The sequence below is a fragment of the Paraprevotella sp. genome, from assembly GCF_986071375.1.
This window is the reverse complement of record NZ_CFQRNQ010000008.1, coordinates 1-115,343: the sequence shown is the minus strand read 5'-3', so window position 1 is coordinate 115,343 and position 115,343 is coordinate 1. Positions and strand designations below refer to the sequence as shown.

Sequence of the window (115,343 nt, the reverse complement as noted above, 5' to 3'; positions counted from 1 at the left end):
CGTATGCCACTTCGAGTACATCGCTGAAACCGATGGCTTTCAATGCACCGAATACTTTCTCTACAGGTTGTTTGAATTGGGCCAGTACGGAGGGGGCCACCATGGCCACTACTTGCCGTCCTTCCTTGATGCGGTTCAGCACGTCGAATACGGCACATTGGTCGAATATGGCACCGAATGGACATGCATTCAAGCATTTGCCGCAATAAATACATTTTTCGGGGTCGATATGTTCCACACCGTATTCGTCTTTGGAGATGGCTTTCACGGGGCAAGCCTCTTCGCACGGTACGGGAATGTACACGATGGCGTGGTAGGGGCATACCTGATGGCAGCGCCCGCAACTGATACATTTTTCGTGGTCGATGTAGGCTTTTCCTTCGCTGTCGTAGTGAATGGCATCTTTCGGACAGTTGTTGTAGCAAGGCCGCGCGGCACAGCCGCGGCACAGGTTCGTCACCTCGTAGTTGATTTTCACACACGAAGAGCACGCCTCGTCCATTACGCTGAGGATGCTTTTCTTCGGGTCGGGACTTTTCCGTTCCATCATGCGGGCGGCATAGGTGGACAGCCGTTCGGTTTCGTCGGTTTCATCCGTCATGTCAAAGCCCATCATGGCCATGGTCTTGTATTTGGTCACCGCACGTTCCTTATATACGCAACAGCGGCCCAACGGTTTTTGCTTGCGCGGATGCAATTCTACGGGCAACCGGTCAATCTTCTCTAATAACTCGTTTTCTTTCCACATTTTCACCAAACGCGCCAATAATTGGTAGCGGATGAACATGATGTTGTTGTTGTATGCCATCGTTTAGGATTATTTAGTTTTGATTATTGGACAAATCTACGAAAAAAAAGGCAATCTTTTGTATCTTTGTGTTAATTTTATGGCAGAATGTTTCAATAATATTTCAGAAAGCAGTTTTTCAGCTCTGTTGGATGTACTCTTGGTTGGAAAAAGTCCCGGCAGGGAAGGTTGGAGATTGCTGCTTGCCGGTTTGGACGACGGGCAGGATGCGTCTCTTCGTGCCTTTGCGGCAGAGGCGGCCCGGAAGCGTTTCGGGAACGGGGTGTTCATCCGCGGACTCGTTGAAATCTCTTCGTGGTGCCGTAACAACTGTTATTATTGCGGGCTACGCCGTTCCAACCGTTTCGCCTCGCGCTACCGTTTGTCTCAGGAGCAAATACTCGATTGTTGTCGGGAGGGGGCACGGCTCGGCTTCGGGACATTTGTCTTGCAGGGCGGAGAAGACACGGAACAAGATGATGATTGGATAGAAGATTTGATAGGCAAGCTCCGTATGGAGTTTCCCAGGCATGCCATCACGTTGTCTGTGGGCGAGCGTGACGGGGAGGTGTACCGCCGGTGGCGTGATGCAGGGGCTAGTCGTTACCTGCTTCGCCATGAAACACGGAATGAGGCGCATTATGCCCGTTTGCATCCGCGTGAGATGGACGGTGCCCGGCGTCGGGAATGCTTGCGGACGCTGAAAGCTTTGGGGTATCAGACAGGAGCCGGCATGATGGTGGGAACGCCCGGTCAGACATGGGATTGCTTGTTGGATGACATCGCTTTTTTGGAAGAATTGGAACCGGAGATGATAGGCATGGGACCTTTCGTTCCGGCTGCCCATACGCCTTTTGCCCGTCATCCGGCCGGGTCGGTGTCTTTGACGCTCCGGCTGATTGCCTTGATGAGGCTGCGCTTTCCGGACGCATTGATTCCGGCTACTACAGCTTTGGCTACGTTGGACGCGTACGGGCGTGAAGCCGGTATCTTGGCAGGGGCAAACGTGGTGATGCCTAACTTGTCCCCTTTGGCCGTGAGGGGGCGATACAGTATTTACGACCATAAAGCGTCCGGCGGGAGCGAGGCAGCCGAAGGGTTGCACCGTCTGGAACAGGATTTGAAAAAAATAGGCTACCACATTTCATACGGTCGCGGAGACAGTCCGGGACATGAGGTAGGAAAGTAGCATTAGAACGATTAGATATGAAGATAATGTATGATGTGAAATCGGAACGCGCCGAAGAGTTTATCTCCGACGCGGAGATACGTGAGACAATGGCATACGCCGAGGTGCATAAGGATGACCGTCCGCTCATCGTGTCCATATTGGAGAAAGCACGCCTTTGCAAAGGGCTTACCCATCGCGAGGCTGCCGTGCTGTTGGCTTCTGGGCAGCAGGACCTGACGGAAGAGATGTTTGCCTTGGCACGCGACATCAAGCAGCGTTTTTATGGCAACCGCATCGTGATGTTCGCTCCGTTGTACCTTTCCAATTACTGTGTGAACGGTTGCGTGTATTGCCCGTACCATGCCAAGAACAAGATGATACGCCGCCGGAAATTGACGCAGGAAGAAATCCGCAGGGAAGTCATTGCCTTGCAGGACATGGGACACAAGCGGTTGGCTTTGGAGACCGGAGAGGACCCGCGTAACAACCCTATCGAATATGTGTTGGAGAGCATCCGTACGATTTACGGCATCAAGCATAAGAACGGAGCCATCCGGCGCGTGAATGTGAACATTGCTGCCACGACGGTGGAGAACTACCGTCGCTTGAAGGACGCGGGCATCGGTACGTATATTCTTTTTCAGGAGACGTATAACCGGACGAATTATGAGGCACTCCATCCTACGGGGCCGAAGAGCGACTATGCCTATCACACCGAGGCCATGGACCGTGCCATGTTGGGAGGCATTGATGACGTGGGTATCGGCGTGTTGTTCGGGTTGGAGACTTACCGTTACGACTTCATCGGCCTGCTGATGCACGCCGAGCATCTGGAAGCCCGTTTCGGGGTCGGGCCGCACACCATCAGCGTACCGCGCCTGTGCCCGGCCGATGACATAGACACGGCGGATTTCAAGAACTGTGTGCCGGACGAGGTTTTCCATAAGATTGTGGCGGTGCTCCGTATAGCCGTGCCTTATACGGGAATGATTGTGTCCACGCGTGAGACGCCTGCCAGCCGTGAGAAGGTTTTGGAATTGGGCGTGTCGCAATTGAGCGGTGGTTCCCGTACCAGTGTGGGAGGGTATGTGCACGAAGAAGAGGCGGAGGAGAATTCCGCCCAGTTCGACGTGTCCGACCGCCGTTCGTTGGACGAAGTGGTGGGTTGGCTGCTCGATTTGGGTTATCTGCCCAGTTTCTGTACGGCCTGCTACCGTGAGGGCCGCACTGGCGACCGTTTCATGTCGTTGGTGAAGAAAGGGCAGATAGCCAACTGTTGCCTGCCTAATGCTTTGCTGACCCTGAAAGAGTATTTGAATGATTATGCGTCGCCTGCCACCCGTGCGAAAGGAGAGGCCATGATTGCCCGTTTGTTGGAAACCGTTCCCGGCGAACGGGTACGGGAGAATGCCCGTCGCTATTTGAAAGCCATAGAGGAGGGCGGGCGTGATTTCCGTTTTTAAGATATAGACAAGATAGGCTATGATGAAAGAAGAAACTCCACGCGCCAACCGTTTCCATATCGGATTGTTCGGCCGGCGCAACAGCGGCAAGTCTTCGTTGGTGAATATGCTGACGGGGCAGGAGGTTGCCGTAGTGTCCGATGTGCCGGGCACGACGACGGATGTGATATTGAAGAATATCGAACTGCCGGGTATCGGGGCTTCCGTTTTGGTTGACACGGCCGGTTATGACGACGAAGGGGAATTGGGCGGACTGCGTGTAAAACAGACCGTCAATGCTGCCCGTTGGGTAGATTTGGCTTTGATTGTCGTGTCGGGTTTGCCGGACGGGGCAGAGAAGGAAAAGGCTTGGGGGGAACGTTTCCAAGCAGACGACATTCCCGTTTTGTATATATATAATAAGGTGGACGAAGATGGTGGAAGCCATGCCGGTGCTTGGCGCACGGCATTGGGGGCAACGGATGTGGTGTCGGTTTCGGCGCGTACGGGAGAAGGTCGTGACTGTTTGCTGTCTGCGATGGCCGAGGTGTATCGCCGTACGGATGAGGTGGAGGATTTGACTGGAAACTTGGTAGGCGAAGGCGATACCGTGGTGTTGGTCATGCCGCAAGACATTCAGGCACCTAAGGGACGGTTAATCCTGCCACAGGTACAGACCTTGCGCAATCTGTTGGACAAACGTTGTACGGCTTTGTGTTGTACGGCAGACCGTTTGCCGATCACGTTGTCCGTCTTGTCGTCGCCCCCGTCCCTGATTATCACGGACTCGCAAGTATTTCCGGCGGTGGAGGCCCTTTGCCCACCGCAAACGCGGCTGACTTCTTTTTCCGTTTTGTTTGCCCGTTACAAGGGGGACATCCGGCAATTCCTGCAAGGGGCGGAGGCGTTATGCGCTTTGCGTCCGGATGCCCGCGTGCTGATAGCGGAGGCTTGCACCCACGTGCCGCAACATGAAGATATAGGGCGCGTGAAGCTTCCTCGTTTGTTGCGCCGTAAGTTCGGCGAGGCTTTGCACATCGACATCGTGTCCGGTAACGACTTCCCGGAGGATTTGTCCGCTTACGATTTGGTCATCCATTGCGGGGCGTGCATGTTTACGCGCCGCCATGTGCTGAACCGTTTGAGGCGGGCGCGTGCCTGCGGTGTGCCTGTGACCAATTATGGAATAGCCATAGCAGCCTTGACCGGTATCTTGGACAAGGTGGCGGTACCAGAGTAGGAGGATGGGGATTTCCTTCCCAAGAGTTTTCCCGGAAACATCCTTCATCTTTCAGGTTATGAGGAAATGTGTTGTCATACAATGCTTTACAGGATGAAGGATGTTTCAGGCATCTTTCAGTCTTCTTTCATGGCTGAAACCGATAAAAAGATCTGCGCCAAACGGTTTTTCAATCTAAGCCAAACGATTTTTCGTTCTGCGCCAAACGGTTCGTCAATCTGAGCCGGTTGAAATGAAGCTTGGCTGAAAGATGCCTGAAACATCCTTCAGGTCGTAATTTGTTAATTATAAATCGTTTATCGTGCAACCTGAAAGATGAAGGATGTTTTTCGGAAAACTCCTGTATGGGACGTGGCGGGTGTTTTTTTATTTCCGTCGGAGACATGGCCCGTCCCGTTATTTTTCTGTGGAGGGAGCCGCGTTTTTTACTTTTTTTGTACTATCTTTGTCCCACGTTTCGGCCATGCCGGAAGGAAAAACATTCAGACGGGATATAAAGAGGAAAAAAATATGCAACAACTCAAGGAGCGCATTTTGCGCGATGGAAAATGTTTCGAGGGAGGAATACTGAAAGTGGACAATTTCATCAACCATCAGATGGATCCCATACTGATGAAGTCCATGGCCGTGGAGTTCGTGCGCCGTTTCGCTTCGCGTGACATCAACAAGATATTGACGATAGAGGCCAGCGGCATTGCACCTGCCATTATGGTGGGCTACCTCTTGGAGCTCCCGGTGGTCTTTGCCAAGAAGAAGAAACCGAGCACGATGGAAAATATGTTGGCGACGAAAGTCTTTTCGTTTACCAAAAATAATACCTACGATGTATGCGTGTGCAAGGATTATCTGCAGCCGGGCGACAAGGTGCTTTTCATAGATGATTTCCTGGCCAATGGCAATGCGGCCAAGGGTGTGATGGATTTGGTGCGTCAGTCCGGTGCCGAATTGGCCGGGATGGGATTCCTCATAGAAAAAGCTTTCCAACATGGGGGCGATTATTTGCGTGCGCAGGGCATTCACGTGGAGTCGTTGGCGGTGATTGAAAGTTTGGACGGATGTCGCATCACGTTGAAGGATTAAGGCATGTGCCTCGTGCCCTCTTGGTTGTATAAACCGTTGTGCCCGGATTTCCTACAGGGGAGTCCGGGCACAACGGTTTATATTAAGGGTGTTTCACTTTTCGCTTTCGGGTCGGTAAGGTTTCAAGGGATCTTTTACGGCCAACTTACGGCGGTCCGAAGCAAATTGGGTGGCATAAAGTGTGAAGAGGATAACCGACACGGCCACACCAATCAGGTCGAACGCGCTCCATTGCTGTCTGCCAATGGCGTAATGGGTTTCACGCCACGGGGCGTAGATATACAGCGTGTTCACGGCTATCAGGATAAGGCGTACTTCTGTCGGCCCTAATTTGCCGTAAGTGAGCCGGAACTCGTCGATGATGATGGTACTGATGTAGGTGTAGATGGAGAGGCACAAATAACCGCCCATGATGAGCAATGCCACGTCCATCCGCATGACGGGCGAGAGGCCCAGTCCGAGGCAAAAGAGGCAGGTGGCTAACGCATCCAACGTATGGTCGATGAAGAAACCGTATATGGGGCGTTGGGTATGGCGCACCCGTGCCAACGTGCCGTCCAGGCTGTCACCGTACCAGTTCACCACAAGCCCGAGTGAGCCGATCCACAGGTAATGCAGGTCGATGTGTGCTAGCATGCCGCCGACAGCGAAGAGCACGGCTCCCATTACGCCTACGAACGTGAGGAAGTCCGATGTGACCCAACGTGGTTGCCGTCCGGCTAACCACACTAAAGCTTTCTTCTCCACCCGGCTCAGGATGGAGGTCTGTATCCTTTCTGATTTTTCGTGTCCCATTTTGTTTTTCCCTATATGTCAGGTGAAACGAAACGCCCGACCTTACCATTCCGCAAGGGGAGATAGTGAAGTCGGGAGTATTGGCGGAAAGACAGGGATTCGAACCCTGGGAACAGTTGCCCGTTCACCGCATTTCGAGTGCGGCCCGATCGACCACTCCGGCATCTTTCCTTGTTCGGTGGGCAAAGTTACAACTTTTTTTCTTATCCGCATGCCGAAAGGGCAAAAAAGTACGGGAAATAATGAGATAGGGCTTGGAATGTGAATCTTTGTCGAAGGCTTTTGTTCCTGAAAAATAATGTTAATATCTTGATTTTAAAATATTTTTGTAGGTTTGAAAGAATTTTGGTGGCGTTATGATGTCATTTTATTGCAATATGAATTGATTTTTATGGGGAAATATGAATAATAATTTGTTTTTTATATGGTAACTTGATTTCTTTTGTATATATTTGTCAGGTCATAACATGAGAAAACTTTTCAATTTATTATTCATATAAAACTTAAGCGTATGAAAAAGTTTACAAATGTTAAATCGGGGGGGGTAATTTTGACATTACTACTTCTCGCGTTGGTCTCCGGCAGTGTTTGGGGGCAAGAAGTAACTGTAGAACAGTCTGTTTTTACGGAATTGAATTCTAAAAGTTTGGGGGGGGATGCTAAGGTCTCTTATGCTACGGCAAAAGGAGGGGGAACAAGTAATCCTGCAATTAATAACGATGAGATTCGTTTGTATCAGAATGCTTCAGGTAATGGTGGAGGTTCTATTACAATATCTGTGATTGACGGCTTTGAGTTGGTTTCTGCGGAAATCGGTTCTTCTATGTCTACAAGTATTGCTTATACAATAAATGAAAGTGTGGAAAAATCAAAAACAGAGAGTTTAAATGCGAATGCCACATATGCAGCTTCTAATTTAAATGCGAAGTCTGTTACATTTTATTGTATGGGTAGGGATAAAAAGTCTCGTTTATATGTGAATTATTTGAAAGTTGTATACCGTCCTGTTGAGATAACTCAAGTGGCAGCACCTGTTTTTGCACCGGCTAATGGAACTACCTTTGTGGATAAACTTACGGTCGGAGCTTCTTGTCCTACAGAAGGTGCCACGATTTATTATACAAAGGATGGAGCAGAGCCTACTACAGGTTCTGATAAGTTTCCAACAGAAGGCGTAACTCTCACGGAAACTACCACATTAAAAGCCATTGCCGTGAAAGATGGGTTGGACAACAGTGAAGTAGTCACTGCGACTTACACTAAATTAGAACCATATACTTCTTTGAAGGCATTGAAAGAAAGCGGTATAGCTACGGCGGAAGGTGTAACTTGTTTTGTAGAGTTGAAAGATGCTGTGGTGACGTATGCTGACTCCCGGAAGGCTTATATTCAAGATGAGACAGCAGGATTGTATGTTTTTGGCTCAAACAATTTGAAGGTTGGGACGAAACTGAACGGTGTGGTATCAGCCCAATTGGCATTGTACAATGGCCTGTATGAATTGAAGGTGGAAGGAGGGGAGTTTGACAATGTGGAGGTGACCGAAGGCGTTGAGATTCCGGTACAGGTGGTGACTGTGGCTGAATTGAACCAAAACTTTGCCCAGTATGAATCCATGCGTGTAAAGGTGGTTGATGCGACGGTAACATCAGGCTTTAACAATAAGAATGGGGAAATCGAGCAAAACGGTGAAAAGATAGCACTTAGGGCGGCTGATGAAAGCATTACGGCAGATGTGCAGGCCACGGTTGACGTAACAGGGTATCCGGGTTTGTTTCACTCTGATAAACAACTGAATGTAATCTTGCAAGAGGATATTGCCGTAAAGACCGCAGGCAAGACGCAGGCGACCTTGGCTTTTGAACAAGGTGCTTATTCTGTGAACTTGGGTGAATCCTTAATCATCAAGGCTACTACGAATTCTACATCCCCGATTATTTATTCTTCTGAGGATGAAGAAATAGCCAAAGTGGACAGCGAGGGCAAGGTTCAGGCGGGAAACAAGGCCGGGACGGTAACGATTACAGCCTCTGTCGCCGAAAATGATGAATTTACCGGTGCGACAGCAACATGTACCGTGAATGTGGTAGATCCTTCTGCATTGCCGGAAGCAAGGGCTTTAGTGGCAGAAAAGGATGGTGTGTATTATGCCATGCTTTCTTCCAATAAAATTTCAGATAAAAAGTTGGATACAGATGTAGTTGATGTTTTGAATAACAAAGTCGTTAAGACTTCTGAAACTGTAGATTTTGAATTTTATATAGATGAAAGTAAGGGTACTATCCAAACTGTATCGGGAGAGTATGTAGCCCACGTAGGAAATAGTACTGATTTAGGAGTCGATACAAAGAAATTCACGTGGAAGAAAGAAAGTGATGGTTATTGGCACTCTTCTACAAATTCTGCTCGTGTATTAGGACTTGGGGTTTCAAGTGGTAACAGTGTTTTCGGAACATATTCACTTTCGAGCACGACTAACCAATTTGCAACAGATATGCCTATCGTTGATGGTTATGTTCGCAATGTCGCTTCCGGCGATTACGGTACTATCTGTCTTCCCTATGCCGTGGCCGCAGAAGATATGGTTGGTGCAGAGTTCTTCAGCATTGCCGGAAAAGTCATGAAGGACGGAGAGCCGCAGTCCATGGTATTGGAGCAAGTGACCACCCTTGAGGCTGGAGTTCCTTATATATTCAGTGCAACTTCCGATAAGCTTATAGCGGCATACAGTGGAAAGGCTGTAGCTGAAGCTGGTGAAGCAAACGGATTGGTCGGTTCTTTTGAGGGGCAAGATGTGGCTGAGGGCATGTACCTGATTAGTGCCCAAAACAAAGTGCAGCTTTGCGGTAAGGGTTGTAAGATTTCGGGAAACCGTGCTTATATTGATATGGATAAGGTTCCGGAATACAGTGGGGAAGTTGGCGTGAACCAACGCCTGATTTCATTTGAAGATGCGACCGGTATCTCCGAAACAATGGTTGAGGGCGGTTTGGCAGATGTGTACACACTTAGCGGTGTGGAAGTCCGTCATCAGGTCAACGAATCAGAGGCCACTCAAGGCTTGCCGCAGGGCATTTACATTGTGAATGGTAAAAAAGTAGTAGTAAAATAGTATTAACAAGTTGGAATATGAACAAGAAAATATATATAAAACCGGTTTGCGAAGTGGCAGAATTTGAGATTCAAGATTCATTGTTGTTGAATTGCTCCATAGGAGTTGATAACACGCCACAGGATGGAATAGAAGGTCGGACCAATATGAATCAAGGTTTTACCGATATATGGGGTAACGAGTATTAATACTTTGGTACACTTTTGAACGTGATACGGCAAAGCCGCTTCGGATGAAAACCCGGAGCGGCTTTTTCCTAGTCTAGTGAAAAGGGTTATCTTTGCAAAAACAAAAGTGGTTTGCGGTATGAAAGACGATACGCTCAAGAAGTTGAAGATATTGGCTGAGTCGGCCAAATATGATGTGTCCTGCTCTTCGAGCGGTACGGTGAGGCGTAACGTGAAAGGCGGAGTGGGGAATACCGTGGGAGGCATAGGCATTTGTCATAGTTTTGCTGAGGACGGGCGTTGCATATCCCTGTTGAAGGTCATGCTGACGAACTATTGTATTTACGATTGTGCTTATTGTGTCAACCGCCGTACGAATGATATTCCCCGTGCCACACTCTCCGTATCGGAATTGGTAGACCTGACGATGGAGTTCTACAAAAGGAATTATATCGAGGGATTGTTCCTGAGTTCCGGTGTGGTGAGGAATCCCGACTATACGATGGAACGTTTGGTGCGTGTAGTGAAAGACTTGCGTACGGTGCACCGCTTTAATGGATATATCCATTTGAAAACTATTCCGGGAGCCAGTCGTGAGTTGGTGGACGAGGCCGGTTTGTATGCAGACCGTATGAGTGTGAACATTGAGATTCCCCATGAAGCTTCGCTTAAGTTGTTGGCACCGGAAAAGGACCATGAGAGCGTCTACCGCCCGATGGGATATATACAGCAAGGTGCACTGGAAAGTTCGGAGGAACGTAAGAAGCACCGGCATGCCCCGCGTTTCGTCCCGGCAGGACAAAGCACGCAAATGATTGTGGGGGCAACAGGGGAGTCCGACCGGGATATTTTGCACCTTTCGTCCGCATTATACGGTCGGCCTACCATGCGTCGCGTGTATTATTCCGGTTATGTGGCAGTGAATACGTACGACCCTCGGCTTCCGGCCTTGAAACAGCCACCGTTGGTCAGGGAAAACCGTTTGTATCAGGCAGACTGGTTGATGAGGTTCTATCAGTTCAAAGTGGAAGAGATTGTGGATGAAACGCATCCTGATTTGGATTTGGAGGTGGATCCGAAGTTGGCTTGGGCTCTTCGGCATCCCGAACAATTTCCCGTGGATGTGAACCGTGCGGAGTATGAACGGATTCTACGGGTGCCCGGTATTGGGGTAAAGTCGGCCCGTCTGATTGTCTGTTCGCGACGTTTCGGACGTTTGACGAGTTTTGATTTGAAGAAAATGGGATGCGTGATGAAGCGTGCCCAGTATTTCATAACCTGTGGGGAGTTGGAAGCCAAGGGAGTGAATGAGCTTTATCCCGAACGAGTCCGTTCTTTATTGGTGCAGTCGAAAAGCCGGAAGAAACAGAACGACGGGCAGTTGACGTTGCTGTTTAAGGAGGAACCTGCATGAGGAGTATGACAGAGGATAGTGTATTCGTGTACGACCGTACGTGGGACGGTTTGCTGACAGCGGTGTTCGATGCATTCTACCGTCACCAGTTTCCTGTGGCGATTATCGGAGAAAAGGATACGCCTCCTCTTTTTGCGGTCGTACATCGGGTGATAACGGACGAGGAAAAAGCCGGAAGAGTGTTTCGGGCATTGCAACGGAAACTTTCATCCGCTGCATTGGCTTGCCTGACGACCAGTCTTTTTTCCGAACTGCCGGATTTGGACTTACCTTTGTTTCGGTATGTATGCAAAGCCGTGAAGGCCGGGCAAAGCATTGAAACGAATTTTGCAGATCCGGATGTGCTTTTTGTGACGAATACCTATCGTAAGGTACGTTGTGAACGTCTTCGCATGATGCAATTCGTGCGCTTCCAGAAAACTGCCGACGGGACTTATTTTGCCATGATTGAGCCGGACTATGACGTGTTGCCTTTAATCGTTCCGCATTTTAGTGACCGTTTTTCGGAAGAATGTTGGCTGATTTACGACCGTCGCCGCCGGTATGGCTACTATCATGCCGGGCATAAGTCCGTACGTGTTACTTTTGAAGATGGAGCAGAGGTTTTCCGGTTGCCGGACGGACGTTTGAGCGAAGCGATGCGGGACGAGGATGAAATGTGGTATCAGGAGATGTGGCGGACGTATTTCAAAGCCATTTGTATTAAGGAACGCTTGAATCCCCGTAAACACCGGAAAGACATGCCGGTACGTTACTGGAAGTACCTGACCGAAAAGCAAATTGGGGAAGAGGAAAAATAAGAGGAGAACGCGGGCACGTTCTCCTCTTTTAAAATGAGAAAAATCAGTGTGGTTAGGCGGTGATTTTTCTCATGGCGTTTAATGCTTGGATCGCTTTCTCTCCTGCTTTTTTGTCGCAAGTGGAAGGAGTTGTTTTTGCATCTTTGGTTTGAGTCGTATCCTTCTCCTCAATCATGGCTACTAAAGCTGCCGGTTTGGCCGGTTGAGCTTTTGTGCTGTCCGTCGTAACTGTGTCGTTCTGTGCCACTAATGCAGCCGGAGTGGACTTTGTGGAGTCTGTGGTTACCGTATCATTCATAGCTACGCACGCCAACATGGCGGTTAATTTGGCTTTGGTGCTGTCTGTGGTTACAGTATCGTTGGAAATGAGGGCAGCCAATGATTTCTGGCAACCTTTTGCAGGACAGTTTTTTGTAGTATCCGTTTTTACAGTATCGTTTGCTACGATGTTACCCTGTGCAAAAACACTTCCCATACTCATAGCCATCAAGGCTGTTGCAAATAACTTTTTCATAATGCTTTCTGTTTTATTTAATTGTTTGACTGTTTTATCTTGTCATCTGCCAAACTAATGGACAAGAGGTGTGCCAGAAAAAGAAAGATGATTGTAAAGTGTTGATTATAAACGACTTCTTTCCGCTTAAGATAGCATGAGGCTCAAAAGCATACGTGTGGAATGTGGGGATGAGTGGGGAAGAATTCCACACTATTATTGTGGAATGTCGTAGAGCTTGATTTTGTTGTAGAGGGTTTTGCGGTCTATGCCTAAAAGGCGTGCGGCACGCGCTTTGTTGTGGTGTGCCGTTTGCAGGGCCTGCAGGATACGTTCTTTCTCGGTATTTTTATCGTGTAAGGCGAAAGGAGTTGCTGCAGGGAGTTCTTCTTCGCCACAGTTTATGACATTGAACTCTCCCAAATCGGTCTTATGGATCAGGCGGTCTTGTGCCAGCAAAGTGGCGCGTTTCACCCGGTTTTTCAATTCGCGTAAATTACCGGGCCATGCGTAATTGAGCAACGCTTCCGAAGCCGGGGCGTCGAAACCTACGATATGCCTTTCCAGTTCCTTGTTGGCTTGGTCCAGAAAGAAGTTGGCAAATAAAAGGATGTCTTCACCCCGGTCTTTCAGGGAAGGCATGTGCAGGGTGAATTCGTTCAGGCGGTGGTAGAGGTCTTCACGGAATTCTCCACGGGAGATGGCCTGTTGCAAGTTCTCGTTGGTGGCACAGACAAGCCGGACATCCACTTCTATTTCCTGATTGGAACCCACCGGACGTATTTTGCGTTCCTGGATGGCCCGCAAGAGCTGTACTTGCACGTCGTAGCTCAGGTTGCCCACTTCGTCGAGAAACAGCGTGCCGCCGTTGGCTTCTACGAAAGCTCCGGTTTTGTCGGTTACGGCACCCGTAAACGAACCTTTCACGTGGCCGAAAAATTCGGAAGCCGCCAGTTCTTTGAGCATGGCTCCGCAGTCGATGGCTACAAAGGGTTTATCAGCCCTCTTGCTTAATTGGTGTATGCGGTGGGCCACATATTCTTTTCCGGTACCGCTGGCACCGTTGATGAGTACCGAAAGCGGTGTCGGAGCTACCAAAGCCACGTAATTGTAAAGTTGGCGTGCCGCCTCGCTTTTCCCTTCCAGGAATGCCGGGCGGGATTCGGTACCTGCTTGAACCTCTTCGGGAGCCGTATCTTTTTTGGAGCGGGTTGCAGAAGACGCGGACAAGGCATCCTTTATCTTGTCCAGAAGCATGGCCGGTTGCACTGGTTTGGCAATGTAGTCGCATGCCCCTTGTTTCATGGCGTTTACGGCATTCTGGACATCGGCATAGCTGGTCATGACGATAAAAGGAACGGCAAGGCCGTGTTTTTGCATCCAGTCAAGCAGGGAAAGGCCGTCGCCTTCCGGTAACCTCAGGTCCGACAGGATGAGGTCATACGACTGATGTTCCAATAACTTGTGCGCTTTGGATAAGTCTCCGGCTGTACTGGTTTGGAATCCTTGTTTGCCCAACCACGTTTTAAGCATGGTGGCAAACGTCAAGTCGTCTTCTACTATGAGAATGGCTGCCATGTGGTCTTTATCGGATTAAGTTGACGCAAAGATAATGCCTTTTGCAGTACGAAAGTATATGCGGGGCGGCTTTTTAAATGTTTTAATATTCATGCTGATGTGCAGGTCCACTGCCATTCTTTTCTTTCAGGGCACGGACGATGAGGTGGAAAGACTCGATGACTTCTTGTGCCGGGACGTTGTCCGTGTCGTCCCATACCTGTTCATCCCGTTGTTGTTCCAAAGTCCGTAATGCTTTGATGCAGGGAGCGCCCACAAGGGTGAAGGTAGGAAGCAATTTATGGGCTATCCTGCATATTTCGGCCTTATCCTTTTGTTCGTAAGCCTTTTTGAACGCTTTGGCATGCAGGAGGGTTTCTTGTAGGAAGGTATTCAGGATTTCCTGTGCGGCGTTCCGGTCGTCTCCGGCGAATTCAGTCAACGGTTCAAGGTCGATGGCGGGCGACGTTTGGGATGGCGCAACTTCGGGTTTCCCTGGTGCTTCTTTTACTTCTGGACAGGCTTCTCCGAGTGCCTTCCGGATGGCTTGAGCCAGGTCTTTTTGGTTAAATGGCTTGTAAAGGCAGGTGGCGAACCCGTGTTCCCTGAAAAACGCTTCTTGCATGTCGTTACGTGCCGTGATGGCCACCACAGGGAGTTGTGCGTGGGCGGGAGGATTCAGTGCTCGTACTTTCTTCAATAATTCGAAGCCGTTCATGGACGGCATTTGTATGTCTGTGAACAACAAATCGAAACGGCATTGTCCAACCCGGTGGAATACTTCTTCCGGCGTTCGGCAGGAAACAATCTCCCAATCCGCTTTTTCCGGTTGGATTTGCTGCAACATCGCTTGGGTCAGCTGCATTTGGATACGGTCGTCGTCAATCAGCAATATATGGAGAGGACGCTCTACGGATTCAAGGGTGGCAGGGGCTTCTGCGACAGGAACCTGTTTTTTGTGGGTGAGTTGCAAGGGGAGTGTGACAAAGAAGGAACTGCCTTTTCCGAGAGTACTTTCCAAATGGATTTCTCCTTGAAGGAGTTGTACAAGTTTCAGCGTGATGGATAGTCCCAAACCAACCCCTTCTTCCCCTTGTGCACTGCTCAGGCGGGTAAATTCCTTGAAAATCATTTGTTGTTCTTCCGCAGTCATTCCGCATCCTGTATCGCGTACGGTGATGCAAAGCAGGCGGCCGTGCATTTTGGCGCGAAGGAGGATATGCCCCTGCCGTGTGAATTTCAGGGCATTGCTTAACAGGTTGTCCGTAATCTGCCGGATGCGGAAAGCATCGCCGGTATAGGTCCGTCGGGTTTCGGGAGAGGTCTCGAATTGCAGTGCCAATCCTTTTTTTTTCGCCATGGGCAAGAAGCTTTGGGCTATGGTGCGTAAGAGTTCGTCCGGACTGAAGCTGACTGGGTGCAAATCCATTTTATGGGCTTCCAACTTGTGATAATCCAACAAAGAACCGACGAGGCTGAGCAGATGTTCGGACGAGCTGCGGATATTGTCCAAATAGTTTTTGGGGCGGTTTTCCCGGACGTAGGGAACCAGGAGTTCCGTGTACCCCATGATGGAACCTACCGGTGCCTTGATGTCATGTGTCACGGTCAGCATCAATTTCTCGCGGGAAACCAAGAGGTCTTCGGCTCTTTTCTTGGATTTTTCCAACTCGTGGCGGTAATGGTTGCTTTTGGTGATGTCACGCCATACGATGACGAAAAAGACAATGGCTAAAAGGATGGCAGCCGTGGTGATGAGTCCGGTCGTGAGGGCTGCCTGTTTCCGCACCATATAGGCTTTCCGGCTTTCTTCTTCCAACCGTTGCTGTTCTTCCTTCTCGATGCTTTCCAGGAGTTGCGTGACGCGGTTGTTAAGTTCGAGGCTCGTGTACCAAAGCCGTTCCGCTTGCGCGTTGATGCGTTGCCGTCGTCGGCTGTTATATTGTTTCATGCTGCTTTCTATGCTGTCCAGGATATGTGCAAGGGTGTCTCTTGCGTTGAATTCTTGATGGATGGTGTCCGTTTCCAAGATTTGCACGGTTTGTTTCACGGCGGTAGTGTCCGCTTCTGGTTTATGGAAAGCGGAAGCCAACCGTTGGAAGAAATTCTTTTTCGGTTCTTTCACCGTGTAGGATTTGTCTTTCTGTATGATTTGCCGGGTAATATGCGGCTTTTGGATGACGGTGTCCTGGCTTTTGACAAGTAGGCTGATTTGGTGTTGGTAAATCTGCGGGGCGGAGTTGTTCTCCAAAGTCAATACTAAACGTTTCATGTTTTCCTGTTTGCCGGTCAGCAAGGAAGACAGTGTGTCTAGCCGGGCCTTTTGCAGGGAATCGGTGAATAAAGTGTCCAATGCAGATATGGTCTGTTGTACGTTTGACATGGATTGCACGTATTTGCGGTATGCCTCCCAACGGCCGAAATGGACGGCCTGGCCGATGTTTTCCGTTTCATAAAGTTGGCTGACGAGTTGGTGGGTCACTTTCCGGCGTTCTGCCAACGTCTGTTCATTGCCGGACATCCGGGCCAGTGAGGAGGTTTGGTGGTAAATATAATAGATGGAACCCAACAGGAGACAAATCAATAAAAAGTATCCGCAGGCGATTTTGAAGGATGTATTTTGTTTCATAAGAGTAAGGCTGTGGCTGTTCATTCCTTTTGCAAAACTAAGAAAAACTTCCGAAAAGAGGGAAGAAGACGGCTTCAAAAGTCTTTTTGCCGCAAAAATCGTATTTTATTACGGGAAAGTATGGTGCCCGGCAGGATGATGGCCCTTATCTTTGACATCATTTTGTATATGCAACTTAACCTTTTAGAACCGATGAATGTATTAAAAGTAAGGTCTCTGGCCTTGGCGATGTTTTGCGCGTGCCTGTCCGTTCCTGTGGTCGGGCAGCTCAGACAGCAAAGTTTTTTGAGTGAGAAATGGGATTTCCGTCTGGATAGGGATGGGGCGGAAGACGTATGGGAGCAAGTGGACGTGCCTCACACGTGGAATGCGAAAGACGGCACGTCACCCGATTATTACAGGGGCGACGGCACGTACCGTTACACCTTGTCCATTTCGCCCGCGATGATGAAAAAACGAATATTTTTGCGTTTCGAGGCGGCGAGCCAGAAGGCAGAAGTGAAAGTCAACGGACGGGAGGTAGGAGAACATGTGGGAGGTTTCAATGCCTTTTGTTTTGAAATCACACCCTACGTGCATGCCGGCGAGAACCTGTTGGAGGTTGCCGTGTCCAACCGTAAGGAGTTGAACATCGCCCCGTTGGAGGGGGACTTCACCGTCTTTGGCGGCATCTACCGGCCTGTCTCGCTCCTCCTATTGCCCAAGACTTGCATCACGCCTTTGGATTATGCTTCTTCCGGGGTATATGTCAGTCAACAGGTCAACGAGCGACGTGCGGACTTGTCGGTAGTCACTAAAGTGGACAACGGACTGAAACGGGTGAAAGAATTGTCCGTGAAGGCGGACGTGTTCGATGCCGCCGGTAAACTGGTGGCGACGGCCACCACCTCCCAAGCCACAGAAGGACAGGCACGGCTCGATTTTACGAACCGGTTGACGGTGGACAACCCCATGTTGTGGGACGGGCGTAAATCACCTTACCTGTACCGTGTCTTCGTGGAGCTGAAACGGGGCAAGGAAGTGTTGGACACCCTGTCGCAGTATGTCGGCCTGAGATCTTTCCGTGTGGACGCTGAAAAAGGTTTCATCCTGAACGGGAAGCCTTATAAGATAAAAGGAGTGAACCGCCATCAGGATCGTCCGGACAAGGGTTGGGCCATCTCTTCGGCCGACCACCGGGAGGACATGTCACTCATCAAGGAAATCGGTGCCAACGGCATCCGGCTGGCACATTATCCGCATTCGGACGAGTTTTACACCCTGTGCGACCGCGAGGGCATGTTGGTCTGGGCCGAGATTCCTTTGGTCGGCAAAGCCTTGGACACCCCGGAATTCACGGAGAACATGAAAACGGAATTGACGGAACTCGTCCGACAGAATTTCAACCACCCTTCCATTTTCTGTTGGAGCTTGTCGAACGAACTGTCCAAGGGCGATGTGAAAGGATTGATTTCGGAACTCAATGACGTGGCGCACCGCGAAGACCCGGGACGGCTGACCGTATTGGCCTCCAATGTGGAGGGGCGGCCGGAAAACACCGTGCCCGACCTTTTGGCGTTCAACACTTATCCCGGTTGGTATTGGGCGGAACCGTCGGAAATGAAACCCACTTTGGAGCGTTGGAACCGTAAGGGCGGTGGAAAGGGCATTGCCGTGAGCGAGTACGGGGCAGGAGCCAACGTGTGGCACCATTGGCAGACGGGAAAGAAGACACCGAAGGCCGATGGGGTGTTCCATCCCGAAGAATGGCAGGCCACGGTGCACGAACAGACTTACGATGCCATCAAGCGCTGCGGTTTCGCGTGGGGTTCTTTCGTCTGGAACATGTTCGATTTTGCCAGTGCGTCGCGCAACGAGGGTGATATGCCGGGGATGAATGACAAAGGTTTGGTCTCTTACGACCGTAAGATACGGAAGGATGCTTTCTACTTTTATCAGTCGGAATGGTCGGAAGAGCCGGTGGTACATATCACCAGCCGGAGGGACGTGGCCCGTCGGGATTCTTTGACAGATGTCAAAGTATATACGAATTGCGAAACCGTCCGCCTGAAAGTGAACGGGAAGGATTGCGGCAGTCCGGAGCGCGACGGAAGCGTTTGCATCTGGAGGAAGGTAGGTTTGAAGCACGGGGAGAACCAAGTGGAGGCTTTCGGGCATCGGGGTGGACAGGAGTTCTCAGACCGTTGCAAATGGGTGCTTTTTTGAATGGGATGAGGCTTCCGGTTGGTAAATGTTGTTTACGGCAGAAAGCCTGAAACCGTTGTGCTGAGATTTGAAAATCGTTCTCAGCACAACGGAAAATCGTTCTGCGCCAAATGATTTTTTATTTGGCGCAGAACGATTCTTCTGATATAAGTAATTGAAAACCAGTATTAATGTGGAAAATATTATATCTTCCTTGTTTTTTACATTTTATTCCATTAGAACCGTAAGGTTGTGAGTCAGTGCAGCAGGTCCTTGAAAGCATGGCCGAAAATCACGTAGCTTGTGTTGTCGGCGATGGTGCCTTCGTTCTGCCCCCAGAGGAATGGCCAATCGTCGTAATTCTCGAAATGGTCGGGTTGCCGGAACAGTACGCCGGGAGCCATGTTGCCTGGGATAAAGGAGAAATCTGCCCGGTTGTTGCCATAGAAGACGGCTTTGGGGCGAGTGGCTCCGACGGTGGCCACGAAAGAATAATTGTGGTAAGGGTGGCAACCGTAAAGCCAGTTGGCCACTTTGAAAGCATAGCTGTTGTCGATGATGTCGGGGAAGTATTTGTTGGCGAAGCAGGCCGAGATACCGAAATCGACAATTCCCCTGTTTCCGGCCCAGTTCCCCCGGCCGATGGGCACTCCGTAAGGATTCTCCTCGTCTTGGCTGTCGAGGTATTCTTTGTATTTCTTAACATAAGGTCGGAGCTTTTCTTTGTAAGACGCGTCCATGTAGGGGATGGCTTCCAAGGCCGTCATGATGTTGCGGTTGGAGTTGTGTTCCAGTGCCATCCAGATTCCTTGCGTGAAGTTATCCAAGTATTGTTTTTCACCGGTAGAGGCGTATAATTGCAGGTTTGTGGCCATGTCGCCGCCGACATTCTGCCTTTTGTCCTTTTGTGATCCTTCCGACATGAGTTCCGTGGCTTCTTTCAATAGTCTTTTGGATTGCTTCAAGGTTCTTTCCGACAAGTCGTCATTGTATCCTTTTAGGGCGCGGCTTGCGGCAGCAAACATGGTGGCCGCCCTGAAGTCCATGCGTGGGTTGCGGCTTGTGAAGGCCCACATGTCGTCCGGTGTGCCACTCGATTTCCCGTCAGCCGATTTTTCGTAGGGAGCCAGGCGGGGGTCGTAGTGCAATCCGTCGGTGATGCTTGCGGCATCTCCTAAATGGTGGTAGTTGTCCAACACGGAGTTGGAGAGTGTCTGCGACATGTGTCCGATGTTCTCGGCCTGTGCCAAGAGGTTCAACACCCCGTGCTCGATGTACTGGATGATGTCTGGTATGCTGTCCGGACGATGGAGGTCCACGTAGCGTTGCTGTTCGCTGACGAACGTTTCGTCACGCAACGGCTTGAAAAGTTCCCATGTCCTGACCAGGTTCTGGACGACGTTGATGTTGGCACCCGTTTCGATGTCAAAGTCACCGGCATCGAAGTACCCCCCTACGTTCAGTCCCGGAATCAGTTCTAATGCCTTATAGCGAGTGTCGGTGGTAGCTCCCTGCCAGTGCATGTCGAAATGGTCGGTGTGGGGCGGTGCCTGCAGGTATCCTTCTTTGAAAGGCTCGCCGTGCCAGACCCGGTAACCTTCGTTGACGGTCATGTGGTTCATGTGTATGGGAATCCATACATCGGTGGTAGCGTCCGTGATGTGGTCGTACACGTTTGGGCTTATGGTGAAGTTGTTGGTCTTTTCGTTGCCGTATTGGATGTAATAAATTCCCGGTTCCTGCACTTCGGAGAAGTCGAACTTGACGTAATTATATTTGTAATAAGGCCCCCATACGGCAGTTTTCCCTTTGAATACTTCGGCTTCCGTCCCGTCTGCTTTCACTTGCCAGATGGATGCCTGGGGGATGACTTTGTCGTTCTTGTCCAATTCGATGACGGCCTCCTTGGGCTGTGAAGGCAAGTAGCCCACTTGGGAGAAACCGATGTTGGGCTTTCTTATCCATCCTTCGACGGCGTTCGGTTCCACTGTCCATGTCAGCACCTTTCCCGTCTTGCCGGCTGGCAGGATGCTACGGACCACGAACCAACCGTTCTGTGCCAACATGCGCCCGTCGTAGAGGTACAAGCGAGAGTCTGATGTGATTTTCACCATGCGTTCGGGGGTATCGGGTGCGAGTATCATGGTGTGGCCGGAAGATAGGGGCAAGGGTTCCACGAATTGGCCAGTCCCACGGTCGTCGTATGTCTTGTATCCCTTGAACTGCTTTACTTTCTCGGCATTGGGGCGGCAGACAGTGTTGCTCACTGCGTAGCGTGGGAAACGGTCGGGATGCCCGTCCATGAGATAAGCCTTGCCCCAATATTGAGACGGGAGGAACTCAAGGTTTAAGCCGGCATCGCCCTCCAGTTCGTGGGGTAGGGGTTTGTCCAGGTAGACGGATATCTCAACTGCTTTTCCTTTTCCCGTGACCACGACACGCGAATCGAAGTCGTAATCCTCGTAGCGCAGGCCTACTTCAATCAAATTGTCCTCTGCGTTTACTTTCCGTGATGTGGTAGTGGGCACCAAATCCCATTGTTCAGGAGTGTTGGAGAGCCTTATGGCACCGCCTTGTGCAGTGCGTACGCCGTGGTGGATGAGTTCGATGCCGGAGTTCTTTTCGTCGTTGAAGCCTCCGGTGAACTGGTTGCTGTAAACGAGGACATTGACACCTTGGGTCTCGAAGTACTCAAGTTCATTCAGCCTCAAATTCGGGCCACTCACGTGGCTGCAAGCCGTAATCCATAGCACATGGAATGCCAATAATGCTTTTCTCATTTTGTTTTTAGGTATTAAGGTGGATTTGTGTTTCTTTATAAAATAGCGGAAACATGCCACGCTATTTGGGATAAAGATAGTATTTAGAACAATCAATGCCTTGTTCTTATGAGAAGATTTATGCTTTTTTTATTCTTTCTGAAGGGAATTTCCGTTTGGAAAGGAGGATGCAAAAAAGTTCCACCCCGGAATGCTTGCTGCATTCCGGAGTGGAACATATTCATATCCGTTCGCTATAAGTGCGTGCAGGAGAGGGTTATTCCAACACCACCAGGTCCTTGCCTTCCATGACTGATTCGCCTGGCGTGACACAGATTTCCGAGACCCGTCCGGCACGGTCGGACGTGATGTTGTTTTCCATCTTCATGGCATCCAGGATAACCACCGTGTCGCCGCGCTTGATTTCGTCGCCCGGTTTCACCTTCACGTCTACTATCACACCCGGAAGCGGGGCTTTCACGCCGTACTTCTTGGGTTTGTCAATTACGGCGGGCACTCCGGCGGGTTTCACTACTACGGGATGATGTGCCGGCTTTTCCGGTTCCGGCATCTTCACCGTGTAGCTTTCGCCGTTCACCGTAACGGTGGCCACATAGTTCTCGATTCCTTCCACGGCCACTTCATAATCGTTGCCGTTGATGTTATATTTGTATGTCTTCATTTGCTATTGTTTGCTTTAAAATTTGTGCTCAGGCAACTGGCGTTGCGTACGAAGTTTGGAGTTCCACTCAGTATCTGCATTTCCCAAAGTCAGGATACCGCTTTCCGGCACATGCATCGTGTAGCCCTGGTATTCGTGCAGGGCCAGTGTGATGGCCGCGTACACTTCATTCTGTTTCTGTTCCATGACAATTTCGTTTTGAAAGGGATTACAGAGGAATATTGCCATGCTTCTTGGCCGGATTGGTCAAGCTCTTGGTTTTCAACTGGGCCAAGGCGCGGATGACACGGAAGCGTGTATTGCGCGGTTCGATGACATCGTCGATATAACCGTATTTGGCAGCCTGGTACGGGTTGGTGAAGAGCTTGTTGTATTCGGCTTCTTTTTCGGCCAGGAAAGCTTTCGGGTCCTCAGCTTCCTTCGCGCCTTTGGCATAAAGCACGGCTACGGCACCTTCTGCTCCCATCACGGCAATCTCGGCCGACGGCCAAGCGTAGTTCAAGTCGCCGCGCAACTGTTTGCAGCTCATGACGATGTGCGAACCGCCGTAGCTCTTGCGCAAGGTTACCGTCACTTTGGGTACGGTGGCTTCGCCGTAAGCATACAGCAGCTTGGCACCATGCAGGATGACGGCATTGTACTCTTGTCCCGTCCCCGGCAAGAAGCCCGGCACGTCTACCAACGTGACCAAAGGTATGTTGAAGGCATCGCAGAAACGTACGAAACGTGCGCCCTTGCGGCTGGCATTGCAGTCGAGCACGCCTGCATAGCAGTTCGGTTGGTTGGCCACGATACCCACGCTTTGGCCGTTGAAGCGGGCAAAGCCTACGATGATGTTGCGGGCATAGTCTTTTTGAACCTCGAAAAACTCGCCATTGTCCACGATAGCCCCGATAACTTCGTACATGTCGTATGCTTTGTTCGGGTTGTCCGGAATGATTTCGTTCAGCGCGTCTTCCATACGGTCGATAGGGTCTGTGCATTCCATGCGCGGAGCTTCCTCCATGTTGTTCTGCGGGATGTAGCTCAACAGCGTGCGGATGGTGGCCAAGCCCTCTTCTTCCGTCTGGGCTGTGAAATGCGTCACTCCGGACTTGGTGGAGTGCACGCTTGCGCCGCCCAAGTCTTCTTGCGACACGTCTTCGCCCGTCACAGTCTTCACCACTTTCGGACCGGTAAGGAACATGTAAGAAGTGCCCTCCATCATCAGCGTGAAGTCCGTCAGGGCGGGAGAATAGACCGCACCGCCGGCACAGGGGCCGAAGATACCCGAAATCTGAGGTATCACGCCCGAAGCCATGATGTTACGTTGGAATATCTCGGCAAATCCGCCCAAAGCGTTGATGCCTTCCTGGATACGTGCGCCGCCGGAATCGTTCAGGCCGATGCAGGGTGCGCCCATTTTCATGGCCTGGTCCATGACCTTACAGATTTTTTCAGCCATCGTTTCCGACAGCGAACCGCCGTTGACGGTGAAGTCCTGTGCGAAAACATAAACCAGGCGGCCGTCTATCGTGCCGCTACCGGTCACCACACCGTCGCCCAAGTACTGTTTCTTTTCCATGCCGAAGTTCGTACAGCGGTGCAGTTTGAACATATCCATTTCCTCGAAGCTGCCCGGGTCGAGCAGCATGTCGATGCGTTCGCGAGCCGTGTACTTGCCTTTGGCATGCTGTTTTTCGATGGCTTTCTCGCCGCCTCCCATGCGTGCTTTGGCGCGCAATTCTACTAATTCCTTGATTTTTTCTGTTTGGACACTCATAATCTGTTTTATTTTCTGTTTCAAAAAGAAGGCTTTGAATTTCCCTATCCCTAAAAAAACAAGCCACCAACGGAAGACTTTCATAGAAAGCGGTTCCGCTGGTGGTATCAGGTTCAAGGACGAGCCTTTATATGAAGTTCAATGATTGGATTGAATTTCACTTGGAGTTGTGTTAATGTTCACAAAGTTCGGTCAATACGCCGCATGTCGTTTTCGGATGCAGAAATGCGATTTGCAGTTTTTCCGCTCCGAGACGCGGTGCCTTGTCAATCAGACGGATGCCTTTTTCCTCACATTCAGCCAAGGCGTTGGCCACACCGTCTTCCACACAGAAAGCCACATGATGCACGCCGCGTCCGCCTTTTTCCAGGAACTTGGCGATGGCGCTGTCCGGGCTTGTAGGTTCGAGGAGTTCGATTTTTACTTCGCCCACTTTCAGGAAGGCTGTCTTTACCTTTTGGTCGGCTACCTCTTCCACAGCGTAGCACTTCAGTCCCAATACGTTTTCATAATAAGGCAGTGCGGCTTCGATGCTTTCCACTGCGATACCCAAATGTTCGATATGTGATATCTTCATGACATATAAATTTTAGTTGTTTGCACGTTATTGTGCGTTTACTGACTTGCAAAAGTACGCATTTTGCGGTGAAACAGGAAATAAATTCATGTTTTTTTGGCAGTAGCCGTTCCGGTGGTTACAATTCAATCAGTATACGTGCGTTGATTTGCCGTCCAGTCAGGTAGTTGGGCACGGCGTATTGTTGGTTGGTCACGTCCGTCACCCAATAGTATGAGCTTACGTTGCTGATGTCGAACAGGTTGAAGCAGTCCACGCCTAACCATACGTTGCGCAGGTAGCGGATGAATTTCTTTTGGTTGCGCCCGTCTTCGTTGTCCAACAACCGGTAGCTCATTCCGATGTCCACGCGTTTGTAGGCCGGGGCGCGGAATACCATGCGTTCCAATCCCGTGTGGGGAGGACCGAAAGGAAGTCCGTCGGCAATGCTGGCTTTCAGTGTCATCTTCCATCGCGTCGTACCGGGGAAGAAGTCGCTGAAGAAGAAGTTCAGGTTATAGCGTTGGTCGGTGGCTTGCGGGAAACTCTTGCCGTCCACTTTCTGCTGGGCTTTCATCAGGCTGAAGCTGATCCAGGAATCCGTACCTTCCACGAACTCCCCGAAGATTTTGAAGTCGATGCCTGTGGTGTATCCCGAAGCGATGTTGCCTCCGTAGTATACGATTTTCACGTTGTCCACATTGTAGGGTATCAGGTTGTTCAATGCCTTGTAATAGACTTCCGTGGTGAATTTGAAAGGACGGTTCATGAGCTTGAACTTGTAGTCTCCCCCTAATACGACTTGGAACGAACGCTGCGACTTGATGTCGCGGTTCAGGTGTACTTTGGTGGAGACACCGGTTGTCACAGTGTCTCGTAGTTCCTTGTAGAAAGGAGCCTGGTAATACAGTCCCGTGGCGATGCGGAATGTGAAATCTTCGTTGAAAGACGGGATGATGCCGAGCGAAACACGCGGACTGAACAGCCATTCCTTGTTCCAGCTCCAATAGCTTAACCGTGCCCCGTAATTAAGGGAAAATATGCCGTGTCTGTTAGTAAACCGCCAAGTGTCCTGTCCGAAAAGTTCGAGGCGGTCGCTGCTGATGCGATTGGAGGATTTCAGGTTGTAAATCAGATCCAGACGGTTGCCCGTGTGAGGGATGGAATATCCGGCAGAGTCGCGCATCTCCCATTCGCGTGAGTTCTCTTTGATGATTTCGTGCTTCCATGTGAGTCCGGCTTGTATGTCGTGCCCTTTCGGTTTGTGAGAGAACAGGAGTTTCAGACTCTTCATGTTGGCATCTAAGTAGTTGCGGGCATGCTCCATGTAGGTGCCTACGCCTAATTGTTCGGTCGTGTTGGTCTCGTCGAGCCAGTATTGCCCTTGGATGTCGTATGTTTCCCTTTCCTTGGTGGCGAATGCCGAAGCCAAAAGGGAAAGCTTTGTGCGGTCGGTAAAGCTATGCGACAGGCTCAGTGTGCCGAATAGTGTACGGAAGAGGTCTTCTTCCTTTCCGTCAAAATATACGCGAAACGACTTGACATCCTGCATTGTGCCGAAATTGGTCTGTCGGTTCGTCGGCAGGAAGTCATATTGGTTTTGGGAGATGTTCCCGATGAAGTCCAGGCTCCATTTCCGGTTGGGCGACCAACTGATATAGGTCTGGTAGTCGAGGAAACGCGGGTTGTATTCTCCTTTGGTTTCCAACGACCCCAACATATATTGGTTAGTCTTGTAACGCACGCCGTGTGTCATACTGAAGTTCTTTTTGGCGTAACCTACATAGAGGCCGGCCCCTAAAAGGCTAGCCGAAACTGAAGTCTCGAATTTCTTGGGCTTCTTATAGGTGATGTCCAAAACAGACGACATCTTATCCCCGTATTTGGCATCGAAACCTCCGGCCGAGAAGTTGATGTTTTCCACCATGTCACTGTTGATGACGCTCAGTCCTTCCTGTTGTCCGGAACTGATAAGTAAGGGGCGGTATACTTCCACTCCATTGATATATACACTGTTTTCATCGAAACTCCCGCCTCTTACGTTGTATTGCGAACTCAACTCATTGTGTGTGCTGACTCCCGCTTGTGTGGCCACCAGTTCCTCTACGGCATTTCCGGTGGTGGAGGGCAGCCGTTTCAGGTTTTCGGCATTCAAGTGTTGGGTGGAATTCATTTGTCGCCGTACTTCCTTTACCGTTACTTCACCCATGTCGATACTTTGGGTTTGCATGGTGATGTTGAGCCGTAAACTACCTTTGGGACGGACCAGTGTTTTTTTCTTGGTTACGTAACCTATCATGCTGAACGACACGGTCACGGTGTCGGCAGTGGAGAATTCCAGTTGGTAACGTCCTTGCAGGTCTGTGGTAGTACCTGCCGCCTGGCCGGCCACTTTTACTACGGCAAAAAGTACCGGGTTTTGTTCATCGTCGATGACCCTTCCCGACAGTTTTACTTTGTCTTGGGCGGCCACTTGCAAGGCCATAAGGGTCAGCAGGAAAAGGCAGGATATGGATTTGAAAAGTCTTGTCTTCACTTCGTTGTCTGTCTACTTACACTTTTTAAATAACGCAAAAATACGCTTTTTTGTATAAAGAACCGTCGATTTATTTGGTGAAACTGTCGATTCCGTCCGGATTTCTTTTCTCCGTAATAGGGAAATCATGTATCTTTGCGCAGTGACATGATAATAAATATAGGATAAGGAAATGGAAAAGTTTAGCGAGCTGATTCGCATCCGTCGTAGCATGCGGAAGTTTACGGAAGAAGAGTTGACCCAAGACGAGGTGGTGGCATTGTTGCGTGCGGCGTTGATATCCCCTTCTTCCAAGGGAGTGCGTCCTTGGGAGTTCGTGGTCGTGGACAATAAGGATTTGTTGCAGCAACTGGCGCATTGCAAGGAGCACGGAGCCGAACTGATAGAAGGCGCTCCCTTGGCGGTGGTCGTCTTGGCCGATCCGACGCAGAGCGACGTGTGGGTGGAAGACGCTTCGGTGGCTACGACCATGATGCTGTTGCAGGCTGAAGATTTGGGTCTGGGTGCTTGTTGGGTACAGATCCGGAACCGTACAATGGCGGATGGAAAACCTGCGGAGGAGATGGTGCGGGCCATTCTGCATGTCCCGGAGCATTTGAGGGTGCTTTCCATCGTGGCTGTGGGTCATAAGGGAATGGAACGCAAACCGTTTAATGAAGACCGGTTGCAGTGGGAAAAAGTGCATATCAATACCTTTGACGCGCCGGAAGAATGAAAATTGTCTGGATTGGTGCCGGAAATTTGGCTACGCGGTTGGGACTGGCTCTGCACGGTGCAGGCCATGAAACGTTGCAGGTCTTCAGCCGTACGATGGCTTCCGCTGAAGCTTTGGCCGTACGTTTGGGATGTCCGGCGACGGATGATCTTGATGCCGTGGTGCCGGGTGCGGATGTGTATATCTTCTCCGTGAAAGATGGAGTGTTAGAGGGCTTGGTGTCCCGTATCGCTCTCCGGATAGGAGATGCCTTGTGCCTGCATACGGCCGGGAGCATGCCGATGGATGTTTTCCGTGGACATGTCCGGCGTTATGGCGTGTTATATCCCATGCAGACGTTTTCTAAAGATTGCCCGGTGGATTTCAAGGAGATTCCGGTTTTTGTGGAAGCATCCGCCCCCGACTCGCTTGCACAGACGGAACAGTTGGCGCGTTCTGTTTCGGACAGGGTGGAGGAGATGAGTACGGAAAGACGCCGCTGTCTCCATTTGGCGGCAGTATTTGCTTGCAATTTTGTGAATCATTGTTACGCTTTGGCTGCGGACTTGTTGGGTCGGGACGACATACCGTTCGATGTAATGTGGCCTTTGATAGACGAGACGGCGCGGAAGGTACATCGTCTTCCGCCCGTGGAGGCGCAAACGGGGCCGGCCGTGCGCTATGACCGGAATGTGATAGAACGTCAATGTGCCATGCTCGATGGAGAGCCTGAATGGAAAGCAATCTATGAAATGATGAGCCGGAGCATCCATGCTCTGGCCTTGAGGAATGAAGCGGAAAGGAAGGAAATAAATGATTAATTACGAATTAAAAAAGATAAAGGCGTTGGTTTTCGACGTGGACGGCGTGCTGAGTGCCGAGACCATCACCTTGCATCCCGGAGGGGAGCCGATGCGTTCGGTCAATATCAAAGACGGGTATGCCTTGCAGTTGGCTGTCAAGTCGGGCTTGCATGTGGCCATTATCACCGGCGGGCGTACCGAATCGGTGCGTAAACGGTATGAGGGACTGGGCATTCCGGACGTGCATTTGGGATGTGCCGTGAAGATAAAGACGTACGAAGCCTTTTTGGATCGTTATGGATTGCGGGACGAGGAAGTGCTTTACATGGGTGATGATATCCCCGATTATGAAGTCATGCAGCGTTGCGGCTGTCCTTGTGCGCCGGCCGACGCAGCTCCGGAAATCAAGGCTTTGGCGGTTTATATCTCCCATTTGAAAGGAGGATATGGATGCGGGCGCGACGTGATAGAACAGGTATTGAAGGCGCAAGGATTATGGCTGAAGGATGAAAAGGCTTTTGGTTGGTAGTAAAACAATGGAGAATATGTTGGAGAACTTGAAGAAATACCGTCTGGTCTTGGCCAGCAATTCCCCGCGCCGTAAAGAGCTTTTGGCGGGGTTGGATGTGGATTATGAAGTGAGAGTGTTGCCAGGCATCGACGAGTCTTATCCGGACGGGTTGTCGGGGGAAGAAATCCCGCAGTACATTTCCCGCAAGAAAGCGGAAGCGTATGAAGCTATTATGCAGCCGGACGAGTTGATTATCACGGCTGACACGATAGTCTGGACGGACGGGAAGGTTTTGGGCAAGCCGAAAGACGAGGCCGAAGCCAAGGACATGTTGCGCCGCCTGTCTGGACGTACGCATCAGGTAATTACCGGGGTGACATTGGTAACAGTTGGTAAGAAAAAGACTTTTGCGACGGTCAGTGAAGTGACTTTCGACGAGTTGTCGGATGAAGAAATCGCGTATTATGTGGCACACTACCGTCCGATGGATAAAGCCGGGGCATACGGCATTCAGGAGTGGATAGGCTATGTGGGAGTATCTTCCCTCAGCGGTTCTTATTTTAATGTCATGGGGCTGCCGGTGCAGCGTTTATATAAGGAATTAAAAACATTATAAAGATAAAGAGACGAATGGAAATGAAATCTTTGATGCGTCTGGCGTGTCTGGGTGCGGTGGCTATGGCCTTTGTAGCTTGCGAAGAAGACAAGCATATTTGTACTTTGCCGTCATTTGCCGGTTTCCGCATTGAACCTACGGTATGGAATGCGGGAGATTCGGTTACGATTACGGCGGTACAGCAAAGTCTGGGAGATTTGTTGTATAAGGCTGAATACCATTGGAGTGTGGAATGTACGGATACGACTTTCACAAAAGATTATAATGTGGTGTATGACGCAGATAAATCCAACCCATACATCGGTATCCGGCTTCCGGATGATTTTCGCAGCAGGATGGCTAAAATAAATTTCAGCGTCCAGTATAGTTATTCGGCTACGGCTCCGCAATCGGCACCGAGTGGCTCCAATAGCGGACAATCAGGCCTTTACGGTAGTATTACGACTACGGCTGCCAGTCAACTTTATGGTACGGGGCGTGGCTCATACACTCTTTCTTGGTGACAGCCCGGTGGAGAGGATTTGATTTTAGATAGCGATGGAAAGGATTTTATTCGTTTGCCTCGGAAATATCTGCCGGTCTCCGGCTGCCGAAGAAGTCATGCGGAAGTTGGTGAGTGATGCCGGTTTGGAGCATGAGTTCTTCTTGGATTCCGCCGGTTTGATAGACTATCATGAAGGGGAACCCGCCGATGCCCGTATGCGGGCACACGCTGCCCGCCGGGGGTATCATATCACCCATCTCTCGCGCCCGGTGCGGTATGATGATTTCTTTGATTTCGATTGGATTGTAGGAATGGACGACCGTAATATCAGTAAGTTGAAGTCTTTGGCACCCGGATTGGAAGAAGAAAAGAAAGTCGTGCGCATGACGGACTATTGTCGGCTGAAAGTAGTAGACCATGTGCCCGACCCTTACTATGGAGGCGACAGCGGATTCGAGAATGTGCTCGACATACTGGAAGATGCCTGTGCCGGTTTGTTGGATACGTTGCGTGGTGCCCGTTAGCGGGTATGCAACGTGTCCCACATCCGTTTGTAATCTTCGGCCAGTCCTCCTTCTCCTGTTTCTTTATATAAGGACGGGAGGTCATGGCCGGTTTTTTTCATAACTTCTACCACTTTGTCGAACGACACTTGGTGTGCCCCGTCAGTCAGCATGGCATACGAATTGGCATCCATGGCACGGGCGGCGGCATAGGCATTGCGCTCGATGCAGGGGATTTGCACCAAACCGCAAACGGGGTCGCAGGTCAGTCCCAAATGGTGTTCCAATCCCATTTCGGCTGCATATTCGATTTGTGCCGGTGTGCCTCCGAACAACTGGGCTGCGGCCGCAGCCGCCATGGCACAAGCTACGCCCACTTCGCCCTGACATCCTACTTCGGCACCCGATATGGAAGCATTGTTTTTTACGATGTTGCCAAACAGGCCGGCCGTGGCCAAAGCCTTGAGGATACGTTGGTCGCTGATGTGCCGAGATACGGAGAGGTGGTATAACACAGACGGCAGCACTCCGCACGAGCCGCAGGTGGGGGCTGTGACTATTTTTCCGCCTCCGGCATTCTCTTCGCTCACGGCAAGGGCGTATGCGAAAAGCAGTCCGCGGGTACGCATGGAATGTTGGTAGCCGTCGGCACGGACATAATAAGACGTAGCCTTCCTTCTCAATCCCAATGGGCCGGGCAACACGCCTTCGTGTTCCAGTCCGTTCCGTACGGCCTGTTGCATGGTGTTCCACACTTCTTCCAGATAATCCCAGATGTCTTTTCCCTCGCATTCCTCCACGTATTCCCAATAACTTTTTCCGGTGTGCATGCACCAGGCCAGGATTTCTGTGGCAGAGTTCATCGGGTATATTTCTTCAAACGTCAGGTTTTGTTTTCCCTCTTCACCCAGTGCTCCTCCACCGATGCTGAACACGGTCCAATCTTCCGTGATGTGCCCTTCTGGGTCGAATCCTTGGAATTTCATACCGTTCGGATGGTAGGGAAGGAAAGTTTTCGGCTTCCAGGTGATAGTAGTCCGTGGTTCGTCCAATACGTCGAGAATCGCTTTGTCCGTCATGTGTCCTTTTCCCGTAGCGGCCAGACTGCCGTAAAGGGTTACTTCGAAACGTATGGCCTTCGAGTTACGTTCCAAAAAGAGGGTGGCGGCTTTGCGCGGAGCCATGGTATGACTGCTCGACGGTCCGTAGCCGATACGGTATAGTTCTTTCAGAGTTATCATTGTAAGCGTTGTTTTTGTCTGCAAAGGTAGGGGAAAATCCCATATTATTTATTACTTTTGCCTGTATTTTAAAATGAAATGGATATGTTGACAGCTACGCGTAGGGAATGGAACGAATTATATGTGTTTTTCAACTTGTTGGCTCAGGGGGAGGTAGTCTTGGGTAACGAGGAGGGGCTACCTTCCGGCCGTGTGTTGCCTATTTTTCGGGTGACGCGGCAGGAGCATGACGGAGAGCGTCGTTATACGATGGAAGAGACCGACATCCATGTAGAAGGGGAACAGATGGACGAACGTTTTCCGCGTGAAGACTTCGGCACAGTGGCATCCATGATTCTCGATGCGCTGAAACGGGATCGGAACGAAGAGGTGGAGGCACCCGAAGGGGTAGAAGGTTTCCTCGACGCACTGAAGATTTATGATATGGAAGCCCGGACAGACGACCGTACCGATTTCTACATTACTTTTCATGATGACAGTTTCCCGCCCGTGGGATTCCGCATCTATTCACGTCTTTGTGCCATGGTGCCCTTGTTGGACGGTGGGCGGACGGCCAATCTGAAATTCGAGCAGGGAGGCATTCGTTTTTCCCAACCGGCGGTCAACAAAATCAATTATACGGAAGACCCGGACAATCCGAACGAGGTGGCGCGCCGTATGCTTTACATCGAGAGCATAGGCGGTGTGTTGAAATATAATGACGTGGCCGATAAAGTGTTCCGCAGTAACCTTTGCTTGATAGACCTCAACTTCTCCCGTGTGTTGGCCGAGATGGTGCGTTTGATGCATTTGGACAACATAAGCCGGGTGGACGAACTGACGGCACTTATAGAAGACCGGAACCCGCTGAAAATAAAGGAGGAATTGATCCGCAAGCACGGGTATTATCGTCATAAGATGAAAGAGTTCCTTTTGGCCGTGGCTTTGGGCTTGCGTCCGGCCAAGCAGTATGACGGTACGGATTCGGCTGTGGCGGGATTCGTGATGGTGGATGCGGAGGGACGTATGGTGGCCTATCGTAAGACGGAGCGTCAGGTCTTTGCCGATTTCCTGTTCACGCATACCCGTTTGGAGAAAGGGCATCCGGAAAAGGACAAGTACGGTTATTTGGAGCGTGAAAACCGTGCCTACTATTTGAAGTTGAACCTAAAGATAGGTTTTGTGAAGAAATGAAGATCAATCATGTGGCTATGTATGTGAGGGATTTGGAGGCGGTAAAGGATTTCTTTGTGCGTTTTTTCGATGCCGTTTCTAATGAAATGTACCATAATCTCCGGACAGGCTTGAAGAGTTATTTCCTTTCTTTCGAGGATGGAGCCAGGTTAGAAATCATGTCTCGTCCGGATATGACGGAGGGGACAAAAGAACTTTGCCAGATTGGATATATCCATTTGGCATTCAGTGTAGGGAGTAAGGCACAAGTGGATAGGTTGACTTCCTCTCTGCAGGTTCAAGGATATGCCGTGTTAAGTGGGCCGCGTTTTACAGGCGATGGTTTTTATGAGAGTTGCGTGTTAGGACCGGAAGGTAATCAGATAGAGATTACGGAGTGATGCGATGTTCTCCGGATACCTTTTTAAAGGTCAGAATTCCCAATGAGTTCGAGAATCTGTATACCCTTTCCTTGGTTTTTGCAAAAACTCTGGGGTGGGAGTTGCGCCTAACTTCCATGCCTTCCATTGGGCTTTGTTCCTTTTTTAGTCCTTGAAATCGTTTTTGAAGTGAGTGACATTCTCTAATTTTTGGGGAATGCCGGACAAATCGTACTGGTCAATCTTCCGTCCTCCGATATGCAGTTGCTTTATCGTCAGTTCTTCGATGTCAGAGAAGATGGCAGAGGGGTCCGCTATGGGTTTTGCGAAATAAAGATTCTGCAGCACCACTTTACGTATTGATGTGTGGTTGTCTTTAGAGGCCGGGATTAAAGCCCATGCCTTTGAAGCCGTCCAGAAAGAGCAGTTCTTGATTACCAGTTCGCCTTTCGCCGGCAAATCGGTTTTGTCGTAGAATTGGATTCTGATGTTTCCGCCCGCTTTTCTTCCTGCGATGGAATGGAAATTATCAAAGTAATAACCTTTTATGTTTTTTTCGCTTGAATTGTTCTGAGGTTTGCCAACCAGGACGTTTCCTCCGATGCGTATGCAATGCGCCGTACGTGTCCATCCGATGGCATTGTGGACACGGATATTTTCCGATCCGCCGTCGCGGCTCCATTTCATCCGGTCTTTGTTGTAAACACCTGCTGCAGCAAACGTATGTCGTATTTCTGCCGGATTCTCGTTTGTGTTCACGAGATTGACGGAAGGGGTTTCCCGATAGGTACGTATTGGAAATTCGTTAGAAGGGTTATAATGGCCGGTTGCGAATGTATCGTCATTTCCCAATGTAATGGAACCGTTGACCGTGATGTTCTTTCCGCTTGACAGGTTGAGTCCGTCTATCCACCCGTGGTTATAAGGCGACAATCCTTTGATGTTGTTCAGCTCGATGTCCGTGGCATCATGTGTTTCCCAATTCCATTGTTGGCTGTCACGTATATATGTATCATTAAATGTGATATGGCTTGATTTCTTTATGACTGCACCTCCTTGGTGGGGAGTGTTCCGTGCGTCCTTCCTGTCCATGGCGAAAGTAAAGCAGCCTTGCCCGTCGTGCATGCCGCGGCCGGAAATGGTCACGTAAGAGGAATTGGCGATGTAAATGGCAGGCTCATTGGCTTCCCGGCACTCTTTCAAACGGTTGATCATAAGCGCGTTTTCATCAGTGTAAACGAAAAGGGGCTTTCCTCCGTTTTTACGGTCGCCGTTCCAGTTGATGATGCGCAGTCCTGACCATAGGTAAGTTCCGGCCGGAATGTATAGCGTGTTGAGTTCCGGTGTGTTCTTGATTACTTCCAATGCCGCTTGCAGGGCATCCGAAACGTCATTCCGGCTTCTTTTTCTCATATTCGGAAACGCGACAATCCGGTCTGTATAGGGGACGAACACCCCCTTTTCGTAATTCCACGTGAACATTCTCCCGTCATTCAGGCTAGCGTCCGTGATGCTTCCCGCAGGCCGGCATACTTGTCCGGATGTCTCCGTAATAGGGTTTTCCTTTAAATAGTTCTCTGCGAACTTCTTAAAATCAAGAACGTTGGGAGCTGTCGGCAAAGGGTGTTCGGTCAAGTCTTCCAAAGGATCGTTTATCAACGTAAGTTGCGGATTGGAAGTAGAAGCGTCCTGTGGGTCATTACCGTTGATGATGACTATGGCGTAGGGTAGTTCTTTGGCCATTTCGAATGTGACACTCCTTTTGTCAGGGCTGATTTTCAGCTTTTCTTGCGGGTAGAAGCGTACGGGGTGGATGGTTACGCTGTTGATTTCATTGTCTCCTTTCACATTGACTTCGATTTCGGGAGTCTGGCTGTTTGAGGCGAAACGGGCGACATCCATGTTGTGTCCTTGATTGCCAAAACCAGTATTGTCATAGCGGATTGCAGCAACTTTGATATCTGCCACTTTTACATTAAAGCGTGCAGATACTACATCGTTTCTTACATGCGAAGGATAAGCTTCCCCGCCAGGGCCTGTTTCTGGAATGAGAAACGGTGCGTATGGGTGAACCGTTATGTTTTTGGGCTTTGCACAGATGGTTTGCCCTGTGAGTATGAATACAAACATCATCCACATGATGCTTACCGTTTTCTTTCTAATCATGACTTTCTTCATATTTTTAAATATCTGTTATTCACTGACTCTTTCATGTTTCCGCTGCAAAGGTATGGACTTATTTTGGAAGTGTATGGGACATTTTTTTCCAAATGATGGGACAAATCAACGTGAGTATGTATTATCTGTTTCCGATTTCCACACAACGGGTTTTCCGTCGGTTGTAATGCCTTCGGCCTCCACGGCTATCACCGTCTTTTTACTATTATTATATAGTCGGATGACGGCTTCTCCCTTATTGTTGAATTTCACCTTGGGTGTCCAGTAAAGCGTGCGTCGGTAGTCTTTGGTATCGAGCATCGGCTTCTTGCTGTAATCGGGACTGTAGAACTCCGTACAGACGGAGTATCCTTTTGCGGCATACCGTCTGTCCCGGTAGGTGGGTCGTACCCCGTCGTTGGGCAGAAGCCGGTAGTCTATGACCACCTCCGGTTGGTTGGCCTGGCTGTATTTCCAGCTTCCTTGTTCTCGTGGGACGTAATCGGTATAGATGTACAGCTTGTCCAGATGGCGGAGGCGGTGGTACTTTTTCATTTGTGCGTTGGACATGGACATGCCCGCTTCGGACTCCCTCTTTTGTTCAGGCATAAAATCTAATATCTTTCCATCGTATTGTTCTTGCAGATAGAAATGCCTGTCCATGCCCATGTCTCCGAAAAATGCCGTGGCCACTTGCCTCGAGAATGTCCTCCAGTCGTGCATGCCGCAGTTCAGCCCGTAGTCGGCTGCAAGGTTGAAGGCTTCGTAAGCATCCACGACCAAGGCCGGCTTGCTGTGGTCTAATCTTCTCAATCCTCCCCGTTTGCTCCTTACGGTGACAGTATTCAGTTTCCGTTCGGTGAAGCTTTCCCGGCTTGCGGAATCCTGCAAGGTAAATTTTTCCTCGAAAGCAGCATCCTGATAGTAACTGTATGGTTTGGGAAACACAGGAAAGAATGGGTCGAGTTTGACGTAGAACTCCGGGTAGGCTTGTTCGTCCATGAATCCTTTCCTTTTTATTCTTCTTTTATATTTCTCGCTTTTTGTACTGTCCGAAGCGCTTAGGAATAAGACGTAGTTGTCGTTGACGACAGCCGAAGGCATGTAGAACTTTCCGTTTTGTGTGGTTTGGGATACATCCACGATGTCGCGGTCTTGTATGAACGAGGCGGACACGTTCACCTCCTTTTTCATCTTTTTAATGAGCGGACCATAGAGGTCTTGCAGGTTCAGGACTTTGGCGAGGGTATAAGGTATGTACTTGATTCCCATGGCTGCAATCTTATGGTAGTCGGGTGCCGTGGTATAGATGGATGCCGTGGTGTCAAAAATGGCTATGTACACAGAGTCGTAGTAGTTCGTTTCCTCCAAGAGCGAATAGGTTTGGTGCACGCTTCCGCTGAGTGTCTGAATCTTCTCCGGCAGGAACTCGAACTGCGTTTTTTCCGCTCCGGCCATCATTTTCCAATCATGCCTTCTCCATCCCTGTACCATCATGAGCAGGTCGAGTGCTTGCCGGTGCAGGCTGTCGTCAGTCTCGAAATACCATCCGGGATTTTCCACGAACCCTTTAATTTCGCTGGCCAACAGCATTTCGGTGAGCATCGTGCCGTTGTCGTAAGTCGTTTCGTCCGTGGCATGGTCTCGTACGGCGAGGGAAACGTCTGCGTCATGGTGCTGGCGCAGTTTCATTCGCAGTTCGATAGGCTCGAACGGGGCATATTCCTGCTTTATTCCCTCTACGGTGATGAGCGGTTGGTCATAGTCGTGGTGGTTGACGAAAAAGAGGCGGTCGGCATAAATCCGTCCTTCTGCGTTAAAGAGCGTGATTTGGTTCACACCCGTGGGGAGCGATGCCCAATATACGTCCACCGTATCTTTCCCATTGTTACGGGGTGACAGTTTCCTGACGGCCTTGCTTACGCCATTGCATTGTATCTGAATCCCCAATTCCTCCTTGTTTTCGGTGGCCCCTTGTATAATCATCCTCAGTACGCTGTCTTTCCTTTCCACATGCAAGGCGTATCCTTCCTTTTCCACTTTCGGTAACTTCACTTCATAGTCGTAACCTTGGTAATGCAGTCTGGCTTTGTATTCTTCGTTCGGTTTCATGTCTGTTAGGGTGAACACGCCCCGCCCTCGGTTCAATGTCCGTGTCCGGGTGATTTCCTTTCCACGGGAATCCATGATGGAGAGTTCGGCTTCCAGATGCTTTCCTTCCTCGTCGTTGATTTCAAAGGCTACCCTCCCGTTTGTCCCTGCAATCAGGTGTCCTCCTTCGGGATAGAATCGCAGGTCTATTTCAGGTCTCTCTTTCCGTGCCTTGTAGTATCTTCGCATGGGTCTCAGGGTCATGTCCTTGGTATAATGTCCGTCTTCCTTGGGCTTGTCGAACACGGGGAACACGCGGGAATACAGTTTGTCATAGTCCCGGAAGAAGTCCCTGGCCATCTGTTCGTTGTAGAACATGTCCTCGGTGTATTTTGAATGGGGGTGCTCGTATCGTCCGAAGTTGAGCATCCACCGGGTGTAAGCCCTCAGCTCATAGTATCCGGCATAGAGCGAGTCTGTCAGGGTGAACGCGCCGTGCGCCGTTCCGTCCTCCATCTTTAGCTGTTGCCGTTCCACGAGATATCCGTCCGGCGTGAGGAGTTCCACGTACATGATTTTGCTCAGGTCGGTGAGCCACCCCTTGTCGCTCCTTGTGACGTATGCTTTATACCAGACGGTATCTCCCACGAAGTAACAGGTGTTGTCGATATGGAGGTACACTTTTTCCTGTGGCAGGCCGGTGGCGAAGCGTTCCACGCGGGCGGCGAGGGGATCTGTTTGGTATGTCTGTGTCCAAATGTCTGTGGTGTAATACAGCAATATGCCTAAAAGGGTCAGTTTTTTCATTTTTGTTTCTCCTTATTATAATAGATGATAGGATTTCCGTCAGCTCCTATGCCTTCAGCGGAAATATGGAGTGAACGGCAGTTATTGTTGTTGTAGAATGTGATACGGGCAATACCTTGGGCATCCGTTTTTACGCTTGGATTCCAGTATAAGGTGCGTCTGAAATCAGCATCCAATTCTTTAAGTGAACAGTTGTATTTTGGTTGGTGGAGTTCTTTTGGTCGTGAGAACCCTTTAATGATAGTGGCGCGTGAAGTAGGGCTAAGTCTGATTGTGGGTTGTAATTTTTTGGCAATCTGTTCCTCGGAAGAGTATGGAATGAGGCATACCAAGTAGTTTAACAATCCGGCCCTAATGGAGTATGGATTGTCTTCAGAGGGAATCCCGAGACTTTTGTATTTGTGGGCGATGGTAATTGTTCCGGTGGGATTTTTTTCGATATGATGTTGGAAAGGCACACGGGAATAGTCATATTGTAAGCATGTGGCACGGTCTGTTCTCACAACGATTTCTTTGATATTGTCGGTTTGTTTTAAATTGCCATCGTGAATGTGTCCTTCAGGAATGCCATAATCTCCGTGGTAGTGATTGGTTATCAGGAGTCGTGTATACCGTTCGGGGTAGTAATATCGTGATAGGAGGCTGGAAACGACTTTCCATGTCGGATAAGAACCGTCAAAATTGATGGATCCAGTTTGGTCTAAGGCGTATTCTTGTTCTTCAGCGTAGGAATAGTGCACTAATGAACGTGTGGTTCCTTTCCAAGTCCGTTTATGCTGTTGGGCTGTAACCTTCACTTCCTTTAACTGTTTGATGCCAACTTCTGCCGTGCCGGTCAAAGAGTTTGTTTTTATAGTGTAATCCTGTATATGATGGTATTCGTTGTCCTGGTATTGCCGAGGGGGAGGCGAGAACCATTTGTGCATTCTTATTCTTGATTCGTTCCAAAAGAAGTCTGCCCTGATTGCATTCAAACTCCCTGTTCGTTTCCCGTAGAAATCATCCATGGTGAAAGCCCAATACCCACATGAATCCGTTTTCGTGTTTCCTCCGAAGTGCAGGCTGTCCGTACGTATGGACAAACTAATGGTTGCTTGTGGCAAGAAACGGATCTTTCTTCTTTTGTTTAAGATAAAGTCTCCGTCCACGGTGATTCCTTTTTCCGGTGCATAACGGATGTCTTTTTGTGGGTTGAAGTTTTGTAAGGCTTGATAACTTCTTTCTACCCAACTGTAGTCTTTGAACAAGGTTTGGTAAATGTCACCTTTATTGTGCGTGTGGATAAAACTTTCTTCCGCACAAACGGAAAGGGAAAATTGGCTATAGGGTGTAGCCCGGAATACAAGTTCCACTTTTTCTCCCGGTCGTAAGTCTTTTGGTATGCTTTCGCATGCAATGGTGTCGGGGGTGAAATAGTTATAGTGCCGTATGACGGAATTGACAGCTTTTTGTACGGACAAAGGCAATGTGTCCTTTGAGGGCTTTCTTGCCTTTTCCTTTCTTTCCCTGAACGTCAGATTGTTGTCTTTGGACAAGTCGGGGCGTAAGCGGTCAAGCATGCTACGGATATGATAGTTCCCGTCTGTGGCTATGTCATAAATAGGGAAGACCCGTGAGAAATAATTGTCTTCTCCGAAATTCATCATATGGCGAGTATAGGCTCGTATTTCAAAGTACCCGGAAAGGTAGGCGCTATCCAATGCGAATTGCCCGTGACAGGTTCCATTCTCTATTTTTCCTTTAAATGTGTCCACGATGCCTCCTTCCGGTGAAACGAGTTCTACGTAGAGTACTCGGCTGATGTCTGTAGGACGGTTGCTTTCGTCCAGTATGTAAGCGTTGAACCATATCGTTTCTTTGAGGAAATAAGCGGTCTGGTCAAAATGCAGGTACACTTTTTCTTGATGCTGTGGGGGGTAAATGCAGTCTCCACTTTTGGGAAAAGTGGGGACTGCGATAAATAGTAACAATAAATAGATGCTATTGTTAATTAATAGTGATGACATCGAAATATGTAACTTTATAATATGGTTTTGATGAGGTGCTTCCTTTTCTACGTAATTCGCATGAATATGCAATTTGGAGTCCTGTTGCACCAATCCATTGCCAACTTAGTTGTTCATTGCTCACGTCAACTCGTTCTGCTAAACCTGAATCCATTTCTATCTTAGCTTCTACTTTAACATTTTGGTTTTTGTCAGTTGCATTTGTCCATGAAACATCAATAATTAACCAACAGCTATAGGTATTACCACTTTCAAAATCTATATTATAAGACTCCTCTATATGAGCATCACCTGTATACCCTTCTCCCTCCACGTAAATTCGTTTGAACATAGGGTGTCTTGTGCGATAGCGAATATGGTTTTCAGATGAGTCTATGGTTTCCATAGTTTGTGTTAACGAGTGTTTTATCATGCTGAATAATAGGAAAGTTTCTTTCATCTCTTCTACTGTAGGTAGACCTTTTTCAGATGCTGTGGCATACTTGACTTCAGGTACGTCATACTCCTCGGCCAATGCACGGATTTCGGCCAGCTGTTCTGCCGAATAGTGATAAATGGGTTGCCCGTTATCTAAGTCATTTTGGGAACAACTCCAGATGAATGCACCGCCAATGAGGGCGATAAAAAGGATGACTATATACTTTTTCATTTGTTTTTTCTTTTAAATTAATTACTTGATTTGATAAGTGTAGTGGTCGTATTCTGTTGACTGAACTACTGTATTTCATTTACTTATTCCATTGGCTCTTGTTTTTAAAGGGTTTAACATAGATTCATTATCTCCAAATTTGTTTTCCGTTTTGGTATGTGAAAATACGCTCTTCTTTTCCTTTTGTATGGTTCCGTAGAAGAAGTAATGCTCCTGAAGGTACGTTTTTGAAAACTAACTCGGATTTAAAGTTTCCAGTTTGTTGTCCTAAAGAATGCCATTCTCCATTGTCCCAATATAATAGTTCGTATATTTCTTTCTCTCGGATAAAATTATCGTCATTCCGTGGAAGAAAAAGAATCTGGCTAATTTGTGAGGGGCTTTCAAATTCCCATCCATACCACACGTTGTATAGGTCGTGGGATTCATAATATGATAAAGTATTGCCGTCAGACAGATTCTCAATGCCCATACCGGGGCGTGTGTGTAAATTGCCGAAATATTCATGAGGGCGCAAAGTATCTCCGGTTTCATTGAAAACGTATAATTCCGCCATATTGCCGCGTGACAAGTTTGGTGACAAGTAGCGGAAATACTTATAAGGTTGTGACATGTTGGTGTTGACTTTATGGTAACGGTTGTCTTCGATTCGGGGAATGTCGTATAGGGTTATGGAGTCTCTGAAGTCTTTTCTGTTGGCTACTTGGAATTTTCCTCCGATAACTCCTTGTAGGAAGTGGTTAGATTTCGTATCTCGGAATTTACGTTTTACTGTGACTGAAATTTTTTTGGATATGTCTGGCTGAATATCCGTTTTCAGTCCTTCATGGTCTAATAGGAATGCGTTGCCGGCCGGAATGGTCAGACCTTGTATGAAGTATACAGGAAGGTACACGATGTCGCGTCCTAATTTGGTGAAACGAGCTTTTGTACCTTTCTTTCTTGCCCAATGTACGATGCTCCATTTTTGGTCGTTAAAGACGGAAAGATATACGTAACGGGTATCATAGTCCAGATTGTATAAGTGGACATCTACATCTGATGTTTCTACATACTGGTCTGTCACGTCCAATATATAAGGTGTATTGAAAACGTAGGGTAGGGAGTCCCGTTCTTTGTTCTGCACATATAGTGAATAGGGATTTTTTTCATAAGTATTTCTGAAAACTTTGGGAAGTCGGTCTTCTCGTCTACGCATGAATTCCGTGCCTAACGGTTCGCATAGTTCAACCGGTATGGAAGTTTGGTTGTTTGGGAAAAACACGCACCAAACGTGTCCCAAGGAGCGATTTCCCCACTGCGGAACGAAGTCTACAGTGGCCGGTATTCCCCTTGCCCGGAATAGGGCTGCGCATAAGTGGGCATATTCTCGGCAAGAAGCAAGTTTTAGGTTTGGCAATTTGTCAAGTGGAAAATTCGGGAGGTGGCGTGAGGGATAATAAATAGCAGGTCTAAGTAGCCATGATATGGTATTCGCTATTTCGTATACGTATGTTGAATTGAATATGTTTTGTTTATAACTTTCTTGTTCCAAGGCTGCCATAGATAGGTTGCCCCTCCACAAGCTCAACCCTTCATGCCCTATCCGGTAAGGCAGGACATAACGTAGGAACATGTCGAAACTGTATTGCCGGTTCCAGTTCCGGTTCCACACGGCAAAAGCGCTGTCTATATGCGCTATCAGGAAATCGGCTTTGATATGTTCAATGTCGAAGAGGGGGACGGACATGCAACTGTCCAAGCCTGTCCCTACTTGTGCGAGGATGGAATCGTACTGGCGGTTCCAATAGGTTCGGTCACCTTTCCCGTGGCGGAATATGCTGTCCATGGCATGGTAGTATTCTTCCACGGCTTCGCCGCCGAAACCATAATGGGCATCCATGTTCTCAATCAAGAAACGGGCGGCCTGAAGTTTTAGTGGGGCGTTCCGGTAATGCCGCAGGACGGCTTCCAGTTCCTTACGGTTGTTTCCGGCCTGTGACAGGGAACGGTCAAGTCCGGATTCTTTGCAGGAGTTTGCAATCCCGGTGGTCATACATAGAAGAATGAAAAAATGCAATAGCTTCTTCATCATTTTTTGTGAAATTCATGTTCCTTTGGGCAAAGAAAGGAAATATTTAGAAGAATGAATGGGATGATTCGTAACCAATCATGGGTCATTTTGAAACATCAGTTCGTTTTTGGGCTTGATTTCCTTCTTTATCCTTTCAACGTCGTATGAGGGGATTTTTACTTTTTTTTGTTGTATGAATTGTGCAATGGAGTCGGCACGGATGGTGTCCCCGATGTTCCGGTAGGCATAATATAAGCCTTCCAACGGAGCAAACCTTACGGGGCACATGTAAGCCGCTTGTCGGTAGTGGCAGACGGCTTCCTCATCCTTTCGGAGTTCCCGGCAAATGTCTCCGGTTAGTAGTTCCAAATTGTACTTGCTCCATTGTTTCCGGCAGACTTGTGCTGTATGCCATGCTTTCTCCGTTTGTCCGGCTTGAAATAGTTCAGCCGTATAATTATATAGGAATTCCGGATTATGAGAGAAATGTGGGTACAGGCGTGCGTACCGGGGCATCATTTCTTGTCCCTTTCCTTTGAGGGCTTCTCGGGCGACATGTCCCCATTCTTTTTCTTGCGGAAGTGCATGGGCGAGGTATGTTCCTATGCCTATTCCGATGGAAGCAAGACAAAAGGTGGCCAAAGCCCTCAGGCTTTTTCGATGGGAAAAAGCTTTGAAGTAGGTCTTTCCGGCTATGCTTACGCACCATCCTACGGCAATCCAGGCCAAAGGATATTTGAACGGGTAGGAAAACAAGGCGAACAACAATAGGGGAATGAGCGTGTAAGAGCCTATTTGTGAGGATATGTCTTTTCTTTTTCGTAGGACATGCCATAACCCTGCCCATGAAAGGAGTAAGACCAAGGGGGCACCGATGCCATGTTCCACCCATAGGTAGGCGAATTCATTCAATGGGTGTCCCGTCTCGTCGGCCAACATCGTTACCGGGCTTTCGGGATGCTGTTTGAAGAACTCCGCTTGCTGATTCATGTATTCTCGGTCGAAGCCTCCTGTGTCATATCCGCTCCAAGGTCTTTTACGGATAAGTTCCCATGTCTGTTCCAAAATAAACATTCGTCCAGAGGTGGATTCCGGTTTGAAAAACAAGATGGAGAAGCCTGTGAGGGCAATGGCCGGGATGATGGTTTTCCATGTCGGGCGTATGGAAATCTTGCCATAATCTTTTAGAGCCATAAGGATATATGCCACGAGGCACAGTATGCCGGTGCGCGAGTGGGTGAGCACGACGGTTGTCCCTGCGAGTAAGGCGACTGTTATGTATATGTTTCTTTTGCCATTATCTTTTAGGAAGCGTAAGGCCATACCTGAGATGAAGGGCAGGAGGGCGCATAAGAAAAATGCCAGTCCGGCGGGGTTGTCAAACGTTCCGGCTATTCCAATCCGCCATGTCGTCGGGTATTTGAATAGGAACATGAGGGCATAAAGGCATTCCAGTGTGACAATCATGGTAGCGGCTTCGCTCCATACAGAGAAATGGGAAAAGTCGCTTGTCTTTTTCCGGTTATGTCCAAGTATGGCGGTGCATACGGCAAGCAATCCTGTCAAGAAGAGGGTGCATAGCCATTTTGGAGTGTTCCACCGGTCGTAGAACATGTTCATGGAGGGGAACGCGCAAGCAAAAATTAACCCTCCATATAGCAAGGTATAAATGTTCTTTATCATTGTACATTTCAAGGGTTTGGTCTTCATGCGTCAAAGTTAGAACTTTATCAGGGGAAAGTATAGGCCATTTTTTACCGAAATCAGGGACATTTTGGTATGAAACGTTGTTTTTCGCTTTCAGAAAGTCTTTTCATGCCTTTTTTTCCTGACATCAGAAAAAGACGTTCATGGCAAATCCATGAAAACAATCTGTATAAATATGCGGATTTAAAGTGTTTTCCTGCATAAATACTGCATAACGGCAAACGGATTACAGCACAATGAAAAATCAGTTTCAAGAGATTGATTTTTTTATACGGGCATGTCTTTTCCGTTTTGTCCGCATGTCACGGGAACAGAGGCTCTTTTCCGGTACTGGAACCGGCTTTGAGAGGGCTGAAGGCCGGCTTGGGACGAGGACGGGAGATTTATTTGGAAAGTTTTTATGGTCATGTCGGATGTGGCAGAATGTAAGCCGGAACGGTTTTTCTTGACCTTGAAAGCGAGGCACATGCGGAGAAAATGAATGGGCTTGTGCCGGAAAGGAAGGAATAAGCCTCTGTCCCTGACTTTTGGGCTTGGCGGAAATTCGTATGGCTGCGTTATTTTCCGTCCCGACCGGATTCGGGGCGGAATATCCGAATCTCGTGGCTGTGGAAGATACAAAAAGTCAATATGAACTTTGCTCTGTCATTCTGTCAGTCTGTGTGAAATTTGTAACTTTGCACGAATTTATAAGAGAGAAGACGCATGAATAACCTGTATGAAGAGCGGTTGGGCACGGATCGCATGCTGCCTTTGGTGTTCCGTATGGCCCTCCCGGCTGTGGCTGCCCAAATCGTGAACTTGTTGTATAGCATCGTAGACCGCATTTATATCGGCCATATTCCCGGTATCGGTACGGACGCGTTGGCCGGTATCGGTGTGACCAGTTCCGTGATCATCCTGATTTCGGCCTTTTCTTCCATTGTCGGAGCCGGAGGTGCGCCGTTGGCGGCCATTGCCTTAGGGCAGGGCGACCGTGTGCGTGCCGGTAAAATCCTGGGGAACGGACTGGTATTGTTGCTGCTGTTCACGGTGCTGACTTCTGCCACGGCCTACCTTTTCATGGAACCCATGTTGATGGCCATCGGGGCTTCGGAACATACGATAGGGTATGCGACGGATTATCTCTCGGTGTATCTGTTGGGTACATTGTTCGTCGAGGTCTCGGTGGGGCTGAACACTTTCATCAACACCCAGGGGCGGCCCGGCATTGCCATGTGCTCGGTCATTATCGGTGCGTTGCTGAACATCGGTCTCGACCCGCTGTTTATTTTTGTGTTCGGCATGGGTGTGAAAGGGGCAGCTTTGGCTACTATTATCTCGCAGGCATGCAGTGCCTTGTGGGTGGTGCGTTTCCTGACTTCGCGGAAAGCCACTTTGAGGTTGGAACGCAGGTATATGCGTCCCGACCGTAAGGTGGTCTTGTCCACGCTTGCCTTGGGCGTTTCGCCGTTCATCATGGCCAGTACGGAGAGCCTTGTGGGCTTCGTGCTGAATAGCAGCCTGAAGACCTATGGAGACATCTATATCAGCGCGTTGGCCATCATGCAGAGTGCGATGCTGGCCGTCAGCGTGCCGCTGACAGGTTTCTCGCAAGGCTTCATCCCCATTGTGAGTTACAATTACGGGCATGGGAACGGCCAACGCGTGAAGGACTGTTTCCGGATTGTGCTCCAAGTCATGTTTACGTTCAATTTGTTGTTGGTGCTCTTCATGATACTTTTTCCCGGGTTGGTGGCTTCCGCTTTCACGTCCGACGGGAAGCTTATTGCAGCCGTGGAACAGACGCAGCCCGTGTTTTTGGCCGGAATGACCATTTTCGGGCTGCAACGGGCTTGCCAGAACATGTTCGTGGCACTCGGGCAGGCCAAGGTGTCCGTGTTCATCGCCTTGCTCCGTAAGGTCATCCTCCTGGTGCCTTTGGCTTTGCTTTTGCCACGCGGCATGGGCATGATGGGGGTGTTCGCGGCCGAGGGCATATCCGATGCCACTGCCGCCGTGTGCTGCACGCTGATATTTGCATGGCAGTTCCCGAGGATCCTGCGGAAGATGCCCCGTCGCCTTGCTTAGGGCTTGAAATGTGCTTTTAAATCCTATTATTTGTATGTTTTTGTCCTATAATGATTAAAGGATATGCCTTAACTTTGCGTTGTGGTTAGAAAAACAAACAAATATGGATTTTAAGGAAATAAATCAAGGTAAAAGGAGTAAATTCCGTTATTCCGTTTCCTGCAAGGGAGTCTTTGTGGCCTGCATGGCTTTGATGTGCCATTTCCCGGTAATGGCAGAGGGGGAGGGCTATGCAGTCCAACGCAACGGTGTGCATTTCCAGACTCCGGAAGGGCGCATGAGGGTGGAATTTGTCCGTCCGGACATCGTGCGGGTCCGCTACACGTGCGAGCCTGCCTTTTTGGGCAACGGCACCATCGTGTGCACGGGGCGCGAGGAAGAAAAAGTTCCTTTCCGGCTGCAACGCGAGAACGGCAGGCTTTCTTTGCGCTCGGACAGCCTTGAAGTATGGGTAGACCTTGGCTCGTATGCCTTGACGTATAAGGATAGGCGTACCGGACGTACTTTGTTGTCGGAAAATCCGCAACGGCCGCGCGAGGCCGAACAGACCTATCGGGAAAATGTTGTGTATGACCCGCAGAGCAAACGTATCGTGAAGACGGCAGACGGGGAAAAGGAAGTGATGGACGTACTTCGGCGCGATACGGTGGGGAGGAGTTGGAAATTCCGCAACCATTTCCAGTGGGCGCAGGGGGAAGCCCTCTATGGTTTGGGATGCCACATGGAAGACTACTTGGATCTGCGTGGGAAAACGATGTACCTGTGCCAGCACAACCTGAAGGAGATGGTGCCGGTCTTGAATTCCACGGCCGGTTACGGCCTGCTTTTCGATGCGGGATGCGGCATGGTGTACAAGGACGCTCCTGAAGGAAGCTTCGTGGAATTGGAGGCGGCCAATGAGGTGGATTATTATTTCATGAAAGGGTGCACGATGGACAAAGTCGTGGCGCAATACCGTTACCTGACCGGGCAGTCTCCCATGTTCCCCCGTTACATGTTCGGGTATATCCAATCCAAGGAAAGGTACCGGAGTTCGGAGGAACTGGTGGATGTAGCGGAGGAATACCGCAGGCGGCAGGTGCCTATGGATGTCATCGTGCAGGATTGGAACTATTGGCCTCAGGGATGGGGGTACATGAAGATGGACCGCCGTTTTTATCCTGACCCGCGCCATTTGGCCGATTCGTTGCATGCCTTGGATGCCAAGCTTATGGTTTCCATCTGGCCCAATCCGACGAATTGCCCACAGACGAAGGATCTCGCGGAGCGTGGCTTCATGTTGGGGCATTCCGTGTATGACGCTTTCAACCCTCTGGCTCGGGCGCGCTATTGGGATTATGCCAATGAGGAGTTTTTCGGAAACGGTTTCGATGCATGGTGGTGCGACTGTACGGAACCTTTGGATGCCGACTGGAGAGCGATGCCGGAAGGATACGGGTGGGACAGCCATGAGGAGCGTTGGAAAGGCAATTTGGCCTTGTTGGATGCTGTGTTGGGTGCGGAACGCAGTTGCCTTTTTTCTTTGTACCATTCCAAAGGGTTGTACGAAAACCAACGTGCCACGACGGATCGTAAACGTGTGGTGAACCTGACCCGTTCCAGTTATGCGGGCCAGCAGCGTTATGCCACCATTACATGGAACGGCGACACCCATGCTTCGTGGAAGTCGTTCGCCCAACAGATACCACAGGGACTGAATTTCATGGCCACGGGCTGTCCTTATTGGACGGTGGACATCGGTTCGTTTTTCACGCGAGGTGGACGCGAATGGTTCCGTGCCGGGGATTTCGACCGGGGCGTGGACGATATGGGTTACCGCGAATATTATGTACGCATGCTGCAATACGGGGCGTTCCTGCCTTTGTTCCGCAGCCACGGTACGGACACTCCGCGCGAGATTTGGCGGTTCGGCGAGCCGGGCGAACCCTTTTATGACAGCATCCTGCGCATGATTCGTTTGCGTTACCGCCTGATACCTTATATATATTCTTTGGCCGGAAAGGTCACGCAGGAGGATTATACCATGAGCCGGTTGTTGGCTTTTGATTTTGCGGAAGATGCCCGTGTGCACGACATCAAGGATGAGTTCATGTTCGGTCCGGCTTTTCTGGTTTGTCCCGTGACCCGTCCGATGTATTACGACAAAGGTTCCGTGACGTTGCAGGATGTGGCGAAATCGCGTACCGTTTACTTGCCCGAGGGGGCGGACTGGATGGATTTCTGGACCGGTAAGAAGTATGAAGGAGGGCGTGAAGTCACGGCCGATGCCCCCATCGACAAGATTCCGTTATTCGTGCGCCAAGGTTCCATCGTGCCGATGGGGCCGGTGGTACAGCATACGGGTGAATTGCCGGGGAAAGAACTCACCATCGTGGTTTATCCGGGACGGGATGCCCGTTTTGTGTTGTATGAAGATGAAGGAGACAATTACGATTATGAACAAGGCTGTTTCTCGACCATTGAATTGCAGTGGAATGACAAGCGTCGTGTGTTGACGTTCGGGGAGCGCCGGGGCGGCTTCGAAGGCATGGAAAAGACACGCCGTTTCAGGGTCGTGGTGGCTGACGGTACGGAAGCCCTCGGTGAACGGACGGACGGAAAACTTGTGCGCTACGAAGGGAAAGAGTTGAAATGCCGGTTGTGAAAGGAAATAAAGTATAACGAGGTTCAGGTATCATGAAAAAACGTATTTTGTCTGTCCTTATCGGCTTCGGGCTGTGCCAGTCCGGAGTGTGGGGAAACGGGAAAGTAGAATCTCCTTCCGTGGTGGAATTGCGTCCTTTTTCCGGTAAAGAGGTGGAACTGGAAGCTTCTTGGATCAAGCAGCGGGAAGACTTGGATGTGGCTTACCTTCAGTCTGTCGAGGCCGACAGGCTGTTGCATAATTTCCGGGTCACGGCCGGGCTTCCGTCTTTGGCAAAACCATTGGAGGGATGGGAATCCCCCGGTGTCGGGCTGAGGGGGCATTTCACGGGGCATTACCTGTCGGCATTGTCGGTATTGGCCGAGAGATATGGGGACGGGTGGGCTTCCCAACGGTTGGAGTATATGGTGGATGAGCTGTACAAATGCCAACAAGCGCATGGGAACGGTTATTTGAGTGCCTTCTCGGAAAAAGACTTCGAGACATTGGAAACACGCTTTACGGGGGTATGGGCACCGTATTACACGCTCCATAAGATTTTGCAGGGCTTGTTGGACGCTTACGTGAAAACGGGCAACCGGAAGGCTTACGGTATGGTGGAGGCTTTGGCCGGTTATGTGGAAGGCCGGATGTCGAAGCTTTCTCCGGAACGTATCGAGAGGATGATGTACACCGTGGAGGCGAACCCGCAAAATGAGGCGGGAGCCATGAATGAGGTGCTCTATGAACTGTACGGCATTTCGGGCAATCCCAAACATTTGGCCTTGGCTGCTTGTTTCGACCCGGCCTGGTTCCTTGAGCCGTTGGTGCGGAACGAGGACATCCTGGCAGGCTTGCATGCCAATACGCATATCGTGTTGGTCAATGGCTTTGCCCGCCGTTACGAGGTGACGGGCGAAGAAAAATACAAGAAGGCGGCCATGCACTTTTGGGACATCCTCCAACGGGGGCATGCATACGTGAACGGGACGAGCAGCGGTCCGCGACCGGTAGCCGTCACGCCGACCTCGCTGACAGCGGAACATTGGGGGGAACCCGGACATTTGTGTAACACCTTGACGCGCGAAATTGCCGAAAGTTGTGTGACGCACAATACGCAGAAGCTGAGTGCTTACCTGTTCGGATGGACAGGCGACCCATGTTATGCGGATGCCTATATGAACATGTTCTACAACGGGGTGCTTCCCGTGCAAAGCAGGTCTACCGGAGCGTATGTCTACCATTTGCCTTTGGGTTCGCCGCGCAATAAGAAATATTTGAAGGAGAATGATTTCTTCTGTTGCAGTGGGTCTTGCATAGAGGCTTTTGCGGAATTGAACAGCGGAATTTATTACCATGACGGTTCGGATGTGTACGTGAACCTTTATGTGCCGTCCAAATTGCATTGGGCATCCAAAAAGGTGGCTTTGGAACAGACAGGGGGATTTCCCCTGCAGCCGGTGGCGGATTTTACTGTTTCAGTGCGTCGTCCGGCGGGGTTCGCCCTGAACTTGTTCATACCTGCTTGGGCCGAAGGGACAGAGGTGTATGTAAACGGTGAGAAACAGGGCATGTCGGTACGGCCTTCTTCTTTCCTGAAGCTTTCCAGACGTTGGGAGGATGGAGACCGGGTGCGTGTGGACTTCCGTTACGCTTTCCGCCTGCAGTCCATGCCGGACAAGGAGAACATGTTTGCCGTGTTCTACGGCCCGATGCTGTTGGCTTTTGAAACCCGTAGCGAAGTGATATTGAAGGGAAGCAAGGACGAGGTGCTTCAAGGGCTTTCGGTCGTGGACGGTGAACCCAACCGGTTTGTCTTGCGTAACGGAGTAAATGAGTTCCGGCTCCGTCCCTTGTTCGACGTGGACCAAGAGTCTTACGGTGTATATGCCACGATACGGAATTATTGAAAATTGTACGGTGGCGATGGTTGCGAGTATATTAAAATGTGAAATCATAAAAATAGAAGAGAATGAAGACTGGAGTTTTGAAATGGGGATGGTGTTTAGGCCTTGTTGCGGGACTTTGTTCCTGTGCGATAGAGGACATGCAGGAAGTGCGTTCCCCGGACAAGCATGTGTTGGTGGAGTTGACCGGACTCGACAAGGAGCATTATGGCGATGCGGCCCTATCGGTGTTTTATGACGGGACGCGTGCGTTGCCGTTGGTGGATTTGGGGATAGAGACCAACTTGCAAAAGTATGCAGGGAACCTGAAATTCAAAAGCGTGACGGAAGCCAAGCCGGTAGAGGACGATTACCTGATGCCGACAGGAAAACGCAGCCATTGTGTGAACCATGGGACTGAAAAGGTCTATTCTTTCGAGAACGAAGAGGGTAACATCTTGGATGTGACCGTCCGGGCCTACAATGACGGCGTGGCTTTCAAGTATGGGGTAAAGTCCGTATCGCCGGAAGAGTATGTGGTGGACGAATATACGGCATACGATGTGCCTAAGGGCGCGAAACGTTGGATGCAACAATACACTTTGGGGTATGAAGGTTTTTATCCTTTGTCCACGGATGGCCGGGGCGAGAATGGTTCGGCTGACAAATGGGGGTATCCCGGTTTGGTGCAATTAAGGGATACCGTGTTCATGTTGGTGACGGAAGCCAATATCAGGCGCGGCCATTGCGGTTCTTTCTTGTGTAATGCCGACAGTGCCGACCATTATCGCGTGCGTTTGTTTAGTGAAAAGCAGGCCATGGACAAGGAATGGGAATCACCTTGGAGGGTGTTGGTCATAGGGCGGTTGTCGGACGTGGTGGAGTCTACGTTGGTGACCGACGTGTCCGACCCGTCAACGGTGGAGGATACCTCATGGATAAAGCCCGGTTTGGCTTCATGGATTTATTGGGCAGAGAACCACGGGACACAGGATTTCCAAAAACTGAAAGCTTATTTCGACCTTGCTGCCGACATGAAATGGCCTTATAGTCTGATTGATTGGGAATGGGACCAGATGTCGAACGGCGGCGATTTGCAGGCTGCCGTGAAGTATGCGCAGGAACGCGGTGTAAAGCCTTTGTTGTGGTACAATTCCAGTACGCAGTGGTTGGGACCCACGCCCTTGTATCGTCTGAACAAGCCTGAAGACCGCCAAAAGGAATTCGGATGGTTGAACGAATTGGGCGTGTATGGCATCAAGGTGGATTTCTTTGCCGGCGACAGCGTGTCTTCCATGGATTATTATATCGATTTGTTGGAGGATGCGGCCAAGCATAAGCTGATGGTGAATTTCCATGGGGCTGCCATACCGAGGGGATGGCAGCGGACTTATCCTCACATGATGTCGGTGGAAGCGGTTTATGGTGCGGAATGGTACAACAATAACGGGACATTGACCGGACGGGCTGCAGCCCATAATGCCACGTTGCCCTTTACGCGCAATGTGATAGGTCCGATGGATTACACGCCCGGTACTTTCTCTGATTCCCAAAACCCGCACATCACGACCTATGCCCACGAGCTGGCACTTCCTGTCCTTTTCGAGTCGGCTTTGCAGCACATGCCCGACCGTCCGGAAGTATATCGTGGCTTGCCGGAAGAGGTGAGGAGTTTGCTATCCGGTTTGCCTGCGGCATGGGACGATACGAAGTTGTTGGCCGGTTATCCCGGAGAATATGTGGTGATGGCACGTCGTAAAGGGAATATATGGTATATAGCCGGAATTAACGGTACGGAAGAAGGCCGGAAGATAGGAGTGCCGTTGGGGCGGCTTGACCTTGGGAAAGGCCGGAACGTGTCTTGCTTTAAGGACAATGCCGACGGCAAGGGCTTTGTGGTGGAAGAGAACGTGCCCGTCCCGGAAGGAAACAAAGCCTTGACGGTAGATTGCCTGCCGCGTGGAGGTTTTGTGGCCGTTATCAAGTAGAGATTATTAAATAGGTGAAAAAAGATATGGTAAATAAAATGTGGGGCAGGGCTTGCATGCTGTTATGTGCCTGCACGTGGGGGAGTTATGCCGAAGGGGACAATTTGCTTCGTTTATGCAGTCCCGGCAAGAATATTGAAGTCTGTGTGGATACGGACGGAGGCCAGTTGGTTTACTCCGTGAAGAAAGGTAAGGTTGAGGTCTTGGAGGCATCGCGCTTGGGGCTTGTCGTGGACGGGAAGGACCTTGGGCGGAATGTGTCGTTGGCGGCAGAACCCGAAGTGGAGAAATTCAAGACGGAATACCCTCTGTTCGGACATCATGCCATGGCGTCGGACAAAGCGGTGGAAGCCATGTTGCCGTTGTCGGCCGATGGGGTGCGTTACGGCCTTGTGGTCCGGGTGTATGACGACGGTGTGGCCGTACGTTACGTCTTGCCTGAAAATGCCCGGCGCATAGAGCGGGAACATACAGCTTGGAATGTGCCCCGGAACGTGAAGAAAGTGGCGTGGGCGGGTTATGACATAGGTTATGAGAAGGAAGCTTATGTCACCCGGATGGATGAGATGCCGGAAAACGAATACGTATGCGGCCCGCTTACGGTTGAATTGCCAGAAGGGTATATGACATTTACGGAGGCAGATTGCGAAGACTTTCCCGACATGGCCTTTTCACGTTCGGGGAATGGTTTCAAGTCATGCTTTCCCTCCTCGGAAAAAGGATGGGACATCAAGCGCCTGCCGGATGAGTCGGAAAAGGTCTTGGCCGGGAAATATAAAGGAAAGGACGTTTCTCCTTGGAGATGTGCCATCATTGCATCCGATTTGACCGGCTTGGTGAATTCCGACTTGTTGACGAACTTGTGCCCGTCGCCGGAAGAGGGGCGTGACTTTTCGTGGGTAAAGCCCGGACGGTGCCTGTGGCAATGGTGGAGCGTGGGTGCCCCGCGCTATGAGGACCAAAAGGCTTGGTTCGATGCGGCTGCAGAACTTTCTTGGGAATATTACCTGATAGATGACGGGTGGAGAAATTGGCATAAGGACGGCAAGGACCAATGGGAATTGCTTAAGGAGGTGATTGACTACGGACGGAGTGTCGGTGTGAAGTCGTTGGTTTGGGTCAATTCCAACGAGATGCGCGATGCAAAGTCGCGGAGGGCTTATCTGGAACGGGTGAAGGCCATCGGGGCCTCCGGTATCAAGATTGATTTTATCCCGACGGCTACGGCGGAAATCATGCAATGGTATATGGGAGGCATGCAGGATTGTGCGGAACTGGGACTGTTGTTGAATTTCCACGGCAGCGTGAAGCCCACGGGGCTTTCGAGGACTTATCCCAATGACATCACGCGTGAGGCGGTGAGAGGAAATGAATACCAAATCCGGCGTTACAGGCGTGTACTCCCGCAGGCGCATTACGTGGCTTTGCCCTTTACGCGCTTGATGGCGGGGCCGGCTGATGTCACGCCGGTGACGTTGAATCCGGAAGAGTTGGCTACAGGCGGATACTCTTGGGCGCACGAGTTTGCCCAAGCCATAGTATTCCTGTCGCCGGTTACTCATTTCTCCGACCATTATTCGTATTATCTGGAAAGTCCTTTCGTGGATTTGCTCAAGGCTGTGCCCACGGTGTGGGACGAGACCCTTGTACTTCCCTGTACGGAAATGGGGGAGGTCGTGGCTTATGCCCGCCGGAAAGGGAAAGAGTGGTGGATAGGCGTGATGAACGGGGACAAGGAACGGGAGATTGAGATACCGTTGGATTTCCTGAAAAAGAAGAAACAAGCGGTTTTCCTGCATGATGGGAAAGAACTTGCTTCCGTGGTACGGGAAGAACGTGAGGTGTCGAAGAAAGAGGTGCTGAAAGTGAAGTTGCGGGCTGGCGGAGGATTCGTCGGACGGTGTTATTGAAATGCCCGCTTTTTGGGGAGGAACCGGAAGGAGGGCATGGCCGGTAACCGGCATGTTTTTCCCATAAAGGTAGGTTGACATGATAAAAAAGGGCTTAATTTCTCTGAATTGGAGATTTTAAGCCCCTTTTTTGTTTCGATTTGTCCCATCCTGTTTGTTGGGGTTGGGCTATATTTGCAACCGGAAATCAATAATGGAAACGGAATGAAAATAAGACATTGGCTTTTGATGGCCTTTATGGTGATGACGGGAAGTGCTGCATGCTATGCCTCGTCTTCTTTGGTGACTTACGCTGCACCGGAGGAAGCGGAGTTGAATGATGATTTTACGGTTCAAGTGCGTCAAGGAGACGGGGAATGGAGGAACGTACCTTCTTATTTGGTTTGCGTGGATGAAGTGAGGGGGACGCTGCATTGTGTGGAAAAGGCTTCGATGGCGACTTTCGACTTCTCGGGAAAGGTGGAGGTGAAAGTCACTTATAACAAAGGAGCGGTGGACAGTGCAAGGATTCGTCCTTTGTCATACGGCATACCTTTTCAGTTGAAAGGAAAGGAGCTGACGTTCACTTTGGACAAGCCGTGCAACTTGTCGGTGGAAGTGAACGGTGATATTTTTCATAACCTGCACCTGTTTGCCAATCCGGTGGAGGTGGATGTCCCAAGAAAAAAAGACCGTAATGTGGTCTACTTCGGCCCGGGTTACCATACGCCCAAGGATGGTGTGGTGAAGGTGGAATCCGGACAGACTGTTTACTTGGCCGGTGGTGCCGTACTGAACGGGCGTGTGCTCATTGAGGGCGTGCGGGATGTGAAATTGATAGGACGTGGTATTATAGATTATAAGGTAAAAGGAGGCATCCGTATAGCAAACTCCCGTAATGTACTGGTGGAAGGCATTGCCACTACCCAGTGCGCTACGGGAGGCTCGGATGCAGTGACCATCCGCAATGTGAAGGCTATCAGCTATTACGGGTGGGGAGACGGGATGAATGTCTTTGCCAGCAACAATGTGTTGTTCGACGGGGTGTTCTGCCGAAACTCGGACGATTGCACGACGGTGTACGGCACACGTTTGGGATTCAAGGGAGGCTGCAAGCATGTCACGATGCAAAACTCCACGCTTTGGGCAGATGTGGCCCATCCCATATTCATAGGCATCCATGGTGACACGAAGAATCCGGAAGTGCTTGAGGATTTGAATTACGTCAATATCGACATATTGGACCATCGGGAGAAGCAGTTGAATTACCAGGGGTGCATGTCCATCAATGCCGGAGACAACAATCTGGTCCGCGATGTCCGTTTTGAAAATATCCGCGTGGAGAATTTCCGTGAAGGCTCATTGGTCAATTTGCGTATTTTCTATAATAAGAAGTATTGTACGGCACCGGGACGGGGTATTGAAAATATCACGTTTAAAGATGTCTCTTATGAAGGAAACCGGGCTGAGTTGTCTATTATCGAGGGATATGACGAGGAGAGGAAAATCAGGAACGTGCGTTTCGAGAACCTGCGCATCAACGGACAGCTGATTACGGACGACATGCCCGGTAAACCGGCTTGGTATAACACCGGTGACATGGCGGGTATATATGTGGGGCCGCACGTGGAGGATGTGACGTTTGTGTCCACAGAGGGTGCAATGACGAATAATGTAAGGTAGAGATGCCGTATGGTGTTTTTAAATTCGCTATATTTGTCGGCTGTATTTTGAAATGAAAAATTGTAAAACCATGAAAAGTTGGAAGAATGTTATAGGCCGGTTATGGCTGTTCTTGGGATTCCTATTGCTGTCGTGCCCTGTGCTTGCGGCAGCTTTCGTGCACCCCGGTGTGTTGCATACGGAAGAACGGATGCAACAAATCCGTGGTTTGGTGAAAGGGAAAAACGACGACGCTTATGCCTCCTATCTGTTGTTGGAAAAACATCCGTGTGCACAGTCGGATTATAAAATGGAAGGCCCGTTCGATACCATAGCGCGTGACGGTAAATTCGGTTATACCAAATCGAGAATGGAGCGTGACTTCAGTGCGGCCTATTTGAATGCGCTGATGTGGCGTATCACGGGCGATGAGTCACATGCCCGTAAGGCGGCGGAAGTATTGACGGCCTATGCACGCACCCTGAAACGCATACCCGATACGAACGACGCTCCTTTGTTGGCCGGTTTGGAAGGTTTTAAAATCATTTATGCACTTGAAGCGTTGAAGCATACGTGGCGTAAGATGCCTGCGGAGGATTATGAAGGTGCTTTGCGGATGTTCACGAAAGTGTTCCTCCCCGTATTGGAAACGTTCTATAAGCGTAACCCTTATACGAACGGGAATTGGGGGGCTATCGTGACCAAGACTTATATGGCGGCAGCCATCCATCTGGATGACCGGAAAATGTATGAGAAGGCACGGGCTTTCTACCTTGACGGGTACGACAACGGCACATTGGCCCATTATATCGACGGGGAAACCGGCCAACTGCAGGAGAGCGGGCGCGACCAAAGCCATTGCATGCTGGGACTCGGGGCAATGGCCACGGTATGTGAACTGGCTTGGCAACAGGGGGATGATTTATATTCCGCTAAGGATAACCGCCTGTTGAAAGGATATGAATATGTGGCGCGTTACAACTTGGGTTACGATGTTCCTTTCGTGAGATGGACGGACATTACCGGGAAGTACTGCGATTGGGAGGAAGTGTCGCCGAAGGCACGCGGACGCTACATGTACGTGTTCGACATAGCCTACAACCATTATGTGAACCGGATGGGGCTTCCTATGCCTTTCACGGGACAGGTGCTCGGACAAATCAGGCCGGAAGGGTATGACCGTGACCAACCGGGTTTCGGGACGCTTTTGTTTAATGAGAAGGCAGATCATCGTAAGTTTGTGCATCCCGGCGGTTTGCATACCTTGGCCGATTTGGAGCGTATGAAGGCGATGGTGGCCGAAGGGCAGCATCCTTGGGCAGAAGGTTGGGCGGAGTTACAGAAGGATCCTTGGGCGCAATCGACGTTTGCGGCCCGCCCGATGGCCAACATGGGCGACAGCCGCCAGAAGGCTTCAATAGAAGCCCATGCGGCTTATCTGAATGCCATCCGTTGGTATATTTCCGGTGATGAGGCGAATGCCCGTTGTGCCATAAATATTTGTAATGCTTGGGCGAATACCGTGAATCAAGTGCCGAAGGCGCGGCAAGACCAAGGGCTTTTGGGCATCCCCATCGGGGAGTTTGCCATGGCGGCAGAAGTGCTGCGGGCATGCCCGCTATGGGAAAAGGCCGACTTTGAACGTTTCAAGGCCATGATGGTGGAGTATTTGTACCCCGTGAGCCGTGATTTCCTCCGTACGCACGGTGGTACCCACGTGGATTATTGTTGGACGAACTGGGATGCATGCAACATGGTCGCTTTGTTGGCCATCGGTGTTTTGTGCGACCGCGAAGATATTTACCGCGAAGGGATAGACTATTTCAAGCACGGCTTGGGGAACGGAAGCATCCGTAATGCCGTGCCTTATCTGCACCGGATGGAAGATGGAACGGTGCTCGGGCAATGGCAGGAAAGCGGGCGCGACCAAGAGCATGCCCAACTGGGAGTAGGTTTCTTGGCTACGTTCTGCCAGATTGCCTGGAACCAAGGAGATGACTTGTTTGCCTACGACAGCAACCGCCTGTTGGCCGGGGCCGAATACGTGGCACGTCACAACCAGATGCGCGGTGTCCCTTTCACTTATTATAATAACAGCCAAGGGCTGAACAACCGTTGGCCTTCCGTAAACGGGTTGGGCCAATTGGAGGACCGTCCGGTTTGGGAGATGATATACAACCATTATGAAGTGTTGAAAGGCGTACCGGCACCTTATTCCAAGAGGATGGCCGAGCTTTTGCGTCCGGAACACGGTAGCAAAGACCATTTCGGATATGGGTCGTTGACCTTTTCATTACGTCCTTCCAACTATCCTATCTTGCCTGTACCGGCAGTGCCCACGGGATTGCGGGCAGAAGCCTCCATCGGGCAAATCCGTCTGGATTGGGAACCCTCTGCGGAGTATTTCGCCAACGGTTATGTGATACAGCGTTCGGAAGCAGGCCGGGATGACTTCAGGGATGTCGGGGTATACAAGGAGAAAGTGACCCATTGGTTTGTTGATTCCCGTATCGAAGAAGGCAAGACGTATGAATATCGGGTGGCGGCGGTCAACAAGGCCGGAACGAGCCGTTTTTCGGAGAGTGTGAGGGTGAAAGCCGTATCCGTGACAGGATGCCCGTCCGGATGGACTTATGCAGAGGTAGGCCATGTGGAGGAAGGCAGGGCAGACTATGCCGGCGTGCAGGGAGGTACCTATCGCCTGTCTTGCCGTTCGGCGGCCGTGGACGCGCTGTCGGACAATGCTCCATACCTGTACCGGAAAGTGGCAGGAGACTTTGCCGTGTCGTGCCGTATCAACAGGATGGACGGGAATACGGAAGAATGCGGCTTGATGTTAAGGGCAGCCTTAAAGGGGGATGCCACGGCCGTGACGATGACGCTTGGCCATTGGGGGCGGAGGTTTGCCCGTATGGGATACCGCAAGGAGAGCGGTGGTGAAAGGCGTTTTGCCATAGGCAATACTTATACTTGGATACCTGCCTGGTTCAAGTTGGCACGGGTGGGGAATGTCTTTTATGCGTATGAGTCCACAGATGGGGTGAACTGGTTTTATGTGCATTCCGAGGAGGTGGAAATGCCCCGGGAAATTTATGTCGGGGTGGCAGGTAGCTTCGGCGGCGGCAAGGCCGCAGGCAGCGTGGTTTTTGATGGTTTGTCGATAGAATGAAAGCTGTGGGGCGTAAGGAACAAGGGCACGTGTTTTTTTGATACGTGCTCTTTTTTTCTGTTTTTTTGATAGGGTTTACTTTCTTTTTGAAGTATATTTGCATATATTAATACCAACGAAAAATAACGTCACATAAAGAACGTGGAACGATTATGAAGAACATGTCAAGAATGTTTTGGGCATTTGTGTCTTGTATCTGTCTTGCACTTCCGTGCAGGGCGGTAGAACAGTATAAGTTTCGTTTGATAGATGTGCCGGACGGTTTGTCCGACAATCAGATTCGTGGCCTGAGCATGGTCCCGGACGGGCGTGTCGGGATAAGGACGGCCTCGATATTGAACATTTACGATGGGGCATCGTTTGAGTATTTTCCATACGACAAAGACCGGAAGTACGTGTGGACATATTCCCGTCCGCCGAAAGAGTATTATGACGGGCAGGATCGTGTGTGGATGAAGGAACTGCGTTATTTGCTGCTTCTGGACTTGAAGGCGAACACTTTCAATTATGATATTCAAGGGGAGTTGGCAAGCATGGGAATCGACAAGAGGTTGAAGAACCTTTTCATTGACGATGCTAAAAATTATTGGTTCCTGACAGAGGACAATACGTTCTTTTTTTATGATGTCCGGAAACAAGAGAAAAAAGTGATAGACCGTGGTGACAGCGAGTTCACGCGCCGCTACGGCGTTCCGTTGGAATTGGCCCAATATAAGAATTTCTGTTGGATCGTGTATGATAGCGGCCTGATCCGTTGTTGGGATTATACTTCTTCCGAGTTCCTTTTTCAGGATTCACGCTTCGAGGGGATTATCAATGGATATACAGACCGGCTTTATTTGCATCCCGATTCGGCGGGGAACTTGTGGCTGATGTACAACAATGGCATTTGTTTTTATAACCGTACACTCCGGGAGTGGAAGGATGTGGCCTGCATATCCGGCATATCCAACTTCTTTACTTGCATGGACATGGATCGTGACGGGAATGTTTGGGCCGGGACTTCGCGGAGTGGCCTGCGGCGTATTGACGGGAAGACATTTTCTGTGTCCGAGATGCCGGACATGGCCTTGACGAACGGCGGAAGGCTCCATAATGACATTTATGCCGTGATGGCAGATCCGCGCGGCGGGCTTTGGGTCGGCACGTTATTTCAGGGGCTGTGCTATCATCACCCCGGCATGCAGAAATTCCAGTTGGCACAGACATGCCCCGGAAGTTCTTACATCACCAACGAATCCGTGCGCTGCTTCCTTGAGGAGGAAGATGGCACAATCTTGGTGGGGAGTGGCAAAGGCCTGTTTCGTTTCCATCCGGAAACCCATGAGGTGGAACAGGTTTTTAAAGATGAAATCAATGAATTGGTCTTGTCGCTCTCCCGCGACCGTCAGGGAAATGTGTGGGTGGGAACTTTTTTAAAAGGTTTTTACCAAATTTGCGGGGGGGGGTGTAAGCATTTTTTAAGAAGCCAAGGCGATTCCGAGCAGGACGTGGCGCAGAATGTGTCGCGGGCATTGTATGAAGACTCCCATGGAAATTATTGGGTCAGCGTGAATGGCGGCGTGGGGCTGTTGGACCCGGAGGACGGAACCATTGAGTTTATGCTGCATGAACGGCATCCGGAGTTGAAGAACTTTAAGTTGATTCTTTCTCTTTGTCCCACAGGGAAAGATTGTTTTGCCGCGTTGGGGGACAACGGCTTGTTTTATTACGACGCAGGAAAAGACGAAGTTCGGATTCCCGATACACGTAAAGATAAATACTATAAATCCGGCATAAAATATTTTGGCTTGCTGACCGACGCACGCGGTTTGCAATGGTTTGCCACGGAGGACGGCATCCGGATTTGGGATAAAAAGACGGAACGTCTTTATTTGCTCACGATGTCCGAAGGGTTGCCGAACAATACGGTTTCTTCCATTTTAGAGGACTGTGACGGGGTAGTGTGGGCTTCGACCCTGAATGGTATATGTAAGATTATTCCCCGTGAAGAGGGAAAAGGCGGGTATCGTTTTTCCGTAGTGGCATTCGGTGTGCCGGACGGGTTGCAAAGCGGGATGTTTTATGATCATGCCGCACTGAAAGCGAAAAACGGGATGCTTTATTTCGGAGGGGCACACGGGTTTAATTATTTCAATCCCGGTCACATGGTGTGTGAAGAAGCTGCCAACCGCCCCATCCTGACAGGGCTTAGTATTTTCAATACACCCGTCCGGGTGGGAGAAGAATATGAGGGACATGTCGTTTTGTCTGCCCCCATGACCCGTACGGACAAGATAGAACTTCGTTATGATGAGAATTTCATATCCATAGCATTTTCCGGGTTGAATTACGCCAACCCGTCCCACACTTATTATAAATACAGGTTGAAAAATTATGAAGAGGGATGGACGGAGACCCGTGCCGCCAGCCTTGGACGTGCCGTGTATACCGGCTTGCGTCCCGGGACGTATGAGTTTGAAGTGTATGCGGCCAATGGCGACAAGGTGTGGAGCAAGGAACCTGCCCGGCTGTCCATTGTCGTGCATCCTCCTTTTTGGGAAACCTATTATGCCATGGCGGTGTATGTCCTTGTAGCTATTGGCGTGGTCTATTGGCTTTCACGGATGTACGTGCGCCGGGAAAAGGAAAAGATGATGGAGGAGCGCAGGGAAAACGCCAGGAAGCAGCAGGAGCATCTGGAAGAGATGAAGCTGCGCTTTTTTACGAATGTAAGTCATGAATTCCGTACGCCCCTCACGCTGATCCTGACACCTCTCGGGACACTTATCAAACAGCAGGGCGACGTGGACTTGAAACAGAGGCTGACCGTGATTTACCGTAATGCGGAAAAACTGCTCCAGTTGGTGAACCAGTTGTTGGATTTCCGGAAATTGGAGATGCGGGGGGAGAGATTGTCGGTCAGCATGGGGGATATGGTCGTGTTCGTCAGGGATGCTGTCGAGGCTTTTCGCGGACTTGTGAAAGAAAAAGGTATCACGTTGACTTTTGAAAGCAAGGTGGAGCATTTTTATATGAACTATGACCATGACAAGGTCTATAAGGTGGTGAACAATCTGCTTTCCAATGCGGTGAAGTTTACCCCCTCGGGCGGTTGCATAGGCGTAGGCGTGGAAAGTTCGGTCCGCAACGGGCGTGAATATGTAGCCGTGTCCGTTCGGGATACGGGGTGTGGCATGGAAGAAGGGGACAAGGAGCGTATATTTACTCGTTTCTACCAAGTGGAGGACGGCCACAAGACCCAACCGGGCAGCGGGATAGGTTTGCATCTGGTCAAGGGCTATGTGGATTTGCACGGTGGAGAGATTACGGTGGACAGCCGGCCTGGTGAGGGCAGCACTTTTACGGTTCTTTTGCCGGCAGACTTGCAGCACGACGAAAAAGCCACCGTGCCGCACGGGGAGGACAAGGAGACGGTGGAAGCTTCCGTCCTGTCGGCCGGAGAAGAAGACGAAGAGCCGTTCGGTGGGAAGAAAAAGCTGTTGGTCGTGGAAGACAATGCGGATTTCAGGGCTTATTTGGTTCATGAACTCAGTGCGGATTTCGACGTGGTAGAAGCCGGGGACGGCGTGGAAGGGGAGGAAATGGTGCGTGAGGAATGGCCCGACCTCATCATTTCGGACCTGATGATGCCTCGGTGCGACGGCATAGCCTTTTGCCAACGGATGAAGAATGACATTCATACTTCCCATATCCCTTTCATCTTGTTGACGGCCAAGATGTCGGATGACGCACGTATAGAAAGTTACAAGGCTGGTGCCGATTCGTATATCTCGAAACCTTTCAATTTCGAGCTGTTGCAGGTCCGTGTCCGTAAACTCATCGAGCAACGGGAGGCGAGGAAGGAAACGTTCAGGAAAAACATTGAAATCACTCCGAGCGAGATAACCACCACGTCTTTAGATGAAGAATTCGTGAAGAAGGCTTTGGCTTTCGTGGAGAAAAACATGGGCAATGCGGAGTATTCTTTGGAGGATTTGAGCAAAGACCTCGGTTTGAGCAAGACACACTTGAACCGAAAACTGACGGTCATCTTGAACATGAAACCGCTTCAGTTCATCCGTTCCGTCCGTTTGAAACGTGCCGCCCAGTTGTTGGCGGGCAGCCAATATAACGTGGCGGAGATTGCGGATAAGGTAGGGTTTAACACCATCAAATACTTCAACCGTTATTTCAAGGAAGAGTTCGGCATGACACCTACGCAATACCGTGAAGCGAACAAGAGGGAAAACAAAAGTCCTAAAGCCTAAAAATGTCTTGTTTTATTGTCGTGTGAAACCCTTTGTGCATGGGGTGGATTTTCGGTCTCAGCCAAACGGATTTTTAATCTCAGGAGAATGAAAAATCAATCTCAGCCAAATGATTTTTCATTCTCCTGAGATTGATTCAAGGGTTTTATGCTATCTTTTTCGCTATCTTATGTATGTGGTTATGAGTGTCTTATGTGCGGTGTTAGAAATTGTCCAATCATTTGTTATTTTTTGTCCCATATTGTATGGAATGAATCATATAATTTTGGAACGTTGTATTTTTAAAATGAATGCTATGAACAAAAAGAGCGTATTGTCGTTTCTGTTTGCCTGTATGTCTTTGTCCGGAATGGGGCAGGGGTTCATACATCCCGGCATATTGCACACGCAGGCGGATTTCGACAGGGTGAAGGAAAAGTTGGCCACCGGGCAGGAACCTTGGACGGCGGCCTACAACAAGTTGATGACCAGTAAGCATGTGGATTTGAATTGGAAGCCCAATCCCACAGTCAAGATTATCCGTGGAGGATGGAATGTCTGGGAACCGGAAGGTGACAATTATGGAGCCGCCATGAATGATGCAGCTACAGCCTACCAGTGTGCACTGGTTTGGAAGATTACCGGAGATGAGCGTTATGCGGAAAAGTCTGTTGAAGTCATGAACGCATGGGCCAGGACCTGCCAGAAAGTGTCCGGTAATTCCAACGGAAGCCTTGCCTCCGGGCTTTATGGATATGAATTTGCCAATGCAGGAGAATTGATGCGGGACTACGAAGGGTGGAACCGTGAGGATTTCAAACGTTACCAACAGTGGATGCTGAGGGTGTTCAGTGACCAAAGTTTCGGTTTCCTGCAGGAGCGTCATGGTTGTGCAGACGATCATTACTGGTCGAATTGGGGGTTGTGCAACGTGTTGTGCGAAATCAGTGTGGGCATTTTGTGCGACGACATTTATGTGTACAATGCCGGTATGGAGTATTACAAGTACATGGAGGACCACCGCTATGCCGAGACGCTTCGCAATCTGGTATGGAAGCTCCATCCGGACGAGCGTGGACCCTTCGGTTATTTCGGACAAATGCAGGAATCCAACCGAGACCAAGGACATGCTTCCATGGCTGTGGTTTTGGCAGCGGATGTGTGTGGGGCAGGTTTGAACCAGGGAGACGACCTTTATGCCTATATGGACGACCGCATTGCGGCCGGTTTTGAGTATGTGGCGGCTTACAATACTTTTGATGAAAACCTGCCCAATTCTCCATACACCAATTCGGACGGCACTTTCCCCGAGATGGGGTCTGGCGGGCAAGGCACCAACCGCTGCGGTTGGCCGCGCATCGTGAACTACTACGAAAACATCCGTGGCGTGGACATGCCCTATTCGCATAAGATCATGATGGTCCACGGTGACGGCATAGATGCCGGAGGAGGGTTCTATGGCGGCAACAGCGGCGGATACGACCATTTGGGTTTCACCACGCTGATGTGTTCCTTGGATCCGTTGGAAGACAAGACCCTTGTGCCAACCGTCCTGAAAGGGAGCATCGGGTATGACGGTGAGGCGTTGGACCGTACTTTGTTGAATGCCGTCCCGAGAGGGGCGAAAGTGACGCTGAAGGTGGCTTTGCCGGATGGTGAGACTGATACCGGAAAGTGGTCGTGGGACGATGATGCTTCTTGCACTTCGGCCGAGCGTGAGGTGGAAGCGGATACCTCTTTCGTGTACCGTGTGCGTTATACGAATGCGGCAGGAGTGGTAAGCACGCAGATGTTCTCCATACAGGTGGCTGGTGAGGCATACGTGCGTGACTGTACGCCTTATTGCAAGTATGCTTACCGGGAAAGCCAGGACACTTTGATTTACGTGAAGAAGAACGAGAGCGTGATTTTAGGCATGGATTACGGTGGATGGCATGTCAAGTCATGGCGTTGGGAAAAGAGCACGGACGGGGAGAGATGGTCGAAGCTGAACAACGCGACAACCAACCGTTTTGAATTGGCCAGTGTGGCTTCCAGTGCCTATTACCGTGTGACGATGGAACACAAGTCGGGAGTGCTCAAGTCTCAGGTGTTCCGCGTGGAGGTTTCCGAAATAGATCCTTTCATTATTTATAATGGCGAAGAATATCCCGGTACTTCCATGGTGTTGCCGTGCGGGGCTTCTTTCAGCCTTTATGCCAAGCCTGCGTCCATATTGAGCCAGTCGGTGAATTCGACGCGTATTTATAAATGGGTCGTGGGCAACGATACCATCCAGGCCGACACGCTGACTTACCATTTGGATGATTTGGGCGGGCAGGTGGCCGATTTGAACGATACCCTGCATGTATCGGCCATGGACACCAGTTTCAATGTTACCTTGGTGTTCCAACGTTTTTCATCTACAGGGAAAGAGGCTCGTACGGTGTACCATTTCGATGTGCCGGTATATGAGACCAATGTTTTGTCTCCTTCTGATAAGGACAGCTACTATATCCAAGAGGCTATGGGCGGTCGTTACCTGCGGAATACGGACGGTCAGTTCATGACTTATTCAGAAGATACCGATGAAGAGTATCTGTGGCGCATCCGCCGCCTTCCCTCTACATACGGTTCGCGTTACATGTTCATCAGCCGTACCAACAGCGGGCAGCATTTGTCGGAGGACGGGCGTCTGAGTTCGGCGAGCGATTATTCCCGTCATTCTTTCAATTTGTGGCATAAATGCGGGTCGGACGACTTGTATGCCATAGAGCGTTCCTCGTCCGCGTCCGGCGGTTTGTGGGAGATTGCTCCGGAGTCATCGGTCATATCGGTGAACCAAGGGCTTTGCACTTCATTCCCGTTCCGTCTGGTGAAGAAGGAAGACGGTTCTTCTGTGGAGGATGCCGTTTTGGAGAATGAGGAGGGCATCCCGTTGTTGGAAGTTGTCGGTCGTGGTGAAGGCAGTCTGGAAGTCTCTGTGGACGAAGAGGGCTTGTTGGATGTATATACACTTGAGGGTAGCCTGTTGAGCAGTGTCCGTTGTGTGCCGGGTACAAACCGTGTGGATCTGCCGTCGCGGAAAGGCATGATGATTTTGCGCTATGTGACGGCTTCAGGGCGTTGCAAGAGCCTGAAGGTGATGTAGGGCTATGGGATGGAATGAGTATGGGACGATAGGATAAAGGTGGTTTTTTACATTTTGTATGTATTGAAAATCAGTGGTTTCTGTGCCATGTTATAAAATGTCTAATCATTTGTTATTTTTTGTCCCATACCTTAATTTAAATAGTGCCTACCTTTGAAAACGGTTGGATAAAGAGACGCTTTTGCAGTCAATGGGTTCGGCTGTGATATGCGATAAGAATAATGAACCTTAAAACTTATGAGCATGAAAAGAAGAACGACGAAAATTTTTTCTGTCCGGTTGGGCAAACGCTTGCCAGTGGCTTTGATGACCATGGCATTGACGGCTGCCAACATGGCCTTTGCCCAAGAAGAGAATCCTTGGGTGGGTGAGGCTCTGCCTGCGGAAGGCGGTGAGTTTTACCTTTATAACAAGAGTGGTGACGGTTTCCTTTTGGGTGCCAATACCTGGGGGACGCAAGGTTCCTTGGGACAGCCGGGATTATTGTGCACGGTAGTCGTGTCGAACGGGAAATACAAGATTGTGACCCGTTGCAACGGTGACAACAGGGGCTTGGGTAGCGATGGGTATATCGACAATGGCAATCCGGCTGAATATACCTTCACCGATCCCACGCCGGATGACGGCCTTAATGAGTATGTGATGAACTTGGATGCCAACAAATGGTTTTATTATGGAGGGGAAGGCACAGTGCTGACTTTGGACGGTAACGGAAGTGCCACTGACGCGCAATGGTTGTTCGTTTCGAAAGCGCAGCGTGAGCAAAAGCTTGACCAAGCGACCAAAGACCATGGAGTGGATGCCACGTTCTATATCATGGGAGCCAGTTTTGTCCGCACGGAACCTCATAATTGGAAAGAAGTGCATAATGGGGGAACGGTCAGTTTGAGTTCTCCGGGTGGAGCTTCTGGAAATCATTTTTATTGTGCGGAGGCGTCCAATAATGACAATTTCGATATTTACCAGGAACTTACTGGCATCCGTAACGGGCGTTACCGTTTGACCTGCCAAGGTTTTTATCGAGGTGACGGTTCGGCCCGGAACGCCATGTTGTATGCCGGCTTGGTTGAATCCCCTCTTCTTTTGGCCGAGAGTGAGGAAGATGTTCCCGCAGATGCCAACAAGGCTGCGATTGCCTTTGGCGACGGGCGTTATGCCGGTAATACGGTGGAAGTGATTGTGCAGGACGGTACTTTGCGTCTCGGTGTGAAGAAAAATGCGTATATCAAGAATGATTGGGCCGTTTTCGACAATTTCCGTTTGACATATTTGGGAGAGGCAACGGCAGAAGAAGCCTTTACTGAGTTGATGGGTTCATTCCAGAATCTGATTAATGACTTTAATGACCTTGGAGCTGAAGCTATAAAATCAGAGCTTCAGGCCGTATATGACAAGTATGCCGGAACCACAGGCGATGTCACGGAAGCGTTGCAAGTGGTGTCGGAGACTGTGAAATCGGCTAATGCCGCACGTGCTTTGACCATGGCTTTGAATAATGCCGTGAAGGGGGCTGAGGCATATTGGGCAAAAGTCGAGAACGGGGAGGTCACATTGAACAATGCTTTGAAGACTTCTTTGCAGCAACAGATTGCGGAAGCTAAGAAACAACTTGCGGAGACCAATATGGCTGATATGGTCGTCGGGGCAGAAGAAAGTGCCACGAAATTGAATGCAATGGTGGTTTCGGCCCGGAATTGGGCCGGATTGTCATACGCTTTAGGAAAGGCAAAGGCTTTAGCCGACCGGTTGGGCGGATTGGAGAACACGGATGAGTATAAGAAAGTGTTGGCTGATTTGGATGCCGTGGAATTGACATTTGACGATGCCATCTTGGATGTGGCTGCCTTGAATGCGAAAATCCAAGAGAAACTGACGCCGGAATTCTTGGCTACTGTCACGGAAAAGAACAAATTGGATATGACAAGCTTTATTACCAATCCGAATATCTTTAATAATACCGGTGTACAGAACCAGATGCCTGGTGGGTGGATTCTCGGTCGGAACGATGCCCGTGACAACAGTATTTGGTGTACGGTGACTGACGGTGATGGCGAATTGCATGCCGGTAACTGGTCTGGTAATAAAGGCAACGACGTGACAGGAGTGCATTATTATCAGAAAATAGGAATCGGGGATGGTGCGGTCAAATTGCCGGACGGTTTGTATCAGTTGGCGGCTGCCACTTATTCAGACGGTGATCCGAATAAGATTGTACTGTATGCGACATCTGACAGTGTAAATATCGACACGGTGTATTTTAACCGCGACAGGATGCTTTATGATGAGGCTCTTTTTAAGACAGATGTGACCAGTACGGTAGAAGATGTCGTGGTGGTGGATGGCCAGTTGTATATCGGTGTAAGGGGAGCAGATCCGGAGAATAACCATCAAGGAGGTAATGGTAAGAATTGGTATGCCGATAACTTCCGTCTTTATTTTGCCGGTTCTGATGTTCTTGGTGCTTACCGTGGACGTTTACAAGACCGTTTGGATAAGGCTGTCGTATTGCATGATTCTTTGGCTGTTTATGGCATTGATGACAGTGAGTCTTACGGTTTTGCCTTGGATCCGGAAGAGGGTTATTATATATTCTTGACGGAAGGGACTTTGGATGACGTTTCTTATGCCATAGACGACTTGGACAAGATGAACGCAGATGCTGAGAAATTGATTGCGAATTATTTGCTTTTGACTCCGTTGGTGCAGAATGGAAATAATTTCAATAACCAATTGAATGAAGGTGTTTTGTTTGCCCAACCTACAGCAAAGAAAACATTTAGTGCGGCTTTGGAGATGGCTGCGGAAGTGGCTGAGGATATGTCTTGGGACAATTATTTGTCGGACGCAGTGGTTGAACAGGCGGAGGCTCTAAAGGCGGCCACTGCGGAGTTGATGAATTCCGTGGCACTTTGTTACCCGATGGGTACTGCCAAAGTTCTGGCTGACCAGATAGGGGGCTTGGCACAAACAGAGGCTTACCTTAACGTAATGACTTATATTGCTTCGGATGAGTTGGATCCTTTGGATGTGGATTTGGCGGTACAAGCCTTGCAAGGGGAGTGTGTCAATGCCATGACTCCTGAAGTGTTGTCCCGGGCAACAGCTGATGAACCGTTTGATATGACGACATTTGTTGTCAATCCCAATATCTATCAGGATGCCACGGATGATGAAGGCAATCCGACGGATGTGAGAATCAATGGATGGACATTGGAGACGAATGCCGACCGCGCACCGCGTACAGGAGCCACTTCTGGTGATACTTGGATGTACACGACCAGTCACTCTAGCAATGACGCTCATAATATTTCTTCGGCTACGGATTATCGTCAGGTTATCGGTACGCAACCCGAAGTGTCTGCCGAGGGTAAGTATGGATTACCTACCGGTGCCTATCGTGTGGAAGCTGCTACGTTCTTGAACCATGAATGGGACAAGATGAGGCTTTACGCACAGACGAACAGTGTGGAGGTAAGTACTGTGACCGGAAGTGCCGGACAAGACAGTCTTGTATATGCCTATACTGAAATTGAATATGCCGACAGTGCCTTTAACGGAAAGCAGGATGTATGGGATGCAGCACAGGCTACTTTGGGAACGACCACGGTGGTTCCTGAAATCTATGTGGAGAATGGGGCCGTAACTATCGGAATACGTGGTAATGGACGAGTTGGAGGAAATGATTCTTGGTTCCTGGCCGACAATTTCCGTCTCTATTATATAGGTACGGAAAGAGGAAGCAATATCGGTGGCACCATGATGGATTGCAACGCTAATTCGTCGGAACTTGTAGATGTATACGATATTACCGGCAAGCTTGTGCGCAAGCAAGTGAAACGTGCCGATGCGGTGAATGGCTTGAAGAAAGGCATCTATATTGCAGGCGGCAAGAAATATGTAGTGGCAGGCAATTAATCTAAAACAAAACGGGACGGGACACCGCCGTGTGCCGTCCCGTTTCTCCCATTTAAGGTGAAAGGAAAACAAAATTTAAAATAAAGGTTTTATGCTAATAAAGGTATTACGTGCAAGGACGTATAAGGTGTTGCTCTCCATGGCTATTGGGGTGGGTGCACTTTGCATGATGCCCTCCTGTTCGGATGATTATGAATGGGCACAGGAGAAACCCTCGTGGTTGGGGCAAAGCATTTATGACGAGTTGTCACGTCGAGGTAATTTCAGTATTTACTTGAAGATGGTGGATGACTTGGGGCGCACCGAATTCTTAAGCAAGACCGGTAGCGTGACGGTCTTCGTGCCCGACGATGATACTTATCGCGCTTATTTCAAGGCGCACGGTGTGGACGAGAACCATATTTCTATTCCGATGAAGAGGTTTTTGGTGAACACTTCCATGTTGGAGAATGCCTACGTGCTTGATTTGTTGACCAACCAACCGTCAGGAGACAATATATTGAAAGGGCAGGTGATGCGCCGTACCAATACGCAATGGTCGGTGTATGATTCCATTCCGGCTGTGTCCGTGGCAGAACTGCCTGAGGCTTCAGTGAGTGCGGATTACTGGGGCGGATTGCGTGGAAGGCATCAGCCCGTGTATAACCTGATTGAAGAAGGGACTGTGCCGATGGTGCATTTTATTTGGCGCCAAATGATGTCCAAGGGCATCACTAAAAAAGATTTTTCTTACCTTTTTAATGGAACGGAGTTCCAGGAAGAGGATGTATATATAAATAATGTGAAGGTACGCGAGGGGAATGTGACGTGCCAGAACGGATATATCCATATTATGGGTGGTGTGCCGGAACCTTTGCCCAACATGGCCGGTTATTTGCGTACGAACGGGGCTACCTCTTTGTTCAGCAAATTGATGGACCGTTATTCAGCTCCTTTCGTATCAGCTTCCCTTTCCAATTCTTACAAGGATTTGCACGACCGTTATGCTGACCAGAATCTTTATCCGGCATTGGCCGGAGGTGACTCCATATATGGACGACGTTATTTTTTCTCTTCGGCCGATGGGAATTCACTGACTTCGTACAACGGTGTGGAAGTGGACGGCGTGCTGAAATTTGATCCTTCGCGTAACGATTATGCAGAAGGGAATATCTATACCGCAGGTGGGGAGTATACGGATAATGTCAACTTGGACATGGGTGCTGTCTTCGCTCCTACGGATGAGGCGTTGAATTCGTATTGGAACAGTGAAAACGGCTCTTTCTTGCGTGAACGTTATCCGAGTGACGAGCCTTTCGAAAACGTTCCCAATGATGTGTTGGCAGAGTTCTTGAACAACCATATGCAGTATTCGTTCTTGTCTTCTTTGCCCAGCAAATTCAATTTGGTATTGGATGATGCCAAAGATCCTGTCGGACTTGACGAGGCTGATATTATAAAAGGAAGCACGGCTGTGTGTAACAATGGTGCCGTGTACGTGATGAAAAAAGCCTATGCTCCGGCATCGTTCCGTTCCGTATTGGCTCCGACGTTGGTCAATGAGAATATGAAAATCATGAATTGGGCTATTAGAAGTTTGGAGTTCAGGCCTTACTTGTTATCTATGGTGAGCCATTATGATTTCATGATATTGACGGATGAGGCCCTTTCCCGTTACATTGACCCCGTGTCGTATAGCGGAACGGACCCGCGGTGGTTCAAGTTTTATTATAATGCGGAGAAGAACCAGGTGGAAGCGTATTCTTACCGCTATGATAAGAAATTGGGCGGATGGGCCGGCTGCACGGAGGATGACATGCGCATATTGGGCAGCACGTTGCAGGAGGATAGTGAGGGCAATTCATATTATCAAATCAATCCTGTGGTCGAGAACCGTCTGACCGATTTGCTGAACTTCTGTATCGTTCCCCGGGATGTGAACGGGGGCAATTATGTGGGTAATGGTTCTGTATATTACCAGACGAAGGATGACGGACCCATGAAGGTTGAAAAAGTGGGCGGGCAAGTGACCGTGACCGACCAGTATTCCGGAGAAAAAGTAACAACGCAGGATTTCGTAACGATGGACAATGGGGTGTATTACGTGCTTGACCAAATGGTACAGCCTACATTCCATAGTTTGATGCAGGAGTTGGTGGAACATCCGGAGTATTCTGAATTTTACGAATTGCTTTTGGGAAATGAGGAATGGACGACCAACGAGTCTAACCTGTATTCTTTGATTTCTACAAAATCTTTGAATATGAACGATGACAATGCGGCCATACAGACTTTCAGTTCTTATCATTATACGGTATATGTGCCGGATAATGCGGCTATGGAAAAAGCTTACAGCCTCGGGTTGCCGCGTTGGAAGGACATCAACAATCTGGCCAACGTGTATGCCGGGACGGATGTCAATGTGGATTCTTTGAAACAGGCTTACACCCAACGGGTGATGAACTTCTTGAAGTACCATTTCCAAGACAATGCGGTTTATATCGGTGGGGATGCCCGTAATATGTCTTTCGAGACTGCGGCAACCCATTCGGACGGTGCAGACAAGGGGTTGAGCTATACCTTGCGGGTGAATTCTGATGCCACAGGTATTACGGTGGCAGACAATTCGGAGAAGACGGGTGTAGTTCGTATAACGACTGAAAATCCAGAATTCTATAACCGGATGACACGTGAGTACACATTCTCGGAAAAGACGGAAAATGGTAATATCAACGCTTCTTCATACGTGGTGGTTCATCGTGTGAATGAACCTTTGATATACGATGACGAATGTTTCTGCCTGAAAGATAATGAACGTGTTCCGGAGGATTAACAATACCATGAATCATAAAAAAAGAGGTTATGAACAAGATAAAATATTTGATAGTATTCCTATTCTGCTTATGTCCGCTGTGGGCCGTCGGGCAGAACCAAGTGGCAAGCGGTACCGTGTCGGACGATTTGGGTCCTCTGATGGGAGTGTATGTGGGAGAGATAGATGCGGCCAACCGTATTGTATCGGCCGCAGTGACCGATATGAACGGGCATTTCACCCTAAAAGTACAAAACCCTAAGAATAAGTTGCGTTTTACTTATATGGGGTACAAGACGGTTTTGCAGGAAATAGGAAAGCGGGTGGTTTTCGATATCATGATGGAGGAAAACAGTAAGGTGATGAAAGAGGTCGTGGTGGAAGCCCGTCCGAAGATAGCCACCGGAGGATTGGAAATACCGGAACGTGAACAGTCTTTTGCCCAACAGACTATTAAGATGACGGAATTCGAAGGTTTGTCCTTCACTTCTGCCGACGAGGCTTTGCAAGGACGCATTGCCGGTTTGGACATTATCGCTTCATCCGGAAACCTGGGTTCGGGTACGACGATGCGTTTACGCGGTGTGTCAACCATTATGGGAAATGCGGAACCGTTGATTGTCGTGGATGACAACATCTTTGAGACCAATGCCAATGATGACATTGATTATACGAGTATGACGGATGAAAAGTTTGCCGAATTATTGTCTATCAACCCGGAAGACATAGAGAGCATTACGGTGCTGAAAGATGCGGCGGCTACGGCTATTTGGGGATCGCAAGGTGCTAACGGGGTCATCAATATCGTAACCAAGCGTGGAAGGCGTGGCAAGCCCCAGTTTACTTATTCTTTGAGGTTGAAGGGGACTTATCAGCCGGAGGGTTACAAATTATTGAACGGAGATGAGTATACCATGATGATGAAAGAGGAACTTTTCAATGTGAACCAAAATCCCGAAAGTCAGCCGGAACTGAATTATGACCCGACGTTTTCTGAATACGAACAATTCAATAACAATACCGACTGGAGGGATGCCGTGAAGCAGTTCGGGTTGTTCCAAACGCATTATGTTTCTTTGTCGGGAGGCGGGGAAAAAGCGAATTATCGTATTTCTGCCGGTTATGACCATCAGATAGGTTCTATCATCGCTCAGAAACTGGATCGTTTTACAACCCGTATGGCATTGGATTATTTTGTGAACGACCGCATCAAGATTTCGAGTGACTTTGCACTGACTTATACGGACAACCACATGAATAGTGATGATTTGTTGGGGATAGCTTATACGAAGATGCCCAATCTGGCTATTTATGACGAGGATGCGTACGGTAATTCCTTGGGTACGTATTACATGCAACCGAGGTTTGTGGAACGGTACCAAGGGGACAAGGATGAACTTTCGTCACAACGCGGTAAAGTGAATCCGGTGGCTTCGGCATATTTGGCAAAGAAGGAGGAACGTAGTTATAACATCCAACCCCAATTCGATTTCCAATACCGTTTGTTGGGACTTGACGAGACTTCGCACCAATTGACTTATAAGGGGACTGTGGTATTGAGCATTTATAATAAATACAATGATTCTTACTATCCTTGGGAGTTGAGGAATGTGGATTTCAAGGAGAATGAGAAAGGGATAAATTCCGCTTCTTCGGCTTTTGAAAAGAGTTTCGGTTTTAACACACGTCATCAGTTGACATATATCCCTTATATCATGAACCAAGACCACTCGGTACGCTTGTTCTTTAAAGGGGAAATGGTTTCCGGTACGTCCAGTTCCCAGTTCTTGAGTTCATACTTGTTGCCAAGCGGAACCATCACTTCCGGGACAGCCGGTGGCTTTTTGAACGAGACGAAAACGGGGGCAGGTCATTGGCGGAAGGCCAATTGGGTGCTTCAGGGGCATTATGCCTACCAGTCCAAGTATTCGTTGGATTTGGCCTTGCGCGGAGAAGGAAACACCCGTTTTGGCCAAAAGTACCGTTGGGGGTATTTTTATTCAGCTTCCGGCCGTTGGAACATTTCGGATGAAAAATGGATGGAACCTACCAAAAAATGGTTGAGCATGTTTGCGGTTCGTTTCGGATGGGGCGTGACGGGTACGCAACCTCCTAAGGAAGATACTCATTTCAGTGTGTATGGTGTAGACGGAGGGTATATTAATTCCATTGGGATGCGGCCGAACAATGTCCGCTTGACGGATTTGCGTTGGGAAAAACAGTCTGCGTGGAACTTAGGGTGGAATATCGGATTGTTTGATGATTTGGTTACGGCGGATATCAATTTGTATTCCCATAAGAAAACAGACTTGATGACCGAACATGCTTCTATTCCCACAACGACCGGTTTTTCGGAGTTGATTGTGGAGAATGGTGGAGACATGTTGAATAAAGGTTATGAAATCAATTTGAACCTGAACCGTGTAAAATTGGCGGGAGATTTGGCAGCTACTTTCAATCTTACGTTCGCTAATAACCGGAATACCATTACGGCCATGACACCTACGCGTCTGAATGCCATTAATGGAACAGGGGTCAAGTTACCTAAAAACGGGGAGTATATGTCCCGTGTGCAGATAGACAACCCGTTTGGTGCGATTTACGGCTTGCGTTACAAAGGCGTGTATGCTTACAGTTACGACCAGTTCGACAAGGCACAGGCATCCGGCGCGACTTGTCCGGTGGCGCGGGATGAGGCCGGAAGCGTCATTTATGGTGCCAATGGAGAACCGATGCCCATGTATTATGATTATAATGGTACGAAATATGCTTTTACCGGTGGTGATGCTATTTATGAAGATGTGAACCATGACGGAAGCATTGATCAATATGATGTGGTCTATTTAGGCAGCTCATTGCCCAAATTGACTGGTGGTTTTGGGTTTAGGTTGTTCTATAAAGGATGGAGTTTGAATGCGCAGTTCAACTACCGTTATGGTAACAAGATTGCAAATGTGGCACGAATGAGGGCGGAAAACATGCATGGTGCCGACAATCAGAGTACGGCGGTGAACTATCGTTGGCGTAAGGAAGGTGACGGTGCAAATGGGGGACATGTGTTGCCTCGGGCTTTGTATGGCCAAGGATATAACTGGATGGGTAGCGACCGTTTTGTGGAAGACGGCTCATTCTTGCGCCTGAACTATTTGCAATTTTCTTATGGGTTTGACTCCAAGCTTATCAAGCGCATCGGGCTTTCCCGCCTGAACCTCTACGTGAGCGGAGAGAACCTGTTCTGCCTGACCAAATACTCAGGCGTGGATCCCGAAGTGAATTATGGTGATATGGGAGTGACTAAAGACGAGGCGATTACTCCTCGTGCAAAGTCTTTCACATTCGGGTTGACAGCAACGTTCTAATGACATGAATAAACAGAAGGAAATATGAAAAAGATATTGAAAACCGGGACATTGGCCATGGCCGTTTCTCTCGCCGCTTTTACGACTTCCTGTGGCGACTTCTTGGATATCACGCCCCTGAATGCTGTGGTGGTGGAAAACTATTGGGAGAAGAAAAGCGAGGTGGAGAGTGTGATAACTTCTTGCTATTTTCACATGCAGGACAAGGGCTTCTCACAACGTGTGATAGCCTGGGGGGAGTTACGGGGCGACAATTTGACTGAAACTTCCACAATGGCCGCAAAAGAAAAGGAGCTTTATGATTTTTATACGAATAATATCGTTCCGGACAACAGTTGGACTTCGTGGGCGGATTTCTATAATGTAATCAATTTATGCAATACCATCTTGCATTATGCACCTGGGGCCCAAGCCAAGGATGGAAATTATTCAGTAGACGAATTACGTACGCATGAAGCCGAAGCCAAGTCGATTCGCGCCTTGTGTTATTTCTATTTAATCCGCACCTTTAAAAAAGTGCCGTTGGTGCTTCAGGCGACAATCGGCGATGATGTGGATTTCAAAGTACGTGCATCCTCCGAGCAGGATGTATTGGAACAGATTATTGCAGATTTGGAATGGTCAGAAGATTATATATGGAATAAAAAGTTTTTTGATGATGAACGCGAAAGGAAAGGACGTTTCAATAAGTTATCCGTGAAAGCCCTTTTGGCAGATATTTACTTGTGGAAAGGGGATTATGCCAAGTGCGTGCAATATTGCAAGGAAATCATGGATGAGAAAATGGCAGAGTACAATGTCATCAAAACAGCAGAATTGGAGGGAAATTTTATATCTTCTTCTACGGAAGGCTCTCTGGCCTTGTACAATGGCTATCCGCTTTTGGATGAATCTTATTCATCGCATTATCCTTATACCATGTTGTATGAGCGGGGTAATTCATTTGAAAGTATTTTTGAGCTTCAATACGATTATGATAACCGTAAGGATGGCAATGAAGGTATTTCTTATTTCTACGGAAATCATAAAGACCTTTCAGGCAGGGTCAATACAGCGGCTTATTTGACCAATCAGACGGCTGATGCCTTGTTTGCAGACGCATCTGATTTACGGTTGGAAGAGAATACCGGATATAAGGGCGAACCCTCGAACAGTTATCCTGTCTATAAGTTTCGTTTCTTGTATTTTGGAAATGATGAAAGAGTGCTTCGCTCCACGGCAGAGAATTGGATTGTTTACCGTTTGACGGATGTGATGTTGATGCGTGCTGAGGCTTTGGCTTATATGGGAGGGGATGAAAACAAGCAGGAAGCTTTTGAGATTGTGAAATCTGTGAACATGCGGTCGTGCAAAGGGCGTAGCTTGTTGGTGTATGATGCCGATAAGATCAAGAACATCGTTTTGGATGAACGGCAGCGTGAATTGATGTTCGAGGGGAAGCGTTGGTATGACTTGATGCGGATGGTACGTCACTCCGACAATCCGGTGAATGCGATGTCCACCTTGCGTAGTACGTATTTGCAACGTAAATATGGAACGGGAGGACGTGATGCCGTGGCTCGGATGGGGTCATTGGACAATTTGTATCTGCCTTTTTATCAGAAAGAGTTAGATGTGAATCCGTTGTTGGTACCGGACCAGAATCAGGCTTACATCATTTATTAATCAAGAGTAAATAGAAGTAATATGAAACGTAACATATATAATAAGGTAATAGGATGTGTGGTTTTGGCAACCACGCTGTCCGGCTGTTATGACGACGGTGTGGAAGGTGACAGTTATTATGTGTTCCAAGGTCAGACGGTTGGTGATTATTTGGATGCGGACGGGAAATATGGTGAGTTTTCCACTATTTTGGAACGTGCCGGCATGAAAGGTTTGATGTATGCTTATGGGGATTACACTTGCTTTGCACCGACCAACGAGGCCATAGACCGTTATGTGGATAGTAATTATCCGGGCTGCACGTTGGAGACCCTGCCGGATTCTGCAGTGGTGGCCTTGGCCAAAAGCCATTTGATAGGCGTTCGCTACTTGACCTCTGATTTTTCAACAGGTTATCTTCAGAAGCCTAATATGTACGACCGTAAGGTGCAAGTGACCATTGAGAAGGAGTTCGATGCTGCAATAAACGATAGTATGACGGTATTTGTCCTGAATGATTATTCACGGATTATCCAAGCTAACGATACGGTGAGTAATGGGGTCGTCCATACCATAGACCGTGTGTTGGAGCAGTCCAGTTATGTATTGCCTGATTACATGCAGTCCAAATGTGAGACATTAGGCTTTACCCTGTTTATGGAGGCATTGAAACAGACTCATTTGACGGATTCCATTTTAAGGGAAAAAGATGAAAGTCCGGAGATGTTGTCCCGGTTGGCCCAATATGCTTCGAACTCAGAGTACACCACGGAGGGGAATAAAGTTCCTCCGGCCCGCAAGTTCGGTTATACGGTATTGGTGGAGAAGGATAATTTGTATAAAACGGTATATGATCCGCAAAATATGGGTAAGCCTGTCTATACGGGAGATCTTCAGGCGGATTTGGTATCCTTGTTCAATTATGCAAAGGACATATACGACAAGGTATATCCGGACGACAAGGGGGTATATGATGATGACTATACGCATCCCAAGAATCCTTTAAACCGTTTTATTGCTTATCACATCTTGGACCGTAATGCAAGCTATGGGGATTTGGTATGTTCCACTCCGGATTGGTCTGTGCAGGAAGGTGGGGATTTTGTGGAGTACTACGAAACCATGGCCGGTAATTTGTTGCGTGCGCAAAAAGTTTCTCTTTTGGGAGACGGGATATATTTGAATCGCTGTGACGATGTGAATAGGGCTGACAACAGGATGGATGGTGTGGAAGTCCTTCCTTCCGGAGGTTCTTCAACTGTAAATGGCAATTTCCAATTTCTGGGCAGCATCCTTTCTTATAATGAAAATGTCGTGAAAATGCTTCGTAGTGAACGAATCCGTATTGATACGGGCGTCTTGTTTCCTGAATTGGTGAACAATGATGTCCGTCTGGATCCGGACGGAGATATGTTGTGGTGGCATTTCCCGGAAGGGTATTTCGATGATGTGCGTTATGACAGCCAATGCGATTGCAAATATAACCGTTGGCCTCAGGCTCAGGGAACCGGAATGGGGTCGCACTATGATTTGGCAGCATTCCGTACGGATAATATGAATTTTGCGGGGGAATATGATGTGATGTTACGTTTGCCTGCCGTACCGGCCGGCCAATATGAAATCAGGTTGGGGTACGTGGCCAATGGCTTTATGGGAATTGCGCAAATCTATTTTGGACAAAATACCGAATATATGCAACCCACCGGAATTCCTTTGAATTTGGGATGGGGAGGCGGAATGCCAAAAGTGGGAATGATAGCAGATAATGATTTATTTGACGATATCCATAACGACGTGTCGTATAACCTCGAAGGAAAGACAACCATTACTGAGAATGACAAGGCTATGCGTAATTTGGGGTATATGAAGGGGCCTGCCTGCGTGTATAGGGTAGACAATGACAGGGTTTCATTACGTGCGAAGTTGGTTAACGATTGGTGGTATATACGTAATATCGTTACCACCCAGACTTTGGAAGAAAAACCTTCTTATTTGCGCTTGCGTAAAGTAGACGAAAGAACTGGGCGCATGTTGAATATCGATTTTATCGAAATTGTGCCGAAAAGTGTGTATAATGGTGCCATACCAGAAGATAGAAATTAAATTAAAAGCAGAAGATTATGAAAGGTTCTAAAAGATATGCCAAGGCAACTATTTGTTGCATGGCGGTATTGGCTTCCGGATTGGTCTTGTCTTGTTCGGACGATTGGGATGCACATTATGATGGTGTACCCCGTCCTACAAGGACTTTGTGGCAGGAAATTACTGCCCGTCCGGAGTTGTCGGATTTTGCAAAATTGCTTAAAGGATACGGTTATGACAAGTTCTTGGATTCGGGCCAACGCTATACGGTTTGGGCACCATCCGGCAGCATAGACACGACATTGGTGACCGGTGAGGACATGACTCCGGACGAAGTGATGGAGCAAGTGGTTAAAAACCATATCGCCCGTGGGGTTATTGCGGCATCCTCCGTTGTGAACGATACCATAAAGGTGTTGAACGGGAAGCCCATGCCTTTTGTGTCAGAAGGAGGCGTGCCTCATTTCAATGGCTCGCCGGCCAAATCTTTTAATATTGAATGCAGTAATGGAGATTTACATATATTAGATTGCCAGGCGGTTTACAATAACAATGTTTGGTCTTATTTGAGACAGGATGCTGATTTTTCTAATATTACCGATTATTTGTATAGCTTTAATAAATTGGAGTTTGTGCCTGAATTGAGTACACCGGGCGGTGTGGTGAATGGGGAACAGGTGTATACGGATTCCGTGTTTGTCTTGACAAATGAATTGTGGGGGCAGATTGGCTACTTGAATGACGAGCAGCGGGATTATACGATGTTGGTTCCCGTGAATGATTGTTGGGACCGGTTGGTGGATAAGTTTAAGGGCTTTTATCATTATTCGGAAGATGAAGAACCGGAATTGGCAGACAAGTATGCGTGTCGCAGCATATTGGATGCTTTGGTATTTGAAACCCGTAGTCAGTCTTCGACATCCGATTATTGGGAAAGTACGTCCGGAAAATTGTTCTATCGTCCACAAGATGCCGGGGGCTTGTTTGAAGGGACCGAAGCCATAGGTTGTAGCAATGGACAAATATTGAAAGCGGCCGATGTGAATTTAAGCCCTTATCAGGTCTTAAACAGTGACATTGTTGTTGAAGCCGAAAATATCGGTGAGTATCTGCTTACGGCTAATTATTACGATGAAAATAAGGATCGTCCGGTGTTTGTTGCCGCTGCAAATACCGGTGTGTCATCAAGCTACTACATGAAGTTTACTTCTACGAACATGTTGCGGGGTGCCACCGTCACTTATGCAATCCCGAACGTGCTGTCTTGCGCTTATGACATAGGGATTGTATTTGTTCCGATGAATCTGACGCGTAACGGTTGGTCTTCTTCCATTGATACGAAAAAAGGACGTGTTGATGTAGAATTGAATGATAAATACACGAAGGAAAAGTTGGAAGTGGAAGGGATTGAAATACCAGGCGACAAGGTTGATACGATATGGGTGGCACGAGGGCATCAGTTTGCTTATTGTGATTATTTCCCCGATCGTGCTTCTATGGAAGATGCCAAAATCTCTTTGAAAATCGTCAGCACGCCTAAACGTAGTGAGTCGGATTATACACGTGATTTATATATTGATTGCATATTGTTGAAACCCTCAATTGATGGAGATTTAAGTGATGAAGAATAAGAATCTATATAGTATATGTTTTTGTATGGCCTTGGCAGGCAGCCTGCAAACGACCTATGGACAGGTGGATGCGGAAGGGGTGGCAGATTCCACGTTATCGGCCGCAGGAGGAGAAACTGATTCGCTTCAGATTGTAGTGCAGAGGGAAATGAATAAGATACCCACGGTGGTTTATAAGGGGGCATTGGTCGATGCAGCCACGGGCGGGCCGGTACAGGGCGGCATCATACAAGTGGCCGGAGACGACCGGTTCAGTTCCATTTCCGACGAACAGGGTGCCTTTGAAATAAAAGTGCCGTTGTATGCCAATCAATTGTTGGTGCGTACTCCTACTTATGCTTTGGCCAGGGTACATTTGGCCGGAAAAGGAAAAGAATTGGTAGTGAGGATGTATTCGGAACATTTTTCCAATGGTTATGCCAATGAAGTGAGGGTGACGAATAAGAGCAGTGTCGGGGATTTTTCTGCAAATTCGTCTTTGACCGTTGAAGATGAAATGGCAAAAAAACTTGGTGCTGATTTGCGTGTGTTGCTTCGTTCGGGTAATCCCGCCCAAGGGGCGAACATGTTTATTGGAGGATATAATTCGTTGAATGGAGGCGGGCAACCTCTGTTTGTGGTGGACGGTGTGATTCTTGATACTCAAAACGGACGTTCGTTAATGCATGAAGGTTATGTCAATAACGTGCTTTCGGCTATCAGTGTCAATGACATTGAGAAAGTGACAGTGTTGAAAAACGCCACTGCATTATATGGGGCGAAAGGTGCCAATGGGGTTGTGGTGATAGAGACAAAACGTGCAAAGAGTATGGCTACACGGATTGATGTAGACATCTATGGGGCGGTTGAATTGTTGCCGAAATTGCCTTCGATGATGAATGCCGGGCAATATCGTTTGTATGCAACGGATGTAATGGGGAACGTGACCGAAACTCCGGATTTCTTGGACGATTTTACAACGGACAAGCAAAAGTATGCCATGTACCATAACGATACGGACTGGAAGGATTATGTTTATCATGAGGCTTTCACGCAGAATTACGGTGTAAACGTGCAAGGTGGTGACGATGTGGCTAATTACAATCTTTCCATAGGCTATGCAAATGCGCAAAGCACATTGAAGTATAATGATTTCGCAAGGTTGAACATGCGTTTCAATACAGATGTGAAGTTTATGAAGAATCTGGATTGCAGTTTGGATGTAGCTTATTCCAATACGACCCGGAATTTACGGGATGACGGAATGGGCAGTGGGCAGGCATTGTCTCCGGGAATGTTGGGCCTGATTAAATCCCCCGTATTGGCTGCATACAATCCTGACCAATATGGCCGGTTTACGGCATCCATGGCAGACTACGATTGTTTTAACTTGTCCAATCCCTTGTCCATATTGGAGAATGGCGACGCGAGTAATAAAAACCGGTTGGAGTATACTTTGTTTTCATTGAGTGCCATGCCGAAATGGAAAATCAATCGAAACCTGACACTGTCTGAAAAGGTAAGTTACGTGTTGAACAATGTCACGGAACGTTCGTTTATTCCGGATGAGGGGGTACCGACTTTTACAGAGAGCGGTGACGATATGACAGCCAACAGGTCAAGGGCTTATTCCAGTAAGCAATTGTCCGTGGCGAGCGATACCAGGATTGATTGGTCATACCGTTATGGCGGACATGTGATTCATCTTTTTGGCGGTTTCCGTTATTTAAGCGATTCATTTAATTCGGATGCTATTCGTGCAGACAACAGTGCGGGAGATAAGTTGCCGAACATCACCAATGAAATGAAGAACCGTAAGGTGGACGGCATTATTGAGGAATGGAAATCCACGGCTGTGTATGTGAATGCGGATTGGAATTATGCAGATAAGTATTTTTTGCAGGGAACGTTGACGGCGGAGACATCTACGCGTTTCGGCAGGAATGCCACAGGGGGAGTGAAACTGGGCGATTATGTCTGGGGGATATTCCCGTCCTTGCAGGCGGCTTGGGTGGTTTCCGCCGAACCTTTCTTCCAGAACGTGAAGGGTATTGACTATTTGAAACTGAATGTCGGCATCGACCAGTCGGGCAATGACAATATTGATTGCTTTGCCTCCCGCTCTTACTTTGCTCCAAGTGCATTTTTGAATCATACGTCGGGTTTGTCCTTGGCCAATATCGGCAATGATAAACTGAAATGGGAGACGGTCACGCGGATTTCAGTTGGTTTGGACATGTCCGTTTGGAATGACCGCTTGTCGCTTGGATTCAATTATTATAAGTCTTATGTGAACAACATGTTAGCTTACAAGACATTGGGAGGGGTGAGCGGATTGCGCAATTATTGGAGTAATGAGGGTAAGATGGAAAACCAGGGTTTTGATGTTGCGGCTGTGGCCAAAGTCATGGCATTAAAGGATTTCTCATGGGAAATTTCTGCAAGTGTCGGCCATTACAAGAATGAGGTGACTGCATTGCCGGATAACGATAAGACGGTTTATACTTCTGTTTATGGCGGTGAGGTCATGACTAAGGTAGGAAACCCAATCGGTTTGTTCTATGGTTACAAGACTCAGGGTGTGTTTGCCACCTCGGAAGAAGCTGCTGAAACGGATTTACGTAATGGAAGCAAAAATGGAAGTGCTTTCCGTGCCGGTGATGTACATTTCTCCGATTTGGTAGCTGACGGGGTGATTGATAATAAAGACAAAGATGTAATCGGCGACCCTAATCCGGATATTTTCGGTAATTTCGGGACTAGCCTGCATTACAAAAATTGGACATTGGATGCTTTCTTCAGTTATTCTTTGGGGAATGACATTTACAATTACCAACGTGCCGTATTGGAAAGCGGAAGTTCTTATAATAACCAAACCACGGCTTTATTGAACCGTTGGACTTCAGAGGGGCAGCAGACATCGATTCCCCGTGTGGAATACGGGGACCGGATGAGAAACGCACGTTTTTCCGACCGTTGGATTGAGGATGGCTCTTATTTGAAGCTCAAGACTTTGAGTTTGAGCTATCGCTTTCCCTTCAACTTGACGTTCCTGCAAGGGATTACAGTTTGGGGAGCTGCCAACAATCTGTTTACGTGTACGAAATATTTAGGTAGTGATCCGGAACTCTCCATTTCAGGCAATCCGATTTACCAGGGGATTGACCGTGGTTTGTTAGGACACGGGCGCAGTTTCGTTTTAGGGGTTAAAATTAATCTTTAACAAGGATATGAAGATGTTAAAAAACATATTAAAGTCGACCGCAATTTGGATGGCGGCTACGGTGTCTTTCACAGCTTGTGAGGTGGATACCACTACGGTGATGTTTGAAGAAGACCATGATTTTTCTCAACCGGGCGATACCGTGTTCTCTGTGTTGGGTATATTGGACAAGGTTCAAGACGTGGTCGAAAAAGGAGTGCTTTTAGGTGAATTGAGGGGAGATTTGGTAAAGCCTGTTCCTTTAGCCGGTGCAAGTAATGCTTGGGTGGATTTGGCTCGTTTTGAGAATTTGGAGGATGCGACTTTCAACCGCTACCGGGATTACTATGCCATTGTGAATAATTGCAATTTCTATTTGGAGCGTGCGGATGCCGAGATGGAGCGTCGCGGGCAGAAAGTGTTCCTGAAGGAATATGCAGCCGTGAGTGCCTACCGGGCGTGGGCTTACTTGCAATTGGCTTTGCTTTATGGCGAAATCCCGTTCTATACTCAGCCTCTGCTGTCTTATTCTGAAATAGAGCAAGTGATGAACGACCCTTCCAGACGGAAGGGACTGGGTGAGATTTGTTCTTATTTCATTGATGATTTGCTTCCTTACGTTGATGTGCCGTTTCCCAATTACGGGAACTTCACTTATGACCAGAATAGCTCGGTAAACAGTAGCGATTTTTTTCTTCCAATCCGTTTGCTGAGAGGCGACCTTTATTTATGGCGTGGTTCATTGGATGGCAATAAATCCGATTTTGCCAAGGCGGCTCAGGAATATCGTGATTATTTATTGTCCGAAGAACGATTTGTAAATCCTGAAATAAAGGTAGCTTATCGGACTGTGGATTTGGACGACGCCCAAATTGTGGACCGTTGGAATTCCGTTTTTGTGGGAGGCAATACTATGGAACGTATCAGCCTCGTTCCATTTGCAGGCAACTCCCAATATGGTAAATTAGGAAGTTTGCAGCAATCGTTCAGGTATTTCATGGGTTCTGACGCGCTTCAGAAATTGGTGGATGAATCTTATTATTGCTACGTGATGTATACAGAAGAATCAGAATCGGATGAAAGTGAGTATATGTCTCGCTTTACGGGGCTGGCAAAGGATACTTTGTATTACGGGACAAAGGAAAATCCCCAGTATTATTCATATATCACGGTGCCGGGCACACCGCAATATTTCATGGGCGATTTGCGTTTCAACCGGGATTATCAGGAAGGATACGGGTTGAGCATCAATAAGTATTCTTCACTATGGCCGCATGTGACCACTTACCGTACGGGGGCGGTTTACCTCCGTCTGGCAGAGGCTATCAACCGTGCGGGTTATCCGTTGACGGCTTTCCATGTGCTGAAGTATGGTTTGAGCCGTGGCAATCTGATACAATACGATGCCAACGGGGAATACCGCCGTTTGATGCAGTCCGGTTATACGTTTTACGACATGTATGACAACAAGGATAATATGGGGTTGCATGCACGCGGTTGCGGGAATGCGGAGATGGACACGTTGCATTATGCGTTGCCGGCCATGGCTTCGCGTGAGGACAGCATAAGGAAAGTAGAGGATATGATTTGCGACGAGATGGCTTTGGAGACGGCCTACGAAGGCAACCGTTTTTACGACTTGATGCGTTTTGCGTTCCGTCGTGGAGAAGATTTCCTGGCTTCCCGTGTGGCTCGCCGTACGAGTCCGGACAATCCCGACCAGGCGCTTTATAATAAATTGAGAGACCGCAATAACTGGTATTTGCCGATGGTGGAGAATTGAGAATGACATACTAAGGAATGGCAGGCATGGAATTGCGCTTATATCGTGGTTTCCATGCCTGTTTTTTTTGAGGAAAGTGTGAAATGGGAAAAAATGACATACGTTTTGTCGAAAATTGCCCTATCCTGTTTTGCCGATGTGGCTTAATTTTGCAAGAAGAAAAACTTGAAAGGAACAAATATCATGGAAATATTCACGGAAAGTCAGTTTTCTGCATGTTATATGCAGTATAGGGAGAAGGTGAACGGGTATATCTTCTCTCGGGTTCGTGACAGGGAAGAGGCGGAAGATTTGACCCAGGATGTCTTTGAACATATATGGAGATGCCGGGAAGGAGTGCGCATGGTAACCCTCCAGAATTTAGTCTTTAGGGTCATGCGGAATACCGTGATAGATTATCTGCGCCGCCGTTATATGAAAAAAAGCCGGATGGACATATACAGCTACGGTGAGGTACAGTGTGGTCGCAATACGGTCGAAGAAGACTATTGTTATAAAGAACTCCGCTTTGTGCATAAGAAGATGGTGAAACGGTTGACCGAAAGACGCCGTCAAGTGTATCTTTTGTATTTTTACAAGGGAATGTCGTATGCTTCCATCGCTGACCGGCTTGGTGTGGCCGAATGCACTGTGGGTGCGCATCTGTTGAGGGCACATAGGATGGTACGTATGGGGGTGGATAGGGCGTACCGGAATAAGGCAGGGTGAATGGAATCGGATATCCCGTTTTTGACAGTATGCACGGCTTTTCCGCTTTCCTGTATGCAAATGGAAAGGGAAAAGGCTTTCCTTTCGATGGCCTGAGGGCGGGAAAAGTACAGAAACAGGTATTGAAATGACTTTTCAAGAATACTTTTTTTAAGGTTTCAGGGCGTTTTTTTTATGTTTATTTACTAAAGACGTGAATCGTTTGGAGCAGAATGGAAAATCGTTCGGCTGAGAAAACATTTTTTTTCTCCGCATGACGGTCGGAAGTCATGCGCTTGTCTGCGGGACAAGCACCTTGAAACCTTGGCATAACTTGCTTCGGGAACCGTTATTTTTTCTATTTGGAAAGGAAAAGCCTGCGGGTCCGGAGTGTCTTTTTGTAAGGCGAAACGCTTTACGGGGTTACGCCATTCTCTTGGGGCTGCGCAGGACGCAGCCAACGGTTTTCATAATGATAACATAATATGTGTCCGGCTTCCATCTTGTCTTTTCCCGACGGTACGGGAATCGCGTATTTACGGCGGACATCCGAGTGGGGGACGGATAAACGGGCCACGCACCATCGGATTTGACTTTTTGACATTTTGTAATGGGGGATTTTACAGACGCAGGATTTGCCCTTTGCTTAAAAAATCCAGAAACTCCCGGTAGGCCGTACATTTCCGGAGCAGTGTTTCGTTTCCGGTCATGAAGAATTGCTTGCGTGCCCGGGTGAGGGCCACGTTGAGCTTGCGGTCTAATTCCCGGCCGTCTGTCATGACGGGTTCGGACAAGATAGGGAGCTGGTACGGTCGGCTGACAGTGGTGCTGAATATGATGATGTCGCGTTGGCTGCCTTGGTAACGTTCCACCGTGTCGATGGTGATGTCGGCCGTGTCGGGAATGTGCCGTTCGGCCAAGGCTTTGCGTATCATGGCGATTTGTGCGCGGAAGGGGACGATGATTCCGATTTGCTTGCAGGGACTGAAGGGGATGCCCGAGCGGCTGTGCAGTTGGCAAAGGGTGTGTACTAAGTGTGCCACGGTCTCGGCTTCCCGCTTGTTGCTTTTTATATAATATTCTGCTTCGTCGGCTTGTACGGAAATGAATGCCATGCGTGTACCGGCTACGAAAGCGGTCCATCGGTCATCGTCCGGCCGGATGCCGAAAGCCAGCGGTTCCTGTTGATGGGGGAGGGGAACGGCATCCAGTCCGCCGTTATAATAATTACGGTTGACAAATTCGCAGATGGACGGATGCATGCGTCCTTGGCGGTGAAGCATTTCCACGATGCCTTCCGTGCCTTGCAGGCTGTTTAGCCGATGCAGGCGTTCAAACAGGGAGTTACGGCAGTCGGTCAGCCCGATGGCTTGCAGGCTATCCTCGGTCACCCGTGACATTTCCCGGGGTTGGCTCACCACGGCGGGCAGTTGCTTGTGGTCGCCGATGAGGATGAACTTCCCGATGGCCAGACGGTTCAGGTTATAGTCTCCCCGGTTCACCGGAGTGGTGGCGCATAACAGGGGGAGCAGTTGGGGTTCAAGCACCTGTGAGGCTTCGTCGATGATGGCCACGTCGATGACCTTCAGGCTGAACAGTTCCGTCTGGCTGCATAGGCTGCTGATGGTGCTGGCAAACACCCTGACGGGCGCCAACTTCTCGTAGATTTCTTTTCGGGAGGTGGCATCCCCGATGACGTGCTTCATGAGCCGTGGCCGGAAGTCCGGGGCGCAGTTCAGTTCCTGTCCGATGCGGATATATTCCGGAGCAGGGTTGATGGCAGACAGCGTATGGCAGATTTCATCCACAGCCCGGTTGGTATAAGCCATGAGCAGGAGGGTCTTTTGCGGATGGTCTGACAAGAACTCTTCCACCATGGATTTCAGGGCCACCGACGTTTTTCCTGTCCCCGGCGGTCCGACAAGCAGGAAGTAATCCCGGGCCTGTTTGGCTTTCAGGACGATACGGTCTATTTCTTCATTCAGGTAATGCCGGTGGAGCCTTACGGACGGGTCGGTGGCCGGTGGCCGTATGCCCAACAGCAGCTCTTTCCGTTCCCGTGGGGCGGTGAGCAGGCTGAACAGTCCCGAATAGGCTTGGTTGAATGTGGCATCCATGTAGCCCGGTTCTACGGCATAAAGGCTGTCGGGGCGGAATACTTCGGCATTCCGCTGTTTGTAAGATAGTTTCAGCAGCATGCGTTCAGGATGGATTTCCTCTATGGTGCAACGGAAGAACTGTTTGTTCGTCACGTTGTCCCTTTCGTGGTTCCGTTCGTAGAGCATCACCATGTCACCCTGCCGGAAGTTCGGGAGGAAGTCTTCGCCATATTCCGGAAGTTGTAAGTCCAACCGCACGACGGCACCTTCCTCGTCGGGGACGGGATGCAGTTTCAGTCCGGTCAGGATGTTCCCGTTCTGTTGTTTGGTCTGCGTGTCGCAGCACCATGTTTCGGCGAATCCGCCCGGCGAGTCAGCCCGGTCGTCCCCGACTTTGGCGCGGAATTGTTCGCGGGCGGTAAACGTCAGGAAGCGATGGAAATAATCGGCTTCCACTCCCCTCATGCCATGAAGCGGTGCCAGTATTTCCATCATGCGGGGGCGCAGGTAGCGGCTGTAGAGCCGGTCGGCACGTCCGTCCACGTTGAGCCGTTCTTCCGTCAGCTCCTCTATCAACGTGCGGGATTCCCCCCTTCTCAGGCGATGCTCTATGTGCAGGATGGCATTCCGCAGGGCCATGGCGCGGCGGATATGGCTGCGCGGCACGTCTACGGCATAAAGCCCGGGGTAGCGTGAATAGAAGAGGTAAGACTGTACCTGCTCACGCCTGCGGTCCAGGTTATAATACAGGATTTCTTTGTACAGGGCCATTTGCAGGCTGTGTTCTTCCTTCGGGCTGTGGTAGGGATATTCGTCCGCTTTTCCGCTTTTCAGTTCCACTAATTTGTCGGCGTTCCGGGTGAGCAGGTCCATACGCCCTTGCAACCCGAGGGCTTCGCAAAGGAAAGAAGGCTCCAGTTCCACTTCCGTTTGCCGGATGTCGATGCCTGCGGCGCTGAAACTGTTGCGTACGGTTTGCCGGATGTGGTGGAATTGCATTTCGCACCGGTTGAAGAAATCGCGGTCGATGTCCGGCAAGGTGGACCAGGCAAGAGGGGAGAACCGGAAAGAATTTTGCATGGAACGCAGGTAGAGTTCCGCTTCCGTCGTCCCGTCTGCGTTTTGGATAAATCGCTCATTCACGCAGTCGTCCAGAAACTGGTTGGCCGCATTTCCCAACTGTATGGCCGCAGAGCGTGCCGGAGGGGCGAATTTGTTCAACAAGTGGGTGTATGCCGAATACCCGTATGGCTTGATGCAGGCGCACAAGGCTGTAATGTCAATCAGGAAATCCGGGTCGAGAACTAACATCTCGGGTTTTAGGACGTAAGGATATGCGCCTTCCGCCTTTATGGCCTTGACCGATAAGAGATTGAGCTGTGCCCCTTCGTACAGTTGTCCGTTCAAGTCGGCGAACGTGCGGTCGGTTTCGTCGGCATATTCCACTTTCAACAGTTGTTCCGTGGGATGCGTGTGGTCTTTTCCATAAATGAAATGCTCGTCCCACCGGTGCACCGTTATCCGGATACGTTTGGCCTGCAGTACTTTTTCGGCAGGTGCGGGAGCGGGTCGCCAATGGCGGGGCAGGCGTTTTTGCACGTCCTCCGGGACATGGGTTTGGTAAAAAGCTGCCAATCCTTCGCAGACCGCTTTTAAGTCGTAGGCTTCATCCTTTCCGTTGGGCAGGAAAAGCCCTTTTTGTATTCGTCCTGCCCGTGCACGGAATACTTCCAACGGGTGGGAGGGATGGCCGGTCTGCTTGCAGAGCCAGTGCAGGCGTGCGGCTGTGTGGGTGAAATCCACCGTACTGTGGCGGGTCCGGTCTTTCAGCGCACGGAGCAACAGCGCGTCGAGGGCATGGTAACGTGCGGTACAGTCCATGTCCGGCTGCATGATGTTTCTGATTTCATCGAATATGTCCTGAATCTCTTCCGTCATGGGTTATGGCGTATTCTGTTTGGACTTGGCTTCCAGTTCTTCGGCACTCAGTACTTTGCTTTTGAATCCTCCGCGCGAATTCTTGCGTGACGGGGCAGGTGCGGCACCGGTCGTGCCGCCATGAACGGCAGCACGGTAACGTTGCCAACGTTCACGGATGGAAGTCACGTAGCCGTAGGTCTCTTCTCCGCGCAGATAACCGTAACGCACTACGGGGTCGTTGTAATATTGCGGCTGGCTCAGGCGGAGGATGAAAGGAGCTACGTCGCTCCACAACTGCGGGTTTTTGCCGTGCTTGCGTGCCAAGGCCATGGCGTCGCGGACGTGTCCCGTGCCTCCATTATAGGCCGCCAGGATAAAGTTTATACGTTCCGCCCTGCCGGGTATATCGCTGAATTTACGTTCGAGTTCACGGAGGTACCGGGCTGCCGCACTGATGTTCTTTTCGGGTTGGTGCATTTGGTCGGCGGGCAAGCCGAGATGTACGGCTGTCTCAGGCATGATCTGCATCAGTCCGCGTGCTCCGGCCCACGATACGGCTTCCGGGTCGAAACCGGACTCTTGGTAACATTGTGCGGCCATGAGCCGCCAGTCCCACCCGATGGCTTGGCTATGACGGATAAAATGGGTGTCGTACGGCGAGATAATGCCCTTGGCGCGATTCTGGAAGGGGGCACGGACACGGCGTTTTACACTTCCGCCGGGAGACAGGCGCAACTGTTCCCTTTTTTGCAAGAAAGACCGCGTCTCGGGTCTATACCATCCGTCCAAGGCTTCGGCCAGGAAGGGTGCATCCTTTCGTACGACCCATCCGGTTTTGGCTGCGGCCGTGCTGTCTGACAGGCACGACCGGACACCGGAGAATTGCAGTTCCATGTCTGTCATGTGGTTCTCCGGAATTTCCAACGCGATGAGGTCTGCCTCTCCTTTTTTCAGACGTTGGAAAAGTTCCGCCGTATCGCGTACGGCTTCCATACGGAGCTTGGCACCGATGGACACGGCAAAGTGTTCGGCCAATTCAAATTGCAGCCCGAATCCTTTTCCCTTATATTCATAATAGGTGTCGGGGCCGGATAGCGTGACGGCTATCAGCTCACCGGCTTCCTGTATCTGGTCTAAGTCATAAGCTGTTTCCTCACCTTCCTCTTCCGTAATACCCAAAGGGGATATTTTTTTCTCTTCTTTTTCTCCGCAGGATACGGCATTGAAGGACAGCAATAGGGAGGTTATGAGGCTGATTGACAGATAGGGTTTCCATAAGTCCGGTCTCCTTCTTTGTAACCGGGAACGGGTTTCCGTTCTGTTTCCGTTTGCACGGACTCTCATAAGGCTTGTCCGCTTTGTTCCAAACGGAGGCTGAGATGGTGAAGGATGTAGGTACGCATGATTTCGATAGCTTTTTCGTTTTCTCCTCCCTGGGGAATGATAAGGTCGGCATAGCGTTTGGTCGGTTCGATAAACTCCAGATGCATGGGTTTGAGTACGGCCCGATAGCGGTCCACCACCATTTGTACAGTTCTTCCCCGCTCCACGATGTCGCGTTCGATGACACGGATGAGGCGTTCGTCCGAATCTGCATCCACGAAAATCTTCAAGTCCATCAGGTCGCGGAGTTCTTTGTTGGACAAGGCGAGTATGCCCTCAATGAGAATTACCTTTTGCGGTTCCACGTGTATGGTCTCTTTGAGCCGGTTGCACTCCAAATAAGAATAAGTGGGTTGCTCAATGGCTTGTCCTGCCTTCAAGGTCTTGATATGCTGTATCAACAACTTCCAATCGAAAGCACAAGGGTGGTCGAAGTTGATTTTACGTCGCTCTTCCATCGGTATTCCTGTATTGTCGTTGTAATAGGAATCTTGTGGTATGAGGGCTACTTCGTGGGCGGGCAGGCTCTCTATGATTTTGCGTACGACTGTTGTTTTTCCGGAGCCCGTGCCTCCGGCTATTCCGATAATATACATGGGTATTCTGTTTTTGTATTAATATACATCCTCGTTCTTGGTGACTTCTTCCGATGTGAGCGGTTTGCGGTCCATAACCTTCCACACGTATGCGATGTAGGCCACGACAATGGGAAGGAGGAGAGACACGTAGGCCATGGTCTTTAGGGTGAATAGGCTGGAGCAACTGTTTGCCAAGGTCAAAGAGCTTTGTAAATCCGTAGTAGAGGGATAGTAGGCTGTATGGTTATAACCGACACACAGGAGTAAGGATAATACGGTCAGTATGGTTCCTGCGCCTGTAAACCAAAAACCGTTGTGACAGGTGTGGCAGAAGATACCACGAATGAGGCCGAAAAGCACACCTGTCACACCTGAAAGGAACAAGACAAGCAATATCGGTATGTCTGTCAAATTGTGGAAATACTTGTATGGCTCCATGAAAATGATGCCGGTTTCCGGATGGACGGCAAAACCGTCTTTCAATAGCGTGTGGACCACGAAAGCCAGGAAAAAAAGCAAGAATGGGATGCTGTCTCCCAATAACTGGCGGCGGCAACGTGGAATCAGCCCTGTGTCGCGAATGCTGCGGATGAAATAAAGGCAACCCAAAATACGAGCCAGAAAACAGACAGCCAGTCCCAACATGAGATTCCAAGGATTTGCCAAGGCATCCAAACCGTGCCATTCGTTACCCCAATGACTGATGACGGGATTTGTAGTTTCCGTCAGATTGGATTTGCAGACAAGGAAATCAGACCCGTTAAAGAATGTAGCTACGGCCACTCCAAGCAGAACCGGACCCATGACTCCGTTGAATACCAAAAAAGATTGGTAAGTACGTTTGCCTAACAGATTTCCTAATTTCGATTGGAATTCATAAGAAATGGCTTGTAGTACGAAACTGAAAAGTATGAGCATCCACAGCCAATATGCCCCGCCGAAGCTTGTGCTGTAAAACAGAGGGAAAGAGGCAAAAAAAGCCCCTCCGAAAGTGACGAGCGTGGTAAATGTAAACTCCCATTTGCTGCCTGTCGCGTTCACCAATAAGGCGCGTTCCGTTTCATTCTTTCCCAAGCGGAATAACAATGAGTTGCCCCCTTGTACGAACAACAAGAAGACCAATAGCGCCCCTAACAGGGATATGATGAACCACCAATAATGCTGTAGAAAAATATAGGTAGATTCCATAGTTTTGATATTTGACAGTGACTAATCTTTTTATCGGTTACGCCCGGGATTCAGGCCCTTTTTGGATGGCTTTTACCATGATGCCTATCTCGGCAATGAATAAAATAGTGAAAATGGCCAGAAAGATGAAGAATGTCGTTTGTACCGTTCCCGCGGACAGGTTGGATATGGCGGCATTGACCGGTAACAAATCCTGGATGGCCCAAGGTTGTCGCCCGACCTCTGCTACGACCCAGCCGGCCTGGCTGGCTACGAAGGCGCAAGGAATGCTCCATAGGGCGATTCGGTGCAGCCATCTTTGTCCGTACAGTTTATTTTTCCATGACAGGAAAATAACCAAGGCGAAAAAAGCAAGGAAATACATCCCGAAACCTACCATAATCCGGAATGTCCAGAACGAAAGTCCTACATTCGGCACAAGGTCGTCAGGGTTTTGAATATAACCGTAACCGAAGTATGGCATGTTTTCTTCCAATGTGCGGCGGGACGCGTCCATCTTATCTTGTTCGCCGTCCTTTTGAGCCTGCCGGAAATCCGATAAGGCCGCGATTGCCATTTTGCCTTTCGCTATCTTTTCTGTGGCGGACAGAGCCTTGGAACCGTCGTTTGTCGTATATCCTCCCGCTAGGATGTTGTGGATTCCCGGTACGTAACCGTCGGGATTCCGTGTGGCCAGAAAAGACAGCATGGTCGGGATTTTCCATTCGCCGACCACTGTTAACGGCTGTCTTGTCCCACCTTCGTAAAGCGCTTCCATGGCAGCCAGTTTCATCGGTTGGTATTGTGCGACCTGATAGGCGGATTTATCTCCGCTATATAGTGTCAACAGTGAGGCGGCCATACCTGTACATGCTGCAATTTTCATACTGGCCAAGGCGAATTCCTTCTCACGCCGTTTCAATAGGAACCAGGCACTAACTCCAATGACGAACACGGCTCCTACAATCCAACTGCTGAGTACCGTATGCAAGAATTTCATTACGGCTACAGGCGAAAAGGCTACGGCGAGGAAATCGACCATTTCATTGCGTACCGTTTCGGGGTTGAATACCATTCCTACGGGATATTGCATCCATGAATTGGCCACCAGAATCCACCAAGCAGACAAGGTGGCTCCCAGGCCGGTGAGCCATGTCGAAGCCAAATGGAACTTCTTGCCGACTTTGTCCCATCCGAAAAACATTACGGCTACGAAAGTGGCCTCCATAAAGAAGGCCACGATACCTTCAATAGCAAGCGGTGCTCCGAAGATATCACCTACGAACCAGGAATAGTTGCTCCAGTTCGTACCGAATTGGAATTCGAGAATCAGTCCGGTAGCTACTCCGATGGCAAAATTGATTCCGAACAGTTTCATCCAGAACCGGGCTGTCCTTTTCCAGAAATCATGACCGGAAATGACGTATCGTGTCTCCATAACTCCCATGATGACGGCCAGTCCCAACGTGAGCGGAACAAACAGCCAGTGGTACATTGCCGTCAGGGCGAATTGTGCCCTTGACCAGTCTATCATTGTCTCCATATTGTCTAACATAAGCCTTGTTTTTATTTCAAATTAAGGATGGATAGCTCTTTCTATCAGTTCGTTGCCTACATAGTCTTCCTTTTCTTCGGTCGATTTGCCTTTGAGGAAAGGCGGGAAGAAAAAAAGTTTCAGGATAAAGAACATGATGAAAAGTTTGATGAGAATCACGACCCACAACGTGCGTCCCAGCGTCATGCTGCGGAAACCGTCGCGGTAAAATCTCCAAATACCGATGATTCCTTGTCTGATCATAATGGATGCATAAGTGTGATAAGGCAAAGGTAAGCAAAAAACAGTTGGAAGCGGGTGCCATGAACGGATTTTTTGCTAACTTTGGATGAAAATAATATAAAAGACGTTGTATTATTATGGTGAAACATATCGTATTATTTCAGTTGGCTTCTGAGATGGAAGCTGGGCGTAAGAAAAATGTGATGGACGCTTTTAAGAAAGGGATAGAGGCACTGCCTGCCAAAATCCCGTTTATCCGGAAGATTGAAGTTGGGTTGAATGCCAATCCGGAAGAACAGTTCGACATCGCGCTCTATAGTGAGTTCGACACGATGGACGACGTAAGGGCTTATGCGGTCCATCCGGCTCATTTGGCCGTAGCGGCTTTGCTGAAGGATTGCAAACAGAGCCGTTCGTGCGTGGATTATGTGTGTGAGATGGAATAGTAAGTAAGTTTTTTATGAATTTTCTTGCGAATTTGTTGCTTATTTGCGGATAATAGTTTAACTTTGCCATAAACAAAAGAGAAAATGAAGAATATTGCAACACGCCACCATCATCATCCTAACGGTTAGAAATCGGTAGGCTGTCCCGCGTGTGCCAATGGAAGGATAGAAATGAAGGCTTGCCGATATGAACGGTGAGCCTTTTTTGATAGTTTAAGAATACATTATTGAAAAAACAGATATGCTTAGAATTGCAGTACAGTCGAAAGGACGTCTTTACGAAGACACCATGGCGCTCCTGGCGGAGGCCGACATCAAAGTGAGTTCATCCAAGCGCACCTTGTTGGTGCAGTCTTCCAATTTCCCCGTCGAGGTGCTTTACCTGCGCGACGACGATATTCCGCAGTCCGTGGCGGGAGGAGTGGCCGACTTGGGTATCGTGGGTGAAAATGAATTTGTGGAAAGAGAGGAGGATGCCGTGGTGGTACGCCGTCTGGGCTTCAGCAAGTGCCGCCTTTCGTTGGCCATACCCAAGGCTGTGGATTATTCCGGCCTTTCTTGGTTCGAAGGCAAGAAGATAGCCACTTCCTATCCCAATATCCTGAAAAAATTCATGAAGGAAAACGGGGTGGAGGCTGACATCCATGTCATTACCGGTTCTGTGGAAATCGCGCCCGGTATCGGGTTGGCCGACGGTATTTTCGATATCGTAAGCTCCGGTTCCACCTTGGTTAGCAATAACTTGCAGGAGGTGGCCGTCGTCATGAAGAGCGAGGCGTTGCTCATCGCCAACCGGAATATGGACGATGCCAAGAAGGCGATTTTGGACGAATTGCTGTTCCGCATTGAGGCGGTAAAGAGTGCGGAAGACAAGAAATACGTCCTGATGAACGTGCCGTCGGACAAGGTGAAAGATGTCGTGTCCGTATTGCCCGGAGCCAAAAGCCCCACGGTGATGCCTTTGGCGCAGGAAGGGTGGAGCAGCGTGCACACCGTCATCGACGAGTCCCGCTTTTGGGAGATTATTTCCAAGCTGAAGGAACTGGGAGCACAGGGCATTCTGGTTGTTCCCGTAGAGAAGATGATTCTTTGAGCCGGACAGGTCGGCATTTTCATATCAAAAAGAGGAGGACAGCAAATGAATGTGATAAGATATCCGCAAAAAGAAGAATGGGACGAACTGTTGAAACGTCCCGTAATGAATGTGGACACGTTGCGTGAAACCGTATGCCGGGTGTTGGACGACGTGAAGACGGGTGGCGACCGCGCCGTCATGGCCTACGAAAAGCAGTTCGACCATGTGGAACTGGAGCGTCTGGCCGTCACGGAAGAAGAAATGGACGAGGCCGAACGTCTGGTGTCGCCCGAACTGAAAGATGCTTTGCGCCTGGCGCACGAAAATATAGGGAAGTTCCACGCTTCCCAACGCTTTGAAACGACGAAGGTGGAAGTCCGTCCCGGGGTGACCTGTTGGCAGAAAGCCGTTCCCATAGAACGGGTGGGGCTTTACATTCCCGGAGGGACGGCACCGCTTTTCTCCACGGTTCTGATGCTGGCCACACCGGCCAAGATTGCCGGATGCCGTGAAATCGTGCTTTGCACGCCTCCGGGACGTGACGGCAAGGTGCATCCCGCCATCCTTTGCGCAGCCCGTGTGGCCGGAGTGAACCGCATTTTCAAGGCAGGCGGCGTGCAGGCCATCGGTGCCATGGCCTACGGTACGGAAAGCGTGCCCAAGGTGTACAAGATATTCGGTCCCGGCAACCAGTACGTCATGGCGGCTAAGCAGCAAGTGTCGCTTCATGATGTAGCCATCGACATGCCTGCCGGACCTTCGGAGGTGGAGGTATTGGCTGACGCCGGTTCCAATCCGGTATTCGTGGCGGCCGACTTGCTTTCGCAGGCCGAGCACGGCGTGGACAGTCAGGTCTTGTTGGTGACGACCGACGAAGCTTTGGTCGGCAAGGTACAGGACGAAGTGGAACGCCAGTTGGCAGCCCTTCCGCGCAAGGAAATCGCGGAGCAGGCATTGGCCCACAGCAAACTCGTCGTGGTGCGCGACATGGACGAGGCAATGGAACTGACCAACCGTTACGCGCCCGAGCACCTGATTATCGAAACGGCCGATTACATGCAGGCCGCTGAACGGGTGGTCAATGCAGGCTGCGTGTTCCTCGGTTCTTATACGCCTGAGAGTGCGGGGGATTATGCTTCGGGCACGAACCATACGTTGCCCACCAACGGTTATGCCACGGCTTACAGCGGTGTCAACTTGGACAGCTACCACCGTAAGATTACGTTTCAGGAACTTACGCCTCAAGGGGTCCGTGCCATCGGTCCGGCCGTGGAACTCATGGCGGCGGGCGAGCATCTCGATGCACACCGTAACGCCATGACCGTAAGATTGGAATCCATTAAAACCGAAATGAAATGAGCATGAAACCTTTGCAAGAATTAGTGCGCCCGAACATCTGGGCGTTGAAGCCGTACAGTTCGGCCCGTGACGAATACAAGGGTGCGGCGGCTTCCGTCTTTCTCGATGCGAACGAGAATCCTTACAATGCCCCGTACAACCGCTATCCCGACCCTTTGCAATTGGAGGTGAAAGAGATGTTGGCTCCCGTCAAAGGCGTGAAGCCCGGACAAATCTTTCTCGGTAACGGCAGTGACGAAGCCATCGACTTGGCATTCCGGATATTCTGCGAACCGAAAACGGACAACGTGGTGGCGATAGCCCCTACTTACGGTATGTATAAAGTGTGTGCGGACATCAACGACGTGGCCTATCGCCCCGTCTTGTTGGACGACGGTTTCCGGTTGGATGCGGATAAATTATTGGCCGTTGCGGACGAACACACGAAGTTGGTATTCCTTTGTTCGCCGAACAACCCTTCGGGAAACGACTTGGAACGGGAGGAAATCGTCAAGGTGCTTGAGCGTTTTCCGGGGATGGTGGTCATCGATGAGGCATACGCCGACTTTTCCGGACAGAAGCCGTTCCGTGAAGATTTGGAGGCATATCCGAACCTCATCGTGCTCAATACGTTTTCCAAGGCATGGGGGAGCGCGGCCATCCGCTTGGGCATGGCCTTTGCCTCAGAAGAGGTCATCTCCTTATTTAATAAGGTGAAGTACCCTTACAATGTGAACCAACTGACCCAACGTCAGGCCGTGGAGATATTGAAGAAGCGTTTCGATGTGGACAAGTGGGTGAAGACGTTGCTGCGCGAACGCGGGCAGGTCATGGCGGCCTTTGCCGAACTGGATATCTGCGAGAAGATTTATCCGACGAATGCCAATTTCTTTCTGGCGAAAGTCAAAGGAGCCGATGCGATATACGCCTATTTGGTGAAGAACGGCATTATCGTGCGCAACCGTTCGAGGGTGGAACTTTGCGGCGACTGCCTGCGCGTGACCATCGGTACGCCGCAGGAGGACAACAGTCTGTTGGGCGCGTTGCGTTCTTACAAACCGGAGACGATAAAATGAACATCATGAAAAAAGCCTTGTTTATAGACCGCGACGGCACTTTGATAAAAGAGCCTGCGGACGAGCAGATAGACGCGTTCGAGAAATTGGAGTTCGTGCCGGGTGTGATGCGCAATCTGGCATTTATCCGCCAGAAACTGGATTACGAGTTTGTCATGGTGTCCAACCAAGACGGGTTGGGTACGGATGCCTTCCCCGAAGATACCTTTTGGCCGGTGCACAATCTGATGATGCGTACCTTGGAGGGAGAGGGCGTGACGTTCGATGACGTGTTGATAGACCGCAGTTTCCCAGAAGAAAATTTGCCCACGCGCAAGCCGGGTACGGCCATGTTAGGACGTTACACTTCGGACGGTTACGACATGGATGCCTGTTGGGTCATCGGCGACCGCGAGACGGACGCGCAGTTGGCCCTGAACCTCGGTTGCCGCGCCTTGATCCTGAAGGAGAAGGAAGAAAGTTCTTTTTCGGACGAGCGCATCCGTTACGTGGACAGTTGGGACCGTATTGCCGAAATCCTTTTTGCCGGAGAACGTAAAGCCCGTGTGCGCCGCACGACCAAGGAGACCGACATCGAGGTACGCTTGGATTTGGACGGCAGCGGCCGGTGTGATATCCGTACGGGATTGGGATTCTTCGACCACATGCTGGAGCAAATCGGCAAGCATGGCGGAATGGATTTGTATATCCGCACGGAAGGCGACTTGCAGGTGGACGAGCACCACACGATAGAGGACACGGCCCTGGCTTTGGGAGAGTGCCTGTTGCGTGCGTTGGGCGACAAGCGCGGCATCGAGCGTTACGGCTATTGCCTGCCCATGGACGACTGCCTGTGCAGCGTGGCTCTCGATTTCGGTGGGCGGCCTTGGTTGGTGTGGGATGCCGAATTCCGTCGTGAGAAAGTGGGCGAGATGCCCACCGAGATGTTCCTCCATTTTTTCAAGAGCCTGAGCGACGCGGCGCGGATGAACTTGAATATCAAGGCCGAAGGCGTGAATGAGCACCATAAGATAGAGGGAATTTTCAAGGCTCTGGCCCGGAGCCTCAAGATGGCGGTACGGCGCGACATCTATCATTACGAGCTGCCTTCGAGCAAGGGAGTCCTTTGACGTGAAGTTAGTATCCTTTACAGAAAGGACGGGGTTGCGGAAGGTGTGACGCTGTCCTGCTGAGAACGGAAAATCGTTTGGCGCAGAACGGAAAATCAATCGGCTGAGATTGATTTTCCGTTCTGCGGTTGTTTTTGTAGGATTTTATATGGTTGTAAATCATATATATATGATGCCCTTGTGTGGGTAAGTCAAAAGTTTCTTTCCTGTTGTTTTTGTTTATAGCTTTTGTGGACAGAAATATTTCTGGTCTGCGTAGGTATTTTTCCTTTCCCGTACGTAGTAGGATATAGGAGGGACGGAATTTTGTTTCCCCAGCACTATTAAAAACAGTTTTATATGAGATTGAGAAAATTACTTTGCTTGCCGGCATTGCTTTATGCCGGCAGTACCGTGGCGCAAGTCCATGGTGAGGGCGGCTATTACAACTGGACGTTGGAAAGGATGAAGGCTGCCGTGGAGGAGAAGGACATCTCCATCAACTATTGGGGATGTGGGAACAAAGGAAGCGGCGATTATGCCGACCTCGACCAGTTTTGGTGTTTTACAGACCGTTACCTCAAGTCTTACCTTGGGGTGCAAAGCCAAGATGAGAAATTTGAGGAGTACGGTGGAATGCAGTTCCGCTCAGGTATCTATTTCCAAGGCAAGACCGACAAGGAACCTTTCATGACTCTTACACCGGAATATCCGGTCTTGGCGTTCAAAGTGTCCGTTCCGATGCAGTCGGAGACCATCAAGGATGGGAACACGGTGAATATGGAAGTCTATTGGGACGACCCGTATACGGAAGAGGTGGAAACCACGGAAATTACGGGGATGCCGGGTTTTAACAGTGGGAAAAAGACTTTGGACGTAGTGAGGAACTCAAGACCTTGGGAAGAGAAAGACGAATTCGGGCGCGATCAGGCGCAGTTGAAATACGACATCCTCACAGGACGTAACGATGCGGCTGCCAAGTCGGACACGGTCATCCTGATGAAACGTATGGACAAAGGCTACGACCGTGACAGTTGTGACATTTTCGTGGCCATCAATTTTGCGGCAATGAAGGATAAGGAAGCTGCGGAGGAAGAAGAGGCGGCACGTCTGATAGACCGCTTGCCTATTAAAATCATGAAACTTACGCTCGGTGCTTTTGCCTATGCAAGGGGAACGGTCGGTGACGGGACGGGACAAAGGGTAAAGACCCGTTATGAGATGCCGTACGTGTATGCGAAGGCCATCCGTACTTACCGTAGCATGACAGAGGCTTTGGAAGGGTTCACGGATAAAAACAACTATGGTGACGGCCCGTCTGAGTTTGCATTGGACATACCCAAGACCGGGATGTGCACTTATTATGGAGAACAGGCATTCACCTTGCCGAAGGGCGTGAAGGCCGGTGTGGTCACGATGGCTGATAACGCTACGGCGCAGGTAGATTGGCGTTATGCTGAGGGCGACATGGTACCCCCGTTGACAGGAGTGCTGTTGTCGGCTGCGGATGGCGTTACTTCTTGCAGGTTCTTGACATCGTCGGTCTACCTGCCTTCGCCTGAAGACAATTTGTTGCAAGGTTCGCTGTCCTCGCGGCAAGTCGTAGGAGGCAGATACCGTTATTATAAATTGGCTGAAGGGGCGAACGGCCTGGGCTTTTATTATGATGCCGAGGGCGGCGAGTCTATCCTAAGTGGGGCGCACAAGGCTTATCTTGCTTTGCCGGAGGCCATGGCTGCCAACGCACACTTCATCAGCTTGGACGGAGGAACGACTCATGTGGGCTGTACTTTTGCCGAAGGTGAAGAAATAGTGGATGTGGTGGGCGTGTCCGGCACCTTTTGGAAGAGAAGGGTACGCAAAGCGGATGCTTTGGATGGACTGCCCAAAGGAATTTATATCGTGAAAGGCAAAAAATACGTGGTTAAATGATAAAAATAGGAACGAGATATGAAAAAGACGAAATATGAGAAACCGGAAATACGATTGATGCAGGTGGAGGCGCAGGCCATGATGGCCTGTTCCGATCCACAAAACGTGGGGATATACGATCAGGTGGATGATGCCCCAACTAAGCAACAAAAACGTGTGGGGGAGCGGCCTTTGGGATTGAGCAAGGTCTGTCCATGCGTGCAGCAGAGGCTTTACCTTTCGGGGTAAGGCCTTTGTTTTTATTGGAAGGCAGGATGGGGAGATGTGTGCTTCTACATTAGTGTGGGGAGTGAATATCAAAAAACTCAAGTGAAAAGCCCAAAAACATAAGTGCCTATTGGATTTTTTGTGTAATTTTGTACCGTATCATAGATTAACCTAATAAAATAGAACCCATGAAAAAGAAACAGATTTTGTTTTTTGCTTGCTGCTTGGCTTTAGGAGGCAGTACAACGGATTTGTGTGCCCAACGGACGATGGACAAACTGGGACGCGGCCTTGTGGCCACTGTCACCCAAAGCGGAAGTGGAAACTTCGTGAGTTGGCGTGTGCTGGGCGAGGAGTATTATGACGTGACTTACAACCTTTATGCCGATGGTGTGTTGGTGGCCAAAGGGCTGTCTGCGAGTAACTATGTCCATACGGGAGGAACGGCCGAAACCCGATATACGGTGGCTCCCGTGGTGAAAGGCAAGGAGGGGGAACAGTGTGACCCCGTCAAACGTTTCAAGGAATTCAGTTTCTATTCCCTTACAGGACAGAATACCGGTTTCCTCAGAGTGCCGGGTGCGGAAATGAAAGGACGTAACGGCGAGGACCTGACAGAAAACTATATGTTTAACGACGCCGTGTTGGCCGATGTCGATGGCGACGGGATGCCGGAGATTATCGCCAAGCGTCTTTATACGGGTACTCCTGGAGTGACGGACGTGGCCAATACTTCGGCTTACAACCGCATCGAGGTGTACAACGTCAAGGGGGAGCGGCTGTGGTACATCGACATCGGCCCGAACATGCAGTCGGGACCCGATGAACAGTTCGATGCCGTAGCTTTCGACTGGGACGGTGACGGCAAGGCTGAAGTATTGATGCGTGGAGCTGACAACATGATTGTCCATCATCCGGACGGTACGGTCACGGAGGTGGGCAATATGTCCCATGATATCCGTAGGATTAACAATACCGAATATTCCATGCCCGATAATGAATATTTGCTCTACATGGAGGGAGCCACGGGCAAGTTGTACGAAATCGGTGAAAACGGCGAGAAATGGATGCCTTACCCTTGCAAACGGCTAGAACCGGGTGAGACGGACTGGACGGCAGCCTGGGGCGACGGCACGGGGCATCGTGCCACCAAGCACTATTTCGGTGCGCCTTATCTGGACGGCCGGCATCCTTCCATTTTCGTCGGACGCGGTTGCTACACGCGTCACAAGTTTTATACTTTCGACGTAGACCCTGCTACGCATAAGCTGACGGAACGTTGGAATTGGGTATGTAGTGTGGGAGGTCCGTGGTTCGGACAAGGTTACCACAACTTCGGCGTGGCCGATGTGGACATGGACGGACGGGATGAAATCGTGTTCGGTTCAATGATAATCGATGATAATGGAAAGGGATTGAGTACTACCGGCCTCGGGCATGGCGACGCCCAACATTGTACCGATTTGGATCCTTACCGCTTCGGACAGGAGATGTTTGCCTGCAACGAAAGTTCCCCGGCCATGAACTACCGGAATGCCACCACGTCGGAACTGTATTACCGTTTGCAAAGTACCAGTGACGACGGGCGTGCGTTGGCCGGCAAGTTCTATAAGGATTATCCGGGTTGCCAAGGGGCAAGCAGCCAGTCGGGTGTCATCAGCCTCACGGCAGACAAGCCGTTGCCCGACGTGGCGGGGTGGGACTTGAATTTCCGTATCTATTGGGATGGTGACCTGTGCAGCGAGGTGCTCAACAGCCCGGGAACGGAACGCCAACCCAAGATTGACAAGCCTGGTGTGGGGCGCATCTTCTTGGGGAATGGTGCGATGAATAACTGGAGCAAAAACAACGCATGTGCCACGGGCGATCTCTTCGGGGACTGGCGTGAGGAACTGCTCGTGCGGGACGGGAAAGACTTGTTGGTTTATACGACCAACTACCCGACGGAATTCCGTATCCCTACCCTTTGGCACGACCATCAATACCGGCAGGGCATGGTGTGGGAAACCATCGGTTACAATCAGCCTCCCCACTTGAGCTATTTCTTGGGCGAACTGGAGGGCATCACCGTGGCTCCGCCGCCGCTCACCACGGAAGGGCGTACGCAGATTGCAAACGGAGGAAGTATTACTACGGCACACAACGGCAGTCAGGTTCTTGTGTTTGACAATGCGGACATGTCGGTATCCGTGGAGTCCGGTGCCGAACCGTGGGTGGCCATGTTCAACGTGCCTGCGTGGGTGAAAGGGACGGCTTCGAGCGATTGTACCACGAAAGACGTGCCTATTGATAATGACTATTATACTTGTACGGTAACGGGCAGCGGGTTCAGTGGATTCACGCGGGTGGTAAAACAGGGTGAAGGCACGTTGGTGCTGCCGGACGTGGAGATGACCCATAGCGGCAATACGGATGTATGGAACGGGACACTCGTTTTCAACGGGACGATGAAACAGTCTTCCCTTTGGCTCAACCGCCATACGTCGCTCCGTTCCTCCGGTACATTCCGTAGCATCAAGGCGGACTATAACGCCACTGTCTTTCCGGGTGATGACGGACAGGTCGGAACCCTTACGTCAGACTCCGTGACGTTGGGTTTCGGTTCGCGCATGGTCTTTGATTTGAAGAATGACTTTACTTCCGACCGTCTCGATACCAAGGTGCTTACCGTCGAGACGAAGTCGTGGAAATACGGGCCGAAGTATTTGGCGCCGGTGTTTGAGTTCCGGGGCGAAGAAGTGCAGCCCGGACGGTATCCGATAGGTACGGCAGCTACGGTCAAGGGGGATTTTTCCAGTATCCTCATCGAGGGTATCAGTTCGCAAATGAGTGCCAGGTTGGTGTTGGAGGATGGGATGCTTTACCTTTCCCTAAGCGATGTGCGTGCTGCATCCGATGTGGTTTGGAACGGTTTGAACAGCAATATTTGGGACTTTGGCCAAAGCGAGAATTTCACCTTGGCAGAGGAATCCGATCCCGTATTTTTTGTGACGGGTGACAGGGTTCTGTTCGATGATACGGCTGAACGCAAGAATGTGAGCCTTTCCGGCAGTATCGAAGCCGAAAGCGTCACTGTGGACAATAGTGAGAGCTATGTTTTCAACGGGAACGGTTTTCTGGCAGGGCATACGGCATTGGTGAAACGTGGCAGTGGCGTGTTGGCCATCAGCAATGACAATACGTATACAGGCGGTACGCGCATCAGCGGCGGTACGGTGTCGGTGAATATGTTGAGCAACTCCACACGGGCTTACGGAGGTCTGGGCGGTGTGGTGGAGTCGGCCAATCTTTTTGTCATGGAGAACGGTGCCACGTTGCAGACGACGGAGACCGTTACCCAAGGCTCTCCCATGAAGATGGAAGGCAAAGACGGGGGATGCGTCGAAAACCTCAAGGATTTCATCGTCGAAACCCCGGTGGAGGGTACGTTACTCACCAAAAAAGGAGACGGATGGATGAAACTGAACACGGCCAATCCCTCGTTGGAACGTCTTGCCATCAACGGTGGAACCGTACAGTGCGTGGCTTGCGACATGCCTGCACAGACGGTAGAATTCATATCCGGTACGTTGTATGAAAATACAGGTTCAAGTTATGCCATCCATGTGCCGGAAGGCGGTAATGGTACGTGGTCATTGGCCAACCGTTCTACCTATAATAATAAGATTACGGGCGAAGGTACGCTTACGATATATTGTGCAGTGGAACATGGTAACGGTTGGTTTGCCACACGTACGCCGGTGGCCGTCAATTTGAGCCTGTTTACAGGGACAATCAATGCCACGGCCGACATGGCCGACAGCTATCCGCGTTTTACGCTCAATACGTCTTCGGGCATGCCGGACGGTACGCTTAACATAACTGCAGGCGTGACGGTGCAAAACACGGGGCGGACTTTCCGTATTGGGAAATTGGCCGGAAAGGGCACGTTGGGCGGTTATGCCTCTTTTGCCAATGACGGGGCTACGGGTGTCAACACGTGGCAGGTGGGATGTGACGATGATTTCGCTTGGGCCGGAACCGTGACAGCCAATTCTAAGTTCGAGAAAGTGGGCAGCGGCAAGATGACGGTCAGCGGAGTATGGGACAATACGGGCGAAGTGGCCGTGAAGGAAGGCACGCTTTGCCTGAATGACCGTTCGGCAGAAAATGCCATGTTGGGAAGCGGAGAACTCTCGGTTGAGGACGGTGCGGTTTTGTGTGGCATGGGTAAATTGGGCAATGCTTCGGTCACGGTGGAACGTGGCGGACGCTTATATTCCGGAACGCGTGAGGGGGCTTCCTCAGGGACGTTGGATTTCTCAGGCAAGAGGCTCACGGTAAGTACCGGTGGGGAGGTGCTGTTCAATGTGGCTTCCAAGGTACGCTGTACGACCTTGGAAGGAATAAGCTCGTTCTCCCTGCGTGGTACGCTGAAAGTGTCGGTACGTGAAGGGCTCGAACTGGAAGCCGGTGATGAGTTCCAACTGTGGGTCGCAAACCGGACGGCACTTTCATCTGCCTGCACGTTGGATTTGGATAGCCCCGGAGAGGGTTTGGAATGGGATACTTCTGCATTGGAGAACGGAATCTTGAAGGTGAAAACTGCGACGGGTATTACGGGGGTGGTTTCTGGTGAACCGGTAGATTGCGTGGTTTATACGTTGGATGGAGCACGTGCGGGGAGTTTTACCTGCATGCCGTCGGAGGTCGGGGAGTATATGGAAAGGAATGGATTCAGGTCTGGTATGTACATGGTTAAGATGACCCAAGGTCAGCGGACGGAGAGCCGTAAGGTGACTATCGACTGACAGGCCATGCCGCACGGCCTTCAGCTGTGCGGCATAGCATTCTTTAACATAGAATTAAGGAAAATATGCTGTAATGATTACAAATATGAACGTTTTTATCCGTATCTTTGAATCGTTAGAAACATTATAGGTTTAAATTCAAAATTTAAAAAAGTTATGGGAAAGAGTATTAAGGGTACACGTACGGAAAAGAACCTGATGGTTTCTTTTGCCGGAGAGTCTCAGGCCAGAATGAGATACACTTACTTTGCCAGTGCGGCAAAGAAAGAGGGTTATGAACAGATTGCAGCTATATTTACGGAAACGGCCGATCAGGAAAAAGAGCATGCAAAACGTATGTTCAAGTGGTTGGAAGGCGGCATGGTAGAGATTACGGCCAGTTATCCGGCCGGTGTCATCGGAACCACCATGGAGAACCTGAAGGCTGCGGCTGCCGGAGAACACGAAGAGTGGTCATTGGATTATCCTAAGTTTGCGGACATTGCAGACGAAGAAGGTTTTCCTGCCATTGCTGCGATGTACCGTATGATTTCTGTGGCGGAAAAAGGCCACGAAGAGCGTTACTTGGCATTGTTGAAGAACCTGGAGGAATTCAAGGTGTTCGTGAAGGACGGAGAGACGGTATGGCAGTGCCGCAACTGCGGTTATATCCATGTGGGTAAAGAAGCTCCGCAGACCTGTCCGGCTTGCTTGCATCCGCAGGCTTACTTCGAAGTGAAGAAGGAGAACTATTGATCGTTTGCCGTATTTTTACGGTGGACGAAGGCGGCTTTCCGGTTCTTTCCTGATAAATGGGTTCAGGGAAGAACCGGATTTTTTATGAAAGGGGATTTTAACATACCTTGCTATTTGGGGTTATTTTTAAGTTTTTAAAAGGGTGTTATTGCTCTTATAATGCAAAGCGGTTTTTGTTCTTCTGAAAAATGGGTAAAAGGAACATCTATTATAAAGAGGTTTGTTGAGGACACGATTTTAATTCGTTTCTTTGCAATCAACAACAAGGAAACATTATGATACCAGACGAGAAAACCATCAAATCACGCAGTATGAGCGTTTACAAGACATTGTCGAATGCATTGCGCTGCACGTTCGACGAGTTACAAAACCAATGTAAGTTAGGAACTACGGAATTATGTCTGAGCATTGCCCGGCTGATGCAGGAGCATAAGATTAGGCAAGAGCGCGAAGGAGATAATGTGTATTACATGTTGGCTTATTGAGTAAGCTTGACCTAATAGGTAAAGAATAAAGGGGATGTTAAGCATCCCCTTTATTCTTTCTATATGGACAGTTCTGATTACTTGTTCAGAGCCAAAGCCACATTTACGGCACAAGCTACCGTACAACCTACCATCGGGTTGTTGCCGATACCCAGGAAGCCCATCATTTCCACGTGGGCGGGAACGGATGAAGAGCCTGCAAACTGAGCGTCTGAGTGCATACGGCCGAGCGTATCCGTCATACCGTAAGAAGCCGGTCCGGCAGCCATGTTGTCCGGATGCAAGGTACGGCCTGTACCGCCACCTGAAGCTACTGAGAAGTAGGGCTTGCCTGCCAATACGCGTTCTTTCTTGTACGTACCGGCTACGGGGTGTTGGAAGCGGGTCGGGTTGGTAGAGTTACCCGTAATGGATACGTCTACGTTTTCCTTCCACAAGATAGCCACACCTTCGCGCACATCGTCTGCACCGTAGCATTTTACTTTAGCACGAGGACCGTCTGAGTATGCGGTTTCCTTCACTACGTTCAGTTCGCCCGTGTAGTAGTCGAACTTCGTCTGTACGTAGGTAAAGCCGTTGATACGTGAGATAATCATGGCGGCATCCTTGCCCAAGCCGTTCAAGATGCAACGCAACGGGTTCTTACGAACTTTGTTGGCCATTTCGGCAATCTTGATGGCACCTTCGGCAGCAGCGAAAGATTCGTGGCCGGCCAAGAAGGCGAAACACTGCGTCTCTTCGCGGAGCAGACGGGCTGCCAAGTTTCCGTGTCCGATACCTACTTTACGGTCGTCGGCCACAGAACCCGGAATACAGAAAGCCTGAAAGCCGATACCGATAGCTTCGGCAGCGTCGGCTGCGTTCTTGCATCCTTTCTTCAATGCGATGGCAGAACCTACCACGTAAGCCCACTTTGCATTTTCGAAACAAATCATTTGGGTTTCTTCGCAAGTCTTGTAAGGATCCAAACCAGCTTCTTCACAGATTTTGTTAGCCTCTTCAATATCTTTGATACCGTTTTCGTTCAATGCAGCCAAAATCTGCTTGATGCGACGGTCCTGACTTTCAAATTTCACTTCTCTAATCATAATCTGGTTCCTCCTTATTATTCTTTACGTGGGTCAATAGATTTAACGATTCCCTGTTCCGGTTTTGTACGGCCGTATGTACCTGTTACAGACTTCAAAGCTTCGTCTGCGGGTACACCTTTCTTGATGGCCTCCATGAATTTACCCATGTGTACGAATTCGTAACCGCATACCTGATCGTCTTTGTCGAGGAACATTTTGGTGATGTAACCTTCAGTCAATTCCAAGTAACGTGTACCTTTGGCCAAAGTACCATAAAGGGTACCGGTCTGGCTACGCAGCCCCTTACCCAAATCTTCCAATCCGGCACCGATCATCAAACCGCCTTCGGAGAAAGCAGACTGTGTACGGCCGTAAACGATTTGGAGGAACAATTCGCGCATGGCTGTGTTGATGGCATCGCAAACCAAGTCGGTGTTCAATGCTTCCAGAATCGTCTTGCCCGGAAGGATTTCAGAAGCCATGGCAGCCGAATGGGTCATACCCGAACAACCGATAGTTTCCACCAAGCATTCCTGGATGACACCTTCTTTTACGTTCAGTGTCAACTTGCAGGCACCCTGTTGGGGGGCACACCATCCGATACCGTGAGTCAAACCTGAGATGTCTTTAATCTCCTTTGCCTGTACCCATTTGCCTTCTTCAGGAATGGGGGCTGGTCCGTGGTTCGGGCCTTTGGCAACACAACACATGTTTTCTACTTCGTGTGAATAAACCATAATTATACTAATTTGTTATAGGTAATATAATGAGTTTCTTATTAAAAATCCTCATCTTTTTGTGCTGCAAAGATAATCAATTTTTAGTATTTCATTAAAAGCCGGTACCAACTTTTTGGGGCTGGTTTATGATTTTTATCACTTATATGAGGTATGGGGCGTCTGGACTGATATAGGGGGATTGCTTTGCCATAATTTTACATGAGAATGAAAAAATTTTTAAAATAGAAATGCCCAATGAATTATTTTTTATACTTTTGCCGAATAATTATCCCTTCTTATAGGGGCGGCCATTTTCTGAATGTGTTTTCACTTTCTGTATAAGAGATGCCGTATCGGAGGGAAGCAATAGGCAAACCGAGGTACTTAAATTTTCAGGAATGCCTGTTTGTTTGATGTAAATATCTAAAAGCCAGTAAAATATATAGTTTTACCGGTATGGTCATCAAGTGTTTATGGGTGAGATAGTTCCATCTCGTGTGGGGGCAGGAAGTCAGGCTGTACGTTGGTATATTCTGGTACTTCCCGTGAGGCACAGGGGAGATCCGGCTCGTGCATTGCGTATGGAAGCTGAACGGAGTGTGAAGAGGGATGAAGCGATGTTGGAATATTTTGCACCTAAATATATAGAGGTAAAAAGAAAGGGTGGGGAATTCGTGCGTACGGAACGATCCTTGCTTTACAATTATGTGTTCATTCGTTCTACGGAGGCCGAAATTTACCGAAGGCAGCGGACTACCCTGCATGCCTATAGTTTTTTGCCACGCGTGCATAGCGGTGGCGAAAGTCATTATCCCTATCTTTCGGATGCTGAAATGAGAAACCTTCGTTGGGTGGCGGAAGCATACCGTGGCGAGCTTCCGGTGTATGCGCCGGATTCAGGACGCTTGGTGAAAGGCGACCGTGTCCGGATTACGGAAGGAGAGTTTAAAGGAGTAGAAGCCGTGGTGGCAGTCCAACCCGGTGCCGGGCATAAGGATGTCATGGTTTGCATAGAAGGATGTTTGTGGGTGCCTTTAATGCGTGTGTCTGCCGGACAGTATGAAATCATCGGCCTGAACGAAAGCGGCAAACATGTGTATACGAAGTTGTCCAATGAACGTATTTTCCAGGGGCTTCATAAGGCGTTGCGGAATTACCACTCCCGTGGCGGTGTGACGGATGCCGACCGGGCTTTGGCGGAAGAGGCCTTGCGTGCCTACGGTAAGTTACAGATGGATAGCGATGTGATGCGTTGCAAGTTGGCTTCAATCTTATTGATGGCTCATACGGTGTTGGGGAATCGGGAAGAGAGGGGCGAGTTGGAAGCTTTTTCCCGCACCATCCTGCCTTTGCTGAAAGCGGAGCAATCCCGTGCCTTGTTGTTGGCTACGTTGTATGGTTGTACGGATAATAACATGTATTACCATGAGGCACATGCTTTAATCGTCCCATGGCGTAAGGAACCCGATATGAAGAAAAGCAAGCGGCAACTTTTGCAGTGGCTGGATGATTATGACGAATGGTTGGGGCATCGGGGATAAATATTTATAGCCGGAAAGTTTGGAATGTCTGTTTGATTTTTCTACCTTTACGTGGGCGTTATGACAAAGGCTTGGATGAAGTATCCGGTTGGTGTACGGATTCAGAGAAGATGTTATGGATTTCCCCGGAATGTTGAAAGGTACGTGTTGGAACGGAAATGAAATAAAAGGGAGGACTTGGAATGGATTTTTTGAAAAGGCTTTATCCTGTTGGTATACAGACGTTTGAAAAGATAAGGAACGGTAATTACTTGTATATAGACAAGACGGAATACGTCTACCGTATGGTGCATTCCGACTCAAATTACATATTCCTGAGCCGTCCGCGCCGTTTCGGGAAGTCGCTGTTGACAAGTACATTGGCTGCCTATTTTGAAGGGCGTAGAGAGCTGTTCAAGGGATTGGCCATGGAGAGGTTGGAGACGGAATGGACTGAGTACCCTGTGCTGCATTTCGACATGAGCACGGCCAAGCACATGAATAAGGAAGACCTCATTCTGGAACTGGAGAAGAAACTGCTGAGATATGAAGCCCTTTACGGGCGCGGTGAAGGGGACGTCAAAGTCAACCAACGTTTGGAGGGACTGATTCAAAGGGCTTACGAGCAGACGGGCCGCCAAGTGGTGGTGCTCATCGACGAGTACGACGCGCCCCTGCTCGACGTGGTGCATGAAGAAAAAGACCTGCCCGTCCTCCGTAACATCATGCGTAATTTCTATAGTCCGCTCAAAGCCTGCGACCCCTACCTGCGCTTCGTGTTCCTGACGGGCATCACCAAGTTCTCGCAACTGAGCATCTTCAGCGAGCTGAATAATATCCAAAACATCAGCATGCTGCCGGAATATGCCGCCATCTGCGGCATCACGGAGGAGGAGATGGCCACCCAGATGGACGGGGACTTGGATATTTTGGCCGGACGGTTGGACGTGAACCGCGAAGAGGTCGTAAAGAAACTAAAAGACCATTACGACGGTTACCATTTCACATGGCCCTCACCGGACATCTACAACCCTTTCAGCTTGCTGAATGCTTTTGCCACTGGGCGGTTGGACTCTTATTGGTTCGGCAGCGGCACGCCCACTTATTTAATCGAAATGCTGAACAAATTCGGCGTATTACCCTCCCAGATAGGAGGCAACGAGGCTGTGGCAGCCGATTTCGACGCACCGACCGAACGG

General features: G+C 49.5%; 74 protein-coding genes and 1 tRNA gene (1 of these 75 running past the window's edge). 47 read left to right on the top strand and 28 right to left on the bottom strand.

Going from position 1 to position 115,343, the window contains the following annotated elements:
• A protein-coding gene (locus tag AC5RDV_RS06075; protein WP_008626010.1) for a monomeric [FeFe] hydrogenase crosses the window boundary here: on the bottom strand, positions 1-808 show its 5' portion. It extends 635 nt beyond the left edge of the window; the window shows 808 of its 1,443 coding nt (coding positions 1-808); it begins with the start codon at positions 806-808; its stop codon lies off the left edge, out of view.
• A 79-nt stretch (positions 809-887) separates the two neighbouring features.
• Here AC5RDV_RS06075 and hydE point away from each other — a divergent pair, with 79 nt between their 5' ends.
• The 4 genes from hydE (at position 888) to xpt (ending at position 5,720) form a co-directional block, all read left to right on the top strand.
• A complete protein-coding gene (hydE, locus tag AC5RDV_RS06070) occupies positions 888-1,976 on the top strand; it encodes a [FeFe] hydrogenase H-cluster radical SAM maturase HydE (RefSeq protein ID WP_428389075.1) in 1,089 nt (362 codons plus the stop codon).
• A gap of 26 nt (positions 1,977-2,002) precedes the next feature.
• Positions 2,003-3,421, top strand: a complete 1,419-nt coding sequence (gene hydG, locus AC5RDV_RS06065; RefSeq protein WP_130894288.1) for a [FeFe] hydrogenase H-cluster radical SAM maturase HydG — start codon at positions 2,003-2,005, stop codon at positions 3,419-3,421.
• Between the two features lie 19 nt (positions 3,422-3,440).
• On the top strand, positions 3,441-4,640 hold the full coding sequence (gene hydF / locus AC5RDV_RS06060; RefSeq protein ID WP_282748532.1) for a [FeFe] hydrogenase H-cluster maturation GTPase HydF: 1,200 nt from the start codon (positions 3,441-3,443) through the stop codon (positions 4,638-4,640).
• A gap of 510 nt (positions 4,641-5,150) precedes the next feature.
• On the top strand, positions 5,151-5,720 hold the full coding sequence (gene xpt / locus AC5RDV_RS06055) for a xanthine phosphoribosyltransferase (protein WP_040602656.1): 570 nt from the start codon (positions 5,151-5,153) through the stop codon (positions 5,718-5,720).
• Positions 5,721-5,813: 93 nt separating this feature from the next.
• Here the strand turns inward: xpt and AC5RDV_RS06050 are convergent, their stop codons facing one another.
• Both AC5RDV_RS06050 and AC5RDV_RS06045 read right to left on the bottom strand, forming a co-directional pair.
• Positions 5,814-6,515 (bottom strand): CDP-alcohol phosphatidyltransferase family protein, encoded by a 702-nt coding sequence (locus tag AC5RDV_RS06050; RefSeq protein WP_282748533.1) that lies wholly within the window; start codon positions 6,513-6,515, stop codon positions 5,814-5,816.
• Between the two features lie 81 nt (positions 6,516-6,596).
• Positions 6,597-6,686: transfer RNA gene (locus AC5RDV_RS06045), tRNA-Ser, on the bottom strand.
• Positions 6,687-7,026: 340 nt separating this feature from the next.
• Here AC5RDV_RS06045 and AC5RDV_RS06040 point away from each other — a divergent pair.
• The 4 genes from AC5RDV_RS06040 (at position 7,027) to AC5RDV_RS06025 (ending at position 12,008) form a co-directional block, all read left to right on the top strand.
• Positions 7,027-9,627 (top strand): chitobiase/beta-hexosaminidase C-terminal domain-containing protein, encoded by a 2,601-nt coding sequence (locus tag AC5RDV_RS06040; protein ID WP_282748534.1) that lies wholly within the window; start codon positions 7,027-7,029, stop codon positions 9,625-9,627.
• A gap of 17 nt (positions 9,628-9,644) precedes the next feature.
• Complete coding sequence (locus tag AC5RDV_RS06035) at positions 9,645-9,815, top strand: hypothetical protein (RefSeq protein ID WP_008625985.1); 171 nt, start codon at positions 9,645-9,647, stop codon at positions 9,813-9,815.
• A gap of 118 nt (positions 9,816-9,933) precedes the next feature.
• Positions 9,934-11,208, top strand: a complete 1,275-nt coding sequence (locus AC5RDV_RS06030; RefSeq protein WP_282748535.1) for a putative DNA modification/repair radical SAM protein — start codon at positions 9,934-9,936, stop codon at positions 11,206-11,208.
• Positions 11,205-12,008 (top strand): TIGR03915 family putative DNA repair protein, encoded by an 804-nt coding sequence (locus AC5RDV_RS06025; RefSeq protein ID WP_282748536.1) that lies wholly within the window; start codon positions 11,205-11,207, stop codon positions 12,006-12,008. Before AC5RDV_RS06030 ends, AC5RDV_RS06025 begins: the two co-directional genes overlap by 4 nt.
• Positions 12,009-12,060: 52 nt before the next feature.
• Here AC5RDV_RS06025 and AC5RDV_RS06020 read toward each other — a convergent pair whose 3' ends face one another.
• The 3 genes from AC5RDV_RS06020 to AC5RDV_RS06010 form a co-directional block, all read right to left on the bottom strand.
• Entirely contained in the window at positions 12,061-12,522 is a 462-nt protein-coding gene (locus AC5RDV_RS06020) for a hypothetical protein (RefSeq protein ID WP_282748537.1), read from the bottom strand.
• Between the two features lie 195 nt (positions 12,523-12,717).
• Positions 12,718-14,079, bottom strand: a complete 1,362-nt coding sequence (locus tag AC5RDV_RS06015) for a sigma-54-dependent transcriptional regulator (RefSeq protein WP_282748538.1) — start codon at positions 14,077-14,079, stop codon at positions 12,718-12,720.
• Positions 14,080-14,161: 82 nt separating this feature from the next.
• On the bottom strand, positions 14,162-16,687 hold the full coding sequence (locus tag AC5RDV_RS06010; RefSeq protein WP_282748539.1) for an ATP-binding protein: 2,526 nt from the start codon (positions 16,685-16,687) through the stop codon (positions 14,162-14,164).
• 192 nt (positions 16,688-16,879) lie between these two features.
• On the opposite strand from AC5RDV_RS06010, the gene AC5RDV_RS06005 reads away from it, so the two are divergent.
• On the top strand, positions 16,880-18,892 hold the full coding sequence (locus AC5RDV_RS06005; protein WP_282748540.1) for a glycoside hydrolase family 2 protein: 2,013 nt from the start codon (positions 16,880-16,882) through the stop codon (positions 18,890-18,892).
• A gap of 236 nt (positions 18,893-19,128) precedes the next feature.
• Here the strand turns inward: AC5RDV_RS06005 and AC5RDV_RS06000 are convergent, their stop codons facing one another.
• The 6 genes from AC5RDV_RS06000 to AC5RDV_RS05975 form a co-directional block, all read right to left on the bottom strand.
• A complete protein-coding gene (locus AC5RDV_RS06000) occupies positions 19,129-21,651 on the bottom strand; it encodes a cellulase N-terminal Ig-like domain-containing protein (RefSeq protein WP_282748541.1) in 2,523 nt (840 codons plus the stop codon).
• Between the two features lie 256 nt (positions 21,652-21,907).
• The gene (locus AC5RDV_RS05995) at positions 21,908-22,312 is read right to left on the bottom strand and encodes a biotin/lipoyl-containing protein (RefSeq protein WP_008625957.1); all 405 of its coding nucleotides are present in this window, start codon (positions 22,310-22,312) and stop codon (positions 21,908-21,910) included.
• 15 nt (positions 22,313-22,327) lie between these two features.
• On the bottom strand, positions 22,328-22,498 hold the full coding sequence (locus tag AC5RDV_RS05990; RefSeq protein ID WP_172604615.1) for a hypothetical protein: 171 nt from the start codon (positions 22,496-22,498) through the stop codon (positions 22,328-22,330).
• 22 nt (positions 22,499-22,520) lie between these two features.
• Positions 22,521-24,074, bottom strand: a complete 1,554-nt coding sequence (locus AC5RDV_RS05985) for an acyl-CoA carboxylase subunit beta (protein ID WP_040602653.1) — start codon at positions 24,072-24,074, stop codon at positions 22,521-22,523.
• A 172-nt stretch (positions 24,075-24,246) separates the two neighbouring features.
• The gene (gene mce, locus AC5RDV_RS05980) at positions 24,247-24,651 is read right to left on the bottom strand and encodes a methylmalonyl-CoA epimerase (RefSeq protein ID WP_008625944.1); all 405 of its coding nucleotides are present in this window, start codon (positions 24,649-24,651) and stop codon (positions 24,247-24,249) included.
• A 118-nt stretch (positions 24,652-24,769) separates the two neighbouring features.
• On the bottom strand, positions 24,770-27,115 hold the full coding sequence (locus AC5RDV_RS05975) for a TonB-dependent receptor (protein WP_008625942.1): 2,346 nt from the start codon (positions 27,113-27,115) through the stop codon (positions 24,770-24,772).
• Positions 27,116-27,338: 223 nt separating this feature from the next.
• On the opposite strand from AC5RDV_RS05975, the gene AC5RDV_RS05970 reads away from it, so the two are divergent.
• The 6 genes from AC5RDV_RS05970 to AC5RDV_RS05945 are packed head-to-tail and all read left to right on the top strand — an operon-like array spanning position 27,339 to position 30,798.
• Entirely contained in the window at positions 27,339-27,881 is a 543-nt protein-coding gene (locus AC5RDV_RS05970; protein ID WP_276789386.1) for a nitroreductase family protein, read from the top strand.
• On the top strand, positions 27,878-28,681 hold the full coding sequence (locus AC5RDV_RS05965) for a Rossmann-like and DUF2520 domain-containing protein (RefSeq protein ID WP_282748542.1): 804 nt from the start codon (positions 27,878-27,880) through the stop codon (positions 28,679-28,681). The genes AC5RDV_RS05970 and AC5RDV_RS05965 overlap by 4 nt, the downstream gene beginning before the upstream one ends.
• The gene (locus AC5RDV_RS05960) at positions 28,674-29,192 is read left to right on the top strand and encodes a KdsC family phosphatase (RefSeq protein WP_008625934.1); all 519 of its coding nucleotides are present in this window, start codon (positions 28,674-28,676) and stop codon (positions 29,190-29,192) included. The genes AC5RDV_RS05965 and AC5RDV_RS05960 overlap by 8 nt, the downstream gene beginning before the upstream one ends.
• Positions 29,193-29,208: 16 nt before the next feature.
• Complete coding sequence (locus AC5RDV_RS05955; RefSeq protein WP_282748582.1) at positions 29,209-29,790, top strand: Maf-like protein; 582 nt, start codon at positions 29,209-29,211, stop codon at positions 29,788-29,790.
• Between the two features lie 14 nt (positions 29,791-29,804).
• A complete protein-coding gene (locus AC5RDV_RS05950; protein WP_008625930.1) occupies positions 29,805-30,293 on the top strand; it encodes a hypothetical protein in 489 nt (162 codons plus the stop codon).
• A gap of 34 nt (positions 30,294-30,327) precedes the next feature.
• Positions 30,328-30,798: a low molecular weight protein-tyrosine-phosphatase gene (locus AC5RDV_RS05945; RefSeq protein WP_282748543.1), complete on the top strand. Its 471-nt coding sequence runs from the start codon at positions 30,328-30,330 to the stop codon at positions 30,796-30,798.
• On the opposite strand, the gene AC5RDV_RS05940 is transcribed toward AC5RDV_RS05945, so the two are convergent.
• On the bottom strand, positions 30,795-32,018 hold the full coding sequence (locus AC5RDV_RS05940) for an L-serine ammonia-lyase (RefSeq protein WP_008625927.1): 1,224 nt from the start codon (positions 32,016-32,018) through the stop codon (positions 30,795-30,797). The genes AC5RDV_RS05945 and AC5RDV_RS05940 overlap by 4 nt on opposite strands.
• Positions 32,019-32,096: 78 nt before the next feature.
• Between AC5RDV_RS05940 and AC5RDV_RS05935 the strand changes: the two genes are divergently transcribed.
• The gene (locus AC5RDV_RS05935; protein ID WP_282748544.1) at positions 32,097-33,191 is read left to right on the top strand and encodes an HpaII family restriction endonuclease; all 1,095 of its coding nucleotides are present in this window, start codon (positions 32,097-32,099) and stop codon (positions 33,189-33,191) included.
• Positions 33,188-33,571, top strand: coding sequence for a VOC family protein (locus AC5RDV_RS05930; RefSeq protein WP_282748545.1), 384 nt, complete (start codon positions 33,188-33,190; stop codon positions 33,569-33,571). Before AC5RDV_RS05935 ends, AC5RDV_RS05930 begins: the two co-directional genes overlap by 4 nt.
• Positions 33,572-33,715: 144 nt before the next feature.
• Here AC5RDV_RS05930 and AC5RDV_RS05925 read toward each other — a convergent pair whose 3' ends face one another.
• The 6 genes from AC5RDV_RS05925 to AC5RDV_RS05900 form a co-directional block, all read right to left on the bottom strand.
• Positions 33,716-35,716, bottom strand: a complete 2,001-nt coding sequence (locus AC5RDV_RS05925; protein ID WP_282748546.1) for a hypothetical protein — start codon at positions 35,714-35,716, stop codon at positions 33,716-33,718.
• 117 nt (positions 35,717-35,833) lie between these two features.
• Positions 35,834-38,605, bottom strand: a complete 2,772-nt coding sequence (locus AC5RDV_RS05920; RefSeq protein ID WP_282748547.1) for a hypothetical protein — start codon at positions 38,603-38,605, stop codon at positions 35,834-35,836.
• Positions 38,602-40,500: a hypothetical protein gene (locus tag AC5RDV_RS05915; RefSeq protein WP_282748548.1), complete on the bottom strand. Its 1,899-nt coding sequence runs from the start codon at positions 40,498-40,500 to the stop codon at positions 38,602-38,604. Before AC5RDV_RS05915 ends, AC5RDV_RS05920 begins: the two co-directional genes overlap by 4 nt.
• 91 nt (positions 40,501-40,591) lie before the next feature.
• Positions 40,592-41,260: a hypothetical protein gene (locus AC5RDV_RS05910; RefSeq protein ID WP_282748549.1), complete on the bottom strand. Its 669-nt coding sequence runs from the start codon at positions 41,258-41,260 to the stop codon at positions 40,592-40,594.
• A gap of 127 nt (positions 41,261-41,387) precedes the next feature.
• The gene (locus tag AC5RDV_RS05905; RefSeq protein ID WP_282748550.1) at positions 41,388-43,331 is read right to left on the bottom strand and encodes a transglutaminase-like domain-containing protein; all 1,944 of its coding nucleotides are present in this window, start codon (positions 43,329-43,331) and stop codon (positions 41,388-41,390) included.
• A gap of 78 nt (positions 43,332-43,409) precedes the next feature.
• Positions 43,410-44,996, bottom strand: a complete 1,587-nt coding sequence (locus AC5RDV_RS05900) for an O-antigen ligase family protein (protein WP_282748551.1) — start codon at positions 44,994-44,996, stop codon at positions 43,410-43,412.
• Between the two features lie 729 nt (positions 44,997-45,725).
• On the opposite strand from AC5RDV_RS05900, the gene AC5RDV_RS05895 reads away from it, so the two are divergent.
• From AC5RDV_RS05895 to AC5RDV_RS05810, 18 genes are all read left to right on the top strand, one after another.
• Positions 45,726-47,090 (top strand): MATE family efflux transporter, encoded by a 1,365-nt coding sequence (locus AC5RDV_RS05895; protein ID WP_130892566.1) that lies wholly within the window; start codon positions 45,726-45,728, stop codon positions 47,088-47,090.
• A 103-nt stretch (positions 47,091-47,193) separates the two neighbouring features.
• Positions 47,194-49,734 (top strand): glycoside hydrolase family 31 protein, encoded by a 2,541-nt coding sequence (locus AC5RDV_RS05890; RefSeq protein ID WP_282748552.1) that lies wholly within the window; start codon positions 47,194-47,196, stop codon positions 49,732-49,734.
• Positions 49,735-49,766: 32 nt separating this feature from the next.
• Positions 49,767-51,623, top strand: a complete 1,857-nt coding sequence (locus AC5RDV_RS05885; protein ID WP_282748553.1) for a beta-L-arabinofuranosidase domain-containing protein — start codon at positions 49,767-49,769, stop codon at positions 51,621-51,623.
• 62 nt (positions 51,624-51,685) lie between these two features.
• Positions 51,686-53,587, top strand: a complete 1,902-nt coding sequence (locus tag AC5RDV_RS05880) for a glycoside hydrolase family 97 protein (protein ID WP_282748554.1) — start codon at positions 51,686-51,688, stop codon at positions 53,585-53,587.
• A 26-nt stretch (positions 53,588-53,613) separates the two neighbouring features.
• Positions 53,614-55,497, top strand: a complete 1,884-nt coding sequence (locus AC5RDV_RS05875) for a glycoside hydrolase family 97 protein (RefSeq protein WP_282748555.1) — start codon at positions 53,614-53,616, stop codon at positions 55,495-55,497.
• A 204-nt stretch (positions 55,498-55,701) separates the two neighbouring features.
• Positions 55,702-57,159 carry a glycosyl hydrolase family 28 protein gene (locus AC5RDV_RS05870; protein ID WP_282748556.1) on the top strand — a complete coding sequence of 486 codons (1,458 nt, stop codon included), beginning with the start codon at positions 55,702-55,704 and terminating at the stop codon, positions 57,157-57,159.
• Between the two features lie 70 nt (positions 57,160-57,229).
• Positions 57,230-60,307, top strand: a complete 3,078-nt coding sequence (locus tag AC5RDV_RS05865) for an alginate lyase family protein (RefSeq protein ID WP_282748557.1) — start codon at positions 57,230-57,232, stop codon at positions 60,305-60,307.
• A gap of 152 nt (positions 60,308-60,459) precedes the next feature.
• Positions 60,460-64,557, top strand: coding sequence for an ATP-binding protein (locus AC5RDV_RS05860; protein ID WP_282748558.1), 4,098 nt, complete (start codon positions 60,460-60,462; stop codon positions 64,555-64,557).
• A 295-nt stretch (positions 64,558-64,852) separates the two neighbouring features.
• A complete protein-coding gene (locus tag AC5RDV_RS05855; protein ID WP_282748559.1) occupies positions 64,853-67,666 on the top strand; it encodes an alginate lyase family protein in 2,814 nt (937 codons plus the stop codon).
• Positions 67,667-67,909: 243 nt separating this feature from the next.
• On the top strand, positions 67,910-71,581 hold the full coding sequence (locus tag AC5RDV_RS05850; protein ID WP_253270984.1) for a T9SS type A sorting domain-containing protein: 3,672 nt from the start codon (positions 67,910-67,912) through the stop codon (positions 71,579-71,581).
• Positions 71,582-71,672: 91 nt separating this feature from the next.
• The gene (locus AC5RDV_RS05845) at positions 71,673-74,393 is read left to right on the top strand and encodes a fasciclin domain-containing protein (RefSeq protein ID WP_282748560.1); all 2,721 of its coding nucleotides are present in this window, start codon (positions 71,673-71,675) and stop codon (positions 74,391-74,393) included.
• Between the two features lie 29 nt (positions 74,394-74,422).
• Positions 74,423-77,731: a SusC/RagA family TonB-linked outer membrane protein gene (locus AC5RDV_RS05840; protein ID WP_008624679.1), complete on the top strand. Its 3,309-nt coding sequence runs from the start codon at positions 74,423-74,425 to the stop codon at positions 77,729-77,731.
• 24 nt (positions 77,732-77,755) lie between these two features.
• Complete coding sequence (locus tag AC5RDV_RS05835; RefSeq protein WP_282748561.1) at positions 77,756-79,396, top strand: RagB/SusD family nutrient uptake outer membrane protein; 1,641 nt, start codon at positions 77,756-77,758, stop codon at positions 79,394-79,396.
• 21 nt (positions 79,397-79,417) lie between these two features.
• Positions 79,418-81,478, top strand: a complete 2,061-nt coding sequence (locus tag AC5RDV_RS05830; protein WP_282748562.1) for a fasciclin domain-containing protein — start codon at positions 79,418-79,420, stop codon at positions 81,476-81,478.
• 17 nt (positions 81,479-81,495) lie between these two features.
• Positions 81,496-83,088 (top strand): fasciclin domain-containing protein, encoded by a 1,593-nt coding sequence (locus AC5RDV_RS05825; RefSeq protein WP_130892576.1) that lies wholly within the window; start codon positions 81,496-81,498, stop codon positions 83,086-83,088.
• The gene (locus tag AC5RDV_RS05820) at positions 83,078-86,290 is read left to right on the top strand and encodes a SusC/RagA family TonB-linked outer membrane protein (RefSeq protein WP_282748564.1); all 3,213 of its coding nucleotides are present in this window, start codon (positions 83,078-83,080) and stop codon (positions 86,288-86,290) included. Before AC5RDV_RS05825 ends, AC5RDV_RS05820 begins: the two co-directional genes overlap by 11 nt.
• Before the next feature lie 7 nt (positions 86,291-86,297).
• Positions 86,298-88,052 carry a RagB/SusD family nutrient uptake outer membrane protein gene (locus AC5RDV_RS05815; RefSeq protein WP_008624692.1) on the top strand — a complete coding sequence of 585 codons (1,755 nt, stop codon included), beginning with the start codon at positions 86,298-86,300 and terminating at the stop codon, positions 88,050-88,052.
• 183 nt (positions 88,053-88,235) lie between these two features.
• Positions 88,236-88,760 (top strand): RNA polymerase sigma factor, encoded by a 525-nt coding sequence (locus AC5RDV_RS05810; protein WP_130892579.1) that lies wholly within the window; start codon positions 88,236-88,238, stop codon positions 88,758-88,760.
• Positions 88,761-89,154: 394 nt separating this feature from the next.
• Here AC5RDV_RS05810 and AC5RDV_RS05805 read toward each other — a convergent pair whose 3' ends face one another.
• From AC5RDV_RS05805 to AC5RDV_RS05775, 7 genes are read right to left on the bottom strand one after another with little or no spacing between them, the layout of a single operon-like run.
• Positions 89,155-89,343: a hypothetical protein gene (locus AC5RDV_RS05805; protein WP_172634377.1), complete on the bottom strand. Its 189-nt coding sequence runs from the start codon at positions 89,341-89,343 to the stop codon at positions 89,155-89,157.
• A 16-nt stretch (positions 89,344-89,359) separates the two neighbouring features.
• Positions 89,360-92,776, bottom strand: coding sequence for a DEAD/DEAH box helicase (locus tag AC5RDV_RS05800; protein WP_282748565.1), 3,417 nt, complete (start codon positions 92,774-92,776; stop codon positions 89,360-89,362).
• A 3-nt stretch (positions 92,777-92,779) separates the two neighbouring features.
• Positions 92,780-94,102, bottom strand: coding sequence for an MltF family protein (locus AC5RDV_RS05795; RefSeq protein WP_282748566.1), 1,323 nt, complete (start codon positions 94,100-94,102; stop codon positions 92,780-92,782).
• Positions 94,099-94,737, bottom strand: coding sequence for a uridine kinase (udk, locus tag AC5RDV_RS05790; protein WP_008624704.1), 639 nt, complete (start codon positions 94,735-94,737; stop codon positions 94,099-94,101). Before udk ends, AC5RDV_RS05795 begins: the two co-directional genes overlap by 4 nt.
• Before the next feature lie 18 nt (positions 94,738-94,755).
• The gene (gene cydB / locus AC5RDV_RS05785; RefSeq protein ID WP_282748568.1) at positions 94,756-95,907 is read right to left on the bottom strand and encodes a cytochrome d ubiquinol oxidase subunit II; all 1,152 of its coding nucleotides are present in this window, start codon (positions 95,905-95,907) and stop codon (positions 94,756-94,758) included.
• Between the two features lie 37 nt (positions 95,908-95,944).
• On the bottom strand, positions 95,945-97,441 hold the full coding sequence (locus AC5RDV_RS05780) for a cytochrome ubiquinol oxidase subunit I (protein ID WP_282748569.1): 1,497 nt from the start codon (positions 97,439-97,441) through the stop codon (positions 95,945-95,947).
• A gap of 21 nt (positions 97,442-97,462) precedes the next feature.
• Positions 97,463-97,684, bottom strand: a complete 222-nt coding sequence (locus AC5RDV_RS05775; protein WP_282748570.1) for a DUF4492 domain-containing protein — start codon at positions 97,682-97,684, stop codon at positions 97,463-97,465.
• A gap of 116 nt (positions 97,685-97,800) precedes the next feature.
• Here AC5RDV_RS05775 and AC5RDV_RS05770 point away from each other — a divergent pair, with 116 nt between their 5' ends.
• The 10 genes from AC5RDV_RS05770 to AC5RDV_RS05725 all read left to right on the top strand — a co-directional run bounded on the left by AC5RDV_RS05770 (position 97,801) and on the right by AC5RDV_RS05725 (position 110,835).
• Positions 97,801-98,109, top strand: coding sequence for a Dabb family protein (locus tag AC5RDV_RS05770; protein WP_276789101.1), 309 nt, complete (start codon positions 97,801-97,803; stop codon positions 98,107-98,109).
• A 241-nt stretch (positions 98,110-98,350) separates the two neighbouring features.
• Entirely contained in the window at positions 98,351-99,202 is an 852-nt protein-coding gene (hisG, locus tag AC5RDV_RS05765) for an ATP phosphoribosyltransferase (RefSeq protein WP_008624734.1), read from the top strand.
• Positions 99,203-99,247: 45 nt separating this feature from the next.
• Complete coding sequence (hisD, locus tag AC5RDV_RS05760) at positions 99,248-100,543, top strand: histidinol dehydrogenase (protein WP_282748572.1); 1,296 nt, start codon at positions 99,248-99,250, stop codon at positions 100,541-100,543.
• 2 nt (positions 100,544-100,545) lie between these two features.
• Positions 100,546-101,598, top strand: a complete 1,053-nt coding sequence (hisC, locus tag AC5RDV_RS05755; protein ID WP_172634380.1) for a histidinol-phosphate transaminase — start codon at positions 100,546-100,548, stop codon at positions 101,596-101,598.
• 5 nt (positions 101,599-101,603) lie between these two features.
• Positions 101,604-102,707 (top strand): bifunctional histidinol-phosphatase/imidazoleglycerol-phosphate dehydratase HisB, encoded by a 1,104-nt coding sequence (gene hisB / locus AC5RDV_RS05750; protein ID WP_282748573.1) that lies wholly within the window; start codon positions 101,604-101,606, stop codon positions 102,705-102,707.
• 339 nt (positions 102,708-103,046) lie between these two features.
• Positions 103,047-104,618 carry a hypothetical protein gene (locus tag AC5RDV_RS05745; protein ID WP_282748574.1) on the top strand — a complete coding sequence of 524 codons (1,572 nt, stop codon included), beginning with the start codon at positions 103,047-103,049 and terminating at the stop codon, positions 104,616-104,618.
• An 18-nt stretch (positions 104,619-104,636) separates the two neighbouring features.
• On the top strand, positions 104,637-104,846 hold the full coding sequence (locus AC5RDV_RS05740) for a hypothetical protein (protein ID WP_282748575.1): 210 nt from the start codon (positions 104,637-104,639) through the stop codon (positions 104,844-104,846).
• Positions 104,847-105,013: 167 nt separating this feature from the next.
• Positions 105,014-109,615, top strand: coding sequence for a rhamnogalacturonan lyase family protein (locus tag AC5RDV_RS05735; RefSeq protein ID WP_282748576.1), 4,602 nt, complete (start codon positions 105,014-105,016; stop codon positions 109,613-109,615).
• A 156-nt stretch (positions 109,616-109,771) separates the two neighbouring features.
• Positions 109,772-110,350: a rubrerythrin gene (gene rbr / locus AC5RDV_RS05730; RefSeq protein ID WP_118146495.1), complete on the top strand. Its 579-nt coding sequence runs from the start codon at positions 109,772-109,774 to the stop codon at positions 110,348-110,350.
• A 275-nt stretch (positions 110,351-110,625) separates the two neighbouring features.
• Positions 110,626-110,835, top strand: a complete 210-nt coding sequence (locus AC5RDV_RS05725) for a hypothetical protein (protein WP_008624748.1) — start codon at positions 110,626-110,628, stop codon at positions 110,833-110,835.
• A 77-nt stretch (positions 110,836-110,912) separates the two neighbouring features.
• Here the strand turns inward: AC5RDV_RS05725 and AC5RDV_RS05720 are convergent, their stop codons facing one another.
• Together AC5RDV_RS05720 and AC5RDV_RS05715 are read right to left on the bottom strand one after the other, a co-directional pair.
• A complete protein-coding gene (locus AC5RDV_RS05720; protein WP_494222143.1) occupies positions 110,913-111,923 on the bottom strand; it encodes a GGGtGRT protein in 1,011 nt (336 codons plus the stop codon).
• 17 nt (positions 111,924-111,940) lie between these two features.
• Positions 111,941-112,642: an iron-sulfur cluster assembly scaffold protein gene (locus AC5RDV_RS05715; protein WP_008619330.1), complete on the bottom strand. Its 702-nt coding sequence runs from the start codon at positions 112,640-112,642 to the stop codon at positions 111,941-111,943.
• 455 nt (positions 112,643-113,097) lie between these two features.
• Between AC5RDV_RS05715 and AC5RDV_RS05710 the strand changes: the two genes are divergently transcribed.
• Together AC5RDV_RS05710 and AC5RDV_RS05705 are read left to right on the top strand one after the other, a co-directional pair.
• On the top strand, positions 113,098-114,165 hold the full coding sequence (locus AC5RDV_RS05710; protein ID WP_282748578.1) for a transcriptional regulator: 1,068 nt from the start codon (positions 113,098-113,100) through the stop codon (positions 114,163-114,165).
• Positions 114,166-114,347: 182 nt separating this feature from the next.
• Positions 114,348-115,343, top strand: a 996-nt coding sequence (locus AC5RDV_RS05705; protein WP_494222142.1) for an ATP-binding protein, incomplete at its 3' end; no start/stop codon positions are given.

Bases quoted from the DNA above. Each gene is read 5' to 3' on its own strand.
- AC5RDV_RS05960 (WP_008625934.1), top strand. From the start codon at position 28,674: ATGATTAATTACGAATTAAAAAAGATAAAGGCGTTGGTTTTCGACGTG.
- AC5RDV_RS05990 (WP_172604615.1), bottom strand. From the start codon at position 22,498: ATGGAACAGAAACAGAATGAAGTGTACGCGGCCATCACACTGGCCCTG.
- AC5RDV_RS05895 (WP_130892566.1), top strand. From the start codon at position 45,726: ATGAATAACCTGTATGAAGAGCGGTTGGGCACGGATCGCATGCTGCCT.
- AC5RDV_RS05965 (WP_282748542.1), top strand. From the start codon at position 27,878: ATGAAAATTGTCTGGATTGGTGCCGGAAATTTGGCTACGCGGTTGGGA.
- AC5RDV_RS05745 (WP_282748574.1), top strand. From the start codon at position 103,047: ATGAGATTGAGAAAATTACTTTGCTTGCCGGCATTGCTTTATGCCGGC.
- AC5RDV_RS05810 (WP_130892579.1), top strand. From the start codon at position 88,236: ATGGAAATATTCACGGAAAGTCAGTTTTCTGCATGTTATATGCAGTAT.
- AC5RDV_RS05995 (WP_008625957.1), bottom strand. From the start codon at position 22,312: ATGAAGACATACAAATATAACATCAACGGCAACGATTATGAAGTGGCC.
- hisD (WP_282748572.1), top strand. From the start codon at position 99,248: ATGAATGTGATAAGATATCCGCAAAAAGAAGAATGGGACGAACTGTTG.
- AC5RDV_RS05845 (WP_282748560.1), top strand. From the start codon at position 71,673: ATGCTAATAAAGGTATTACGTGCAAGGACGTATAAGGTGTTGCTCTCC.
- hydF (WP_282748532.1), top strand. From the start codon at position 3,441: ATGATGAAAGAAGAAACTCCACGCGCCAACCGTTTCCATATCGGATTG.
- AC5RDV_RS05840 (WP_008624679.1), top strand. From the start codon at position 74,423: ATGAACAAGATAAAATATTTGATAGTATTCCTATTCTGCTTATGTCCG.
- AC5RDV_RS05925 (WP_282748546.1), bottom strand. From the start codon at position 35,716: ATGATTAGAAAGAAAACGGTAAGCATCATGTGGATGATGTTTGTATTC.
- AC5RDV_RS05955 (WP_282748582.1), top strand. From the start codon at position 29,209: ATGTTGGAGAACTTGAAGAAATACCGTCTGGTCTTGGCCAGCAATTCC.
- AC5RDV_RS05940 (WP_008625927.1), bottom strand. From the start codon at position 32,018: ATGATAACTCTGAAAGAACTATACCGTATCGGCTACGGACCGTCGAGC.
- AC5RDV_RS05890 (WP_282748552.1), top strand. From the start codon at position 47,194: ATGGATTTTAAGGAAATAAATCAAGGTAAAAGGAGTAAATTCCGTTAT.
- AC5RDV_RS05970 (WP_276789386.1), top strand. From the start codon at position 27,339: ATGGAAAAGTTTAGCGAGCTGATTCGCATCCGTCGTAGCATGCGGAAG.
- udk (WP_008624704.1), bottom strand. From the start codon at position 94,737: ATGTATATTATCGGAATAGCCGGAGGCACGGGCTCCGGAAAAACAACA.
- AC5RDV_RS05725 (WP_008624748.1), top strand. From the start codon at position 110,626: ATGATACCAGACGAGAAAACCATCAAATCACGCAGTATGAGCGTTTAC.
- AC5RDV_RS05910 (WP_282748549.1), bottom strand. From the start codon at position 41,260: ATGAAAAAGTATATAGTCATCCTTTTTATCGCCCTCATTGGCGGTGCA.
- mce (WP_008625944.1), bottom strand. From the start codon at position 24,651: ATGAAGATATCACATATCGAACATTTGGGTATCGCAGTGGAAAGCATC.
- AC5RDV_RS05935 (WP_282748544.1), top strand. From the start codon at position 32,097: ATGGATATGTTGACAGCTACGCGTAGGGAATGGAACGAATTATATGTG.
- hydG (WP_130894288.1), top strand. From the start codon at position 2,003: ATGTATGATGTGAAATCGGAACGCGCCGAAGAGTTTATCTCCGACGCG.
- AC5RDV_RS05815 (WP_008624692.1), top strand. From the start codon at position 86,298: ATGAAGATGTTAAAAAACATATTAAAGTCGACCGCAATTTGGATGGCG.
- hisB (WP_282748573.1), top strand. From the start codon at position 101,604: ATGAAAAAAGCCTTGTTTATAGACCGCGACGGCACTTTGATAAAAGAG.
- AC5RDV_RS06010 (WP_282748539.1), bottom strand. From the start codon at position 16,687: ATGAAACAAAATACATCCTTCAAAATCGCCTGCGGATACTTTTTATTG.
- AC5RDV_RS05715 (WP_008619330.1), bottom strand. From the start codon at position 112,642: ATGGTTTATTCACACGAAGTAGAAAACATGTGTTGTGTTGCCAAAGGC.
- AC5RDV_RS05930 (WP_282748545.1), top strand. From the start codon at position 33,188: ATGAAGATCAATCATGTGGCTATGTATGTGAGGGATTTGGAGGCGGTA.
- xpt (WP_040602656.1), top strand. From the start codon at position 5,151: ATGCAACAACTCAAGGAGCGCATTTTGCGCGATGGAAAATGTTTCGAG.
- AC5RDV_RS05780 (WP_282748569.1), bottom strand. From the start codon at position 97,441: ATGTTAGACAATATGGAGACAATGATAGACTGGTCAAGGGCACAATTC.
- hisC (WP_172634380.1), top strand. From the start codon at position 100,546: ATGAAACCTTTGCAAGAATTAGTGCGCCCGAACATCTGGGCGTTGAAG.
- cydB (WP_282748568.1), bottom strand. From the start codon at position 95,907: ATGGAATCTACCTATATTTTTCTACAGCATTATTGGTGGTTCATCATA.
- AC5RDV_RS05800 (WP_282748565.1), bottom strand. From the start codon at position 92,776: ATGACGGAAGAGATTCAGGACATATTCGATGAAATCAGAAACATCATG.
- AC5RDV_RS05950 (WP_008625930.1), top strand. From the start codon at position 29,805: ATGGAAATGAAATCTTTGATGCGTCTGGCGTGTCTGGGTGCGGTGGCT.
- AC5RDV_RS06040 (WP_282748534.1), top strand. From the start codon at position 7,027: ATGAAAAAGTTTACAAATGTTAAATCGGGGGGGGTAATTTTGACATTA.
- hisG (WP_008624734.1), top strand. From the start codon at position 98,351: ATGCTTAGAATTGCAGTACAGTCGAAAGGACGTCTTTACGAAGACACC.
- AC5RDV_RS05735 (WP_282748576.1), top strand. From the start codon at position 105,014: ATGAAAAAGAAACAGATTTTGTTTTTTGCTTGCTGCTTGGCTTTAGGA.
- hydE (WP_428389075.1), top strand. From the start codon at position 888: ATGGCAGAATGTTTCAATAATATTTCAGAAAGCAGTTTTTCAGCTCTG.
- AC5RDV_RS05825 (WP_130892576.1), top strand. From the start codon at position 81,496: ATGAAAGGTTCTAAAAGATATGCCAAGGCAACTATTTGTTGCATGGCG.
- AC5RDV_RS05710 (WP_282748578.1), top strand. From the start codon at position 113,098: ATGGGTGAGATAGTTCCATCTCGTGTGGGGGCAGGAAGTCAGGCTGTA.
- AC5RDV_RS05920 (WP_282748547.1), bottom strand. From the start codon at position 38,605: ATGAAAAAACTGACCCTTTTAGGCATATTGCTGTATTACACCACAGAC.
- AC5RDV_RS05880 (WP_282748554.1), top strand. From the start codon at position 51,686: ATGAAGACTGGAGTTTTGAAATGGGGATGGTGTTTAGGCCTTGTTGCG.
- AC5RDV_RS05805 (WP_172634377.1), bottom strand. From the start codon at position 89,343: ATGTCAAAAAGTCAAATCCGATGGTGCGTGGCCCGTTTATCCGTCCCC.
- AC5RDV_RS06015 (WP_282748538.1), bottom strand. From the start codon at position 14,079: ATGGCAGCCATTCTCATAGTAGAAGACGACTTGACGTTTGCCACCATG.
- AC5RDV_RS05985 (WP_040602653.1), bottom strand. From the start codon at position 24,074: ATGAGTGTCCAAACAGAAAAAATCAAGGAATTAGTAGAATTGCGCGCC.
- AC5RDV_RS05855 (WP_282748559.1), top strand. From the start codon at position 64,853: ATGAACAAAAAGAGCGTATTGTCGTTTCTGTTTGCCTGTATGTCTTTG.
- AC5RDV_RS05860 (WP_282748558.1), top strand. From the start codon at position 60,460: ATGAAGAACATGTCAAGAATGTTTTGGGCATTTGTGTCTTGTATCTGT.
- AC5RDV_RS05770 (WP_276789101.1), top strand. From the start codon at position 97,801: ATGGTGAAACATATCGTATTATTTCAGTTGGCTTCTGAGATGGAAGCT.
- AC5RDV_RS05905 (WP_282748550.1), bottom strand. From the start codon at position 43,331: ATGAAGAAGCTATTGCATTTTTTCATTCTTCTATGTATGACCACCGGG.
- AC5RDV_RS06000 (WP_282748541.1), bottom strand. From the start codon at position 21,651: ATGAGAAAAGCATTATTGGCATTCCATGTGCTATGGATTACGGCTTGC.
- AC5RDV_RS05975 (WP_008625942.1), bottom strand. From the start codon at position 27,115: ATGGCCTTGCAAGTGGCCGCCCAAGACAAAGTAAAACTGTCGGGAAGG.
- AC5RDV_RS05740 (WP_282748575.1), top strand. From the start codon at position 104,637: ATGAAAAAGACGAAATATGAGAAACCGGAAATACGATTGATGCAGGTG.
- AC5RDV_RS06030 (WP_282748535.1), top strand. From the start codon at position 9,934: ATGAAAGACGATACGCTCAAGAAGTTGAAGATATTGGCTGAGTCGGCC.
- AC5RDV_RS05775 (WP_282748570.1), bottom strand. From the start codon at position 97,684: ATGATCAGACAAGGAATCATCGGTATTTGGAGATTTTACCGCGACGGT.
- AC5RDV_RS05835 (WP_282748561.1), top strand. From the start codon at position 77,756: ATGAAAAAGATATTGAAAACCGGGACATTGGCCATGGCCGTTTCTCTC.
- AC5RDV_RS06020 (WP_282748537.1), bottom strand. From the start codon at position 12,522: ATGAAAAAGTTATTTGCAACAGCCTTGATGGCTATGAGTATGGGAAGT.
- AC5RDV_RS05865 (WP_282748557.1), top strand. From the start codon at position 57,230: ATGAAAAGTTGGAAGAATGTTATAGGCCGGTTATGGCTGTTCTTGGGA.
- rbr (WP_118146495.1), top strand. From the start codon at position 109,772: ATGGGAAAGAGTATTAAGGGTACACGTACGGAAAAGAACCTGATGGTT.
- AC5RDV_RS06005 (WP_282748540.1), top strand. From the start codon at position 16,880: ATGAATGTATTAAAAGTAAGGTCTCTGGCCTTGGCGATGTTTTGCGCG.
- AC5RDV_RS05870 (WP_282748556.1), top strand. From the start codon at position 55,702: ATGAAAATAAGACATTGGCTTTTGATGGCCTTTATGGTGATGACGGGA.
- AC5RDV_RS06050 (WP_282748533.1), bottom strand. From the start codon at position 6,515: ATGGGACACGAAAAATCAGAAAGGATACAGACCTCCATCCTGAGCCGG.
- AC5RDV_RS05820 (WP_282748564.1), top strand. From the start codon at position 83,078: ATGAAGAATAAGAATCTATATAGTATATGTTTTTGTATGGCCTTGGCA.
- AC5RDV_RS05795 (WP_282748566.1), bottom strand. From the start codon at position 94,102: ATGAGAGTCCGTGCAAACGGAAACAGAACGGAAACCCGTTCCCGGTTA.
- AC5RDV_RS05900 (WP_282748551.1), bottom strand. From the start codon at position 44,996: ATGATAAAGAACATTTATACCTTGCTATATGGAGGGTTAATTTTTGCT.
- AC5RDV_RS06025 (WP_282748536.1), top strand. From the start codon at position 11,205: ATGAGGAGTATGACAGAGGATAGTGTATTCGTGTACGACCGTACGTGG.
- AC5RDV_RS05945 (WP_282748543.1), top strand. From the start codon at position 30,328: ATGGAAAGGATTTTATTCGTTTGCCTCGGAAATATCTGCCGGTCTCCG.
- AC5RDV_RS05875 (WP_282748555.1), top strand. From the start codon at position 53,614: ATGGTAAATAAAATGTGGGGCAGGGCTTGCATGCTGTTATGTGCCTGC.
- AC5RDV_RS05830 (WP_282748562.1), top strand. From the start codon at position 79,418: ATGAAACGTAACATATATAATAAGGTAATAGGATGTGTGGTTTTGGCA.
- AC5RDV_RS05885 (WP_282748553.1), top strand. From the start codon at position 49,767: ATGAAAAAACGTATTTTGTCTGTCCTTATCGGCTTCGGGCTGTGCCAG.
- AC5RDV_RS06035 (WP_008625985.1), top strand. From the start codon at position 9,645: ATGAACAAGAAAATATATATAAAACCGGTTTGCGAAGTGGCAGAATTT.
- AC5RDV_RS05720 (WP_494222143.1), bottom strand. From the start codon at position 111,923: ATGATTAGAGAAGTGAAATTTGAAAGTCAGGACCGTCGCATCAAGCAG.
- AC5RDV_RS05850 (WP_253270984.1), top strand. From the start codon at position 67,910: ATGAAAAGAAGAACGACGAAAATTTTTTCTGTCCGGTTGGGCAAACGC.